Genomic DNA, 115,343 nt, shown 5'->3' on the forward strand with positions numbered 1-115,343 from the left:
TCGGCCATTCGTGGTTTGGTGACCGACGCGCTGTCGGCCTCGCAGCCCCCCAGCGTCGACGTGTATTCACTGATTTTTGCGATTGCTCACGCAGATGTCGACGACTCGCTACGCCGTGCCCGCTGACGCGCCGTCGGCAACGAACGATGATTTCCGGAGTTCCTCAATGAAAGCCCTGCAAAAAGCGAGCGCCGCCTTCGGACTCGAGTGGCGCGATGTTCCCGAACCCGAACAGCCAAGCGCGCAAGAGGTCATTGTCGACGTGACTGCCGCCGGAATCTGCGGCAGCGACGTTCACATCTACGACTGGTCGGGTGGCTACGACTTCCTGCGAGGCGCGTTCCCGGTGACGCTAGGCCACGAATTCGCCGGCCGCATCGCAACGCTCGGAGCCGACGTCCACACGCTGCGCGTCGACGATGCCGTCTTCGTCATCCCCTCTGTCGAATGCGGCGTCTGCGAGCGCTGCGTCGCCGGTCGCCTCGATGATTGCCGCGACCGCCGTGGTATCGGCATGCTGCGCGACGGTGCCTTTGCGCCGCGCGTACGGGTGCCGGCCGCGAATTGCCTGACGTTTCCGGCGGAGATCGATGCGGGTGTCGCATCGCTCGCGGAGCCCCTATCCATTGGGCTGTCGGCGATCAAGACGGCGGAAGTGCGTGCAGGCGACCGCGTGCTGGTGATGGGCCCCGGGACGATCGGTCAGGCGATCGCGGTGCTGGCGAAGGCCCGTGGCGCGCAGGTGGCGATCGTCGGACATAACGACGCCGAACGCCTCGCAACGGCCCGCGCGCTCGGCATCGACGCGACACTGGATCTCGACGGTGCGGAAGAAGGCGCCATGCGCGCGATGTTGGGCGGCAGCGAATACGACGTCGTGATCGAAGCGACGGGCGTTGGCGCAGCGGTGCAGGCGGGTCTCGACGTGCTACGTCCGTCGGGCGTATTTGTGGTGTGCGGGATTCACGGCAAGCCGATCAGCTTCGACGGCGCGAAGCTGGTCCGGATGCGCCATCAGATTCGTGGGACCTACCGTGCGTCACGCGCGACCTGGCAAGAGGTGCGCGACTTCCTTATCGCGAATCATGTCTCGCTGTTGCCGATGGTCACGCACCGGCTACCGCTCGCGCAAGCGATCGAGGGATTCGAGATGGCGCGCCGGAAGATTGGGTCCAAGATCGTACTCGTTCCCTGACGCAGGGTGGCATAGGTGCGCGAAGTCCTCGCGCGTGCGAGCATGACTCGGGCACGCTAGCCATCCCGAGATGGCGGGCACTCCATGCCCCAGCGAAAATGGCCGCTGCGCAACAAGACCGGCGCGCCGAGGCAGAGCCCGAGATAGCGCTCGGTCATCTTCTCGATGGCCGGTCGGTTCGCTCGGAATGCGGCCATCAGATCGTCGACGTTGCACGATTTCGCGCCAAAGTGATCCTCCAGCGCCTCGGCGGAGATGGCACACAGCACACGCTTGTGGTTAAGATCGGCCGCGAACTCGATCGTCAGGTCGTCGCCGTTATAGGCCGGCGCGACGTGCGGAAACTCAATCTTCATGACCCAACTCCTCGGATGCGCGCGGGCGGCGGTGGCGTTCGTCGGACTCGCCGATCGCGGTGGGGGTGTGGCCAGGAATGGCTTCGTCTCCCTCCAGGTAAGCCTGTTCCATCGGTTCCACGACATGGCAAGGCCAGCCAAGGCGCTCCGCAATCCGCCGGCGCAGGCTGTCTGACGCGGCTGGCTCGCCATGATTGAGAAAGATGTGCCGGACCGGTTTGTCGAATTTCGAAAGCCAGGCGAGCGTCTCGTTGAAGTCGGCATGAGCGGACAGCGTGTCGAGCTGCACGACTTCGGCACCCACATGAACGTAATCACCGAAGATCTTGACCTCGCTGCCGCCGCTGACCAGCGTCGCGCCGCGGGTGCCGGGCGCCTGGAAGCCGGTAAAGAGCACGGTGTTGCGCCAGTCGCCTGCCATCGCCTTGAGGTGGTGCAGCACACGCCCGCCAGTGGCCATGCCGCTCCCCGCAATGATGACCAAGGGGACGGCGCGGGTATCGAGCCATTTCGACTGCTCCACACCGGAGACGAACGTCGCCGCGCCACACATCTCCGCGCATTCGACCGGGTTCAGTCGGTGATCGGTCCGGTGCGCCGCGTAAGTGTTCGTGACATTGATCGCCATGGGGCTATCGAGATAGACCGGCACGTCCGGAATGCCACCGGACGCCTTCTGCTTCGCAATCCAGTAAAGCAGGCTCTGCACACGACCGACGGCAAACGCCGGCACGATCACGGTGCCACCCCGGGCGAACGTTCGGTTCAGGATTTCCGCCAGTTGCGCACCGGGATCGGTCCGGTCGTGCAGCCGATCCCCGTACGTCGACTCCAGCACCAGGAAATCCGGTGACTCGGGAACTGCCGGGGGCAGCATGATCGGATCGTCCTGACGTCCCAGATCGCCCGAAAACAGCAGCTTCCGGCCACCGACATTGAACTGCGCCATCGCCGCGCCCAGAATATGGCCGGCATGCCAGAAGTGCAGCGTGATCTCGGGGGACACTTGAAACGGCGTATCGAATGGCAGCGGCTTGAGCAGCGCGATCGCGCGGTGTGCGTCTTCAGCGGTAAACAGCGGGAGGGCAGGCTGATGCTTGGATTTTCCGTGACGGTTCACGAACGCCGCCTGTTCTTCCTCGAGTCGCGCGCTGTCGAGCAGCAGAATCTCGCATAAATCGCGCGTTGCGGATGTGCAGTAGACCGGACCCTTGTAGCCATAACGCGCGAGCACCGGCAGGTAACCGCTATGGTCGATATGGGCGTGCGTGAGCACCACGGCGTCGAGGCGCTGGACGTCGAACGCGGGCGCCGCCCAGTTGCGAGCGCGCAAATTCTTCACACCCTGAAAGGCGCCGCAGTCGATCAGAATTTGCCTGCCGGCGGCCGAAAGCAGGGTCTTGGAACCGGTCACGGTGCCGGCGGCCCCCAGGAAGCGCAACTGCATGAAAACACCTCGCACGATGTCCGGGAAGCCACATGGCGCCCGGTATTGGCAGGATAGTCCGCCGGTGCCGGATCAGCCCGCGACGTGGCCGTGGACGTTGATGTGTATCAAGGACCATGTTCGCGTTCGCCCATCGCTCGCTTAACTGCCGCTACCGTGTAATCGTCACGATGGCAGACGGTTGACTCGGCCCGCGCGCGAACTTCGCTGCTACCGCGTTTTTCGCGCTCGCTGTGCCCCGACCTGTCGTCGAGTTCGCCCATTGACCTTAGTGAGGACGACGCAATGCCTCATCGAATCCTGCTTGCCACGGACGGTAGCGAGACGTCTTGGCGCGCCCTGCATGAAGCCATCCGATTCGCGATGCCCGACGACGTCGTTCGGGCGGTCAGTGTGATCGACGATCCTTTCGCCCACTATCAGGCGGCGTTCGCCTCTCATATCGATCTGGAAGCGGTCCGCGACGCCTTGATTTCAGAGAACCAGCAGACGTTGAGCGATACCTACAAGACACTGCGTGAAGAAGGGATCCAGGCCGACACGCGCTCCATCGATCTGCGCGCCTGGGGCGGCACGGTTGCCGACGCCATCATTCGGGAAGCCGAGCGGTGGCACGCCGATCTCCTGGTGCTCGGCACGCACGGGCGCAAGGGCGTGCGGCGGCTCTTGATGGGCAGCGTTGCCGAGCAAGTGCTTCGCCAAACGCATCGGCCTGTCATGTTGGTGACCGGGCCCGCCCCATCGCCGCAAGGCCCGTCCACGGCGGCAACCGCCACCGATCAGGGGTGAAATCATGTTGAAACGTATCCTGGTCGCCATCGACGGCAGCCCCACGGCCGATAAGGCGTTTGACTATGCGCTGGCGCTCGCCAAGGCGCGTGGCGCGCACCTGCACGTCGTGTTTGTCGTGGACATCCCGGTGGCCTACGTGGCCGATGCCGATCCGTTTCCCTTTATCGAAGCGATGCGGCTACAGGGCAAAGCGATTCGCGATACGGCCACCCAACGGCTCAAGGGGGAGGGCGTTGACGGTGACGTCGAGATACGGGAACTCCTGCCGCTCGGGGGCGATGTCGCGCACCAGATCAACGTGGCGGCCGATGAAGACCAGGCCGATGTGATCGTCATCGGCACGCACGGCCGACGCGGGGTTCAACGGTTGGCGTTGGGGAGTGTGGCGGAGAACTGCGCGAGACAGGCGCAGCGTCCCGTCATCCTCATTCCCCCGGCTGCGGCCGACGCGGGCAGTGCGGCGGCGTGAGTGTTCGTCGGTGGCGGTCGGCGCGGTCGCAGACGCTCGGCATGACGCGAAATGATCGCGAACGGCCCACGCGTGTAGAATTGGTCGGATGGATATGCTATCTCATACACCCGCGCGTATCGCGAAGGCGATACCTCCGAATCCAGTACGCGACACAGGGGACGGGGCATGACTCGCATTATCGTAGCGGACGATCACACGTTGGTCAGGGCCGGGTTGCAGCGCATCCTGGCCGGCAGCGAGAATCTGGAGATTGTGGGTGAGGCCGCGAATGGCGCACAAGCGATGGCGCTCCTCGAGCAGACCCCCTGCGATGTGCTGCTGCTGGATCTCTCGATGCCCGGACGTAGCGGCATCGACTTGATCGTGCAGATCAAGGCTTCGTTTCCTCGGCTGGCGATTCTCGTGCTTACCATGCACGGCGAAGAACAGTACGCCGTACGCGCGCTTAAAGCGGGCGCCGCCGGTTATATGACGAAGGAAAGCGCGCCGTCCGAGCTGGTGCTCGCCGTCAGGAAAGTCGTTGCCGGTGGCGTGTATCTGAGCCTGGCGATGGCCGAGCGGATCGCACAGGATCTGGCAAGCGCCGCTGGCGATACGCCGGGCTATCGGCGCCTGTCCGACCGGGAATTCGATGTGTTCCTGATGCTGGCACGGGGTCTGAGCGTGAGCGATATTGGCGATACCCTGTGCGTGAGCGCCAAGACCGTGAGCACCTACAAGGCTCGCGTGTTGCAGAAGCTCGACCTCAGGAGCCAGACCGATCTGGTCCATTACGCGATCAAGCACAATTTGTTACGGGACAGCCTCTGACCGGGCGGTTTTACAGCGCGGTCTGTCAGCCACGGCCTACAGAGCGCCATCACGGCTGACAGAAGATCGCGTCGCGCGCTTATTTTCTTTCCGGTGTCCGTCTCCGATACTGAAGGCGTCGATTGCACAGGCCAGTCCGCCGGAGTCCGCCATGTATGCTTCCTTCCGCCCGCTCGATCCCGCCCCCGAGGCTTACGCACAGAGCATTCGCGTGCATCGGGCATTCAACGATATCGATGACGGTGTGCCCCGGTGCAGCACCTGCCTCCTGCGTCAGCTCTGCCTGCCGGAAGGCCTTTCCGATGCATCTGCTCGCGGCCTGGACGGCGTGACCCGGGTGCGTCGTACCGTTCGCCGCGGTGAAGTGCTGTTTCGACCGGGTGACCCTCTCGAACATCTGTACGCCGTGCGTGCGGGCTCGTTCAAAACGGTCATCATGCATCCGGACGGCCGGGAACAAGTCACGGGGTACATGATGGGCGGGGAGCTGCTTGGGCTGGGCGCCATCGCCAGTGGCCGGCAGGTGTCGGAAGCGGTAGCGCTGGAGGATAGCCAGGTCTGCGCGATTAAATTCGCGGATCTGGAAGCCGTTGCGGGACAAGTGCCCATGATCATGCGGCAGATGCATCGATTGATCGCGGCAGGCATTGTGCGAGAGCAGAACCAGTTATTGCGCCTGGGCACCGCGCGCGGCGAAGCCAGATTGGCCAGCTTCCTGCTGGACGTCTCGGCGCGGCTCGCTGCTCGTGGGTACTCCCCCAGTTCGTTCCTGCTGCGCATGACGCGCGAGGAGATCGGCAGCTACCTCGGCCTGCAGTTGGAAACGGTCAGCCGAATGCTCTCGCGCATGCAGGCGCAGAATGCGCTGCGCGTCAGGCAACGCGAAATCACGCTGCTCGATACCAAGCGCCTGGGCGAGATGGCGGCCCTGTCGCATTAGCCGCATCTCTTTTCCCCGTTTCCTTGGCACGCACGTATGCGAGCAATGCAGTTGTCGAAGCGGGACGGCACGCTCGCGCTCGTGGATATCCCGATTCCTGTCGCAGGGCCCACGCAGGTCTTGGTGCGCGTGAGCGTGTGCGGCGTGTGTCGCACCGACCTCCACGTCGTGGACGGTGACCTGCCGGACGTGCCCGACGCGATCATCCCTGGGCACGAGATTGTCGGGACGGTGGCGGCGCTGGGAGCAGAGGTTCGCGGACTGGAGATCGGGGATCGGGTCGGCGTGCCTTGGCTAGGCGCGACATGCGGCCAATGCCGGTTTTGCCAGAGTCATCGGGAAAACCTATGCGAGGCCGCACGTTTCACTGGATATACGCTTAACGGCGGTTATGCGGAATACGCGGTGGCCGAAGCCCGCTTCACCTTCAAGCTGCCAGCGCGCTATGACGACGCCACCGCCGCGCCGCTGTTGTGTGCCGGGTTGATCGGCTACCGGTCGCTGAGCATGGCGGGCGATGCACGACGGATCGGCCTGTACGGCTTCGGTGCCGCCGCCCATCTGATTGCCCAGATCGCCCAAGCCCAATCGCGGGAAGTCTATGCCTTCACACGCCCCGGCGACGAAGCGGCGATGGCTTTTGCGTTGGCCAACGGGGCTTGCTGGGCGGGCGCGAGCGACGCGCCGGCACCACGATGTCTGGATGCGGCGATCCTCTTTGCTCCGGTCGGCGATCTTGTCCCGCAAGCCCTTGCGGCTGTGGATCGGGGCGGCACCGTCGTGTGCGCTGGCATCCACATGAGTGATATCCCCGCGTTCCCCTACCGGCTGATCTGGGGGGAGCGGCAGGTCAGATCGGTCGCCAATCTGACGCGAGACGATGGGCTGGCGTTTCTGGCGCTCGCCGAACGAATCCCGTTGCACGTCACGACGAAAATCTACCCACTCGAACAGGCGAACGTCGCCTTGAGCGATCTTCGTAGCGGCGCCTTTTCAGGTGCCGCGGTACTCCAGATTCGCGCGCCATAGCCGGATTCAGGCGTCGCGCGAGTGCGCCGGTGCCGACGTCTCCAGCGGAATCACGGTGGTGACAACCGTTCCGCCCTCGGATGGGCTGCGGACTTCCAGCGTGCCGCCCAGCAAGCGCGCCCGCTCGCGCATGCTGATGAAGCCGAGCGAATCGGATTTCGGGCGCGTTGGCGGCAGACCGCGACCGTTGTCGGAAATTCGAAGCCGGCATTCCCGGTCGCACGACAATTCGATCGTGACCGACGTCGCCCTGGCGTGTTTCGCGACGTTGTTGAGGGACTCCTGAACAATCCGGAACAGCGCCGTCGCGACCGGGGCGGGAATCGGGGGCAGACTGTGGGCCTCCGTAAAATCGACGGCCACGCCATACCGGCGTGCAAAGTCCCGGGTGTACCACTCGATTGCGGGACCGAGCCCCAAATCATCGAGCATCGGGGGGCGCAGGTCGGCGGCCATTTGGCGCACTGCGGCGACCATACCGTCGATGGATTGCTCAATTCTTTTGACATCGCCGCTGACGGGGGCCTGATCGCCCAGGGCGCGCTTGAGCAACGCCGTGTCCATTTTCAAGGCGGTGAGCCGTTGGCCCAGGTCGTCGTGCAACTCCCGGGCGACCCGTAGCTTCTCTTCCTCCCGAACCGCTTCGAGACGGGCATTGAGCTTTTCGAGTTCAGTGCGAGACGTTTGCAGCGCGTTCGCAATTTGCCGTTGTTCGGTCACGTCACGCAACACCACCGTATAGAACTTGCCGGCCGCGTCGGCGCTTTGCGAAATCGACGCTTCCATCGGAAACTCCTCGCCGTCCGAGCGCAATCCCCAGAGCGGCCGGCCTCGCCCCATCAGGCGCTCCGACACGCCGGTCATGCCAAAACGCTCGATATGCTGATAATGCGCCTCCCGAAACCGCGCCGGGATGAACCGCGCGAGCGGCTCGCCGATCGCTTCCATGGCGCTGCATCGGAACACGCTCTCCGCCGTCGGATTGAAGATCTGAATCCGTTGCTGATCGTCGATGGTGATGATGGCCTCGCGCACGGATTGGATCACACTGAAAAGACGGCTTTCCGAGCGTCGCTTGTCCCCCGCGTCGCGTTCGCTGAGCCGTTGCGCGTGACGTCGCGCCAGCAAGGCGAGGGCCCACGCGAACGTCGTCACCGCCGTCATGAACAGCCCCAGACCGAGGGCCCAATTGGCCACGCCGGCCCCGCGCAGCGAGGCAAATTCATTGGACGCGGTGAAGGTGAGAAACAGTGCGGGTTTTTCCCCGTACGGCAGACTCGCTTGCGTTTGGTAGTCAACGGGGGGGCGGGGCTCGCCGGGCGCCCGAGGGTAGAGGCTGTCGAAGATGGGGGTGGGTGGGTTCGTGCCGTCCCGGGTACTGACGGTCAACGCAATGTCATGGAGAAGCGGCCCGATGGCAACGTGTACTAGCGCGTCGATATCCGCCACGGCGTACGCGCATACCGACGGGCGGCTAGTGTCGGACAGGAAAATCCAATACGCGCGTCCCGTCGACGGCGATGTCCGCGTGAAAAGGTTTCCCGTTGTTTTTGTACCACTTGGCAGTGCCATCGAACCGCTCGGGCCGAACACCGTGTCATCGCCGATGGCGTAGGCGACGACGCGCTCGATGGTGTCGCCCGTGCGCTGACATCGGGCGAAGCTCACCAGACCGGGCAATCGCTCTGCCACCCGCATGTTTTGCGCATACGCTCCCCAGGCATTTTCGTCGGGGCGAGGCGCCAACGCCAGCCGGTCGAGCGCGCTATGCAAGGTGTCGCGATAAGCGGAGAGGGCGATCGCGAGCTTGTCCGTCGCGGCTGTTGTGCGCAAGTCGAATCGCGCGTCGACGTTGGCCTGCATCGTGGTGCGTACGGCGACCCAGTTCCATGCCGCAAGCGCGAGGCAGATCGAGCACAGCAGGGCAAGGGTGATGCCATCGGTCTGCTGCGAAAGCGATCGTATTGCCCCACGAAACGTCAACTTGGCCATGTACGTTGCCCCTGTCGGTTCTCATGCCGAGGATTTCGTCTTTGTAGCACTGCTGGCGCAATTTTCCCATCCTAATCAATCCGTAAGGCATCGCGCGTGACAAGCGCAAAACCCCGGATCGCGCACGTAAAAGCGGCGGCGTCGTCAAGTCAGGCCTTGATCCGCGTCAACGGCGGGGGCCCGGCGTGGAACTAGAGTACAAGGTGATCGCCCCCATTGGAGAGTCACCATGACCTACCGGACGCTGCTTGTACACGTCGATAACAGTCAGCAATCCCGCGCACGCGTCGAGCTTGCCGTGGACTTTGCCTGTCGGCTACCGGCCCACCTCACGGGCATCTACCTGCCGTTCCACATGCCACTGTTTTCCGACGTCACCGATATTGGGGGCATGGGGGTACCGCCACCGTCATCGCCGGAGAGCGACGCCAGGCGACTTGAGCAGGCGGAGCAGATGTTCATGGAGATCTGTCGCCGTCAGGCGGTCAGTCCCGAGTGGCTGGCGCCCCGGTTCGACACGATTCGCGAGATGCAAACCCATGCGCGCTATGCGGATCTGGTGATCGTCGGCCAGGAAGACCAAAGCAACCCCGAAACGATACCGGCCATGGGATTCGTCGAGTCGGTCGTGCTCGCCGCTGGCCGGCCTGTCCTGATCCTGCCGTATGCGGGCAAGGTACCGCGTGCGTTCAATAACATTCTGCTCGCCTGGGACGGCGGGCGCGAATCGGCGCGCGCCGCAGCCGACGCCATGCCCTTCTTGCAGGCGGCGAAGACCGTCCATGTGATGCACGTCAGTCGAGGAAGCAAACCGGACGCCCTTGGGCCGATCCCGGGGCTCGATATCGCGATGTTCTTTGCCCGTCATGGCGTCAATGTGCGAGTGACACCCGAGCGCGGCGCCAACGACATCGCTGTGGGCGAGGATTTGCTCTCGCGCGCAGCCGACATGAACATCGACCTGATTGTGATGGGCGGCTACGGCCATTCGCGAATGCAGGAATGGGTGCTCGGGGGGGTGACGCGCACGCTACTCGAAACCATGACGGTGCCGGTGCTGATGTCGCACTGACGCCACGCGAAACGGAGATCGCATATGAAAGCGCTGGTATTTCACGGTCCACGGCAAATCGCGCTGGAGGACAGACCCATACCCGAGTTGATCGCGCCGACCGATGCCATCGTCCGCGTTTCCAAGACGACGATATGCGGTACCGATCTGCATATTCTCAAGGGGGACGTGCCGACGGTGGAGCCCGGGAGAATCCTGGGGCATGAAGGCGTGGGCGAGGTCGTCAAGACAGGCGCAGCGGTGAGCGCGTTCAAGCCGGGCGATCGCGTGCTGATTTCCTGCATCTCTTCATGCGGGAAATGCGAGGCTTGCCGCCGTGGCATGTATTCGCATTGCGCGGCCGGAGGCTGGATTCTCGGTAATCGGATCGATGGCACACAAGCCGAGTATGTCCGCACGCCGCATGCCGACACCAGTCTCTACCATGCGCCGGTGGGCATCGATGACGATGCGCTGGTCATGCTCAGCGATATTCTGCCGACCGGGTTCGAGTGCGGCGTGCTCAACGGCAAAGTCAAACCGGGCGACAGTGTGGCGATTGTCGGCGCAGGTCCGATCGGCCTTGCGGCGCTGTTGACCGCGCAGTTCTTCTCGCCCGCCCAACTGATCGTCGTCGATCCGGATGCCTCGCGGCTGGAAGTGGCAACGCGACTCGGCGCCACGACGGTGCTGTCGCCCGGGCACGCCGCCGAGGAGACCATCCGCAACCTGACCGGCGGGCGCGGGGTCGATACGGCCATCGAAGCCGTCGGCGTGCCGGCGACGTTCGAGCTATGCCAGGCGATCGTCGCCGCCGGGGGCGTCATCGCGAATGTCGGGGTGCACGGCAGCAAGGTCGATTTACACCTCGAATCGCTGTGGGACAGGAACATCAGCATCACGACCCGGTTGGTCGACACGGCGGCGACGCCGATGTTGCTCAAGACCGTGCAATCGGGACGCCTTTCTCCCGGCGTGCTGATCACCCACCACTTCTCGCTTGCCGAAATTCTCGACGCGTACCGGACGTTCGGCGACGCCGCGAAGACGCATGCGCTAAAGGTCATCATCTCGCCGTGAGGTGCGCGGCGCACGGCAGCGCGGATGTCTCGTCCGCCTGCCGCCACCGCCGATCATGGCGCTTTCGGAAGTGTATCGAGCAGGTCGCGCAACGCCTCGGCCAGCGCCGGCGTCACATCGATGGCGTTAGAGGCGTGCGGCACCGTGTTGGCCGTCACGACCCGGCTGGCACCAGCTGCGACGAGATCGTCGACGCTGATGCCGTCGAACAGTCCATGCACGGCAATGCAGACCGGGTTGCCGAAGCCGGCGCGAACCAGCGCCTTGACGGTGGCCACCATCGTTTGCCCGCTCGCCAGAATGTCGTCGACGATCACCGCCGTGCGTTTCGACAACGTCGCTGGCACCTGCAACCGGACAGTGACCTTGGCGTCGGCCTCTCGGGTCTTGTGTGCGACGACGGATGGTGCGCCGATGCGCTCGCCGATCTGTGCCACCCACGCTTCGCTTTCGTCGTCCGGCCCCACGATAAGCGGATTCGTCACGTTCGCCGAGATCCACTCGGCCGTGGCGGCGACGGCATGGGGAGAGCGTAGCGGAACGGCATAGGCCGCCGAGAGCGACGGCAGCCGGTGCAGGTGCGGCTCAATCGTCACCAGGCCATCGATGTGGGCGCTGAGCAGCCGGCCGAAGCTGTAGGCGGACACGGATTCGCCCGGATGGAACCGGGCGTCCTGACGCAGATAGCACAAGTACGGCGCCACGAGGACGACGCTCCGCGCGCCGAGGTCTCGCGCGGTGTCCGCCGCGAAAATCAGCGGCAGTATCTTGGCGTCAGGGCGGTGGAGCGCGCAGACGATGACGACCGCCTTCCCGCTCAGAGGCCCTTCGAGCGCCACCCGTTGTTCGCCATCCGGAAAGCGATGGATATCCAGGCGCTGCACCGGACAAGCAACGGCGTGAGCGAGCGATCGTGCCACGGACTCATCTCCGGGCATGGAATAGACCACGACATCCTTCATGATTCCCCCACAGCGACGATGGCTGGAAAGCGGCACGCGTACTCGTACGCGTAGTCGAGTTCTCCCTCGCTTTCCGCATAGATAGTGAACAAGGGCTGTCTCGAAACCACGCGGGTTCCGATGGGGGCTTCGAAGACCACCCCCGCCCTCGGCGCGGCCGGCGCGCCCGCCAGCTTTGCCACCCGCGCCAGATGGCGATTGTCGATGGCGGTGACCACGCCGCTGTGGCGGGCCGTTACGGGTTTGCTATGCCGCCCGACCAATGGCTCGCGCATGCCGCCCTGGGCCTCGCAGATTCTCTGGAATTGCCGCCACGCGAGCCCACTGGACAGAATGCGGTGTGCACATGCCTGGCCTTCGCCCGGCAGGGCCTTGCCGCCCATTTCCAGGAGTCGGCCGGCGATATCCACGCTCTTGTCCGCGAGATCGGCCGGGGCGTTGCTGCGATTTTGCAGCACGGACAGCACGTCGCGCGCCTCCAGACTGGGGCCGATGCCGCGGCCGACTGGTTGGTCGCCCGCGCACACATAGGTCGAAACATCGAGTCCGAGCGCCCGGCCGATTGTGCGCAGCCGTTCGGAAAACAGGGTGCTGGCGTACTGAGAGCGAATCTTGGCGGTCAGGCCGACCGGCACGTCGATCAGCACGTGCGTGGCGCCGGCGGCCAGCTTCTTCGACAGGATGGACGCCATCATCTGCGCTTCGCTGTCCAGATCGAGCGGGCGCTCCACCTGAATCAGAATGTCGTCGGCCGGGCTGAGGCCTGCCGCGCCGCCAAAGACGATGCACCCTCCGACGGCGTCCACGACCCGGCGCATCTCGTCGGCACGCAGATCGACCGGGGCCAGCGTTTCCATGGTGTCGGCGGTCCCCGCGGGCGACGTGATCGCGCGAGACGACGTCTTCGGCATGATCAGTCCTTGCGATGACACGATTGCGACCACGATCGGTGTGGTGCGATTGCCCGGCAGGCCTCCAATGCTGTGCTTGTCGACGATGCAGTCCGCCTGCCAATGGAGGGTCTCGCCCGTAGCCACCATCGCGCGCGTGAGGGAAATGATCTCGTCGTCCGAGAGCCGATTCCCCGTGCATGCGGTCAGAAATGCCGAGATATGGATGGAGGAATAGCGGCCGGCGGCAATATCGCCGATCACCTCATCGAGTTCTGCGGGCGTAAACGCTTCACCGAACATCCGGCCTCGCACGTGGCGAAAGGACTCGATCGGCGGCATGTGACGCACGCGCACCCATTCGCCCTCGGACACGTCGAGCGCGGCCAGGGCGGCTTCGCTCAAACCGATCTCGTCGAGTTCCACCCAATCGCCCGTCACGGTCTGTAGCGTTGCGACGACGCTTGCCGCCCCGTATTCAAGCTGCAGACGCGTCTGCGCCGCGAAACCTTCCGAGCGGCAGATCAGGCTATCGCGCCGAAGGTAGGCAACGGCCTCGCGCAATGTGTCGATTTGGACGCTGCGGGCGCGCAGCCGGCGTCCGGTGAACGGAAGGTCGGCGTGGGTATCGGCTTCTCCCGGCGACGAGCCTCGCAGGTCGGGACGACCGACGGCCTCTGCTTCCGGTGACTTCTCGATGTCGTCTGACACAGTGCGTATTCCTTGCAGAGCGCTACGGACGAGCGTCCCGTCAGCGCGGATTCAGGGCGGATATCAGCGGTGCCTTAGCTTCCCAGCGTAGTGCCGGCAGGCGCGGTAGGCGGCGGGTGTCCGGTGAGACGTTGACGTGCATCAAACGGTGCCTCTCCCCGTGTTTCTTGTGAACAACGCATCGGCCGACGTTGAGATATGTCAAGGCCTGGGCCGCGGCAACGGACTATCGTGGAGACATCGCCGGTTCCAACACAACCGACGCAAGCGACACCCGATCTTGCCGGTCCTCCGGCACTTGCGTTCGGATACGGCCCCGTTCCGAACGCAGGCAAGTTGGGTTTCTGCCCGCTTCGGCGGGCGATTTTTTTCGCGCGTTGCGGTCACGTCGTGTGACCCGCAATCCATTCGGGAGACGCGACGATGTCCAAGGCCCTGACTCCCCCCTTGAGTCTGTGCAAGGCGCAAGTGTTCGCGGCGCTCGATGCTCACAGGAACTGGGTTGAGAACGTGCAGTGTCTGCGGCAGATGCAGCTAAAGGCCGACGAAGGTCTGATCGAGGCCGACAAGGCGTTCGCCAGTGCACTGGAAAGTGCGTCGGATTTCAGCGCGCTCTTCAATAGCCAGCTTGCCTTCATGAATCAGCAGTTGGCAATGCAGAACCTGATCTGGCAAGGGCTGGTGAAAATGAGTGCCCGCGGGCCCACGGTCTGGGCCGAGCAGTACTCAGCGGCGCAGAAGGCATGGCAACAGGTGTTCTCCGAGACGGCAGGCGAGGCGATGGATACGCAAAGCCCCGCCAATTGGTGGACGGCGTGGGGCGAACTGACCCAAACGGCGATGAGCGCGTTCGGCTCACTCTCGGATCCGGTCGATCAGGGCGCGCCGAGGGCAAGGCCGGCGGCGTCGGCGCAAAACGCCGCGCGCGGCTGATCGGCGGCGGGGCGTCGTCGTTGATCGCGTGAGTCCCCCTCGCGTCCTGACGCTACGCTCGCTCGTCACCGTGGAAGCTCATCCATATGCCCGGCGCACCCGTCACCGAAGCCATCGTCGCCACCGGACTGACCAAAGGGTTCGGGGAAGGGCCGGCCCGCACGACGGCCGTCAATGCCGTCGACTTGGTCGCCCATTTTGGCGAGATGCTCTTCATCGTCGGACCGTCGGGAAGCGGGAAAACCACGCTCCTTAGCCTGCTCTCCGGCATCCTGCGTCCCGACGCCGGCAAGGTGTGGGTGGGCGGCAGCGATATCTGGACGTTGTCGAAAGACGATCTGGCGGATTTTCGGCTGAACACGATCGGATTCGTGTTCCAGGACTATCACCTGTTCCCGAGGCTGACGAGCGCGGAAAATGTGGCGATACCGCTCATTCTCAAGCACAGGAACTGGAACGATGCGCTCGAGGCGGCCCGCCAGAGTCTGGCGATCGTCGGACTGAAGGACCGTACCGAGGTGGTGCCCGTCAAGCTCTCGGGCGGCGAGCAGCAACGCGTGGCGATTGCCAGGGCGATCATCGGCGCCCCTCAGATACTGGTGCTCGACGAGCCGACGGCGTCGCTGGACGGCGATACGGGCCGGATGATCATCGCTTTCGTCAAGCAGAAGATCCTGGACCGGAACCGATGCATCGTCATCGTGACGCACGACGCCCGCATCAACGAATACGCGGACCGGATCATTCATATGGAGGACGGACGCATCGTCTCGGCGACTGGGGGGCTTTCGTGAAAAACCCATGGCTCTTCATTGTCTCCGGCGCGGGCATTCTTGCCGCCGTGCTGGGCGCTTACGTTTTCTCGATCGAGCGTAAGCCGGAAGCGCCCGTCTTCACGCCGGTGAGCAATCCGTATCCGGCCGCGATCTACGCGACCGGTATCGTGGAAAGCGAGCAGGGCGGGGGCGCCAATATCAACCTGTACCCGGAGGTCTCGGGCGTCATCACTCAGGTGCTTGTGCATGAAGGCGACAAGGTGCGCGCTGGCGCGACGTTGCTGCGTATCGACGATGCGGTTCAACGGGCCACGACCGAACAGCTGCACGCCCAGATGCTCGCAGCCGGTGTCGTGCTCGACCAACTGAAGGCTGAGCCAAGGAAGGAAACCCTGGCCGTCGCCAAGGCGCAGGTCGACCAGGCGCGCGCGAATCTGACGGCCGCGCAGGACCAGTACGACAAGCGGCGAGCCTCTTATGAGATGGACAACCGCTCGATCAGCAAAGACGTGCTCGATACGGCCCGCGACGCGGTCGGTCAGGCCAGCGCGGCACTGGAAGTCGCACAAAGCCAATATGCGCTGATTCGCGCAGGCGCGTGGCGCTATGACGTGGACAATCAGGTGCACCAATATGACGCGCTGTCCCAAGCCTATAGCGCGGCCAACGCCCTATTGCAGAAATATGCGATCACGGCCAAATCGGACGGCGTGGTGTTGGCACTGAACGCCACCGTGGGCAGCTATGTCTCCTCGCAGGGTGTCTACGATACGTACACGGCCGGGTTCGATCCCCTGATTGTCATGGGCGGGCCCCAAGACTATCTGGCGGTACGTTGTTACATCGATGAAATCCTGGTGTCGCGGCTCCCGGCGGCCGATCACATCCGCGCGCAGCTCTCCGTGCGAGGCACCGATCTGAAGGTACCGCTGGAGTTCGTTCGCGTACAGCCGCTCGTATCGCCGAAAATCGAGTTGGCCAACCAGCGCCGGGAAAAGGTCGATCTGCGTGTCCTGCCCGTCATTTTCCGGTTCAAGACGGCAGACTTGCCGAGGATTTATCCGGGACTGCTCGTCGACGTCTTCATTGGGCAGCAATGATGGGTGCCTCCGATATCCGGGGAGGGTGAGCATGCAATCCACCGGCATCATGCGTATCGGCTTCCGGTTGCTCGTGAACGACAAGGCCAAGTTCTCGGCCCTGTTGGTGGGCATCGTGTTCGCAGTCTTCCTGATGACGCAGATGACGGCGATGTTCGCGGGCATCCTGAACCGTGCCTACTCGACCGTCACGAATGTCGGCGCCGAGATGTGGGTCATCGATCCCGCGGTCAATACACCGAACTCCGCCTTTCCGCTGCCCAATTTCCTGCTGGACGCGGTACTGAGCATGGACGGTGTCAAATATGCCGCGCCGTTGTACATCGGTGGCGCGCAGGTCAGGCTGGCCAGCGGCGTCTACCAGTCGGTGAGCGTGGTCGGCCTCGACGATGCGAGTCTGTTTGGCCGCCCGCATATGGAAAAGGGGGACATTCTGGACATCTATGCCGACAACGCGTTCGTGGTCGTCGACGATCCGGAAATCGCCAAGCTGGAATATCCGGCGATCGGCACCACGTTCGAAATCAATGACTTTCGCGGCGTAGTCGTGGGCCTGGCGAACGTCTCCGCGAACGGTTTGAACGGCGTGCCAACGCTCTATACGACATACAGCCGGGCCGTCGAATACATCCCGGGTACGCGCTTCACCATCTCCTACATTCTCGTGCAGCCCAAGTCGCCGGCGGCGATCCCGGCCATCAAGCGGCAGGTGGCCAAGCTGGGCTACATCGCGCTCACCAAGGACGAGTTCAATCAGCGCGTTGCGAACTTCTATACGTACCGGACTGGCATCGGTACCAATATTCTGCTCATGACCATCATCAGTTTCATCGTGGGGGTCTCCATTTCGGGCCAGACGTTCTATTCGTTCGTGCTCGAAAACCTGGACAAATTCGGCGCGCTGAAAGCGATCGGCGCAAAAGGCAGCGAACTGGTGAAGATGATTCTGTTCATGGCCGCATTTACCGCATTGACGGGATATGGCATCGGCGTAGGCCTGGTCACGCTGGTGATTGCCCTTGCCAAGCGCACGTTGCCAAACTACGCCGCCATCACCACGTTCTGGAATCTCGCGTTCTCCTTTACGATGGTGCTGCTGATCGCGGCGATTTCCAGCTATATCGGCATTCGCAAAGTGTTGCGGATCGAGCCGTTCGACATTTTCCGCGGATAAGCCCGCGGCGCCTCGCGGGCGGCGCTGTCGCCCATTGACGTTCGTCAATGCGCAGTCGCGCCCGTTGCACCAGACTTCAGGCAATATGATCAATACGCTTGAAACGCTCGACAAGCTCAATAAATTCGCTCACCCAGCGCCCGCCGGGCCGATGTCACGTCGCGTGACCCGTGTCGTCGTGCCCTAGACCAAAGGAGGTTTTCGTGCCCCGATCCAAGGACAACTTACGCCAGGCGTGGACCGTCGACGATCAGGCGTTCGCCAGGACTGCGACGGCCGCCGAGCGGCTGAGATTCTGCCTGCAATACGCCATCCTCGCGCCCTCCACGCATAACACGCAGCCGTGGCGCTTTGTGATCAGCGACGACACGGTCCTGTTGTGTGCCGACCGCACCCGGGCGTTGCCGGTCAGCGACACGTATGACCGCGAGCTGGCGATCAGTTGCGGGGCGGCCTTGTTCAATCTGCGCGTCGCCCTCAGCCACTTCCGTTGCCCGTATGTGATCCGGATCATGCCATCGAGCGCCGAGCCCGACGTGCTCGCGAGTGTGCAAATCTCGGACGAGGGGTTCGTGGACGGACAGATTGCAGCGCTGTTCGCGGCCATCCCCAATCGGGTGACCAATCGTCAGGCCTTCGACCCGGCGCCGCTGCCGCAAGCGACGATCGCGTCGCTACAGGCGGCGGCCGAGGCGGAAGGCGCCCAACTCGCCCCGACAGCGAACGACGCGGAGCGCTTGCGACTGGCCGACCTGATCGATCAGGCGGATCGAATCCAACTGGGAGATCCGCGCTTTCGCCGCGAACTGGCATTGTGGATCAATGCCGCGCGGCGCGATGACGGCATGGCAAGCTACTCGGCAAGCGCGGCAAGCCTGCTCGACTTCGCGTCTCCGATCCTGGCCACCGTCGTGCGTACATTTGACGTCGGCGGCGGACTGGCGGCAAGCCACCGCCGTCTTGTGGAGGGTTCGCCCTTGCTCGTCTGCCTGGCAACGCGCTCGGACGACCCTGAAAACTGGCTGTTGGCCGGGCAGGCCATGCAGCGGGTGTTACTGACGCTCACGTCCCAGGGGTTTGATGCCTCGTTCCTCAACCAGCCGATCGAAGTCGAGACATTGCGCTCGGCCATCGGTGCCATGACAGGCAGCGGGGACTATCCGCAGATCCTGCTGCGCGTGGGCCGAGGCCCCTCGCAGGCCCACGCGCCAAGGCGCGCCCTGGAATCGGTGGTTTCGTAAGTGTGACGTTGCCCGAAATCACGAGTCCGCGCCAAGGGCAGGCGCGCGAGGCGTCTTGAGTCGCGAGGGCGGGAATGGGGCTGGAAACACAGGGTGAGCGGTCGTCGATGTGGCTACAGGGGCTGCGCAAACGGCTGAACGAGCATCCGCTCAGGCGCGTGGGCCCCGGGCTGATCACGGGCGTCGCGGACGACGATCCGAGCGGTGTCGTCACCTACACCCAGGCGGGCGCGCAGTATGGGCTCAACATGCTGTGGACCATGCCGCTCGCATTCCCCTTGATGGCGGCCATGCAGTTGATCTGCGCGCGCATCGGTCGCGTCACGGGCAAAGGGCTTGCCGCCAATATCGAGACGGCATTTCCGCCGATTGTCCTGCGCGGCGTGATCGTCCTGCTCCTCTTTGCCAATACGCTCAATATTGCGGCCGATCTGGCCGCGATGGGCGAGGTGGCGGAACTGACCAGCGGCATTGATCGACATTGGATGACCATCGGCTTCGCGCTCGGCTCGCTGCTCCTGCAGGTCTTCGTGCCTTACCACCGCTACGTTGTCTTCCTGAAATGGCTGACCGTGTCGTTGCTCGCCTACGCCGCCGTCCTGCTGACGGTGCATGTACCGTGGCGACAGGTGGCCATGCGTACGCTGTGGCCCGATCTCACCATCGATTCGGCCAGCGCGGCCGTCATTGTGGGGGTGTTCGGCACGACTATCAGCCCCTATCTCTTCTTCTGGCAGACCTCGGAAGAGGTGGAGGAGATGGAACGGGACCCCACGGCGTTGCCGCTGAAGGACGATAACGTGGCCGCCGTTGCTGCCAGCGGCGAGCTTCGGCGAATCGGATGGGACACCTGGACCGGGATGTTCTACTCGGACATCACCGCCTTTTTCGTGATGCTGGCGACTGCCGTCACGCTCCACGCCAGCGGCATCCGGAGCATCGACACCGCAGCGCAGGCGGCTAGCGCGTTGCGGCCGCTGGCCGGCGACCTGGCGTATGCGCTCTTCAGCGTTGGTATCGTGAGCGTGGGTCTGATCGGGGTGCCGGTGCTGGCGGGGTCCGGCGCCTATGCGATGGCCGAGGCCATGCACTGGAAGGAGGGGCTCGAGCGCAAGCCCAGCGCCGCGCACGGCTTCTACGGCATTATCGCGCTCAGCATGCTCGCTGCCACCGCGATCCAGTATTCGCCGATCAGCCCAATGAAGGCATTGTTCTGGAGTGCCGTCATCAATGGCGTCGTGGCGGTGCCGCTGATGGTTGTCGTACTACTGCTCGCGTCGAGGAAATCGGTGATGGGTCAATTCACGGCGCGTTGGCCCATTCTCGTCTTGGGCTGGATGGCTACCGGAGTGATGGGCGCGGCGGCTGTGGCGATGCTGCTGATGTAGTCGGTGGGAGATCACCGCAGCCGACAGCGCTGGCGCGCCGACGACTGCAGTGCGGGATCACGTCAGTGGGACAGCAGCACCGGCGTGGACATGTGCTTGAGCACCGTGCGTGTTGCGCCACCGAACACGAGTTCACGCGTCGGGCCGTGTCCGTAGGCGCCCATGACCAGCAAGTCCGCTTCGTACTCCTCGGTAACGGCCAACAACTGAACACCATCGCTGGCTTCGGTGTCCTGTCGGATCGACACCGGCTTCGCGCGCAATCCGTGTTTCTCCAGCAGGTGCACGATCTCCGTCAGTGACGGGTCGTCGCCCGCCGGGGAGCGGTTGATGCCGACGACGAAGATGTCCTGTGCGCGCCCGAGCAGTTGCCAGGCGTCGCCGATCGCACGTCTGGCTTCACGCGAGCCGTTCCAGGCAATCACGATGCGCCGGATTTCCTGTGGCAGCGTCACGTTGTGCGGAAGTCCGAGCACCGGTACGCCTGCCGAGACGACGATGTCGCCGATGCCATCGACACCGAGGGCGGCGACCCCACCCGGCGAGTCGGGTTGCCCGACGATGCACAGGTCGGTGCCTTTGGCAAAGTTCGACAGGATGGTCGTCGGCGCGCCGAACGGCGCATGCCAGTCTCCGGCGATATCGTGTTCGGCACAAACTTCCTGGAACAAATGCTCGGCCTCGTGCAACGCCGTCTGAGCGCGCCCCTCCGTCCGGTAGTGGTCTCCGGACGATTCGCGTTGTCCTGAATGCACCGCGCCCGGGCGGTGGGGCACGTAGATTCCCGCGAGACTGGCGTCATGGTGGCGGGCAAGCAGCCCGCTGAAGCGCAGCCGTGCCGCGCTCGTCGCGGTGTCGTCTATGTGGACACAAATTCTCCGTAAGCTCATTTCCTTCCTCCTCGCATGGGTCACCCGCGCATTCGCCTGCGACAAGACGGATTGCCGCGCAGGCATGCTTTGTTATAACGCGGCCAGCCCCCTCGGCGGCGAGATTCCCGCCATCGGGTTGATGCGAATCAAGCTCGCGCGGCTTGCGTGCGGCGCGTGACGTCCTGCATGAAATTGACGTCGGTCAAGCGCTGCCGAGAGAGACCGGCAATGCGCCCACTGAGGCGCTAAGGTGAAAGAACCCGGCGCGATACCCGCAACTGTCAGTAACGTTTGCGATCGCGCCATCCCTATTCTGTGGCACGGAGTACCCCATGAAGACTGATGCTCAACTGCAGCGCGACGTGATGGACGAACTCGCGCGCGACACTAACGTTCATGCCAGCGAGATTGGCGTCGAGGTGCGCGACGGCATTGTCACGCTCTCGGGCGAGGTCGCGAGTTTCTTTGAGAAGTGCGAAGCCGAGCGCGTCGCGGCGCGGGTCGCGGGGGCGCGCGCGATTGTGATCGGACTGGAAGTCGTGCCGATGTCGAAGGATCGTCATACCGATGCCGATATCGCAAGAGCCGCGCTTGCCGTGCTGAAGTGGCACGCCGGCCTGCCGGACGATGGCATGCACGTCAAGGTCGAGAACGGCTGGGTGTCCCTGGCGGGCGACGTCGAGACCTACACGCAGCGCGTGTTGGCCGAGAGTGCCGTTCGTACGTTGCGCGGCGTCAAGGGCGTCATCAACGACATCAAGGTGCTCAGTGGGCCCCATCGCACGGAAATTGTCGGGCATATCGCCGCCGCGCTGGCGCGTCAGGCGCAGCGCGAGGCGCGCCACCTCGACATTTCCATCTTGGGCAATGGCGAGGTGCTGCTGACCGGCACGGTCCATTCGCTGGCGGAAAAGGAAGCCATCCGGGGAGCGGCCATGACCACGCATGGCGTATGCGCCGTCGTGGATCGGCTAACGGTCGAGTAAGCGCGCCGGGTAATGCCCATGGGGCGGCACACGCAACGCGAACACGATAGACGCAGGAGAAGCCTGATGAACGCAGACCTGGAGGCCGTCATTCTGGACGTGCTGGACTCGTGTCGGGAGTTGTCGCTCGCGACGCTCATGGCGGACGGGAACACGCAGTCCGATGTCGTTTGTTTCGTCCATCACGGACTCGACATCTATTTCGCCACCGGGCGCGATAGCCGCAAGATGGCGAATATCGAGCGCGCCGCACAGGTCTCGTTCTGTCTTTACAAGCCCTATGTGGGATGGCCGGACATCAAGGCGCTGTCGGGCCACGCCTTTGCCGAAATTTTGCCGGACGAATCGTCCGAGCGTGTACTGGCGATGCGACTGCTCGATGAGCGTTTTCCAGACGCGTGGACGCGCGTTCCCGAACACGGTTCGAGTCGCTCCACCATCGTGAAGCTCGAATGCTGGGCGCTTCAGGTGCTCGACTACAGCCGCGGGTTTGGTCACGCCGATATCGTTACCGTTCCATCGAAACGTCGCTGCGAATAGCGCGAATAGCCGTGGCGTCGGTGGTTGAAGGAATGCAAAACAAGGGGAAGAAATCATGTACCGCAACATACTGGTGGCTTTCGATGCCAGTCCGCCCTCGGAAACCGCGCTGATCCACGCCGCGAGGCTCGCCAAGGCGCTCGGGGCCAGGCTTCGCGTCGCTTACGTCGAAGTCGACCCGGCACTTTATTTTCCCTTGATGGCGGCAGCACTGCCGTCGGTGGCCGACATGCAGAACGCGCTCAACGCCGAGACGTTGGCCGTTCGGGAAGCGGCATTGGACATTCTGGCGCGCGAGGGTGTTGCGGCCGATTTCGCGACGCTACCGTTGATGGACAGCCATATGCATATTGCCGATCGCTTGCTGACGGAGGTTCGGCGGGTGGGCGCAGATCTCGTGGTCACCGGCTCGCACGGACGCCGCGGCCTCGCGCGCGTCACGCTCGGTAGCGAGGCCAACCGCCTGCTGCAGCGAGCCGACCGGCCGGTGCTCATTATCAAGTCGCCCGCGCCATAGCGCGTGCGTGGTGTGCGGCGGTGCGATCAACCCCGGGACGCGGGGGGCTCGCCCCGACGCGTCAGCCCGCCTGATTGACGACCAGCAGCGGGCGATCGATCGCGCGGGCAACCCGCTCGTTCTCATGACCGTTGAACCATGAGAACAACCCATGACGATCCTGCGCGCCCACGACGACGAGATCCGCCTCCCATTCCTGCGCTTCCCGGAGTAGGGCGGCGGCCACGTCTTCCGCCAGGCGCGTGTGCGACACACGGCGCTCGATGTTCCCCTTGGCGCCCAGTTCGGTCATGATCGCCGAGGCTTGCGCGAGTGCATTTTCAGCCCGGGGGACGGCGGGCGTTGGCGTGAGCAGGGATTCCTCCAATTCGGACACGTCGACCCCGCGGTCCTCGACATAAATAGCCAGCAGGCTCGAATGCGGCGGGGCCACCTGCATCCCCACGCGCACCGCGTGCAGCGATGCCTCGCTACCGTCGACCGCAAACAGGATCCGACGCGCGTGGTGCAGTGACGATTCCGTCGCTTTCTTGGGAATCATGAGGATGGCGCGGTGGGTGTGCTCGGCCAGTGCGGCGGAGACCTTGGTGCCCAACAGGGCGGCGATGCCGGCGGCCGGTTCGGCGCCGACGACCACCAGGTCGGCATTCCATTCGTCGGCCACTCGGGCAATACCCGCCGAGATCTCGCGATTGCCCAGCGCAGGCCCGAGCAGCCGCTTGTGCACCTGTGCGCCAGTACGTTGCAATACCGCCTGCGCGCCCTCCAGCGCCACGAGTTCGTCGCGGCGGAGTTCGTCGAACGCGGCGCTGACATCGGCCGGCGTACGGGAGTGGGGCGTCAGGTAGGCCTCGGGGTCCTCGAAGAATCCCAGGACCAGCACCTGCGTGTCCGGCGAACAGAAATGGCCGGCATACGGAATGGCGTTCAGCGACGCGCCGCTGGGATCGACGGCAACGAGGATCCGCTGGAATGGCTTGGGAAAGCCATGGGGCGACAGCAGTTGGGAGACAGGTTCCATGGTCGAAGTCGCCGGGCACGGCGATCCTTATCGATGAATCGTTAATAGCATAGACGGTACACAGGCAGCGCCATTGCGTTCGATCAACATCGCACGCCACGACGCGGCGCCGACGCTCCCCGTCACTTATGCTATACCGTGCACTGAACGAAATAAACGGGCGCGCGATGACCGAAGCCATGCTCGACATTTTGCCGTATGCGACCGCACTGGCGATCGGCTTGCTCATCGGTGCCGAACGTGAGCGGCGCAAGGGGGCGAGCCGCGAGCGGGCGGCGGCAGGCATCCGGACGTTTGCGCTGACGGCCGTGCTGGGGGCGGTCGCCTTGGCCTTGGGGGGCGTTTGGCTGCTGGCTGCGGTGGTGCTGGCGCTCAGCGCCGTGTTGATCGCCGCCTACCTGCGTCCCCACGACGATCCGGGGATCACGACCGAGATCTCGCTGATCCTGACGCTGCTGCTCGGTGCGATGGCGCAACGCCACCCCGCCTTGACGATCGCCATCGCCGTGGCCGTCGCGAGCGTGATGCAGGTGCGCTTTCACTTGCATCGGCTCGTGACGCGCGTCGTGACGGAAGCCGAGTTGCAGGATGTGCTTCTGCTCGCGGTGGCTGCCCTCGTGATTCTGCCTATCCTGCCGAATCGGCCTATCGATGTCTTCGACTCGGTCAATCCGTCCACGATATGGCGCTTCACCGTTGTCATGCTCTCCATTGCCGTGATCGGTCATTTTGCCCAACGCGCGCTTGGGCCGAACGCGGGATTACCGGTCACGGGGTTCGCTTCCGGGTTCGCGTCCAGTATCGCCACGATCAGCGCGATGGGCCTGCAGGCCAGGCAAAATCCGGCCTTGTTGCTGCCCGCCGTCGCGGGAGCCGCGCTCTCCAGCGTCTCGACCATGGTGCAGTTGGCCATTGTGATTGGCACGGTCTTCCCGACCGTGTTGCTCCATCTTGCGTTTCCGCTCGGCGCTGGCGCCGTTGCCGCGCTGTCGTACGGCCTTTGGGCGCTTTGGCGCGCGAACCGGTGCGCCACGCCGCAAATGGTCCACATTGGAACCGCCATCGATTTGAAGTCCGCGTTGGTGCTGACCCTGAGTGTGTCCGTCGCCATGTTCGCTTCGGGGGCACTCTCGCATTGGTTCGGGAAATCGGGCTTGCTGGCGGTCGCCTTGGTGGGCGGCTTGGCGGACGCGCATTCCATCGCGGCCAGTGCCGCCGCGCTGGCCGAACAGGGCCGGCTCAGCGTCACGGACGTTGGCCTTCCGATACTGGCCGGGGCCTCGACAAACGCCATGGTCAAGGGGATTGCGGCGTTCGTATCCGGGGGGCCACGTTTCGCGAAGCTCGTCGTTCCCGGCATCGTGCTGGTGATCGCCGCGCTCTGGCTCGGGTACGCCTTCGCGCCGTCGATTTCATGATCGACGCCGAGGTTTCTCTTGATGTCAGTCAATTCGTCGGCGCGCTCGCGATCTAGATTAGACAACGTGCGACATGGATCGCAGCCCCCTGGGCGCACTGCGCCCCTTACCCCACGGAGTCAGCTATGGCAAACCTCACCCGATTCGATCCATTGAATTTCGACGAGCCGTTCGAGAACCTCATTCGTAACGCGTTCTGGCGTCCGCTTGCGCTGGAGAGCTCGAAGCGTATGCAAATCAAGCTCGATGTCGAAGAGGACGACAAGCAATTTACCGTACGCGCCGATATACCGGGTGTGAGCAAGGAAAACATCAAGGTCGCGCTCGACGGCAATCAGGTGTCCATCAGCGCGCACCTCAGCAACACCACGGAAAAGAAGGACAACGGCAACTTCGTGCATCGGGAACGGTATGAAGGCGATATGTACCGCAGCTTCTCGTTGTCACAGGCGGTCGACCGAGACAAGGCCGTTGCGAATTATCGCGACGGGGTATTGGAACTGGTGCTGCCAAAGCGGGCCGATGCCGGTCAACGGGAGTTGACCATTCAGTAAGCCGCACAGGCGGTATGGGAGGGTGCCGCTCAGGCACCCTCGCGAGGCGGGCTAGTGCAGCGTTTGCGGAAGCGGGATGAACGCGACGCCGCGCGGCATATCTTCAAATTCGGGCGACCGCAGCCCGTCGATCACCTGACACGCATAATCGATCGCGCATCGGAGCGCGCGATAGGGGTCTGCGTCCAACCGCTCGTTCAATGTGATCTGTATCACAACGCCTTCAGTCGGCGTGCCATCCGACAGAGGGCCGTCGTGCTTTGCGGTTGCGCCGCGCACGATCGCCACAGGCAGATAGCGCCGGTCGTGGCTCGGTACGGCAAATCCACCGCAACCGACAAGTTGCGCGTGAGCTTCGATAACGAATGCCTTGTAATGTTGTCGCAGCGTAGACATGAGAACCTCATAAGCACTTGGGATCGCTGGCACGATCCAGAGGGATTGACGAGCGCGTCTGCATTCAGCATTTGTAATGCCTGTGCGAGGGAGGCGCCATGACACAAGTCAATTCGTCACGATGCAGCGTCTTGGAAACGTTGCGCAGGACCGCATCGACGCCAGCAGCGCCCCAAAAAACGGCATTCGGCTGCGCCAGGCGTGTGTTCGATGGATTGACGACTTTCATTCGCCAATCAGCTCGTCTTGGCGCTCGGATTCGCAGCGATTCTCCCGTGTACCGGGACGAACCGCCCGCTGGGTACACTTACTCGATGCAATAACGCTGGATCGTGCTTCCCATTTGTTGTTTGGAGGGTTTCCTCTCATCTTTTCGGCTGATACGCCTGCCGATCCTGGACGGTAATATCTCTTGAAAGCTGAGAGAAATACGCTTTAGTTAACAAAAGAACGGCTGCGGGTCGGAATAGCATTCGCAGACCGTTGCAAAAGCCAATCCCGAGCGGTGGGTGGTTTGCGCTCGTTGGTTGCCGCCCTATATCAGGGGCATAGGTCACTGAATGGCTCAAAATCGGTCCGATGCGGTTCATCCGCAATGTGCCACCGCCTCGCCGGTGTCGCTGGGTACGCGAATCGAAGGCTCTGCCGGGCAGCCTCTCAGGGAAGCGGTTGCCACCAAATTCGGAGGCAAGGCATGACGCGTATCATGATCGCGGACGATCACGCCGTAGTGCGAGACGGACTCAAACATATCCTGGAGGGGGCGGGCGTGTTTGACGTCGTCGGCGAAGCGGCGGACGGCGCTGCGATCCCGTTGATGGTCAACGATTGCTCTCCCAACGTATTGCTGCTCGATCTGTCGCTGCCAGGAAGAAACGGTCTGGAACTGATCCGGCTGCTGCGCGATTCCCATCCGGCGTTGCGCATACTGGTGCTGACCATGCATTCGGAGGAGCAGTACATCGTACGTGCTTTCCAGGCGGGGGCAGCAGGATACCTGACCAAGGAAAGCGCGGCGGAAGAACTCGTCACGGCCATCAATCATGTGGCCGTGGGCGGCACCTATGTCAGCCAGTCGATCGCGGGCAAGTTGGCATCGAGCTTCCAGGGAAATGGCGACGACGTGCCGCATCGGCGCCTGTCCAATCGCGAACTGGAAGTCTATCGTCGTCTGGTGCGTGGCGAACCGCTCACCACCATCGCCAATGCGCTGTGTGTCAGCCCCAAGACCGTCAGCACGTACAAGATGCGTCTCATGGAGAAAATGCAGCTGCCCAATGAGGTGCAACTGGTGCGCTACGCGCTTCGCCATCATCTCTTCGACGAGGGCGATAACCTCTGACGTCTACGCGACCAGGCTCGCATGGCAAGGCGTCGCACGTTCGACCGCCCTCATGTCGGCACCGTCAGCATGCGCCAAGCGCTTCGCGGTCCAGCAGCGTAATCCGCTTTCCCGCAACCAGAATCAAGCCACCGCGCTGAAACCGCGATAACGACCGGCTGACCGTCTCGAGCTTCATGCCGAGATGGCTTCCGATGTCTTCGCGCGTCATGCGCAATGTGAACTCGCGGGGCGAGTACCCTCGCTGCTCGAAGCGATTCGAAAGATTCAGAAGGAAGGTCGCGACCCGTTGATCGGCACTCATGCTGCCCAATAACACCATCTGCGCCGTCTCTCGGACGATCTCGGCGCTCATGAGCCGGTGAATATGCTGTTGGAGCGGCGACAATTCGCGGCACAGCACCTCCAGGGGCTGGAATGGGATCACACAGACGGCGCTATCTTCCAGGGCGAAGGCATCGCAGGGATGTGACTCGGCGACGATGCCGTCCAGCCCGAGCAGTTCGCCGGGAAGATAAAATCCCGACACGTATTGGCGCCCCAGCGAATGCTGCGCCACGGTCTTGAACGACCCCGAGCGGACCGCGTAGAGACTCTGGAACGAATCGCCGGTCCGGTAAAGCGCATGGCCCTGCCGGACCATCCGCCAGGTACGCACGACAGATTTCAGGCGTGCCGCATCGTGGTCATTCAGCTTCGACGCAACACAGAGGTGTCGCAATACGCACGTACCGCACTGGGCGGGGGGATGCGAGATCAGCCCGCTCGACATGCCGTCATTGACCGTTGAAAACGCCTCGACGGCACCGAAGCGACGTTCGGCGTCTGCCAAATAATGTGATTCGTACATCGCCATCTCCCGGCCAGCCGTTGGCCTGCATGCACCGATTGCGCGCACCCGGGCGCCCAATGTTCCGGTTGTCTTCCTGCATGTGCCTACCCGCACTCGCGCGCTGTCTGGCGCTGCCCTCAAGTGGCATGTTTTGTCGTCGGGGTAGGGGCTTGAAACCAAGTATCGCGACGGCCGCGTCGGGGGGAAAGCAGGCGCGGCTGAGATCTTTGTAGGCAGACGCACGCCCGGTGTCAGGCAATCCTTACGCAGACCGTTTCGTGCGAACGCCTGACGGGAATGCTTGACCTTGGCTAAACCGGCGCCGCCCCCGATGACTAGGATGATCTTATGGGGGCGCTTAGCCGCCGTTCGAGGAGAACGTCAATGCCATTTATCGACCGGGCCGATGCCGCACGCCAGCTAGCCAAGGCACTCAACGCGTACTCGGGCAAGCACCCGTTGATTTTGGCCGTGCCACGCGGTGGGGTTCCGATTGGCGCCATCGTGGCCGATGCCCTCGGCGGCGATCTGGACATTGTGCTGGTTAGGAAGTTGGGCGCCCCTGGCAATCCTGAACTGGCGGTCGGCGCCGTGGACGAGAGCGGCTGGACGTACCTGACGCCATACGCGAAGCTGGCGGGCGGCGAGAGTGCCTATGTCGAACACGAACGAATGGTGCAACTCGACACCCTCCGGCGTCGCCGGGCCCGCTTTACGCCGGGAAGACAGCGGACGAGCGCCGACGGGCGGTTGGCGATTATCGTGGACGACGGCATCGCCACGGGGGCATCGATCATCGCGGCCTTGCACTCGGTGCGACAGCTTGGGCCAGCACGATTGATATGCGCAGTGCCGGTGGCCCCGCCAGATGCCTTGCGCGACATCGCGCCCTATGCCGACGAAGTGATCTGTCTGGAGACACCGGCCGATTTCAGCGCGGTGGGCGCCTTCTACCGAAAATTTCCCCAAGTCAGCGATGACGAGGTCGTCGCTTGCCTGCGCTCGCGCTAATGGCCCACGCCGCGCCTGTGCAATACCCGGTGTCCTGCGTGTCGCGCCGCATGTCTGCTGGAGTCAAGGCGTGAGAGAACCCTCCGAAAAGCCTGAAATCATCGCGAAGGAAATTGCCGCCACCGTGGTACCGCGCGCGGGCGTGACCAACGACCGGATCGTTGCGATCTTCGACGAAATCGCCGACCTCCTCGACGTCGAAAATGCGAATCCGTTCAGGGTTCGGGCCTACCGCAATGCGGCCAGGACGATCGGTGCGCTGACCGAGGACGTGGGCGTCCTGCTGGCGCGCGGCATCGACCTCACGACACTGCCGGGCATCGGCGCCGATCTCGCGGGAAAGATGCGCGAGATCGCTGAAACCGGCGCAAGCGAACTACTGACGCGCCTGCGCCGCGAAACGCCTGGACAGATTCAATCGTTGCTCAGTCTGCCGGGGCTGGGGCCGCGTCGTGTACACAGGCTGGAGCACGACCTGGACGTGCATACGATGGAGGATCTGGCCGCCGCAGCCCGTGAACACCGCATTGGTACGCTGCCCGGATTCGGGCAGCGCACGGAACAGCGCCTGCTTGACGCCGTGCAGGCGCGGCTCGACCGGCACCGCCGCTTCAGCCTCGATATCGCGATGCGCGCCGTCGATCCCCTCATGGCGTATCTGCGCGAGACCGGCACCGCGCAGGCGATGGCGGTCGCGGGCAGCTACCGGCGGGGCAGGGATACGGTGGGGGACCTTGACATCGCTGTGGCGTCTGGCCGGCCTCAAGCCGTGATTCACGCGTTCCTCGCCTACGATCAGACGCGATCGGTGATCTCCGCCGGAAGCACGCGGGCAAGCACGGTGCTGATGAATGACATGCAGGTCGACCTAAGAGTGGTGGCCGCGTCGAGCTATGGCGCGGCGCTCGTTTATCTGACCGGTTCGAAGGCGCACAACGTGGCGCTTCGCAAGATGGCGCAGGCACGCGGGCTGAAACTGAACGAATATGGTGTGTTCCGGCAAGGGCGAAAAATCGCTGGCCGCGACGAGGCGTCGATCTACGAAGCGCTCGATCTGCCATGGATTGCGCCGGAGTTGCGAGAGGACACCGGGGAACTGGAGGCGGCGCGCGATGGCACCTTGCCGCGCCTTGTCGAAGCCCGCGAGATCCGGGGCGATCTTCACGTCCACACGAACGAAAGCGACGGTGTCGACAGACTCGAAGCCATGGCCGTAGCGGCCGGCCGTCAAGGGCTTCAGTACCTGGCCATCACGGATCACTCGCCGCGTCTGGGCATCACGCATGGGTTGAGCGCCAGCCGTCTCGCCGCGCAGGCGGACGCCATCGACGCGCTGAATGCAAAGGGCGGATTGCCGGGGATTCTCAAGGGCGTCGAGGTCGATATCCTGGAAGACGGATCGCTCGATCTTCCCGACGCTGTGCTGGGGCGGCTCGATCTGGTCGTTGGCGCGGTTCACAGCCATTTCGATTTACCCGCCGACAAGCAGACCGCGCGGCTGTTACGGGCGATTGACCACCCGCACTTCAGCATCCTCGCACATCCCTTTGCTCGTTTGATCGGCGAGCGCGACGCTTGCCGGTTCGACGCCGCCCGCGTTTTCCAGGCGCTTGCCGAGCGCGGTGCTTTCGTGGAAGCCAACGCACAGCCGCGCCGGCTGGACCTGTGGGACACCGGCTGCCGGCTGGCGAAGTCGATGGGTGTGCGGGTGAGCATTGCCTCGGACGCGCACCGCACGGCCGACTTCAACCATCTGGCGTTGGGCCTCATGCAGGCCAGACGCGGCTGGCTCGAGGCCGCCGACGTCCTCAACACCCGCCCGCTGTCCCGGCTGCGCGCCATGCTCAAAAAGACGATGTAGCCGTGGCGGCAGGGCGTCTGCCCTGAACCTCATACACGAAGATCACGCCGATTTGCGCCATGTCATGGCACGCCGTGCGCAGATGGCTATAGTGAACCTGGCCCGCGCCGACAACGGCGGCGCATTGTCGAATTCGATGGGAGCGAGAGATGAACGACATTCGGACTGAATTCATGAATCACCGTCAGACCTTGGTCAACGACGCTGAGGCCCTCCTTGCCGATATCAAGGCGTTGCTGCGTGATATTGCCGACGAAGCCAATCCGGCGTCCGATGAAGCGCGTCCCGCACTCACTGCCAGGCTTCAGCAACTGACCGCACAGCTCGATACGCTGCGCACAACGAGCCGGCAGCGCGTGTCGGGATGGGCGCGAACCACTGACCATTACGTGCACGACCATCCCTGGCAGAGTGTAGCGGCCGCGGCATCCATCGCCGCGTTGGCGGCCGTCGCGGGCGCGGTGGTGGCCCCCATGATCGCTCGAGGCTGGCGTACGCCGTCGGATGCCGACCTGCGCCTTTGATGGGAGACCAACGATGGAAAGCCGCAAAAGCCCGGGACTTGGCGCGTTGGAGACGCTGATGGATACGGAGGAAAAACGCATTCAAAGCGTGATGGCCACCACCGAATCGCCGCTCGGCGAACGCTCGGCATCGGAGCCCCACGACGACGCCGACCTCGCGAACGAGGAAACCGCCGAACGCGTGCAAGATGCCATGCTCGATCGCTTTCGCCAACAGCTCTCGGATATTGAAGCGGCACGGGATCGCATACGCCGTGGCGAATATGGCATCTGCATCGATTGCCGCCAGAGTATTCCGTATGCCCGGCTGAAGGCGTATCCGACGGCGAAGCGATGTGCCGCATGTCAGCATCGCCACGAGCGACTTTTCGCGATCGATCACGCGAGGTGACCGGCGTGCGCAGGGGCGCTCGCCGCCGCGCGCTTGCCCTCCTGGCCGGCGGGCTGATGGGCTTGACGTGTGCTGGCATCACGAATGCCGCCCCCGCGCAACATGACGTCCTGATTCTCGTCTATCACCGCTTCGCGGAGCGCGTCACCGATTCGACCACGGTGCGCACGGAGACCTTCGCGTCGCAACTGCGCTTTTTCGAGGAGAACGGCTATCGGGTGGTACCGCTGGCCGACGTCATCGCCTGGCATGCCGGCGGGCAGGACAACCTGCCGCCGCGCGCACTCGTCCTGAGCGTGGACGATGGCCACCGGTCCGTCTACGAGGTGCTGTGGCCGATGTTGAAGGGGCGCTCGGTACCCGTCACACTCTTCGTCTACCCGTCGGCCATCTCCAATGCGTCCTATGCCATGACGTGGGATCAGTTGCGCGCGCTTGCGCAATCGGAGACTTTCGACATCGAGTCTCACACCGAATGGCATCCCAATTTCAAGACGGAGCGCGCGCGGCTGGCGCCTGCGGCTTACCGGCGCTTCGTGCACGATCAGCTTCGCCGTTCCCGCGATCGGATCGAGGCCGAACTGCATCGGTCCGTTCGTCTACTGGCGTGGCCGTTTGGCATTTACGATACTGAATTGGAGGCCATGGCGCGCGACGAGGGCTACACGAATGGGTTCTCTCTCGATGCGAAACCCGTCACGCCGCAGTCGAATGCCATGGCGTTGCCGCGATACCTCATGACGCAGCACTGCGGCATGACGTGCCTGCGCGGCATGTTGCGCAATGCACAAACGCATCATGATTAGCCGATGGATCGTCTGGAGCCTTTCGCTCCTGTGCCTGCGACCCGTGCCGCCGGCCACGGCAGACACCGTCGCAGCGACGGTCGTCGATGTGGCGACCCGCGAGCCGATTGCGGGCGCGACGCTCGTGAGCGGGGACCGCGCCTGGATAAGCGACCGCAAAGGCGAGATCGTGCTCCCCGATATGGCGCCGGGGGCGCCGATGGCCGTCTCGGTGCGCGCGCCGGGGTATGCGAGAGTGCAAGCCTCGCTGCGCGGGGGAGGTCGCGCGAGCGTTGCCATGACGCGCATCCACCCCAAAGCCGTCTATCTCTCCGTGTACGGCATCGCGAGCCGTGCATTGCTCGATGCCGTGCTGGCGTTGCCCGAACGTAGCACCATTAACGCGCTTGTCATCGATGTCAAAGGCGATCGCGGCATGACGCCGTATCGCAGTCCTGCGCGGGAAGGCATCGGTGCGCAGGCGCATGTGCCCGCGAATACGCCACGGGTCAAGGATCTGCCGGCACTGGTGAAATCGCTGCACGATCGCGGCCTGTACCTCATTGCCCGCATCGTGGTCTTCAAGGACGATCCTTTGGCGCGAGCCCATCCGGAGTGGGCGGTGCGCGATGCCGAGGGCAACGTGTGGCGTGACCGCGAACAGCTCCGATGGATCGATCCGACGATTTCCGCCGCATGGACGCACAATCTTGACGTCGCCGAGGAGGCGGCGCGCATGGGGTTCGACGAGATCCAATTCGACTACCTGCGATTCCCGGACGCACCCGGGTTGCAATTTCATGAGACCAACACCGCCGAACATCGGGTCGGCGCCATCACCGGCTTCCTGAGCGCTGCGCGCGAGCGTTTGCTGCGCTATAACGTCTACCTGTCGGTCGATATCTTCGGCTACGTCTGCTGGAACCTCAACGACACGGCGATTGGGCAGCAGCTCGAAACCCTCGCCGAGCAGGTCGATTACGTGTCCCCCATGCTCTACCCGTCAGGATTCACCCGGGGACTTCCGGGATCCGACCCGCCGACCGACCATCCGGGTGAGATCGTGTCGCGCTCTCTCGCGCAGGCGATGCGCCGCACCGGATTGCCCGGCGTGCGTTTCCGCCCCTGGCTGCAAGCGTTTCGGGACTATGCTTTCGATCGTCGTAATTTCGGCGCGGCCGAGATTCGTGCCCAAATCGATGCGGCCGAGGCGGCGGGGACCGACGGGTGGATGTTGTGGAATCCACGCAATCGATACGACCCGATGACCTTGCCGCGCTGAAGGCGCCGCGTGTGCCGATGGTCCATGCGAGAGGGACCTAGGCGCTCGCATGACGAGGCGTCGCGAGAGATGTCGCGCCATTTGATCCAGGCCAAGTTCTCGCGCGCGCAACCGCTTACTGTATCTATATCTGGCGGGCACTCATGGCGAGTCGCGTTGATGTCGACCGCCTGGCATGTCCCGGTGGCGTCTGCGGCGGACGCACATTCGACACGAGCCTGCGCCAGCGTTTCAAGGAGTCACAACATGAAAGTCAGAGCTAGGTCTGCCATGGTCCGGCCCACAAGGTGGGATCGTTTTCCGGACGAGCACGTCCCCGACAGTTACAAGCAACCCTCAGCGTCCCCCGCACTCGCGGCTTGCCCGGTGTGTCACGCCGTCTACCTGCGCGGGCATTGGCAATGGCGCGCCGTGCCGCCCGATGCGGCCACCGTCACTTGCTCGGCCTGTCATCGAAGCGCCGACGGCGTGCCCGCGGCCCGTCTGGTACTGGATGGCACCTTCGAGGCCGCGCATCGACAGGAAATTCTCGGTCTGGTGAATCACCGCGCGCAGCGGCTGCACCGGGAGCATCCGATGGAGCGCGTGATGGCGATCACGTCGGGCGAGGACGGTACGGCGATCACGACCACCGGAATGCACATTGCGCGCGATATCGGCAATGCCATTCACCATGCCTATGGCGGGAAGCTCGATCTCGACTACGGGCACGCGGAATCGGAACTTCACGTGCGCTGGCATCGATCCTGACGCAGGAGCCATCCCCATGCCGGTCATTCACGATTCGGCGTCGACGGTCAGCGATGCGGTGCTGGCGGATCGCTATCTTGCGCCGGGGGAGGCGGCGCGCGACGATGTCTTCCGACGGGTAGCGCGCGCGCTGGCCGAGGCCGAGCCACCGGATCGACGTGGCGATGCGGCACGGCACTTCTACGGCAACATGCTGCGGGGCGCGATCGGCGCGGGCCGGATCATGGCCAATGCGGGCACCGGCAAAAACGCCACGATGGTGAACTGCTTCGTGCACCCGATCGTCGGTCCGGACGTGCCCGTGGCGCGTCAGACCGACATCGCGCGCGCGCTCGCGCAGGCCACGACGACCCTGCGCATGGGCGGTGGTGTCGGGTACGACTTCTCGTCAGTGGCGCCCGCCGACGCACTGGTGTGTGCGTCGGATCATGGCACGGGCGATGTTTGCGACGTTATCGATCGGTTCGATCTGGCCTGCCAATCGTTGGCCTTGACCGATACGCGCGGCGGCGCGCAGATGGCGGTGTTGCGCTGCGATCACCCCGATCTGGACGAATTCATCAATGCCAAGCGCGGACGCCGGCGCTGGGCGACATTGAATGTGTCGGTGGCGGCGACCGCCGAGTTCATGCACGCCGTTGCCCGCGATACCGAGTGGCGGCTTCAGCATCGTGCGGCCCCCAATCGGCAACGACTGGCGGCGGGCGCGCATTTGCTCGATAACGGCAACTGGTGCTACGCCAGGGTCCCCGCACGGCAATTGTGGGCGCGGATCGTCGACGCGGCCCACGGAAGCGCCGAGCCGGGCTTGCTGTTCATCGACACGATCCGTGAATCCAATGACCTTGCCGACATCGAATCGATTGCCGCGACGAATCCATGCGGTGAACAACCGCTCCCGGCGTGGGGGAGTTGCGTGCTCGGTCCGATCGATCTGTCGCGGCGAGTCAGGCATCCGTTCGGCGTGGGGGGAATGCCGACGTTCGACTTTGCGGGTCTGGCACGGCTCGTCCATGTCCAGGTCAGAATGCTCGATAACGCAATCGACGTCACGCGATGGCCGTTACCGGAGCATGGACACGAAGCCCGAAGCAAGCGAAGGATCGGTGTGGGCGTCACAGGGCTGGCCGATGCGCTGACGATGATGCGTGTGCGTTACGACGCGCCGCAGGGCAGGGACCTCGCCAGCGCCATCGGGCGATGCCTGCGCGACAACGCTTATGCGGCGTCGGCGGCATTGGCGCGCGAGCGCGGGGCGTATCCGCTGTTCAGCGGCGAGCGCAGCCTGTCGACGGGAAGCTTTGCGTCGGCGTTGCCGGATGCCGTGCGCGCCGAGATTGCGCGTTATGGGCTGCGCAATAGCCATCTGCTGTCGATAGCCCCCACAGGCAGCGTCAGTCTGGCGTTCGGCGGCAACTGCTCAAGCGGTATCGAGCCGGCCTTCGCCTTGGCGTACCAGCGTCAGTTGCGCTTGCGGCATCAGGCACCGCGCGCATACCGTATCGAGAATCACGCCTACCGACGCTTCCGTGCCTTGTGTGGCGAGTCGGCGGCTTTGCCGGACTACTTCGTCACGGCCAGTCAGGTGAGCGGCGACGATCACCTGCGCATGGTGGCGGCAATACAACCGTTCATCGATGCCGGCATCTCGAAGACGGTGCTGGTCGCCAGCGGGGTGTCACGCGAGCGCGTCGGAGATCTGCTCTATCGTGCGTGGCAATTCGGACTCAAAGGCGTGACGATTTTCCGGCCTGAGCCTGGTGCGGACGAGGTGCTTTCGGTGTTGCCGGCGTCGGCAGGGCGCCCGACATGCTTTTGCTGAGCGACACTGAATGAACCGAATGCGCTAACGGTGCAATCCGCGGCCCGGAGCCCGCTGCGGCTTCGCCGCTCGTTGACCCGTATCAAGGCCGACCGAGATCGACTGCCTATGCTCGAAGCAGCCGGGCATGACCGCCCGCCATCGGTCTTTCGAGGGTTCCCACGATGAATGAGGCCAAGCTTCCTGCGTACGCCGTCGTGCGCAATGCATCTCCTGTTCCGCTCGCCAGTGAGTCACTGCCGCTCATAACGCTGCCGCCGCCGAGTCTCGAAGGCGGCGCCAGCTTGATGATGTCACTGGCACGTCGCAAGAGCGTGCGAGACTTTGCGCCGACCGCGCTTTCCCGCCAGCAACTCGGCGATCTGCTGTGGGCGGCGGACGGCGTCAATCGCGCTGATACCGGCGGGCGCACTGCGCCGTCGGCGCGCGGCGTGAACGAGATCGACGTGTACGTCGCCCTGCCCGAGGGCGTGTATCGCTATGACCCGGCGTCGCACCAACTGCACCTCAAGCATGCCGTCGATGCGCGCAATCTCACCGGCTACCAGGACTTTGTCGGTCAGGCGCCGCTCGATCTGGTGTACGTAGTCAATCACGCCCGCGCCGACGCGTTTCCTCAGTCACAACGGGATTCGTTCGCCGGCATCGCCGTGGGCGCGATTGCGCAGAACGTGTCGCTGTACTGTGCGTCAGCCGGACTGGCGTGCGTCGTGCGCGGTTGGTTGAATCATCGAATGCTGGCCAACGCCATGTCGCTCAACGAAGACGAGATACCGGTGCTGGCCCAGACGGTGGGCCATCCGAGGGTGACGGGATAACGCAATCCGTGTCGCTGGCGTTGCTGGGCGGGGAAGCGGCGAGCGGATGCGTTTGACATCGGTCAACACGGCGCATGCGCCAGCGACCATGCTTGGCTCATGGCAGTCGCACACCTTGGCCGGGAGACATCCCACGAGCTGCCATGCACCTTTGCGAGAGCCGTCATGTCAAAAAACATCGTCAAAGTTATCGAAGTGCTCGCCGAATCCCCCAAGAGTTGGGAGGATGCGGCGACGAAAGCCGTCGCCGCGGCCCAAAAGTCCCTTCGCGATGTCAAATCCATCTACATCGAGGACTTTTCGGCCGAGGTGGCCGACGGCAAGATCGTCAACTATCGAATCACCGCAAAGCTGAGTTTCAAACTCGAGTAGTGGCAGGGCGAGCTTGCCTGGACGACCTCCGGCCTCACGCTGCCAGCCTTTTATCCCCAACCAGATAGGGGCGCTCGGTGATTCGCTGCGCTGCGGAGGCGGGCGCGGGCGCGATCTGGAACTCGGTTACGGCCTCTTGCAGGCGCGTTGCCTGCTCCTCCATGGACGAGGCGGCGGCGGCAGCCTCTTCGACCAGGGCGGCATTCTGTTGCGTCACCTCATCCATCTGCGTAACGGCACGGTTGACCTGTTCGATGCCCCGGCTTTGCTCGCTGGAGGCGGCGGAGATCTCGCCCATGATGTCGGTGACTCGCTTCACTGCCTGGACGATGTCCGTCATGGTCTGGCCCGCTTGCCCGACCAGCACCGAGCCTTCGCGGACTTGCTGAGCGGAACTCTCGATCAACGCCTTGATTTCCTTGGCGGCGGCAGCGCTGCGCTGGGCGAGGGTTCGGACTTCGCCGGCCACCACGGCGAAGCCGCGGCCTTGCTCGCCGGCGCGCGCCGCTTCCACGGCGGCATTCAGGGCAAGAATGTTCGTCTGGAACGCGATGCCGTCGATCACGCTGATGATGTCGACGACCTTGCCCGAACTGTCCGAGATGCCGTGCATCGTGCCGACGACCTGTCCGACGACATTTCCGCCGCGCTCTGCGATTTCCGAGGCATTCACCGCCAGCGCGCTGGCCTGCCGCGCATTGTCGGCATTCTGTTTGACCGTGGCGGTGAGTTGCTCCATGGACGATGCCGTTTCCTCCAACGACGCCGCCTGTTCTTCGGTACGCGCCGACAGATCGGTGTTGCCGGCGGCGATCTGGCGTGCGGCCGACGTGATCGATTCGGTACCGCCGCGAATACGGTCGACCGTGGACGAGAGGCTTTCCTGCATGGCGCGCATGGCGGCAAGCAGGCTGGTGGTATCGCCGGGCTGCGTTTCGATCGTCATGGCAAGATCGCCCTGGGCAATGCGCCCGGCAATCTCAACGGCGTAGTGCGGCTCTCCGCCCAGGCTCTTCTTGATGTTGCGAATGATCAACAACATCGCCGCCGAGACAATGGCGCCGAGCACGACCAGCAGTCCGGCCCATTCGGCGAGAGAGCGGTAAAAGGCGTCGTTGATGTCGTCGGTGTAGACCCCGCCTGTAATGCACCAGTCCCACGGCGCGAAGTATCCGACACGGCTGATCTTGCCAACCGGCTTATCGTGACCAGGCTTGGGCCATTGGTAAGTAAAGTACCCCCCTCCGGCCCGGCCGACGTTGGAGATCTCCCGGAACACGTATTGGCCCGACGAATCTTTGAAGTCGGAGAGGTTCTTGCCATCCAATTCCGGCTTGATGGGATGCATCACCACGTTGGCGTGGGTGTCGGAAATGGAGAGGTAGCCACTGTCGCCAAAGCGCATGGCGCGCACTTCGGCGATCGCATCGCGCTGCGCTTCGGCTTTGGTGAGCGTGCCTTTGTCGGCAGCATCTGCATATCTTTTGATCACGCTGGTCGCGGAATCCACGACGTTCTTGAGGCCGAGTTCGCGCTCCGCGAACATGGTCTGACGCGTGTTGATCGAGCCCCAGGCGCAAATGACCAGGAGGCTGATCCACATCAGGCCCAAGGCCAACAACAGTTTGGTGTTCAGGGTAAAACGGTGCACGACTACCTCCAGGACTGGCAGTGGGGGACAAGAGGTTGACTTTGGGAGCGCGGCATCGCGATGGCGCGCCACGAATGGCGGACGCTTTGCAAGTCAGTTGGCCGACACTCTATCGACAGGTGACGCAAACGTCTGCGGGTGTTTTCGCTCATAGACTGAATTGCCGGGGGCGCGGACATCGCCTAAACGCGTGGCGATGTCCGTTCACGAACACGCCAGATTGGCAAGACGACGCATGGACTGGATAGGTCAGTCAACCGTCTGCGGACTTTTGGGGGGATAGGCTGACGTCGGCGCGCTATCGCTGCTTTCTACACTCAGGTCGATCTTCATCGCCGTTAGGCGTAGGAGAAGAGCAAACGCGTTCGGCGCCTGCGTTCGTCGGCGATCTTGGTTCGGCGTCACGCCTGCGTTGCCTGGTTCCGCAACCATTCGAGAAATGCAGCAACCGCCGGTCGCTTCGCATGGCGCACAGGATAGACGGCAAAATGCGCGTGGACGCTGATGCACATGTCGATACCGAAAACGGGTTTGAGCTTTCGTTCCTTGATATGCCGCCCCGCGATAGTCGTGCTCTCCAACGCGACACCGAGACCCTGGGTCGCCGCGTCCAACGACATTTGAGCTCTGTCAAAACGCACGGGAAATTGATCCGGTGCTCGCGCGGACGAGAACGCCCCGAACCAGTCCGACCATTGAACAATGCTTACATTGCTTCGAATGAGTCTGGTGCCCAACAGATCCTCCGGCTTTCGAAGTCGGTATTCCCGAATGAATTGCGGACTGGCGAGCGGAACGACTCGCTCGGTAAACAGCGGTTCGACCTGTAACCCAGGCCAATTCGGCACGCCATATCGTATGTCGATGTCGACTTCGCCGAGTTCAAAGTTGCTTGGCGTATGCGCCGCGGACAGATTGAAGGAAATCTCGGGGTAGGCCTTTGCAAATCCATTCAGCCTCGACATCAGCCATAGGCTGGCGATGCTCGGTGCCGAGTGAATATAGAGACTGTTGCTCACACCCTGCCTTACATCCATCGACGCTGCGGTGATGGCCGATAGCGCCCCTTGAATCCGCGCCAGATAGCTTTCGCCTGCCGTGCTGATATGAACGCCGTGCGCGCTCCTTTCAAACAACCGAACGCCCAAATACGCTTCCAGCCGCGCCACCTGGTGGCTCACGGCAGACGCCGTGAGGTGTAGTTCCGCTGCCGCCAGGGCAAAGCTCTTGCGTCGGGCGACAGCCTCGAATGCCTGAAGGTTGGTGACCGGGGGAAGGGCGGTCATGTCGAAGGTCACCTCTAAGATGATGAAACATCACTTTAGCATGATGATACTTCGCTTGTCGTCAGCTCACGATGGAACGAATATTCCAGCACAAATCAAGAAAAAGAGTTGGAGACATGCGGCAGGGCAGTCATGGCCCGTGCAGCAAGCGCAGCATGTTCGCATTGTCTCCAGCGCGCTTTTTCAGGCACGAACTTTACTGGAGACGTGTTTTATGCTGCTGAAAGACAAAGTCGCCGTCATCACCGGCGCAGCGGGCATCAATGGCCTGGGGTTTGCCACGGCACGCTTGATGGCGTCCCACGGCGCAAAAGTGGTTTTACTCGATCTGGCGCAGGCCGAGCCTGAAGCCGCCGCATCCCGCCTTGGCGACGAGCATCTCGGAATGGCGGTGGATGTGACCGACAAAGCCTCGTGCGACGCCGCCATCTTGGCCGCCCGTGAACGATTTGGCCGCATTGACATTCTGGTGAACAACGCGGGTATCACCCAGCCGGCGCGAACCGTCGATATCACCGGAAGCGACTACGACCGCATTCTCGACGTCAGCCTTCGGGGCACGCTGTATATGTCCCAAGCCGTCATCCCCACAATGAAAGCGCAGAAAAGCGGCTCCATCATTTGCATCTCGTCCGTGTCAGCGCAGCGCGGCGGCGGGATCCTGGGGGGCCTCACTATTCCGCGGCCAAGGCGGGAGTTCTCGGCTTGGCACGCGCAATGGCGCGCGAGCTGGGTCCCGACGGTATTCGCGTCAACAGTGTTACGCCCGGTCTGATCGGGACCGACATCATCAAAGGCAAGTTGACCGAGGAGAAGAAGTCGGAAATCGCGGAGACGATTCCGCTGGCTCGCCTCGGGCGCGCGGAGGATATCGGCGGCGCGTGCATCTTCCTCGCGAGCGACCTCTCGTTGTACTGCACCGGCATCACGCTCGACGTGAACGGAGGCATGTTGATTCACTAAACCGGGACGATCCGGCGCTGACTATATCTATCAAGGAGACTGCCATGAACAAACCGGAGAACACCAAGAAGGGCTATTCGCGACGTCAAGTCCTGGCGATGGGAGCGGCGCTCCCCCTGTTTTCCATTGCCACGCGGCCGGCCAATGCCGCCGAATTTACGTACAAGTTTGCGACTGGCCAAGATCCGACGCACCCCGTCAATAAGCGGGCCCAGGAAGCGATCGACCGAATTCGGAACGCGACGGACGGGCGCCTGGAAATCAAGCTGTTTCCCTCCAACCAATTGGGATCCGATACCGATCTGATGTCACAGATTCGCAATGGCGGCGTCGAATTCTTTAATCAAGCCAGTGTGGTTCTGTCGACTCTGGTACCGGCGGCGGGCATTGTGAACGCAGGCTTCGCCTTCCATGACTATAACGAGGTCTGGAAGGCGATGGACGGCCCGCTCGGTGCCTATGTTCGTGCGCAAATCGAAAAGGTCGGCTTGGTCGCGGTGTCAAAACCGTGGGACAACGGATTCCGTCAAATCACGACCTCCACCCGAGCCGTCAAGACCCCCGTGGACCTGAAGGGCCTGAAGCTTCGCGTGCCGGCCGCGCCCATGCTGACATCGCTCTTCTCCGCATTGGGCGCAAGCCCTACCCCGATCAACTTCAACGAAGTGTATTCGGCGCTGCAAACGAAACTCGTTGAAGGCCAGGAGAACCCACTGGCCATTATCACGACGGCGCGACTCTACGAAGTTCAGAAGTACTGCACCATGTCGAACCACGTGTGGGATGCCTATTGGATCTTGGGGAATCGTCGCGCGTTCGAACGGCTACCGAAGAATATTCAGGAGATCGTGCGGCGCGAACTTGACAAAGCCGCGACCGACGAGCGGGCGGATATCGCTTCACTCAGTGTGTCTGCACGCACCGACCTTTCGTCGAAAGGGATTCAAATCATCGAGCCGGACAAGCAGGCGTTCAAAGAGGCCTTGATAAAAGCGAACTTCTACAAGGATCTGCGCGCCAAGTTCGGTGATGACGCATGGAAGTTGCTGCAGAACAGCGTTGGGGGTTTGGGATGAGCACGATCTCCATGGGGCCGCCTATCGCCGGGAGACAATCTCTCTCGCTGAGGCTAGAGAAGTGGCTAGGGTATGCCGTCGAGATTCCCGCTGCGGCACTGGTCGTGGGTGAAGTGGTGGTGCTTTTTGTCGGCGTCATTTCACGCTTCGTCTTCGACAACCCGATCCCGTGGACCGACGAGTTCGCATCGATCCTCTTTCTTTGGCTGGCCAATCTGGGGGCCGCCGTGGCATTGCGCCGAGGCACGCACATGCGCACGACGGTGATCGTGGGTCGGCTGGGCGGCCGGGCAAGGGCATGGGCGGAGGCATTGGCCATCGCGGCGCCCTGCGTCATGTTGCTTCTGCTGATCGGACCGATGATCGAGTACGCGCAAGGCGAATGGTTCGTGCAGACGCCTGCACTGGGATGGCCCAACACGATACGTGCGGCGGCCGTGCCGGCGGGTGCGGTGCTCATGATCGGCATCTGCCTGCTTCGTCTCGCGCGCCAGCGATTGATCGACTTCGTTGGGGTCACGCTGTGTATCGCTGCATTTTCGGCCGCGCTTTACTTCAGTTCGGACTGGCTGATGAGCATCGGGAACTGGAATCTTCTTATCTTCTTCGGTCTAGTGCTCGCGGTGTCGGTGCTGCTTGGGGTACCGATCGCTTTCTGCTTCGGACTGGCGACGGTCGCATTCCTGCTCACTGTGACTGACAGCCCGCTGGCTGTGGTGGCCGGGCGAGTGGACGAAGGCATGAGTTCGTTGATTCTTCTCGCCGTGCCGCTATTCATCTTGCTCGGCCATCTGGTGGAAATGACGGGGATGGCCAAAGCGATGGTCGATTTCCTCGCCTCTTTGCTCGGGCACGTGCGCGGTGGTTTGAACTATGTGCTTCTTGGCGCGATGCTGCTCGTCTCGGGAATTTCCGGGGCGAAGACCGCGGACATGGCCGCAGTCGCTCCCGTGCTTCTCCCTGAAATGAAGCGCCGAGGGAATGACGAAGGTGAGCTCATCTCGCTGCTGGCCGCTTCGGGCGCGATGGCCGAGACGATTCCGCCTTCACTGGTCCTCATCACGATTGGCTCGGTTGCCGGCGTCTCGATTTCTGCGCTATTCACCGGTGGCATCCTGCCGGGTGTCGTGCTCGCTCTCTTGCTGGCACTGATCACACGTTATCGGAGCGCAGAGGTCACGGAGGGATTCAAACGAGCGCCGGCGAAAGTGGTCCTTCGCTCGTTGGTCGTTGCGCTTCCAGCGCTTGTTCTACCGATACTTATCCGTACCGCGGTTGTCGAGGGCGTCGCTACCGCCACCGAAGTTTCAACGATCGGCATCGCTTACGCGGTTGTCGCGGGATTGCTCGTCTATCGCAAGTTCGATTGGCGACGCCTGTATCCGATGTTGGTCGACACTGCGGCGTTGGCGGGCGCCATTCTGTTCATCATTGGCACCGCGACGGGGATGTCCTGGGCATTGACGCAGTCAGGGTTCTCGCACAGCTTGGCCGAAGCCATGACGAGCGTGCCCGGCGGGAAATACGGTTTCCTCCTCGTTTCTATTGCTGCGTTCGTGGTTTTGGGAAGTGTGTTGGAGGGCATTCCCGCGATGGTGCTCTTTGCGCCGCTCCTCTTCCCGGTCGCCAGAGCCGTCGGCGTCCACGAGGTCCACTACGCGATGGTCGTGATCCTATCCATGGGCATTGGCTTGTTTGCTCCGCCGTTCGGCCTCGGCTACTACGCCGCATGCACGATCGGGCGCGTTCATCCGGATGTTGCCGTCAAACGGATCTGGCCGTATTTGGGCGCGCTATTACTCGGACTACTTGTCGTGGCGTTTGTGCCTTGGTTCTCCACGGGCTTCCTGTAATCGACGACCGAAACTGCAATCTCAGTACTCAAGGAATACGTATGTCTGAAACTTTGGCGAACCTGCGCGAGAGCGCATATCGAATCCGTCGCTTCGCGTTACGCATGGGCGAAGTGCAGGGGCAAGGCTATATCGGTCAGGCTCTGGGCTGGGCAGACGTATTGGCAGTCGCCTACCGACATGCCATGAACCTGCGCCCGGCTGAGCCGGAGTGGGAGGGCCGAGACCGCTTTCTGTTATCCCACGGGCATTACGCGATTGCACAATACGCTGCCCTGATCGAGGCCGGCATCCTGCCCGAAAGTGAGCTCGAAACTTACGGGAGCGATGACAGCCGTCTGCCGATGTCGGGCATGGCGACCTATACGCCCGGCATGGAAATCTCTGGCGGGTCCTTGGGCCAAGGGCTGGCGATCGCCGTCGGCATGGCGTTGGCACTGCGGCACAAAGGCAACTCGGCGTTTGTATACAACTCGATGTCGGATGGCGAACTGGACGAGGGTGCAACGTGGGAAGCCGCGATGGGTGCGGCCCATCAGCATCTCGCCAATCTGATTTGCCTCGTAGACATCAACAATCAGCAAGCCGACGGCCCCTCGGGCAAGGTGATGGGGTTTGAGCCGTTGGCGGACAAATGGGCCTCGTTCGGATGGCATGTGCAACGCGTCGACGGCAACGACCTGGCCGCCGTGACACGCGCATTCGATGCCGCGCGTCAGGTCACGGAGCCGAAGCCTCGCGTGATCCTATTCGACACGCTGATGGGGCGAGGGGTACCGTTTCTGGAGCAGCGCGAGAAGAACCACTTCATTCGTGTGGACGCACCGGAATGGCAACAAGCCCTGAACGTTCTGGACCAGTCATTCAGTCAAGGAAACCAAGCATGAATACCGTCGCCGAGAAGAAGCCGCGTCTGACGACGTCGGCGATGATCGCGTCGATTGCAGCAGAAGGCCAGCGCGTGAAGGCTGCGCCGTTTGGTAAGGCGTTGGTGGAATACGCCGCCGATCGCCCCAACATCGTAGGCCTGACGGCCGATCTGGGGAAATACACGGACCTGCACTTATTTCAAGCTGCCTATCCCGAGCGATTCTTTCAAATGGGCATGGCGGAGCAACTGCTCATGGCCGCCGCAGGGGGCATGGCCAAGGAAGGGTTGATCCCGTTCGCCACCACATATGCGGTATTTGCGACGCGACGCGCATACGACTTCATCCATCAAGTGATTGCCGAGGAAAATCTCAACGTAAAAATCTGCTGTGCGCTTCCCGGCTTGACGACCGGCTACGGGCCAAGCCACCAGGCCACGGACGATATTGCCATGATGCGCGCAGTCCCCGGGCTGACCATCGTCGACCCGTGCGATGCCTTGGATCTCGAGCAGGCTGTTCCACAAATTGCAGAACATCCGGGGCCAGTCTACATGCGATTGTCGCGCGGCAACGTGCCGCTCGTCCTCGATGAATACGACTACATATTCGAGTTGGGCAAGGCAAAGCGGCTTCGTGACGGTAACGACGTTCTTGTCATTTCGAGCGGGTTCATGACCATGAGAGCGCTCGAAGTCGCGAAGGCGTTGGAAGCCGACAATATCGGCGTTGCGGTCTTGCACTGCCCGACCATCAAGCCACTTGACGAAGCCAGCATTGTCGCAGAGGTCACGAGGAAGAATCGCTTGGTCGTCGTAGCGGAAAATCACTCCGTGGTAGGTGGGTTGGGTGAAGCGGTGGCCGGGACGCTTTTACGCAAGGGGGCGCACCCGCCCGGATTCCAGTTGGCCGGTCTTCCCGACGCATTTCTGGACGCCGGAGCGCTACCGACCTTGCACGACCGTTACGGCATCAGTGTGGAGACATTGAGCGCTCGAATCAAAGGCTGGTTGAAATAGCGAATAGTCTGGGGGCGAGTGCTTCGACGCTCCCCCTGATTGTGCCGCACGAGGCGTTGGCGTCGAATGCGTTCAACACGAGGTTCCCGAAGGCGTCACGAATTACGCCGACGGGCATTCCGCCGTGGGCAGGCTGAGTCGGCGAGGGCTACCGCATTACTTCGCGATCGCGCCGCTCAGCAGATGCGCCTGGGCATAAGGAAACACGATGTCCGGATTCGGACGAATCAGCTTCGTGTCCTTGCCGGCGTAGTGCAGGCGCGTGAGCAGGTCCTTGATGACATTGAGGCGCGCGACCCGCTTGTCGTCGGCGCTGACCACATTCCACGGCACGCTGTCGTTCGTACGGGAGAACATCTCGTTTCTCGCCTTGCTGTATTTCTTCCACAGCGCTACCGCTTGTTCATCGATGGGGCTGACCTTCCACTGCTTGAGGGGGTCCCGACGCCGCGACGCAATGCGCCGCTGCTGCTCGTCCTTGGTGATGTCGAGGTAATACTTGATAAGGCGTATTCCCGAGCGCACCAGCATGCCTTCAAATGCCCCGACGCTCGACATGAATTCTTCATGCTCCGTCTTGGTGCAAAACCCCATGACGTGCTCGACGCCTGCGCGGTTGTACCAACTGCGATTGAACAGCGTGAATTCGCCGGGGGCGGGGAGTTCGGCAACGTACCGCTGGAAGTACCACGAGCCACGTTCGCGGTCGGAGGGCTTTCCAAGCGCGACCACGCGTGTCTCCCGCGGGCTCAGATGTTCGACGATCCGTTTGATGGTGCCGTCCTTCCCGGAGGCGTCGCGCCCCTCAAAGATCACCAGAATTCTTTCGTTCACATGACTGAGGAAGTGCCGCTGCAGCTTGACCAGTTCAATTTGCAGCAAACGCAGCTCCCGCTCGTAGTCGTCCGCCGTGACGGAACTGACCTCCGCCTCGTCAGGATGATCGCGTGTCTTCGTCTTCATGCGGGTGCCCCGATTCGCGCTGCACGGACACCACGGGCCCCGACGGCCTCGTGGGCGATAACTGAGTCACCTTTTCGGACAGCAGGAGCTCAAGCTCGCTGCGGCCTACGACTTCCTGGACAAGGAGGCGTTTAGCCAACGCGTCGAGCTTGGGGCGACAGGCCTGAAGCGTTTGTCGCACCCGGGCGCTGGCCTGCGCCAGAATCGTCCGAACCTCCGCGTCGATCAGTCGCGCGGTTTCCTCGCTGCACGCCCTGCGCTCGTGCGGCATCATGCCGATGCCGTTGAAGAGCGGATTCGGCATATCCTCGTAAGTGGCCAGCCCAAGCGGCTCGCTCATGCCGAACTGGGTAATCATCTGGCGCGCAATATCCGTCGCGCGCTGTAGATCGTTCTGGGCCCCGGTGGACACGTCGCCGAAAACAATCTGCTCAGCCATGCGCCCGCCGAGCAGCACGTCGAGCCGGTCGAGCAGCTCACTTTGCTTGAGCAGATAGCGATCCTCGGTAGGTGTCTGCTGGGTATAGCCGAGCGCCGACACGCCACGTGGAATGATGGACACCTTCGACACGCGGTCGGCATGGGGGCGCATTTCCGCCACAATGGCGTGACCGGCTTCGTGGTAAGCGATGGTCTCCTTCTCCTGGGCGTTCATCACGCGATTTTTCTTTTCCAGGCCACCGACGATGCGGTCCAGCGCCTCGTCGAAGTCGACCATTTCTACGGCATCCTTGCCCTTGCGCGCGGCCAGCAGCGCGGCCTCGTTGACAAGGTTGGCGAGTTCGGCGCCAGCGAAGCCGGGGGTGCGCGCCGCGAGCACGGACAACTCGACGGTGGGCGCCAGGACGACGTGCCTGACGTGAACCTTGAGAATTTCCTCGCGACCCTTGAGGTCGGGGCGGTCCAGCGCAACATGGCGGTCAAAGCGCCCGGGGCGCAACAGCGCCGGGTCCAGAATCTCGGGCCGGTTGGTTGCCGCCATGATGATGACGCCCTTGTTGGTATCGAAGCCATCCATCTCGACCAACAACTGGTTCAGCGTCTGTTCGCGTTCGTCGTTGCCCGTAAAAGTGCCAAGGGCACGGGTCTTGCCGAGCGCGTCGAGTTCATCGATGAAGATGATGCAGGGGGCCTTGGTTTCGGCCTGGTTGAAGAGGTCACGAACTCGCGCCGCCCCGACGCCGACAAACATCTCCACGAACTCCGAGCCACTGATGCTGAAGAACGGGACCGCCGCCTCGCCCGCGACCGCCTTGGCCAGAAGTGTCTTGCCGGTGCCGGGGGCGCCAAGCAGCAACACCCCCTTGGGAATCTTGCCTCCGAGGCGCCGGTAGCGGTCGGGATCTTTCAGGAAGTTGACGATTTCGGCGAGTTCGTCCTTCGCTTCGTCGATGCCGGCGACATCGGCGAAAGTCACGCCAGTCTCTTGCTGCATGTAGACCTTGGCCTTGCTCTTTCCGATCTCCATCATGCCCCCCGCGGCGCCGCCGACGCGCTTGATGAGGAAGCTCCAGAAGGCAAAGAACAGCGCAGCGGGGACAATCCAGGACAGCACTGCGCCGATCCACTTGTTGTCGGCCTGGCCGACGAAGCGCACCTTTGCGGCTTCGAGTTCCTGGACCAAGGCGGGGTCATTGACGCGGATCGTCGAAAAGGCATGCTCGCCCTTTCCCTGATGCTGCATCGCGTCAGCCTGGGGTTTGGGGAGCAAATTCTCGATGCCGTCGGTATTGAGCGTCCCCGTGATGGCGCCTTCGCCGAGCGTAATGTTCTTGAGCTTACCCGCTTTCAAAAGCACCTTGAAATCGCTGTACGGCAGCGTCTCGACGTCCGAAGGGGAAATGAAACTCTGAAGGATCAGCATCGCCGTGACGGCCGCGAGCAGGTACCAAAGGGAAAACTGTTGGCGTGTTTCCATGGAATCCTTCCATCTTGCGGTCAGATTCATCATAGTCAGCGCGCCAAGCGCACCGCTTGACGGAGGTCAAGCCCCGATCTCGCCTGTCGCGGCGCATGTCGCCTGGCGTGGCTCACCTGGGGCACTCGCCGTCTCCGTCATGGAGATGCCGACGTTTGACACGCGTCAATGTGAGCGGGTGGGAAGCGGCGATAGTGAATAGGTTCGCCCCGGGAGGTCAACGTGAAATGGCATCTGGCCGTCAAAGGCTTGTTTCCGGCGCTGCTGCTTTGCCTGTGCCTTGGGGCAAGCGCCGAGGTGGCCATTCCCCCATTGACCGCCCGAGTCACCGACCTGACCGGTACATTGACCCGCGAACAGACGGCCGCCCTGGAGCAAAAGCTGCAAGCCTTCGAGGCCGCAAAGGGCAGTCAGATCGGGGTGTTGATGGTACCGACCACGCAATCCGAAGACATTGCGCAGTACTCCATCCGCGTCGTCGAACAATGGAAGCTCGGGCGCAAGGGCACGGATGACGGTGTGCTGCTGATTGTCGCCAAGGATGACCGGCGAGTGCGCATCGAGGTCGGCTACGGTCTCGAGGGCGTGCTCACCGACGCCATCAGCAACCGGATCATCAACGAGGACATCGTTCCACGCTTCCAGCAAGCCGACTTCTATGGCGGCGTGACCGCTGGCGTCGAACGCATCATGAGTGTTGTCAACGGCGAGCCTCTACCGCCGCCGAAGCGCGCCAGCGATGAGGGAAGCGGCTCGGTGCGCGCCTTCCTGCCCGTCCTTCTGGTGCTCACGCTCGTCCTCGGCGGCGTGCTTCGATCGATCCTCGGTCGTGGCCCCGGCGCCGTCGCCACGGGCGGTGTTGTCGGCGTCATCGGCTGGATTCTGTCGGGCACCATCGTCCTGGGTGTGCTCGCCGGCGCGATCGCACTTTTCTTTACGATGTTTGGCGGCTCCCATCTCGGTTTCAGGGGGATCGGCGGCATGGGCGGCTTCGGCGGGGCAGGGCGAGGTGGATTCGGTGGCGGCGGCGGTGGATTCGGCGGCGGCGGCGCCTCGGGGAAATGGTGATGCCAAACTTCCGGCGCATGGGGCGACACCTGCTGATGACGCATTGGAAAGTCGGGCAGGCCTTCCCGCGCAAGGCGCTGCAGGCGATCGAGCGGGCCATCTCGGCGAGCGAAGCCAGCCATATCGGTCAACTCTGCTTCGTCGTGGAGGGCGCGCTGAGCTGGGCCGGATTGCTCAAGGGGCTCACCGCCCGCGAACGTGCCATCGAAGTCTTCTCGCAACAACGCCTATGGGATACCGAACACAACAATGGCGTTCTGATTTACCTGCTACTGGCAGACCGCAGCGTCGAGATCGTGGCAGATCGCGGCATCCATCAAAAAGTCGGGGCGAGAGAGTGGAACGCCGTGTGCCGGCAGATGGAAGCCGCTTTTCGGAAAGGCGAATACGAAGCCGGGGTCATCGCCGGCGTCGAGTCCATTGGTCAGCATCTGCGGCAGCACTTCCCGACACGGGACGTCGGCACGAACGAGCTGAGCGACAAGCCGGTGGTGTTGTAACGGGGCGAGGGAGCGGCGTTATGCGCTCGGTTGACGCGGAAATAGCAAGCTGAAGGTGGTTTTGCCCTCCGCGCTCACGACCTCGACCTTGCCGCGGTGAAGTTCCACGATGGATTTGACGATCGCCAGGCCGAGCCCCGTGTTTTTCGCGGATCCGTGGCGAGACGGATCGACGCGATAGAAGCGCTCGAAGATTTTCTCGATATGCTCGGGGGCAATACACTCCCCGTGGTTCGTCACGCTGACGACGGTCTGGCGCGTGGATTCACGTGCACAAAGCGTAATCGCAGTGCCGGCAGCGGCATGCGTCAGTGCGTTTGACACAAGGTTGCTCACGGCACGGCGAAACATGCCCGCGTCCGCCCAGATGCGGGCGTCTGCCTCGACTGCGATGTCCACGCCAGCCTCCTCCGCCAACCCCTGAAAGTAAGACGCGAGCCTGCGCAGTTCGCTTTGCGCATCGAGCATGCCGAGCGCCAAGTGCTGTGTGGCATTGTCGGTGCGAGCGAGGAACAGCATATTCTCGGTCATGCGTTGGAGCCGCTCGCATTCTTCGATGTTGGAGTCGATCAGCGCCTCGTATTCTTCGATCGTGCGCGTGCGCGATAGCGTGATTTGCGACGAGCTGATGACATTGGCAAGTGGCGTGCGCATGTCGTGCGCGAGATCGGACGAGAATTGCGAAAGTCTCACAAACGCGCGCTCCAGCCGGTCCAGCATCCGATTGACAGAAAGTGCGATGTCCTGAAGTTCCAGCGGTGCGCCCCGAATGTCGAGTCGCTCGCCGAGGTTATGCGCTTCGATGCGAGAGGTCTGGCGACCGATGCTCCTGATCGGCCGGAACCCGCGTCGGGTAACGGCATACCCCAGTATGCCGACCAGCACCGCCCCGGCGGCCATCGCGAGAAGTACGTCAATGCGGTATCTGTCGAGGAGCGATCGGCGATCGGACGCGGCGCGCACGAGCGAGACACGAACCGTGTCGCCCCCCGGCAACACCTCCTGCCCGGTGATACATCGCGACAGGCCGATCCCCGCGGGCTCGCACGTATAGGCCACGCCAAACGCGCGGTGCGACGTCGCAACCGGCAACAGGTCCACCGCGTCCGCGTCTGAGTGTTCCACCAGCGGCGTGTTCTTCTCGTCAAAGATGCCGAGATAAACCCCGGGGTGAGACAGCAGCACCTCGTGGAAGAGCGTGGGATTGGACCGTATCGCAGCCATCGACCCCTGATCGCGAATGAGCTGGAGGAACTGGTTCAGCTTGCCGGTAATTTCGATGTCGTCGCGCCGCTGCAGCTCCGTTGCCAACGAATCATAGAGGAACGTGCCCACCAGGGCGAATACGGTAATGGCGACCGTCGAAAACGCCACCGTGAGACGCAGCAGCAGGGAGTAGGGTCTGCCGGCCACGCTCACGAACGATCCTCGAGTACGTAGCCCATACCACGAACCGTGTGCAGCAGCTTGTTCTCGAATGTGCTGTCGATCTTGGCTCGCAGCCGCTTGACGGCGACATCAACGACGTTCGTGTCGCTGTCGAAGTTCATGTCCCATATCTGCGAGGTAATGAACGTTCGCGTCAGCACCTCGCCCTGGCGCTCAGCGAGCAACTGGAGCAGAGAGAATTCCTGCGCCGTGAGCTCGACCCGGAACTGCCCCCTGCGGACCCGGCGCTTGATAAGGTCGATCTCCAGATCTGCAATGAGCAGTGTGTCTCGCACGCTACGCGGCGCACGTCTCAGGAGCGATCGGATCCGCGCCAGGAATTCGGCATAGGCGAACGGTTTTGACAGGTAGTCGTCGGCGCCCAGCTCCAGACCGGTCACCTTGTCATCCACGGTGTCTCGCGCGGTCAGCAGAAGCACCGGCGTGGGCTTTTGCATCCGCAGGCGCTTGAGAACTTCGAAGCCATCCAGTTCGGGGAGCATGACGTCAAGGACGATCAGGTCGAAATCTTCGTGCAGCGCGAGGAACAGGGCGTCTTTGCCGTTGTTCGCTGTGTCGACCGTATAGCTTGCCTCCGTCAGGCCCTTCCTGAGGTAGGCGGCCATTTTGGGCTCGTCTTCGACTATAAGTATGCGCATATCAGAAATGGGCGGACACGCGGGCGATCCCGCACAGGCAGTGGGTGAGCGTCAGCCGCAAGCGAGGCATTATCCCATGCCGGACTTGGGCATCCGGCGCTCATGCCTGACCTTCGTCCCGTTCATTCGGGGCTCAACGTGCCGAGCGCCGCGACCACAGCGAGAATCGCCGTGGCCGCGTTGGCTTCGATAAAGAGGCTCCTGCGCAGCGCGGATATCGCCCCCTGGTAATCCCCGCTTTTCACCCGGATCTCGAGCAAAGGCGCCAGATGGTAGCGATTCGCTGCCGCGAGGCCAAGCATCAGGCCAAAGAGCGCCAACTTCACGACGAGCAACTGCCCATAGGCGGTGGTGAACAGACCGCTCAACGTGGGACCGACGATCATGCCGTAGTTGATCAGGCCGGTGGCGACGAGCGTCACGACGATCATGGCGCCGACGACCGCAAAACTGTTCAGCGTTCGGCTCAACAGCGCGATGCGCGCTTTCGGTGTGGAATGACTGACGCGCAGTAGCAGCCCAAAGGCCGTCAATGCGCCGACCCATCCGGCGGCGGCAATGAGGTGGAAAACGTCGGACGTGAGGTGGAGGATGCCTTTATCTCCCTCGTCCATCACCCCGTGGCCGCCCCAGGCAAGCGTAATCAGCGCAATCCCACCCGAGACGGTTGCCACAGCAAGCGCGGTCGTAGGGCGGCGTGCGAGGGCGAGCAAGGCAGCAAGACATGCCCCCAGGGCAGCGATGCGAACCAGCCACGCCGCCCCGAAGGCTGTACCGGAAATCAGCATCGAAATCGCGTGCGCCCCGATCGAAGCGTAATCGGACGCCCCGGTCATGGCTTTGCCCATCACGATCATGCTGCCGACAGACAACGCCATGCCGATGGCAACCAGCATCGCGAGCAGCGCGCGCAGCGGCCTCACGAAATACGTGGAATGTCGTTCATGGCGCCGCAATGCGTAAAGACCGAAGAGCGGCAATCCAAAAAGCAGCATGAGATCCAGGTAGAGCGCGAACCGGACGGCGATGTTGATCCAACCATCCATGCCGATCACTTCACCGTGAACATGAGCTTGCCGGTCACCGGATGCGTGTCGGAAGAAATGGCGCGCCAATCGACGCGATAGGTGCCGGCCGGCAGGGGTTGCGACGGCGCGATGACCATGACCTTGGGATCGTCGCTGCCCGACACTTTCGCGGCAACGCGCATCGGCGCATGGCTGGACATGCCCGGCATGCCCGTCATGACGAGCGCCGCGCCGGAAAATTGCGTCATCAGGTTCTCGGAAAAATGCAGCTCGATCTTTTCGGGGGAAGCGCCTTCGGCGTTGTCCTGCGGCGTCGAGGACAACAGCTTGGGATGCGCATAGGCGACGGAGGCAAGGGCCGCCGTGGTGGCGATCACCGCGAGACGAGAGGCAACGTGTCGAAGATTCATCGGTAACTCCGTGGGTAATTTGGGGGTGAGAATTAGGGGGGCGAACGTCGTGCGTCGGACGCACGAACGTCGACATCAGAACCAGGCGCGAACGCCTGCGACAAAGGACACTTCGCTGCGTCGCTGGCCCGCTTGTTCTGCGAAACGCGCCGTATTTCCGTAGCTTCGGTCCCAGTTGACGCCGATATAAGGGGCGAACTGGCGATCGAGTTCATATCGCAGACGCAAGCCGAGCGAGGTGGACGACAGGCCCGCACCGATACCCCGGCTCGCATCGTTCTTGCCGTAGATATTGATTTCCGCAGTCGGCTGAAGCACCAGGCGATTGGTAATGAGCAACTCGTACTTGCCCTCCAGCCTGGCGGCGGTCTGCCCGGCCTGCCCGACATAGGCGGTTGCCTCCACATCGAAGTTGTACAGCGCGAGTCCCTGCAGGCCTAACGCGGCCCACGTCTGGGAACGTCCCGGCTTGAAATCGTGGCGAACGCCACCGACCACATCCCACCACGGACTGATCGCATGGCCCCAAAGTGCCTGGATCTCCGCGTCCTCCAATCCATGCTCCGTCCGCTTGCCTTCCGAACGGATCCATAAGCGGTCGATATCGCCGCCCACCCAGGCGGTCCCTTCCCAATTCAGCGCGTTGCCACCGCCGGCGTGTTGCCACTCCAGTTTGTCGAACAGCACCAGGTAGTTGATCTCCGTGTCGCCCATGTCGTGCATGTGTCCGCCATGGAATACGGCGTTGCGATCCGCGTCCGTGAGCGGCGGCACCGGAGATGCGGTCGGGGTCGATGCTGTGGGTTGCATGGGTTGAATCTCCACGTCTCCCGAGGCGGCCTTATCGTGCGTGTGCGCCGGCGAGGCCACCGACTGCGCAAGGGCAGGAACGGCATGTCCGAAGGCGGCCGCCAGGCCGAAGACCACGGCGGTTCGCTTGAGGGTCCGCGGGATCGTCGATGACATCGGCTTATCCATTCGCATCATTCTTCCACGCGCACTTCGCGAAACATTCCCGTCTCCATATGGAAAAGCAGGTGGCAGTGGTAGGCCCATCGTCCAAGGGCGTCGGCCGTGACGCGATAGCTTCGCTTCGATCCGGGGGCGATGTCGATCGTGTGCTTGCGCACCATGAACTTTCCGTCCTCGTCCTCCAGATCGCTCCACATGCCATGGAGATGAATCGGGTGCGACATCATGGTGTCGTTGACCAGCACCAACCTGACCCGCTCGCCGTACTTGAGGTGAATCGGCTTCGCGTCCGCGAACTTCACGCCATCGAACGACCAGGCAAACTTCTCCATGTGGCCGGTCAGGTGCAGTTCGATCGTGCGCGTCGGTTCGCGTCCGTCGGGATCGGGAAATGCGCTCTTGAGGTCCGCATAGGTCAGCACGCGTCGTCCGTTGTTGCGCAGTCCGATCCCTGGATCCGAGAGTCGTGGCGTGGGGCTCATGGCTTGCGCATCGACCAGTGGATTTCCGTTCTCCGTTGCGGGATGCGATTGCATCGCCCCCATCGCGCCCATTCCGGACATGGCGCCGTGATCCATGCCGGACATGCTCGCCGCTGCGCTGGTGGTCGATCCCGACATGCTGTCCATGCCCGGCATTGCCGCTGGATCCGTGGCAGGCGTACCGTCCATGGTCTGCAGGGTTTCACCGCTCATGCTCGACATATCCATGCCCGGCATGGCGTTGTGATCCGTGGCAGGCGTGCCGTCCATGGTCTGTATCGCCCCGTCGCCCGTGCTCGACATGTCCATGCCGGGCATTGCGCCGTGATCCATGCCACCCATGCCCATGTCGTCCATCGTGAGCAGCGGGCGTGGGTCAGGGGAGGGCACCTCGGCCGCCATGCCCTCGCGTACGGCCAACGTGCCACGGGCATAGCCGGTGCGATCCATCGACTGTGCAAAGATTGTATAAGCCGAGGCTTTGGCGGGCTCGACGATCACGTCGTAGGTTTCCGCGACCGCGATGCGGAACTCGTCGACGCTGACCGGATTGACGTATTGACCATCGGCAGCCACGACGGTCATCTTCAGGCCGGGAATTCGCACGTCGAAATAGGTCATGGCCGACCCATTGATAAAGCGCAGGCGAATGCGCTCGCCCGGGCGAAAGATGCCCGTCCAGTTCCCGTTGGGCGCCTGGCCGTTCATCAAATACGTGTACGTGTAGGCGCTGACGTCTGCCAGATCGGTCGGGCTCATGCGCATCTCGGCCCACATCTTTCTGTCGGCGATCGTCGCGCTCCAGCCTTTGGATTTGACGTCGTGAAAGAAGTCCACGATCGTGCGCTGGTGAAAGTTGTAGTAGTTGGACTGCTTCTTGAGCTTTGCCTTGACTCGCCGCGGGTCCTCATCCGTCCAGTCGGAGAGCATGACCACGTAATCCCGCTCGTACTTGAACGGCTCGGGGTCCTTCGCGTCGATGACCAAAGGGCCATACACGCCCGTCTGCTCCTGCATGGCCGAATGACTGTGGTACCAATAGGTGCCGTGTTGCTTCACCTTGAAGCGATAGGTGAACGTTTCGCCTGCGTCGATACCGTTGAAGCTCAGCCCCGGCACCCCATCCATGTTGCTCGGCAGCAGGATGCCATGCCAGTGAATGGACGTCTGCGCCTGAAGCTTGTTCGTGACGCGCAGGGTGACGTCATCGCCTTCGCGCCAGCGCAGAATCGGGCCGGGCAGGGTGCCGTTGATCAGCGTGGCGGTTCGTGCCTGGCCGGTAATGTTGATGGGGGCCTGACCAATATCGAGATCGAACTGGGTGCCCGCGAGCACATTGGGCTGGCCCGGGCTCGAAATCGCCCAGACGGGGGGACGCCACAGTCCAAGCCCGCCAGCAAGACCGGCGGCCCCCAATCCCTTTACGAAGGTTCGTCTGCCGAAATGGGTTTGCATGTATCCGTATCCGAATGTCTCGACAACGCCATACGGCGCAATGTCCCTCAGTCGGTACCGCGGTCTTCGCCCGGTCGGTACCTTGTGGTATGGGGCAAGATTATCCGGACGTCGCCATCGATCCCATGACGGCAAAATGACGAATTTGTCATGATGGACGGCTCCGCGCGGAGGGGATGCGCGAATTCCACCGTCCGCACGGGGAAGCCTGAGCCCCGCGCGGCCAATGTCAGAGCGCCCGCCGGATCAACCTTGCCGGGCCACCCAGATCTTTTTGCGGTTCAGCAGCAGCGGAACGATACCGATGACAATGCCCCCCATGCCGACGACATTGGTGGCCCAATCGAAGGTCGGGATGCTGTAGACCGCGATGAAGAATAGGAAAAGCCCGCTTGCCACCGGCCAGATGACATGCGTCACGGCGGCCCACGGGCCCTGCGTCAACACCTTGCGGTAGTACCAGCCGCAGGCGAGTCCGGTCAGCCCAAGGTAGAAGCAGATCTGGAAGCCGATCGCGGTAATAGAATCCTGCAGAATGACGTTGATCGTCGGCAGATAAGACGACATGAACAGCAGCGCCAGCCCGATGATCCAGATAAAGAAGATCGCAACGTGGGGCGTTTGCCAACGCGGATGCAGCCGCGCATAGCGATGGTGGAGGGCGCCGTCGCGGCTCTTGGCGAAGAGCGTGCGGGTGAACTGCAGCATCTGCGTCTCGACCGTTCCCACCGTGCTCAGCAAGACCGCGATGATCGCGACGTAGCCCCAGGTCGGTCCAAACAGCTTCTCGGCAATGGCGAAGATGATATTGGTGTTGAAGTGCTGGATCTCGGCGTCCGACAGCCCCAGCAGGGCGATGACGATGAAGACAAGGAAGAACACCATCAGGAACACCATCGACCAGAACGCCGCCCGGCCGGGAATGCGGTTCGAGTCGCGCGTCTCCTCGCTGAGGTTCATGGTCACGTCCCAGCCGTAGAAGAAGAAGATCGCCACCAGGGCACCGCTGGCGAACTGCGCGGGCGTGAACGCGAGGGGCGAAAACCAATGCCACGAGAACGCGTGCTGCTGCGCGTGAGGGAACACGAAGAAGCTCGCGACGATGATCACCAGCAGGATGATGCCCTCGATGATGGTCATCACCACCTGCACGTAGCTGGTCAGCTTGACGCCCTTGACGACGATTGCACTGACGACCGTGAGCCACGCGGCTGCGATCAGCGTCACGTAGTGCACGTTGTTCATCATGGGTCGATCGAAGATGAGCAGCGTGGCATTGGCCGCTGGAATCATGGCCGACACCATGAACACGCAGCACAGCACCAGCAGCGCCCAGCCGGCAAAAAAGCCCAGCGTGCGCCCGAAGACCATGCTCACCCATGAATAGGAGGTCCCGGCACTGGCCAGCGCACGATTCATGTTGATGAACGCGTATGCGATGCCAAACATGATCAGCCCGCACACCAGGATGCTCGCCGGGGAGAGCGTGCCGGCCGTCCCGATGATGGTCGACGTCGTGATCTCGACGCTGTAGGCCGGTGCAGTGCCGGCGATGCCCATAATCACCGATTCGACGATGCCCAGCGAATCGGCGTTGAGCTTGGCGGGTTGGTCCATAAGCGTGGGGTTCTAGGCTAGGTTGACATGGATGGATCGACGTTTTACTCCATGCCGGATGTCCAAGCAAGAGGGGGATGTCATTCTTGCGTTCGCCGTTGATTTTCCAGTCCCGGCGGGTCGCAATTCGCTGTCCTGCCGGACTTGCCTGGCCTTCCTGGGGCACCCGCGGTCCACTTTGGTGCAAGGTGCGCTGAACCACGGGATGTAGGGTCGCTGTCAGAGCGTCACCGACGCCACGGCGGTGGGTCGAAGGCACGCTTTGCCGTTTCGAGAAACACCCGCTGACGGCTCGAAAGTCCGTGACGCGTTGGCACCAGCGCCATGATGGGGGCGGGCGCCAAGCGCCATTCCGGCAGTAGGCGAACCAGTTTTCCAGCGGCAATCAGTCGTGCGGCATCCCACTCGGACCGCTCCATCATGCCAAGTCCGGCGACCGCCCAATCGCTGATGACCGTGCCGTCGTTTGACGACAATGCGCCGGTCATTCGAATGGTGGCGGCCTTGCTTGCCCCCGTTCCGCGATCGTTGTTACGCATGAATCGCAAATGCGTGGCGTCTTCGTCGTTCTCGCGCAAGCATAGACATTCATACCGATCGAGCTCGGACGGATGCACGACGGCCGGCAGGCGGCGCGCAAACGCGGGAGACGCGCAGAGATATCGTTCATTGGGCGCCAGGTAATGCCCCACCCAGGAAGACGCTTTGACGTTGCCAATTGAAATGACGACATCCGCGCCTGACGCTGCGGTGAGCGGACTGTCGGCGAGCACCAGTGAAATCGAAAGGCCTTGGTGAGCCCGATGAAGCTCGCGAACCAAGGGCGCAATGTGCGCGCGACCAAAGCCAAGCGGCGCAACGATGCGCAGATTGCCGGTGAGGCTGCCGGGTTCGCCCGAAACTCGGGACGGAATTGCATCTATCCGTTCAAGGAGTTCAGACGCCTCATGCAAAAAACGCTGGCCTTCATCGGTCAGCGAGATACCTTTCGCGCCACGTACCGCAAGGCGAACGCCCAGCCGCTCCTCCACGCGCTGTAGGCGGACTGTGACCGCGGGGGGCGTCAGGTTCAGCAACCGCGCGGCGGCGGCGAGCGATCGCGACGCGCCCAAGGCACGGAACAGACGCAGATCGTCCAGATCGATCATTAAGTCACCATTAATGTCATGTTCCCTCGATATTACACAGGACAAAATCCTGGCGGCGCTCGCGATGCGAATCGGCGGCGGCCGACGGCGCGAGGTCCTGGCTGGATGGTGCGTCCATTAATATAGATTTAATGTCGAATTTACCGCGTGTTACACACCGCACCCGTTTGCTTCTTTATCTTGAGCCCATCTGAATCACTTTCCGCTTTTGAGAGGTCGGAATCATGACTCGCACCGCTACGACGATGGACAACGTTGCAATGGACAACACGCGCACGCTGTACATCAATGGCGAGTGGTTGGCGCCGGCGAATCCCCGCACGGTGCCCGTCGTCAACCCGGCGACTGGCAACGCGATTCGCCAGCTGGCGGTCGGGTCGCGCGAAGATGTCGAAAAGGCAGTTGCTGCGGCCCGAAGGGCGTTCGTCCCGTGGTCAGATACGCCGGTGGCGAAGCGCGTCGAGATCCTGGACAGAATGTATCGCCTCATTCTGGATCGTAAGGAACTGCTCGCACAGACGATCATGTCGGAAATGGGCGCAGCAATATCGTTCGCCCGTGCCTCGCACGTTCCATTTGCCGCGGAGCACATTCGTGTGGCAAGCGAAATCGCGGCTGGCTATGCTTTTCTCAAGGTTGACGGTCACACCGCCATTGCACGTGAACCCATCGGGGTATGTGCGCTGATCACCCCCTGGAACTGGCCGCTGTATCAAATTACGGCAAAGGTGGGCCCCGCGCTTGCCGCAGGATGCACGGTGATTCTCAAGCCCAGCGAGTTATCACCCCTGAACGCCGAGATATTCGCGCAGATCGCTCACGATGCCGGGGTGCCGGCGGGGGTATTCAACCTTGTGCAAGGCAGTGGCCCGGAAGTGGGCGAAGCCCTTGCGGCGCATGAGCAGGTCGACATGATCTCGATCACCGCCTCCAACCGGGCCGGCGCGCTCGTGGCGAGGGCGGCGGCAGACTCGGTCAAGCGGGTCACACTGGAGCTGGGAGGGAAGTCACCGAACGTTCTGCTACCGGATGCCGATTTTGGGCGGGTAGTGGCCTTGGGCGTCATGGCCGCGTTTCGCAACGTAGGGCAGTCGTGCAGTGCGCCCACGCGAATGATTGTCCCTCGCGATCGTCTCGCCGAAGTCGAACGCATGGCCTGCGCCACCGTTGAGTCGATGGTCGTGGGGGATCCTGGTTCGGCGCAGACAACGCTCGGGCCGATTGCAAACGAAGCACAATTTCACCGCGTACGGGCCATGATCGATGTGGGTATCGCGCAGGGTGCTAGGCTCGTCTGCGGTGGTCCCGGATTCCCGCCAGGTTTGAGCCACGGTTACTTTGTTCGGCCGACGATTTTCTCCGACGTGACGGCCGACATGCGCATCGCGCAGGAGGAGATTTTCGGGCCGGTCCTGAGCCTCATGGCGTACGACACCGTCGATGAGGCGGTTGCGATCGCGAACGATACGAAGTACGGCCTGGGTGCGCACGTCCAGAGCGAGGACCTGATGCAGGCGCGCGCGGTTGCCTCGCGTATCCGGTCGGGGCAAGTGCATATCAACCATCCGGCGTGGGACGCCCATGCCCCGTTTGGCGGCTACAAGCGCTCGGGGAACGGTCGCGAATACGGCATCCATGGGTTCGAGGAGTACCTCGAGACGAAAGCGATCCTGGGTTACGCCTGATGGCGATCGCCGAGCGCGTCGCATGCCATTCCGAATCGCGCAACGTAGGGAAGGGAATGCGGCACACGGGTCGCCCTGAGGCAAAGAGCGGCGGACAACGGAACTTCAAACAAGATATCCATGTTGCAAATCGACAGAGTCAGCGATAGTCCCGTCATGCCCACCGATGTGGACGTCGTCATCGTCGGCGGCGGCATCATTGGAACCACTGCCGCGTACGAGTTGGCGCGTCAGGGGGTGTCGGTCGCCCTGGTGGAAAAGGGCTTCATCGGCGCCGAGCAGTCTGGGCGCAACTGGGGATGGGTGCGTCAGCAAAATCGCAGGCATGACGAATTGGTCATGGCAATGCGCAGCTTGACGCGGTGGTCGGAGATCGGAAACGAGATCGGTCGCGACCTCGGTTTCCGCCGTCAGGGCAGTCTGTATGGGACGACGGCGGAGGCAGACATTGCGAAATGGGAAAAGTGGGCGGTTGGCGCAAAGGCGATGGGCTATTCGTTCGATCTTCTCTCGGCAGCGGAGCTTAAATCCCGCATTCCGACGGGGACGGCGCGGTGGGTGGGCGGCCTCTGGTCGCCGACGGACGGGTTGGCCGAACCGAGCAAGGCCGCGCCAGCCATCGCCGAGGGGGCAAAAGGACTGGGCGCCTATGTGTTGCAGACATGTGCCGCGCGAGGATTCGACATCAGCGCTGGCCGTATCGCCGGCGTGTGGACGGAGCGCGGTCTCATTCGCGCGACGACGGTCGTGTGTGCCGGAGGCGCGTGGAGTTCGCGCTTGTTGAAACGCCATGGCGTTGAGTTGCCGGTCGCCAATGTGGTGGGCACCGCGATGCGCACGTCGCAAGTCCCGGCGTTGCCCGGCGGCACATTCAACGGTCCCGGGTTTGCGTTGCGTCGTCGTCTCGATGGGGGCTACACGCTTGCCGTACCCGGCTATGGTCGTGTCGAGCTGGCCCCGCAAGGGATTCGGTACGCCTTGAAGTTCTATCAGACGTATCGCTCCGAGCTGACGAAGAAGTTGAAGATCCGCATAGGGAAGAGTTTCTTTAATGGACCCGAGGCGTCGGCAAGCTGGGCGCTTGACGACATCTCGCCGTTCGAGCGTATTCGGGTGCTGGAGCCGGCCATTGACGAAGAATGGTTGGCGCAGGCGGTCAGCAACCTGACGACCTGCTTTCCTGAAATGAAAGGGGTGCGGATATTGCAGGCGTGGGCGGGCCTCATCGATACCACGCCGGATCTCGTGCCGGTGATTTCGACCGTCGATGAAATCCCGGGCCTGATCGTCGCGTCAGGGTTCAGCGGACACGGGTTTGGCCTAGGCCCGGGGGCCGGGTTGCTCGTGTCTGAAATGGCGCAGAATAAAACGCCTTACGCCGATATCACCCCCTTCAGTCTGAATCGATTCAAGAAAGGAGGGCAGTTGCTTCGTCCGGAGATGATGTAGGGCAGCTCAGGACATCCTTCAAGCCATTCTGCGGAACCGAGTTCCATGAGGCCGAGGTTGTGCCGTCAATTCGCCAACCGGCGGGCGAGGATTGTCACTGCCAACGGCGGCGTTGGGACTTGCCAATACCGTCGCCTTCGACGCATGCTAGCCAAAACTTCTCGGTCGATCGCGAAATGGAATTGAGACAACTCCGGTATTTTGTCAGTGTGGTGGAACACGGAAGCATGGGGCGGGCCGCCTTGGACCTCGGTGTGGTCACCTCCGCATTGAGCCAGCAGATCAGCCGTCTCGAAGGGGAACTCTCGACCCGCCTGTTGCAGCGCACGTCCGCCGGCGTGGTGCCGACTGACGCCGGCATCGCCTTTTGGCGTCAGGCACAACTCGCGCTGCGCCATATCGACGACGCCGCGGTTGCCGCGCGCTCCGCCCGTCTGTCTGGACACGTGAGCGTTGGGATGGCGCCAAGCACGGCGAGCGTGCTCGGCGTCGCATTCGCGCAAGCCATGCGTGCACGATACCCCGATGTTCGGCTGCGCATCGTCGAAAGCCTCTCCGGCTATCTCGCCCCCATGCTTAGCGCGCGTCAGATCGATCTCGCGGTGCTCTTTCGCGAGGAACCCGCGCAGCGGTGGAGCGTGATGCCACTGCTCGACGAGCAGCTGTTCCTGATCGGCGCCGAGGGTCTCGATGGTATGCCGACAGGCACATCCGTGCGGCTCAAGCACCTCGGCAGGCTTGCGCTCATTCTTCCCAGCGGCACGCATGGGCTGCGCTCGCTGCTGTCGTCGGCGTTTCGACGCGCGGCTTACGAACCTAACGTGGTCGCCGAAGTGGACGGTCTCGCGCTGCTCATGGACCTGGTACAAACGGGGATGGGCGCGACGATACAGCCCGGCGCCGCGCTCGCCAGATCCGCGAACGGAATGCTGGTGAGCGTGCCCGTCGCAGAGCGCTACGCCACGCGGCCCAACATGATCGCCAGTGTCTCCGACGACGAACTGTCGCCCGCGGGTCTCGCCGCGCGCGTCGTCCTCGCCGATGTCGCGCGGCAACTCGTGCACGAAAGCCGCTGGCCCGGCGCACGTCTGCGCGCGCCGCAGTCTTCACAAACAGTGAAGACCCCTTGAGGGGACGCGACTGGCAGAACCGACTTGGCATCCCTATGATGCGTCCGAAAGGAGCCAAGTCAAATGGTCGATGTATTGGTAATTGGAGGAGGCAATGCGGCGCTATGCGCTGCGTTGATGGCGCGTGAAGCCGGCGCGTCGGTCCTGCTTCTCGAATCGGCACCGCGCGAATGGCGCGGCGGCAACTCGCAACACACGCGAAATCTGCGGTGTATGCACGACGCGCCGCAAGACGTGCTCGTGGATGCCTATACGGAAGAAGAGTTCTGGCAGGACCTGCTCAAGGTCACGGGCGGCATCACCAACGAGGCGCTTGCACGTCTGACGATCCGTGCATCGTCGTCGTGCCGGCCGTGGATGCAGCGACACGGCGTGCGTTTCCAGCCACCACTCTCCGGCGCGCTACACGTGGCACGCACGAACGCGTTCTTCATGGGGGGCGGCAAAGCGCTTGTCAACGCGTATTACCGAAGCGCGGAAGCGCTCGGCGTGGACATCCGCTACAACACCCCCGTCGAATCACTTGAACTCGATGGCGCTCGCTTCGTCGCGGCACACAGCGGTGCCGAGCGGTTCGAGGCGCGCGCTTGCGTGCTCGCCGCGGGGGGCTTCGAATCGAATCGCGCCTGGCTGCGCGACGCTTGGGGGCAGAACGAACGCGGCGAATGGCCTGCCGACAACTTCCTGATTCGTGGTACGCGCTTTAACACGGGCGTGCTGATCAAACATATGACGCAAGCCGGCGCCGATTTGATCGGCGATCCGTCGCAATCGCATTGCGTTGCCATCGATGCGCGTGCGCCGCTCTACGACGGCGGCATCTGCACACGTATTGACTGTGTGTCGCTGGGTGTCGTGGTGAATCGCGATGGCAAGCGATTTTACGACGAGGGCGAGGATTTCTGGCCCAAGCGCTATGCGATCTGGGGACGGCTCGTCGCCCATCAGCCGGGACAGATCGGCTATTCGATCATCGACTCGAAGGCGATCGGCCGATTCATGCCGCCGGTGTTTCCGGGCGTGAAGGCCGACACGCTGCCAGAACTTGCGCGTCAGTTGGGGCTGCCGGAGACGCCGTTCATGAAAACGATCACCCGCTACAACGACGCCTGTCGGATCGGCACCTTCGACCACACCGCGCTCGACGACTGCCACACCGAGGGCCTCACGCCAGCCAAGACGCACTGGGCACGCCGGATCGACACGCCGCCGTTCTACGGCTATGCGTTGCGCCCAGGCATCACGTTCACCTACCTCGGTCTGAAAACCAACGACCGGGCGCAGGTTCACTTCGGCGGCGAGGCGAGCGAGAACCTGTTCGTCGCGGGGGAAATGATGGCCGGCAACGTGCTTGGTCAGGGCTATACGGCCGGCGTTGGCATGTCGATCGGCACAGCGTTCGGACGCATTGCCGGCACGCAGGCCGCGCGCGCCGCACACAAGACAACGGAGGCTCACAGTGCAGCAGTCTGACGTGCTCACGCCCGAACGCACGCGGACCGCGTCGCCGTTCGATACCAAGGCAACCCAACACGGCGCATCGGGCAGCGCGGCGCGCGTGATTCCCATTGTGCCGTTGAGCAACAGCGAAGCCGAAGTGGCGAGGCAGATGCAGATTTGCAACGCGTGCCGCTATTGCGAGGGATTTTGCGCCGTATTTCCGGCCATGACGCGCCGTCTCGACTTCGGCAAGGCGGACGTCAACTATCTGGCGAACCTTTGCCACAACTGTGGCGCGTGCTATCACGCTTGCCAGTACGCGCCGCCGCATGAATTCGCGGTTAACGTGCCCAAATCGATGGCGCAGGTCCGCCTCGAAACGTATACCGAATATGCGTTTCCCAGGGCGTTCGGCGCGCTGTACAAGCGTAACGGCGTGACCTTGTCGGTCGCGCTGGCGGCAGGTCTCGCGCTCTTTCTGATGCTCGGGACGGCATTGCGCGGTGGTCTTTCCGCAGACGCCACGCCGGCAAACTTCTACGCGATCTTTCCGCACAACCTGCTCGCGGCAATGTTCGGCACGGTCTTTCTGTTCGCGATGCTGGCGTTGAGCGTGGGCGTTACGCGCTTCTGGCGCGACGTCTCGGCGGGAACCGCGAGCGCAAGCATGCCTGCCGCCGTCGAAGCCGCAAAGCACGCGCTGACGCTCAAGTATCTCGATGGTGGACACGGCGACGGCTGCAACGAATCGGACGATGCATTCACGCTTGCGCGACGCCGCTTCCATCACCTCACGTTCTACGGGTTCATGTTGTGTTTCGCGGCAACCGCGGTTGCAACGTTGTATCACTATGCGTTCAGTCTGGAGGCGCCATATCCCTACCTGAGTATCCCGGTGTTGCTGGGCACGGTGGGCGGCATTGGACTGTTCGTCGGGCCGGCGGGGTTGTGGTGGCTGAACCTCAGGCGCAATCCCGAACGCACTGATGCCCGTCAACGTCCGATGGACCGCGGCTTCATCGCGCTTCTGATGTTGACGAGCGTATCCGGACTCGCGTTGCTCGGGTTCCGTGCAACGCTCGCGATGCCGCCGCTGCTCGCCATCCATCTGGGCATTGTCATGGCGCTGTTCGCAACGCTGCCTTACGGAAAGTTCGCGCACGGCATTTTTCGCTCGGCGGCGTTACTTAAATCATCGATCGAGAAGCGCCAAGGCAAGACGTTAAGTCTGGGCGCGGATTAGGTCCCGCAGGGTCCCGTCGCTACCCACTAAGTACACATACCCATAATCAGGAGACACCATGACCCCCACAGAACCCATCTCCGTCAGTGGCGGCAGCTCGCGCGCGAACCGGGCCGCTGCCGTGCTACGGGTCACAAGCGGCAACTTTATCGAACAGTTCGATTTTTTTCTGTTCGGCTTCTACGCGACATCGATCTCGAAGATTTTCTTCCCGTCGACCAGCGACTTCGCGTCGTTGATGCTCACCTTCGCGGTATTTGGCGCGGGCTTTCTGATGCGTCCGCTGGGCGCAATTTTTCTCGGCGCATACATCGACAGGGTGGGGCGGCGCACCGGACTGATCGTCACGCTGTCGATCATGGCGAGCGGCACCATCCTGATCGCGTGCGTGCCAGGGTATGCGACGATCGGGCTGCTCGCGCCCGCACTTGTGCTGCTGGGACGCCTGTTACAGGGTTTTTCGGCGGGAGCGGAACTGGGGGGCGTATCCGTCTATCTGGCCGAAATGGCAACGCCCGGCAACAAGGGCTTCTACACGAGTTGGCAGTCGGCCAGTCAGCAAGTCGCGATCGTGATGGCGGCGGCGATCGGCTACGGCCTGAATCATTGGCTTTCCGAGCATCAGATTGTCGCGTGGGGTTGGCGCGTGCCGTTTTTCATCGGCTGCGCAATCGTGCCGTTCCTCTTCGTGCTGCGCCGTTCGCTGCAGGAAACCGCGGCATTCGAAGCGCGGCGGCATCGTCCGCAGGTGCGTGAAATCTTTGCGATGCTGTGTGTCAACTGGCGTATCGTCATTGGCGGCATGCTGCTCACGGCGATGACGACCACCACGTTCTATCTCATCACGGTCTATACGCCCACGTTTGGCAAGTCTGTGCTCAAACTCTCGACGTCAGACAGTCTGATGGTGACATTGCTCGCGGCCACGTCGAATTTCATCTGGCTGCCGATCGGCGGCGCGATCTCTGACCGTGTGGGGCGCAAGCCGGTTTTGCTCGCCATCTCCGTGTTGGCGATCTTCACGGCCTATCCTGCGCTTTCGTGGCTCGCCGGCGCGCCGAGCTTTGCACGCATGCTGACCGTGCTGCTGTGGTTCTCGTTCTTCTTCGGGATGTACAACGGCGCGATGGTCGCTGCGCTGACGGAAGTGATGCCCGTGGAAGTGCGGGTGGCGGGCTTCTCGCTGGCGTTCAGTCTCGCGACCGCGGTGTTCGGTGGCTTTACTCCCGCCATCTCGACGTACCTGATCCAGGTCACGCACGACAAGGCTTCACCCGGGTACTGGTTGAGTTTCGCCGCGTTCTGCGGGCTGGTTGCCACGCTCGGGCTGTACCGGCGCGGGCGAGGGCACACGGCGGCGGCCGCCACGTCAGCCTGACCCAGCGCAATGATGTCGGCGGCCGGTGCAAGACGACTGGTCGCCGTTTTGTTTGGGGCGGTCGTCATCCGAAATATGCTGCCGGAATCCGTCTGTTGTTTCTGGGGCGCTGGACGCAGTGGGGTAGGGCGCCTGCCCGTCGGAAGCAGCCGGAAGCAGCCGTTACGCGATCGGTCGGCGCGTGCGCGGTGCATGCCTTGACTTGCATCAAGGCATGTACCGCGCCGTTCGCACGGGTCACAGCATCTGCATTAACGTGTAGACGGCGGCGAACCTCAGGCTCACCCCCATCTCTTGAATATCACCAAGTTGCGCCGGGTAACGCGTCGATTGGCGCCCCCGCGTAGTACGAGCGCGCGATACGACTTGCGTGCCACCTCTGTCAGGAGCAAGTCAATGAAAAACATCGAGGTCGTCATGGGCAACGTAGTTCCGGTCGGCGTAAAAACGAATCGGCTGTGACCTTCGCGCGAAGCGAAAACGCGTTGCGGTTTCGACGTATGCCTGCGCACATGGATTCCGTCGCTATCGGGCACCAGCGCCTTACGCACGAGCGATTGCCGACACGGGGACGCTTGCAATGAGCGCACGGCACCGGCGTCTCCGGGCGCGTGACCTGGGCGCGCCGATCTTCCTCGTCACGCTAAGCCTCGCCGGCATAGGGTGGGCCTTCCGGGAAAATTTGTCGCTCTGGCGTTCCATCTCGATCATCGCGGCCTGGGCCGGAACCGGTCTGTTGGTGGGTAGCCTCGCCCTGATGGTGCGCGAGCCCCGCTGGTCTGGCATGCTGGGCGGCCTGGACACCATGTACCTCTGGCATCACCGCGCCGGCGTCATCGGCTACGTGCTGCTGCTGTGCCATCCGTTGGCGTTGGGAATGTCTGGGCTAGGGGAGTCGGCTCGTGCCGCATGGCTGGCCATTGCGCCTTGGTATCTGAGTTGGCCTGAGTGGCTCGGATGGTTCGGGCTGCTGTTTCTCATGGGGGGCCTTGCAACGACGTTCAGTCGACGCATGGGCTACCGGCGCTGGCGCGCGTTGCATTACCTCGCTGCGCTGGGTGCGATCAGCGGACTGGCGCACGTCGTTGTGATCGTTGGCGACGCTGGAGCCTTTCTCGCATTCATTGGACTGGCGACGGTAGCGCTCGCTTGGCGACTGTTGGCAACGGATCGCGGCTTGAGTGCACATCCCTATCGGGTCACACACGTTACGTCGAAGGCATTGGATACGATCGAGGCGTCGCTCGCTCCGTGCGGCGGTGCGTTACCGGTCAAGCCTGGACAATTTGTGCTTGCGGCCTTTGGCGATGGCCCCGTCTACCGCGGCTGTGGGGAATTCCATCCCTTCTCAGTCAGTGGGATCGGTCGAGGTGGCGTGCTCACTGTCGGCGTCAAAGCCCTCGGGCCGTGCACCCGACGCATCCAGTCTCTGGAGCCAGGCACGCTGGTGCGGCTGCAAGGCCCCTTCGGGCGTTTTTTGGCGGACAACGCCGAAAAGCCTCAGCTCTGGATTGCTGGCGGCATTGGCATCACGCCCTTCATGGCGGCAATCCGGAGCGGGAAGCTTGCCCGAACAACGACATTGATCTACCTGTACCGTGAAGCGCGCGATGCGGCCTTCCTCGACGAGTTGAAGTCCCGCGCCGACGTCGACCCGGATTTCGAGCTGATCGCCGAAGCCAGCGGCGAGTCGTTTCCTGATGTGTCAGCCATGTTGTCCCGGGTAAGCTGCATCGGGCAACGACAAGTGGAGATCTGTGGCCCGAAAGGGTTGGTAACGGCAGTTACGGCGAGGCTGCGCGAACTCGGTCAGCCTGCACAATCCATCCAGTTTGAGAGCTTCGACTTCCGATGATGCGCCGACTTTTCATTGTCTCCACGATGCTTTTCTTCCTCGCTCTGGGAGGATTCTGGGCGGCCAGCGTTTGGCTGCCCGACGCGCCTGCGGCGTCCCCTGCACCGGATACCCCGGCAACGACCGCGCGCGAGACAAATTACACATTATCGGAAGTCGCGCGGCATGCCACCCGCAACGACTGCTGGATGGCGATTCGTGGGCAGGTGTATGACTTTACCCGCTACGTGCCCCAGCATCCTTCGGATCCTTCTGTCTTCTTGCCATGGTGTGGCAAGGAGGCCTCACTGGCCTATCAGACGAAGACCAAGGGACGCTCGCACTCGTCCTACGCCGATCAGTTGATGATCCCATACCGAGTGGGCGCGTTGCAGCAGGCGAAGTAGGGGGGGTCTTCGGGTTGTACGTTGCCGCTTCCAGGCGTGGACATGGGCCTCGTTCGGGAACACGAACGCTTGCGAGCGGGTAAATTTGCCAGGGATATCGCCGGAGTGGCTATATTGATAGCGTTTGCGTCGCTGAAGGTTTCGGCCACCGCCTTGCACAGGTGGTACCTGGATCAGAAGGTCTTTCCCATGAAAATCGTTCGCTCTCGCCGCGTGGCGCCCGCGCTTGCCGTTTGCCTTTTGATGGCACTCAGTGCCCATGCGGTTTCGGGCAACCGGGAAAATCGCTGTGGTTGGTTGCAGAACCCGACGCCTGGCAACTGGTGGCTCGACGACAAGGACGGCAGTTGGACGCTTTCCGTGATGGGCGAGCCGCCGGTTCCGGGGTTCGACGAGATTCCCGACATGTCGACAAAGGGCTGGGTTGTCACTAACGCGGGAAGTCACGGATACGGCTGCGCGTGCGTGGATATGGAAGTCGAAAGAGGAACCGGCAAGGTCGTGCGGATCTTTGCAGCCAAGCCGCTTTCGCTGAAACGCTGCAAGGCCGATCGCGCGCTGCCAGCAGTTGGCGGACACAAAGCAGGGCACTCGAAGCTGCACAACATAACTAACAAAATCAATTACTTACCTATTTAAGGGCGGCATCAATACCCTAATTTTTGTCCAGCAATGTGAACACAATTTAAGTGCGTTTCTGTCGCGCGACAGAAAATAGGTGCAAACCGGTTGTGGACTCTGCCGTGGACAGAATATGGGTTCAATTCTGCGAACCGAGTTAGGCAATTATGCGTGGTGTGCATCGATGCTAATCCGGTCTCCTTGACTCAAAGCCTTCGTGATTAACTCGGCGCAGATTTTCCGAGGACGGCAGGAACCACGGGCGTTTATCATGAAAAGGAGCGCCCGGCGTTTCTCTCTCGTAACAGGCTCAATTTCGAGCGTATTACGAGGACCGAGAAACCATGGACATCAAACGCGCCAAGACACTCAAATCCGCCCAAATCCGACACCTGCTCCGTGTGACCGAGGCCACAAGTCGGCACCCGGAGCGTGACGCTCTCGTTCTGCTGCTCGGCTTCACCTGCGGGATGCGGATCTCCGAGATTGCCCGCATCGAAGTGGCCGACGTGCTCCAGTCCTCCGGACCGATTCGAGAAGAAGTGAGCCTGCGGGCAGCAATCACGAAAGGCTGCCGCCAGCGCTGCGTGTACCTGAGCCATCCGAAGGCGCTTGCCGCGCTCGATCGCTACATCGAATGGCGATGGGAGCGGGGCAAGGGCACAGCAATGGATCGCCAGAAGTGGCGGGGCTTAATGCCCCAGACGTCGTTGATTCTTACTCATAAGGGGAGCCGTTACGAGCTGAGCGTCAAGCGCCGGACGAACGACAGAGGAGAGCAGGTCGAATACCTGGCTGCGGACAGCTGCAGAGCTATGTCACCGGCCTGTACCGCGCGGCAGGGCTTGGGAAGGGGTACAGCAGCCACTCCGGTCGACGCACCTTTGCCAGTCGCCTTCTGGCGCAAGGGCACTCAATCGAAACCGTACAAATATTGCTCGGCCATGCTCACCTCGATCACGTTTCTCCGTACCTTGAAGTAACGGAGCGTGAATTTCTCGAAGCGATTGAGGGGCTAGAAGAAATGTTCGCCACTGATTGACGACGCCAGAGGTTTATACGTGTTGAAACGCAGGAAGATTGTGTCTATACTTGTCGATACGTAATGGAGGTAAATCATCATGGCAAAGACGGCAACACTGACTATTCAGCAATGGGGAAACAGCTTGGCTGTACGGATTCCAGCCGCAGTCGCGCGCTCTGCGCACTTTGAAGTGGGTCTTGAGGTGGAGGTGACAACCGATGAGGTTGGCGTCACCGTAAAGCCTGTCGGCCCTCGTAAGCTCACCCTTGCTGAAAAGCTCGCCAAGTTCGACCTGTCGAAGCATGGCGGAGAAGCCATGGCTGCATCCCCTGTTGGTGTGGAGGCTTTCTGATGTCGAAGGTCGCTTGGGCACCGGATCGCGGCGACATCATCTGGATCGACTGCAATCCACAAGTCGGTCGAGAAATGAAGAATATGCATCCGATGCTTGTTCTGTCGCCTAGAGCGTTTAACGAGACAACCAGCATCGTCATTGGCCTGCCTATGACGACGGCGGAGTACAACGACACCAATCCGTTCGCTATCAAGTTCAAGGGGCCGAAACACGTCACCAGTTACGTCTTGGGGCATCAGCCGAAGTCCTTCGACTGGCGGGCGCGCGGCGCCAAGCCGCATCCTTGGAAGCAAGCGCCGCAGGAGGTTTTCCTGGCCGCGTGTGAGCAATTGAACCAGATCATTTCGATCTGCGAGTGAGGAATTCCCTGGCGTGAAACGCCCCGAACCGGCCGGAAGCCGGCAATGAAATCGTAGAGGAACTACATGCGTCTGCTGCTTGCGTTGATTTTGCCTTGGATTCAATTTTTCACGATCGGGCGTCCCTTCGCGGGGATCATCTGCTTGCTTCTCCAGCTCACGATCATCGGTTGGATTCCGGCTGCGATCTGGTCTGTGTATGCGCTGAGCCAGTACAAGACCGACAAGAAAATCGAGCGCGCCTTGGCCAATCGCGGATAACGAGGAAGACTTACGATGACCAATCTCGCAGTTCTGCTGCCGCAGGTAGTGCCTGCGGCGATAAATTGGGCAGAGGAACAAGAGCGGCAGGCACTTTTAACAGGGGCGATGCTTACGCCGCAAGGTATCGCGGACGCACGCGCCGTCGGTGTTCTGGCACCCGAAAGGATTCGAGTGGTTATCGCACCAACACTGCCGTTGCCGGAGGACCCATGGTTACGGAACGTCGCGTTGAGTGCCAGTCTGCTCGGACCAGGCTTTACGGGCCTCACGTTGGGCTATGCGATTTTTATCGTTCAGGGTCATTTGGTGCGCAGGCTGCTGACGCACGAATGCCGACACGTCCACCAGTACGAAGTCGCTGGCTCGATTGCCGCGTTCCTGCCCGCATATCTCCAGCAGATCGCCACAGTTGGATATAACGCTGCGCCCTTTGAAGTCGACGCCCGAGAGCACGAGATTCATTAACCAACGGAAAAAACTCGCTTGTATCTTGAGACCGGGTCGTCATGAGGGAGGGGGTATGGCAGACTGGACTGGTTACGTGGGTGTGGTGACGGGCGTTGCAGGCATGGCGATGGGCTTCCGCGGCTACCGGCGCAGCAACCAGATCAAGGCGCTGGACCTGCGGCTGGAGCTGCGCAAGGGGCTTGCCTCTGGCGGCACTGGCTGGCGCGTCGGAGACGGTCACGCTTGACGTGCAGAACATGACGTGCGATCTGTGTCCGATAACGGTCACGAAGTCATCAAAGCGGGTGACCGGTGTCCGCACCGTCAAGGTCGATTTCGACAAGAAGACCGCCACCGTCACCTACGATCCCGACGAGGCCCAGCCGCAGGCGTTGACGCAAGCGACGGGGAACGCGGGCTATCCGTCCGCCGTTCGCAAGTGAGGCCGCGATGAACGCCGTCATCCTCGAATCCGTGTTGACCTGCCCGCATTGCGGTTTTGCCCAGCACGAAACCATGCCCACCAACGCCTGCCAGTTTTACTACGAGTGCAGTCACTGCATGATGCTGTTGCGCCCCAACTCCGGTGACTGTTGCGTCTTCTGCTCGTTCGGCTCGGTCAAATGTCCACCCATCCAGCAACAACGCGGATGCTGCGGGTACCCGCAAAAAAGCATCTCCGTTGGTTAGAGTTCGCGCATGCGCTGTACCGCAGGGATGCGCGTTTCCCGCAGAGCTCCGGCCACCGCGACAACGACCGAACCGAACGCCACACCGACCAAGGCGGTCAAATAAAGCCACGGCACAGTGAGTCGCTCGGGCGGTGGGTCGAAAACCCCGGTCAGGAGCTTGACCAGCATCCAGGCGAGCGCAAAACCCGTCAGTATGCCGGTGCTGGTGCCGGCGAGAAAGAGCAATGAGGCTTCGCTCCAGAGAAAAGCGCCGAGTTGACGGGGTTTCGCTCCGAGGGCGGAAAGGATGGCGAAGGTGCGCCTCCGGTCGGCAAGTCCGAGGGCGAGAATAAGTCCCGTCGCCGCAACCGCCAGAAGCACGGCGAAGCCAAGCTCCAGTCGCGTCAGTCCACCAAGATCGACAGCGGTCAGGCTGGATCCGATCAGGTGCTGGGCCTGCCCTAGGTCGGTGACCTTGACCCCCGGGAGTGCTGCGACAACCGCCCGCGCAGCCGGCGCCACTTGCGCGGGCCCCATGGAGGTCTTGAGCAGAACGACCTCGGCCGCGTCGGTGTGGGTCTGCTGCGCAACGTAGCGCGCATTGGCCACCAGGAAAGAGTCTCTCGGCGCGGTCGGAAATTCACGCACTACGCCGACGAAGTGGAATTTGACGACGTGATATTGATGATCCACCGCATTTTGCAGCCGCAGATTGAGTTCGTCGCCCACATGGAGCTGGAAATCCTTCACGGTTTCTTCCGAAACGAGAATGCCGTCAGGCGTTCGCGCGAGCAGATCGAGCGTCTTTTTTGCGTTTCCTCCCGCAAAATACGCATTCGACATCCTCGTTGCATCGCCGATGTGCGTGGCGTCTATACCGTACAGGTCTTGCAGGTCAGTACCGACGTAGGCCAGCCGGTGCTGCATCGGTTGCACGGCGCGCACGCCGGGCAAAGCTGCAAGTTCCCTAAGCTTCGTTGAAGCGGGGGCCCGGGACGTGCCTGTGACCGTCACGTCCGCACCGTTCGTGAGCTCCGCGTCGACGCGCGTCTGCGCGTTGTAGGTGGTGTTGAAGACGGCGGTCGAGGTCGCGAAAGCGAAGGCCAGCGCAACCAGGACGACACCCTGCGTCATGCGTTTGCGCTGCCGGCTGATGGCGGCGGCCACGACGCCCGCCAGGGCCCCCGCGATAGGGTTCAGCCACGTGGCCAGGTGTTCGCGGCCGCGATTGAGCCCCACCAGACACAGTCTGACCGTCAGCAGCCCGAGGCCCAGCCATAGCAAGACCGGTGCGAGAAAGGCTGGGTAATCCACCGATGACGCTGGCGTCCCCTCGGGGGCCAGCACGACCTGATAGCCCGTGCTCCACGTTCTCCAGAAGACGAGGGCCGACAGGGCTATGAGTATGAAATCAAGGCCGATGCGTTGCCAGGGCCGGGCGCGATCGGGGCCAATTGTCATCCGGGCCGTCGCGACTGTCGTCTGTCTCGCATCAATCCATGCCGTGGCGAGAATGGCGGCGGGGGTAAGCACAACGCCAGCCAGGACAGCGGCTGTGATCCAGCCGATGGCGGAAACGGCGAAAGTACCGCCGCCAAGAAGCATCCGGGACAAGAGTGTGGCGAGAAACAGTCCGGCGATCGTGCCACCCATGCCAATGCACATTGCTTCGACCGTCGCCAGTTTCATGATTTGCGCGCGCGAGGCCCCGCGAATTCGCAGCAATGCTTGGTCGCGCCGGCGCCGGCCGGCGCCGGATGCCACCACCGCTATCGTCAGAAAGGCGGCCAGCAGTGCCCCCGGCGCGCCGAGAAACAGGAACAGCACTTTGGCATACAACGCGTCACCGCGCACGGCGTTGAGCCTCGCCGCCAGATTGTCCGCCACGATGCCGTTGCCCGCGATGCGCACCTCAAGATTTTTCGCCGCACCCTGCACCACTGCAAAAGCCGCCTGCGGATCGCCCGGAAGTGTGGCAGGCGCGATTCGCGCATGCAGTTGAATGCGAACCGAATCCGGCCGGATTGCCGCCTGCGGGTCAAAGAGGCGGTGCCACTCGTCGATGGGCATCAGCAGGACATTATCCGGTGGTGCCTGCGGCGCCGCCCCGGGCGTGACGCCGACGGCCTGAAACATTGAATCGGCATGCGGCAAATCGACAATACCGGCCACCTTGACGTCGACCGGTGCAAGGCCGGTACGATGAATCGTGACAACGTCACCGAGCGTGGCATGCAGGTTAGCCGCCGTCTGCTGCGCAAGCAGAACCCCATCCAGGCTGCCGAGCAGCGTCCGGAACTGCGCCGGATAATCGCGGATATAGGCGGCATCGAAGCCGAGCACCTTGCCTTTGCCGGTGGTCTGTACGGTGGCGCCGGTATGGGCTTCGAAACCGTTCACATCGGCATAACCAACCGTTTGCACCGTGGACACCGCAGTGGCTTTGCCAATGGCTGTGGCAACCGACTGCACGGTTGTCCCGGGGACCAATTGCACCTGCCAGTCAACCGGCACACCGGCGAGCGCGCGGCGCGTCATGGACGCGGTGCTCTGGGCCAGAAAAGCGCCGAGCGAGGCCAGCAACGCCACGGTGATCGCGATGCCGGCCGCGGTGCCCGCGAGGCGAGCCTTGCGCTCCTTGATGAGGCCGAAAAACCACAACCAGGTCATACGCCCTCCATGGCTGTCATGGTTTTATTGAGGGTGCCGTGCTCCATTTGCCAAACCCTTTCCATGCGCTCAGCCACTGCGGGATCATGTGTGGCGATGACAAGCGCCGTGCAAGTGCCAGCGAGATGCGCGAGAAGCGCATCGAGCAAGGCGCGACCGGTTGGCTGATCGAGTTGACCGGTCGGTTCATCAGCCAGGATCACGCGAGGATTTCCGGCAATTGCACGGGCCATGGCGACACGTTGCATCTGCCCACCGGATAGATCTTCGGGCAGTTTGCGCGCCAGGCTCTCAAGGCCGAAGATGGCAAGCGCATTTGCGACCGCGTTGTCAATATCGGGTGTCGCATTTGCCATGAGCAGCGGCAGTGCCACATTCTCGCTCACCGTCAATGGCTCTAGCAGGCTCGGCGCCTGAAACACCAGCGCGATCTTCTCAGGCAGCAGCGTTTCGGCGGCGCCTAGCGCAGGCCACGTAAGCTCGCCGCTGGTCGGCACGTCGAGTCCTGCCATAAGGTGCAGCAAGGTCGACTTGCCGCTCCCGGATCGGCCGACCAGCGCCACGCGATCTCCCGCGCGCAATCGAAATGTCGCGCTGGCGACCGCGGCAATGGATACTCCGCCTTGCGGGTAGCGCCGGCCAACGGCTTGGGCCTCGATCAGGGTGTCAGACATGAGTGATGCGTCCATCTCGAATGCCGAGGACACGGTCGGCCTGCGCCGCAAGCGCCTTGCTGTGCGTCGCGATCAGAACCGCCGCCCCTTCGCGGCACCGTGTCATCAAATGGTTCAGAATGTTGGTTTCCGTGGCCGCATCCACTTCCGCCGTGGGTTCGTCTGCCAGCAGCACATGAGGATTTGACGACAAGGCCACTGCGAGGCCCGCGCGCGCGGCCTCGCCGCCCGACAGTTGCGAGGGATGTGCACGGCGCTGCCCGGTCAGGCCCATCACCTCCAGCAGGTGGTCGAGTGTGTTCCGGCCGGATTGTTTAGACAGCGCCATCTGCAATTCCATATTGGCCTCCACCGTGAGGTGCTCGAACAGGTTGCCCGCTTGCATGAGGATGCCGATGTGCCGGGCTCGCAAGGCGGCACGCGTGGCTTCGAGCCGCCGCGACATGCGCAGCCCCATCACCTCGACATGCCCGCCATCGGGCTCATCCAGTCCGGCCAGGCATGCCAGCAGCGTAGACTTGCCGCTCCCGGACGGCCCCATCAGAGCGACAAATTCCCCCGCCCCAAGCCGCAGCGACACGCCACGTAGCGCAACTGTCTCGTCCTCGCCGCTGTGGTAGAAGCGGTAGAGTTCAAACGCTTCCAATGGCCAAGGTTTAGCGCCATTGGAATGAATTTGACATGAGTTCCCATTGGTCGACATTGTCGGCTCCGAGCGGCGCTGATAGCTCGAGGGTGGCAAGCTTGTCGCCGCGGTAAATCAGATAACGATGGCTCTCCAGGCGCAATGGCTTGTTTGTGACTGGATTTGGTTCGGAATTCGATGTGTACACAATCAGGAGCGCAGGGCCTGATCGCAGCATGGCCTGCTTGATCGCCTCGATCTTGACCGCACGCCCTGCCTTGACCAGATCGGCGGCCTCGTGATCGGCGGCAGATGTGGCCGTGGGAGCGCTGGCAGCGGACGCGACAGTGACGTTGACCGCGTTGTACTTGTCGGAAAAATTTGCTCCGTCACGACGATCCGTTCGCGCCCAACCCTCCGGCACCTTCAGCGAGAAACCCAAGGGCGACGTATAGGTAATAAAGACTTGGGTATCCGGGATGTCACCCGGTGGATTCTTCTCCGGTGCGACCGGGCGTTCCGTTGCCACAGCTGGCGTGCTCACGGTCAGTGAGCCACTGAGCAGCGCTGCGACAGCCGCCACGGTCAGTGCAGTCGATCGCGCGTGTTTCCTGATGCAGCTCAGCATAATGGCTCCTTTCTTGAAAAATATCGTCCAATAGCTACGCTCTGCGGCTGCCCGGATGTCTCCGATGCACGTATAGCCACCCCAGCGCGCCGCAGAGCAGGATCGCCGCCAGCACCAGGGTCTCGTAATAACCGGCATTTGCGAGCAGATCCGTCAACGCCTGCCCGAAGACAAAGCCCGCACCAGCGATGACGCTGGCCCAGGCCGCGGCTCCCATCAAATTGAGGACAAAGAACCGCAGCCATGGCACCTCGCTCATGCCAATCGCCATAGGTCCGGCGATGCGCAGGCCATACAGAAACCGGATGGACAGGATCAAGGGCAGGTGATGCCGCCACAGCAGCGCCTGGGCGCGTGCCGCGCGTGGTCGCACCGACGGAAATCGTGCCAGCAGCGCTGGCCCGTATCTTCGCCCCATCTGAAAATACAACTGATCTCCAATGAAGCTCGCCAGCGTGCCGATCAATATCACGGTTGGCAACGCGAGATGACCCCGATAGGCGGCAAAGCCGGCCATGACCAGAATGGTTTCCCCTTCCAGGAACGTTCCCGTAGCGACGGCGAGGTAACCGTAGCTCTGGACTAGATTTGCAATATCCATGGCAAGCATGTCTGGTCTGGACGACGTTGGGAGGAGGATGCGCGCGATAGTCGCGCTCGGCACGAGATGCAGGTCCGGATCACCTGGGGCAAGGCACCGCTCGGCGGCATGGATCGCGCTCACACCTGTTGCTACTTCTGCCACACAAAAATCAGCCGCGCATGCTGGTGCGCCCGGATCTGCACGACGCGTTGCTGCATGTCGCCGTGCCGCTCAGCACTGACGGTATATTTGCCTTCGGGCAATTTCGCGAGGAAGTACGGGCCGTCCGAAGTGGCTTTGAGCATGGACTTACCCGCCTGGTTTTTGATGACAACGCCGACATCCGATACGTATTCATTCTGCGGCGTTGCCTTGCGGGCAAATTCCAATTCGAGCGGATACCGCGCGGCGGCTAGCTTGAGGGCGTTTGCTTCGTCCAGTCCAATGCCACCACTCACATATGCGATGGCGCCTTGCATTTTTTCGGGAGGGAAAGCGGTCTGTGCACCGGCCACGAAGACCGTTCCTCCCAGGCTCGTCATAACCATGGCCGCCGCCCAGATGCGCGTGATGGATTTCATCGTGAATCTCCTGACAATCGGATGGAATAATGCCGTGCCCGGGCGCTCGTCAATGTCATCAGGACATGCGCGGCATGGCCGCCATCGCGGCTACTGGCAGTGGCCAGCGCTCATTTCTCCTTTCTTTCCTGCGCTTTGGTTTCTTTCATTTCATGCATTTTGTTTTCGTGCTTCTCTTCCTTCATTTCACTCTTCCCGCTCTCTTGGTACTTCTTGGCATACGTCTTGGCAGGGGCGGCGACTTGCGGCTGGGACGCCGCAGCACCGACGCCTGAAGCCGTCGCGTCAGCAGCAACCACAGAGAATGAGAGCGCGGAAAATACCGCCGTAATGAGGATTGATAGCAGCTTGTTCATTTCAACTCCTTGCATCGTGCCAAGCCATTTGACGTTTTCGTAACCGCCTTCAAATCGCGGCTTGGCGGTCGGGTGCCGATCGCTCGGCGGCAGTGGAAAATGGATCTAGCCCTGGACGGCTATTCCTCTGTGTCCTCCTGGTCGCCGGCGATATCCACATGCACGACGGCTCCGTTGCCCGGATCGACCTTGACGTCCTTGATTTCATTGCCGGCAGTCTTGATCTCCACGCTATACACTAGGTTGCCGTTCTCGTTGTCGAGGGCGACCTTCAGCACGGTCCCGGGGACTTGGGCCAGCGCGGCTGCGGTCGCCCTCGTCGCATCGATCTTGGCCAGTGCGGCGAGTCTGGCCGCTTCACCACGTTCCCCGATTTGCTGGTTCGGCACCTTGATGCTGGATTGATAGGCCGGAGACTGGGTCGTCCCGTCACCGGCCGCATGGGCGCTGCCAAGCAGCCCGACGCCCGGCGTGAGTGCGCCCAACACCGCGCATATCGCCCGCTTCCTTTGCTTGCCGTTCATGGCCGATACTCCCTGAGTGAATCATTTGCGTTGCAAGGTCGAGGCCGTGTCGAGGTTCAGTCGCAGTGTCGCTTGCGGGGGAGGGGCGGCATGCCAGCCTTACAGGAGCTATAGTGGCCGCTGAATCTTGCCGGAAGCTTGCCCGAACATTACAGCTTGGCAAGGATTGACGGGTCGTCCGGGGGAAGGCGGATCTCGCCGGCCAAGGCGGGAAGCGTGATGGTGAAGACCGAGCCGGCGCCGGCCATGCTCGACGCTTCGATGTGGCCCTGGTGTGCTTCGACGACGGCCTTCACCAGGCTCAGGCCCAGTCCCAGGCCACGCTGTGAGCGGCTGCGGTCGCCACGGTACAGGCGGTCCCAGATTTTCGATAGCTCGTCGGGTGTCATGCCGATGCCGGTGTCCGCCACGCGAATCTCGACCGCGATTGGCCGCAGCCGGGCCTGTACGTCGATGCGCCCGCCCACAGGGCTATACTTGATGGCATTGTCCAGCAGATTTGCCATCACTTGGCGCAGGCGATTGCGGTCCACCGTGACCCAGATCGGCTGGGGTGCGGCAAGCGAGACGGTGATGGATTTTTCCTCGGCCACCTGCTGGTAGAGATCGATGGCATCGGCCAAGAGCTCAGAAAGGTTAACGGATTCCAGTTGCAATTTGAGCGTACCGGTTTCAGCCTCGGAAATGTCCATCAAGGTACTCAACATCCGGATCAGTTGATCCGACTCCTCCACGCAGTCCGCCAGCGCTTCCCGGCAAGCCTCTGGCCCCGCCTCCGAGCGCAGGGCGATTTCCGCGATGCCTCGGAGGCGCGCCATCGGCGTGCGCAGGTCGTGAGCGACGTTGTCGAGCGCGCCGCGCATACCCTGGATCAGGGTTGCAATCCGGTCCAGCATGCCGTTGAACAACGCCCCCAGCTCGTCGAGTTCGTCGCCGGTCTCGCGGATCGGCACCCGGGCCGCCATGGCACCGGATTCGATCGTGCGGACGGTCTGGATCAGTTGGCGAATCGGCCGCAGGGAGCGTCGGGCGAGGTACGCCCCGCCGAGCAGGGCGACCACGATCGTCGGGCCCATGACGCCGGCCACGATCCAGCCAAAGCGTTCCAGGACGCTGTCGCGCTCCTCAGTACTCTTGCCGACTTGCAGCAGGCCACCGTCTGGCAGGCGCGTGCCGGCGATCTCCAGGACAGCTTCGTCGTCTTTGGCGGGCAGCCGGATCAAGGCGCTCGAATCCGCCGGCGGCATATGCTCGAGGCCGCTCAGGTCGAACTTTGCCCATTGATCGGGAATCTCGACAAAGACCGTGGTATCGCGTGGCCCGGCAATGCGGATGAAAAACGGCTTGGCTCGCCCCAGCCGTGCCTCAAGGGCCAGTTCCTTTTTCAGCCCCGTGAGATCGGCGGCCTGATACTGGGCCGCCAACTGATGAAGCTTTTGCTCGACGCTGTTGCGATCATGCTGACGCAGCGAGGCGGCCAGCAGAAAATACGCGAACGAGAAAAGCACCAGGGCGCCGAGGATGAAGAACGCCGAGTACCAGAGCGCGAGCCGGAAGCTGATCGTTTTTCGCTGGGCATCAAGGGGCTTTAAGGACATAGCCGACCCCGCGGATCGTATGGATCAGTTTCACGGGAAAGTCCCGGTCGATCTTGTTGCGCAAGCGGCAGACCAGCACGTCGACCACGTTGGTCTGGGGATCGAAGGTGTAGTCCCAGACGTGCTCCAGGATCATGCTCTTGGAAACCGGGCGGCCCACATTGCGCATCAGGTATTCGAGCAGAGAAAGCTCGCGCGGTTGCAGATCGAGCCTCTGCCCGCACCGCTTCGCTTCGCGGGTCAGCAGGTCAAGGACCAACTCACCCACGACCAGCCGGGCTGGCTCAGTGGTCCCCGTGGCACGGCGGATTAGCGCTTGAAGGCGCGCAAGCAGCTCAGCCAGCGCGAACGGTTTGGTCAGATAGTCATCGCCTCCCATCTGAAGACCCTTGACGCGGTCATCCACGGTCCGCTTGGCGCTCAGGATAATGACCGGCGTAGCGACCCCCTGGCGGCGCAGCGCCTCAATGATCGACAATCCATCTAAGCGGGGCAACATGATGTCGATGACCGCTGCGTCATACGAGGCAGAGAGCGCCAGATCGAGTCCATTCACGCCGTCTTCCGCATGGTCAACAGCGAACCCAGATTGTTCCAGCGCAGTGATGACAAACGCGCCGATCTTTCTGTCATCTTCAACAACTAGAATTCGCATGGCATTGCCCTCTAGAGTCGTATCCGGGACTTTTCTTCGTCGATGAGACGCGTCGTTCCGACGGCCGATCCATGCTCCCCCACCGTTGGCTCTTGGGTGGTTTTGGTCAATGCCGCGGCACTCAGCCCCACGGAAGATCAATTTGGGTGTTCGTGAGCGTTGGCTGCTTGGCGCCGTAGCCGCGGCGGTTCCATATCGCGTCATTATGGCATGCGGTGCAGTGCGCGCAGAGAGTATGAGAGCCTGCGCGCTCACGTCGGCGCCACAATTCTCCATAGCTTTCTCACCCAAAAGGGAGGGCCGCAGCCCTTTCAGTGCGCGTCTGTGTGAGGCGCCGAATATCGGCAGACTCGCGACGTGCCTAGCCGAGAGCTAGAGGAAAATGCAGTAAGCCGCAACGATCGTTCTGTCGATGAGCGTGATCTTTCCTGGGTTCCCGCCTTCCAGTGGTTCAAAATTATGGCGATGGCCCTCGCATAGTCCTGACTTCCCCACCAATCAGACTTGCAAACATACCTTTAATGGTGTCGGCTTGCGCTGCCTTCCCGGCAATTTTTTATTAAATACATGCATTACGAAATATATTATCGCAGCGCTTTCCCGTCTGAAACCGCTAATGCACTGCTAAGTGTTTGGACATACGCTTGTCATTGCGCGAATTCCCGCGTGTTTTTGGGGAAATTATATGTACCGATACACCAAGCTTTCTCTTGCTGCCGTCACACTGGCTACACTCGGCACCCTCGCATATGCAGGACAGCATAGGGAAAACGATGCAATGGCTGCCACTAACGCCAATATCTCGCTGACGCAAGCCGTGGCCATTGCAGAGAAGCACGTCAGCGGCAAAGCCTCACAAGCCGAATTCGACAGCGAAAAGCAGGGTAACCTTTATAAGGTAGAAGTCGTGGCCGACACCAAAGTGTTCGACGTCAAAGTCAACGCCGAGACGGGGGCGGTCATCTCACTGACGCACGACACGGAGGATTGATGCTTCCGTGAAGTGGAAAAGCGAGTCAAGATTTCGGATGAGCGACACGGAACCGATAAGCGGCATGCGTTTCCTCACGCTTAACGCTCGTGATTGGCCCTGCCGGTGGTGCTTGCCGGACGTGTGGCTCGGCATTTGCCACTGCACGTCCCGGTTGCAGTGGCGACTGCGTGGCAGCGAGCCGCCGAACCGCAGCGGCGCGGCAATCCGGCGAAGCCATCTGGCTGGCGATCATCTAGGCCATAGGTTGGGTGTGAGAACATGTCGCCCATTTTTTCATGGGAATCCGCAAAACTTATCTGCGCTACACCGCCGACAGTCTGTTTCCCGAGACCACATCGCGCGGGACTAGTCTGTTGCTTTCGCGCCGCAATTGACTGCCACACAAGATTGGTTGGCGTTGTGACAACGCTTCTCGGCGCTCACATTCCGCTGGATATGCCAGTGCAGCGGTTGTTCCAGGCATTGCCACCTAGCGGGTCACACCGCAAATATCTGGGGTGTTTATTCTGGCATACCGTCAGGCCATCGCCAGACACCACAGTGAGCCTCGCTGAAGAGATTTCTCGAGGAAATCAAAGGAACGATAATTCCATGAAAGTACTGATTGTCGAAGACGATCCGGCGATCGCCGCGAACCTGTATGACTATCTGGAGGGAACCGGCTACGAGGTCGATGTTGCGTCCAATGGCAACATGGGCCTACGGATGGCGCTCGCCGGCTCGTGGGATGCGATCCTCCTCGATCTATCGTTGCCCGGCATGGACGGTCTGTCGCTCTGCCGCAATCTGCGCAGAGAAGCTTGTCGAGACACGCCGGTGCTGATGCTGACCGCTCGAGATGCGCTCGACGACAAACTGCTCGGTTTCGAGCATGGGGCCGATGACTATCTAATCAAGCCGTTCTCACTCAAGGAAGTTGGCGCGCGGCTGAGCGCCATGATCAAGCGCTATCGTGGTCAGGTCGCAGCCGTGGATCTCCGGTTCGCTGATGTGCACCTGGACGTATCGAAGATGACGGTCGATCGTGCCGGCCGCCCAGTCAAGCTCTCGCCAAAATGTCTGCAGTTGCTGCGCATTCTGCTGCAGTCGCCAAACCGCATGTTCACTCGTGCCGAGCTCGAAACCGAAGTCTGGGGCGAACAGCTTCCCGACAGTGACACACTGCGCACTCACGTCTACATCTTACGTCGGGCGCTCTCCAAGTCAGGGGAGGCGGACCTTATCGAAACGGTCCACGGCGTTGGCTACCGGCTTCTGGAGTGCGATCGAGATGCGAAATAGCCTGCGCTTCAAGGTGGCACTTTTCTTTTCGGCGCTGACTATCGCATTGTTGCTTGCTCAGGCACTAGGTGTGAGAGTGCTGGCCGAAGCGCAGGAGGAGAAACTGATTGTGGCGTTGATCCACGACGACATGACGAATGTCCTCAAGAACTATCGAGTCGATCCCACGCTCCTGCCTCCATTCGACCAACAGTTGAATGGGTACGTGTCAACATCGGACCATCCGTCGATCGTTCTACCGGCATCCGTCAGAAACCTTCCTGACGGGACGCATCAAATCATCATCGACGGCCGTGAGATTCACGTCGCGATCACCCCGTTCGGTACCACACGTCTATATCGAATTTACAATTTCAACGCCTACGAACACCATTTCAAGGAAGTCATCAATGCGGTGATGGCCGGGACGGGTGTTTTCGCGCTGCTCACGATTTGGCTATCCTTCGGTCTGTCGGGCCTGCTGGTGCGGCAGGTGGCCAGTCTCGCCAGTCAGGTGAAGACACTTCGGTTCGGAGAAACGCCGTCGATCCAGCCCGGCAAGTACGATGAAACGGAACTCGCCGGACTGGTCGACGCCTTCAACGATTACCATCGGCGCATGGCCGAGATGATCGAGCGCGAAAAGGAGTTCACCGGCAACGTGAGCCACGAACTGCGCACGCCCCTCACTACGATCACGACGAGTTGCGAACTACTCACGCAGGACTCCGCAATCAGTGGAAAATCGCGCAAGCGGCTCCAGCAGATCGAGCACGCCGCCGACAATATGCGCGAACTCACTAACGCATTGCTGATGCTCGCCAGAGAAGAGTCGGCACACGACATCGAACCGGTGGCTATGGCAAACCTGGTCGAATCCGCTCTGATGCCCTTTGCCAATCGCCTTGCGGAAAAGAAGCTCGAGACCGTCGTTGACCTGGATCACGCTCATCACGTAATGGCGAACCGCTCGGCGCTCGCGATCGTGCTGTCCAACCTCATCGAGAACGCGGTGCGGCACACCGACCGAGGGCGGGTGCGTATTTCCTATTTGGGCGGGTGGTTGCACATTGAGGACACCGGGCCGGGTATTCCAACGGGCGCGTTGCCCTATGTCTTTGATCGGTATTACCAAGCGGAAGACCAGCAGTCAGGAAAGCGGGGCTTTGGGATCGGCCTATCGATTGTCCGCAAGATATGCGACCGATATGGTTGGTCGATCGAACTGGCCAGCGAGCCCGGCAGCGGCACCCGTGTCTCGCTGCGCCTGCCGTCCGCCAGCTTGGAGCATCTTGGGACCAGCGACGGCCGAACATTTTCTTGACGAAAACTTCACAAGCGGTGGCGTAGCATCCGTGTCGGACGCTGCCCCTGGTGGGCAGCAGAACGACCGATGGATTTCAGAATGCGCCGAGCGATATTGATTGCTTTCGTCGGGCTGGCCGGCTGTACGACCTATCATGCCCAGCCGATCGCCCCAGCTCAGCTTGCCCGACATTTCGAGCAGCGCTCGCTTGCGAGCGAGGCGTTACACTCCTTCGTCGTGCGCGAGGCCGGGCACAATGTCGCACCGTGGCCGCCCGCGCGCTGGAATCGCGAAATGCTCACGCTGGCGGCCTTCTACTACAGCCCCGCCCTCGACGTTGCGCGCGCCCGATGGGGCACTGCCAAGGCCGGCATCGACGTCGCCGACACGACTCCCAACCCGGTCTTGCAGTTACCGTTTCAGTATTCGACACCCAACCCGGGGCCGGGATCCCCGATCACCTTCGGCCCGGCACTCGACATCCCGATCGAGACGGCGCACAAGCGCGGCTATCGCGTCGATCAGGCGACTCACCTGTCGGAAGCCGCGCGGCTGAGCCTCGTCAATGAGGCGTGGAAGGTCCGCAGGCAAGTCCGAGTTGCGATGCTCGCCCTCTATGCTGCCCGCAAGCGCATTGCGTTTCAGTCCACCAGGGCCGAATCCGAGCGGCAGATTGCCGAGATGAGCCGCAAGCGTCTAGCCGCAGGGCAGTTCTCGCGGCCAGACGTCGACTCTGCCATTTTTGCCGACACGCAGGCGCAAAGCGATCTGGCTGCGGCGCGCAGCGCCGATCAGGATGCGCGAGCCCAGCTCGCTGCCGCTATCGGTATACCCGTCGCTGCGCTCGACGGCATCGAAATTGACCTCTCCGCCTTCGGCGCAGTTCCGCCCGCACCGCCGACCGCGGATGCACAGCGCGCGGCGATCTTCCATCGCCCAGATCTGCGCGCCTCGCTTGCCGATTACGCTGCGGCCGAATCGGCTCTTCAGCTCGAAGTCGCGAAGCAGTATCCGAACCTCCACCTCGGACCGGGCTATACATACGACACGGGCACGCACAAGATCGCATTTGGGCTCGCAGGCATCACGTTGCCGATCTTCAACCAGAATCAAGGCGGCATCCATGAAGCCGAAGCAAGACGCCAGGAAGCTGCGGCCCGTGCCGGCGCGCTGCAGGACAAGATTCTCGCCGATCTTGCGCATGCGCTCACGCGCTACCGGTCAAGCGTCGAAGCATTGCGCTTGTCCGACGCCCATCTCGCGAGTGCCCGCAGACAGCTCAACGGCCAGGCCGCCGCTTTTGCCAACGGGAACGCGGACCGACTGACCTACACGCAGGCGAAAGCGGGCTATCAGACCAGTGAAACCGTCCATCTCGATGCCGTGATCGCGGTCCAGCAAGGCGCCGGCGCACTCGAAGATGCGATGCAGCAACCCCTCGGTCACGAGGCGGTGAGCGATACCCTCAGTGAAGAGACACCACGATGAAACTCCGACTGATCCCTCTCTCCGTCGTATCGCTCGCTCTGGCTGGCGGTGCAGGCTGGTACATCTATCAGACGTTCCTGGACACCAGCACGTCGACGACCGTGGCAACGCAATCCGCCCCGCCCCGCGCCGTACAGACGGTAAACGGCGAAACGGTGGTCGTCGTCGGTCCCGAGGAACAGCGGGCCAGCCACATCGAGGTCGCGCCGCTCACAGCCGTCACGCGCCAGGCCAATATCAGCGCCTACGCCACCGTCATCGATCTGCAGCCGCTCTTCGATCTGCGCAACCGCTTGGCGGGCGCCCGCGCGGACGTCGGAACGTTCACTGCGCAGGTCGCAAGCTCGCGCGCCCAGTACCAGCGCAGCCGCACGCTGTTCGCGGACGATCGCAACATTTCGCAGAAGAGCTTCCAAGATGCGCAGTCGGCGATGCAAGCCGACGAAGCGAGGCTCCAATCGGCCCATGCCACGCTGAACGGGCTGAATGCTACGATGCGGCAGCAGTTTGGCGACGCGCTTGCGAATGCCGCGACGGCATCGACCTCGAAACTGTTTCAGCGTCTCCAGTCTGGGCAAGCCGTGGTGCTGCGCGTCACGTTGCCGGCCAGCTTCGGCATGGCACCGCCCGCGCGTATCACGATCGATACGCCCGACGGCCGCTCGGTGCCCGCTCAAAAGCTTTCCGCCTCACCGCTCGCCGATCCGGCCGTGCAGGGCAGCCCTTGGCTTTACGTCGCCGACGATGCGCTGCCGGCAAATTTGCGCACGAGCGCGAGCGTGCCGACGTCAAGCCAGACTGCATCCGAGCTGCGGATCCCAGAACGGGCGGTGATATGGTACGGCGGGCAAACATGGACCTACGTGCGGACGGCTCCCGATCGCTTTACGCGGCGCTTCGTGCCCGCTGGCGACGAGGGCGACCACGGTTTCATGGTGACGTCAGGGTTCCAAGCCGGCGACCAGGTCGTGACGCAGGGTGCCCAACTGCTGCTCTCCGAAGAGCTCAAGCCACAAGGTATCGCCACGGCCTGCAAGGATCCACCCGAGTGTGACGACTGACCCACGCATCACCCGCCCTGATCAACGCGACCTCACGCTCCATGCTCAACGCGATCATCCGCTTTTCGCTGCGCTTTCGCGGCGTCATCTATGCGCTGGCCGTCGTCGCGGCCGGCTACGGGCTCTTTACGCTCACGCGCGCCAAGCTCGACGTCTTTCCCGAATTCGCTCCGCCGATGAGCATCGTGCAGACGGCCGCGCCAGGCATGACGAGCGAGCAGGTGGAAACGCTCGTCACGCAACCGCTCGAGAATGCCCTCGGCGGCATGGTTGGGCTGCAGTCGATGCGTTCGAGATCGATGCAGGGTCTCTCCGCGATCACGCTCGTCTTCGATGACAGTGCAAATGTGATGCAGGTCCGGCAACTCGTCACCGAGCGCATCAACGGGCTCGCGGCCACGCTGCCTGCAGGCGTCAAGCCGCCCAGGCTTTTGCCGCTTACCACGACGACGAGCGTCGTGCGCATCATCGGTCTCACGTCGAAGACACGCTCGCTCGCGGATCTCTATGGCATCGCACAGTGGACCATCAAGCCACAACTGCTGAGCGTCCCCGGCGTGGCCGATGCAATCGTGTTCGGCGGCGAGACGCGCCAGATGCAGATCCAGGTCGATCCCGCGAAGCTGATGCACTACGGATTGTCCATCCAGGACGTGATCGCCGCGGCCCGCCAAGCCACCGGGGTACGGGGCGCCGGGTTCATCGAGAACAATAACCAGCGCATCGCCATCAATGCCGATGGCCAGATCGCCACGCCGGAGAAACTGGCCGGCGTCGTGCTGCGTTCGAGCAACGGTGCGTCGGTTCGGCTTGGCGACGTCGCGAATGTGGCCTGGGGCAGTGCGCCGCCTGTCGGCGCGGCTTCGATCATGGGCAAGCCCGGCGTGATGGTCGTGATGGAAAGCCAGTACGGCACCAACACACTGGCCGTGACGCACGACATCGAAAATGCGCTCGCCGGACTCAAGCCGGCGCTTGTCAAGCAAGGCATCAACGTGAACGCGGACGTTTTCCGGCCCGCCAATTTCATCGATGCCGCGGTGGGTCACTTGAGGACGGCACTCATCGTCGGCGCCGTGCTCGTGATCGCCATTCTGTTCCTGTTTCTGCTCAACGTGCGCACCGCCGTGATTTCGGCCGTCGCGATTCCGCTGTCGCTGCTGGTTGCGATCATCGTGCTGACCAAGTTCGGCGTGAGCCTGAACACGATGACCTTGGGTGGCCTCGCAATCGCGCTCGGTGAAGTGGTGGACGATGCGATCATTGACGTCGAGAACATTTATCGGCGCCTACGCGAGAATCGCAAGCGACCTCAGCCACTCCCCGCGTTTCGCGTCGTGCTGCGTGCTTCGCTCGAAGTCCGTAGCGCCGTCGTGTTTGCGACCTTCATCGTGATGCTGATCTTCCTGCCGGTACTCACGCTCTCGGGTGTCGGCGGACGGCTCTTCGCGCCACTCGGCATTGCCTACATACTGGCCGTTCTCGCGTCGCTCGGCGTCGCGTTGACGCTCACGCCGGCCATGGCACTCGCCCTGCTGGCGAAGAGGCCTTTGCCCGAGCATGAACCCCGTCTCGTCGCCCGCCTGAAGGCGCGTTACATCGCGCTGCTGACAAAGGTCGAGCAGCACGTGAAAGCGGTTATGGTAACAGTGGCGCTGATGTGTGTCGCTGCGCTCGCGTCGCTGCCGTTCATGAGCGGGAGCTTCATTCCGCAACTGCGCGAAGGCCATTACATCGTCCATATGGGACTGGAGCCGGGCACGTCGCTCGCGGAATCGATACGCATCGGCACGCAGGTATCGAAGGCGTTGATGCAGGTGCCCGGCGTGCGTCTCGTGGCACAGCGCGCAGGCCGCGCGAACGGGGTGGTCGACCCGACCGGCGTGCAGCTCTCCGAGTTCGAGGTCGATCTAAAGCCGATGGGCGCATCGGGCCAAAACTGGGCGCTCTATCGGATTCGCCAGGCGCTGGCGCGCTTTCCGGGCCTGAGCACCTCGGTCAATACATTTCTCGAGGAGCGTATCGACGAGACCATTTCGGGGACGACCGCCCCGGTGGTCGTGAAAGTATTCGGCCACAATCTCGATGTCATCGATCGCACGGCGCAACAAATCGCTCAGCTGATCGGCACGATCCATGGCGTCGCCGGCGTGCGGGTGGATTCGCCTCCCGGCATACCCGAGCTCGACGTGAAGCTCAAGCCAGACGCGCTGAGCCGCTCGGGCTTCAGGCCCGTCGAAGTGCTCGATACGATCCAGGCCGCCTATGCCGGCACAACGGTCACGCAGATCTACAAGGGCAGCCGCACCTATGACGTCGCGGTCGTGCTCGATCCGACGCAGCGCACGACCGTCGGTGACATCGGCAAGCTCATGGTGCGCAATGCCGAAGGCTTTGCCGCGCCGCTGGGCTCGCTCGCGACGATCCGTCAGGTCGCCGGCCGCTATCAGATCACGCACGACGGCGGACAGCGCGTCCAGACGGTGTCGGTCAATCTCGGCAGCCGGCCGGCCAGCGATTTCGTGAAGGAAGCCCAAGCGCGCGTGTATCGTGAAATCAAAATGCCGACGGGCACCTACGCCGTTTTCAGTGGGGAGAGCGAAGCGCGCTCGCAATCGCAGCGCGACTTGCTGGCGTACGGGGGGATGTCGCTCGTCGGCATCGCATTGCTCTTGTTTCTCGCGATGAAGAGCCGCCGCGGCGTGCTGCTCGTCATGGTCAACCTGCCCTTCGCGCTCGTCGGCGGGGTACTGAGCGTGGTGCTGACGGGGGCGAATCTGTCCATTGGTGGTATGGTGGGTTTCGTCACATTGCTTGGCATCTCATTACGAAACTCGATCATGCTGATCAGCCACTATGAGCAGTTGATACACGTCGATCGATTGACGTGGAACATGGATACGGCGGTGCGCGGGGCATCGGAACGGCTGGTGCCTATCCTGATGACCGCACTCGTCACCGCGCTCGCGCTGGCGCCGCTCGCGCTGACAAGCGGCGCGCCAGGTAACGAAATCGAAGGACCAATGGCGATCGTCATTCTCGGCGGCCTGATCACGTCGACCGCCCTCAACCTGATCGTGCTGCCGACGCTGGCGCTACGCTACGGACGCTTCGAGCGCGATGAACTGGCCGAGCCCGACACTGCGGGCGTATAGGCAGGAACGGGGAACGGCCAGTGACTGGGCAGCCAGCGATACCGGAATCTCCCCACCGGGGCACAGGTTCGGTAACCTCAATACTGCAAGACGGCGGGGCAAACCGGGGCCGGGCGCAGACAATCCGCGACCCGCTTGGCACGCGCCGGTAAGGCGGCGTTTCGTGCAAACCATGGCTCATGGCGATCGATCACCTGCAATATGCCGTACTCGCGGTGTTGATTGCTGTCGCGTGCGGCATGAGGGCGTCACAATCACTAACGTGCTCATCGGCGTCGCACAATGGGGTCTGCACATGGGTTTCACGCAAGGCATTCTCGCCGGCGTGGTCGCCGAAACCGCACCAAAGACGCTACGCGGCAGCGCATTTTGCGTTATTCAATCTCGCGAGCGCATCTGCATGCTGCTCGCCAGCGTCATCGCCGGCTGGCTGTGGGATCACCATGGCGCGTCGGAGACGTTCTTCGCAGGAGCAGCGCTGGCTGTCATTCCGCTGGTGATGTGCCTCCTCGCGCCACGCCTCGCGAAACGCAACCACTGAAATCGCCTTAACTTCACTAGCAAATCCCCTGATGAAAGCACTGGAAGCATTCAATGAAGCCATTTTTTTCTCGCACTCAACGCGACGCCAGCGACGCCGCACTGGCTCGTCGTTGCTGCCGTAGTTATTGCAAACGAAGCGACCTGGCTGGTTCCCGTCATGCTTGCCGGCCTGTGGCTGGCAAACGAAGGGAGCTCGCCGCGCGCGTGTCTTGTTGAATTCCTAGCGCTCGGCATTAGCCAGTCAATCAGCATGGCGTGGCACCTCTCCCAACCATTCGCAATCGGACTCGGCCGCTCATTCCTTGCGCATGCACCTGATTCATCTTTTCCGAGCGATTACGCCACACTGATGTCTGCGCTCTCGCTCACGCTGTTCTACGGAGGCATGCGACGGCTGGGATTACTTGCACTGATCGTCGATATCGCCGTGATTCTCTAGACACCCGTGGTACGAAAATATCCGTCAGGTCACAACCGGCTTCCTTGAAAGCTGGGGCGATTCAGGGACACGTCAACTTCTTCGTGAGACCCCTTGAAGTTTGTCCAATTTCTGGGGGGCAGTTCCATTACCGGTGCGGTTCACTACAGATTCCGCGCCATCGGCCACAAGCAGGTGCACCGCTTTGCCGTGACGCACGTTCTCAAGTAGACGCTGGATGTACTGCGTGGCGACGTGCCCGACGCCACGACGAAGTCACGCAGCTGTTGGATTATTTGGCGGCCAGAAGATCGTCTGGTGGTTTGACCTGCTGCACCGATTTGAGCTGGCGATGCATTATCTCGATTGCATGGTCGGATCGCATCGGGGCGTGATGGCATTCGGTTGCCCCGCAAATGGCTGGCCGCAGGTCGCTGGAAGCCAAGGATCGAACCTACCATCCATCAACTTAATGACGGGAACTTATATGGCCCACGCTTTCGAGGTCTGTCGAAGTCGCCTCCCCAGAACGTTTGACGGGGCGCAGATACGCCACGCGCGCAATCAAGCCAGCCTGGCCGAGACGGTTTCCCAGCGCCAGCCGTGCGTGGTGACGTTCGGCCACACGACTGACGATAGAAAGTCCCAAGCCGCTGCCTTGCCCCACGGCGTCGGCGCCCCGATAGAAGCGTGTGGTGACCTTTTCGAGTTCTTCCGAGGGAATGCCATGGCCGGTGTCGATCACTTCAATCGCCACACCGCTTGGATCGTTTGATAAGCGGACATCGACCGAACCGCCATCCGGGGTGTGACGAAGCGCATTGTCCACGAGGTTCGCCATCAGCATCGTGAGGCCGGTGTTATCGCCATGCACAAACAGGGCGTGGTCCGGCCCGACCAGTCCCAGATCGATATCCCGGCTTTCGGCGGTGAAGGAGTAGTCCCCCACGACGTGTTCGGCCAGTAACCGAATATCGATGACGTTCGTAATATCGACCTGATCGGTGTCTGCGCGCGCAAGGTCGAGCAATTGCTGCACGAGATGGATCAGGCGATTGAGCCGGCCCTCAAGCTTTGCGGCTATGGTCGAGTCGCTTCCTAACGCCCCTTGCTGATGCGCGTGTTGCAACTGGAGCTTCAGCGCGGCCAACGGCGAGCGGAGCTCGTGGGCGGCATTGGCCACGAAAACCCGTTGCGCCGAGGCTGCGTGATCCAGCCGTTTGAGCAAATCGTTCAGCGAATTGACGAGTGACGAAATTTCGCCGGGAATCGGCTGATCGAAGCTCAGCGGCGTCAGCGACTCGTAGGAGCGCTGCGCGACCGAGCGCGAGATGGCGGAAATCGGCCGAAGTCCTTTGGAAACCACCCACAGCACGAACAGAACGATGGCCGGCACAAGCACCCATAGGGGAGCGATGATTCTGAGCGCCATGCCGACCGCCAACGAATCTCGCACGGCGATCGGCTGCGCCACCTGCACGTACCGCCCTGGCAGTTGCATACCGTAGACCCGCCAATGCGTCTCGTCCCACTCCTTGTCTTGGAACCCCGGCGTCAGGCGAGGCATCGAAAGTGCCGCTTTGTTGTGATACTGGGGAATGTTGTTTCCCGCCCACCGTTGTATGACCAGACGATCCTCGGCAAGGCCACCCCAATCGGCCTTGCCCGGTGGTTCCGCCTGGGCCCCCTCCTCGGACGTAGCAGGTAGCGACAGGGCGACGGTTCGCAATTCGTAGTCGAACAACTCTGCGGCTTCGTTGCGCGCGGTGCGATAAAGGGAATATCCCGCGACCAGCGCGAGGAGGATGAGGCCGGCAAGCAGCCAGACGATGAGACGCCAACGTATTGATTTCATTCGACGCGTGCCATGCGATATCCCACGCCGCGAACGGTCACGATGAGCTGCGCGCCGATCTTTCTGCGCAGACCATGGACGTGCACCTCGATCGTATTGCTTCCCACCTCGTCCCCCCAGCCGTACAGCTTCTCTTCCAGCTCCCGTCGAGTGAAGACATGCGTCGGCGTTTCCATCAAGGCAGCCAGTAGCGCGAACTCGCGGGGCAACAGGTCCATTACCTTCCCATCCAGCAGCACCGTATGCGCAGAAGGGTCAAGCGTCAAAGCGCCGTGCACATAGAGTGGGACTGCCTGACCGACCCGGCGGCGCCCCAGCGCACGCACGCGGGCGGCCAATTCGTCCAGCTCGAACGGTTTTACCAGATAATCGTCGGCCCCCGCGTCCAGACCTTGTACCCGATCAGCCAGGGCATCGCGTGCCGTCAGAATCAGGACCGGGGAGGTGCCACCGGACTTGCGATAGCGCATCAGCACTTCGGTACCGTCCTGCTTAGGCAGACCGAGGTCAAGGAGTACCAGTTCGTACACGGCGTTGCCGAGAGACAGCTCCGCCGCGCGGCCGTCTGCCGCCCAGTCGACCGCGTGGCCGGCGCTTCGCATGGCGTCGAGCACCGTCTCGGCGATCATCGGGTCATCTTCGACCAGCAAAAGTCTCATCCGTGCGCTCTCCCACATGCTTCTCGCGCGATTTGACAGCGCGGGTAAAGGGCTATTCTGCCATCTCTTTTCTTAAGGGGTGCTTAGCCGGTACATCTCGCCACGAATAAGGCGCGACAGCCGATTCCCCGCAGATCCGATCGCTTTGGCTTAAGCAGTTCTTAAGGCTGCACTTTCTAGAATCGCCTCAACGTCATCACCCTTCGCCGTTGGAGGCTCGGATTGCACCCCATATCATCCCGTTTCGCTGCGGGACTTACCGCAGTCGGCGTTGCGCTGCTCAATGGCTGCACGATGTATCACGAGGCGCCCCTGCCGACACAGCCCGATGCACCAACTAACGTCAGTCGTATCAGTGTCGACGCCGCTGCGATGCGCTTTCCAGCATTGGCGGCGCATCACTTCGATCCATCGGATGGACTGGACAGCATCGAAATCGCCATGCTGGCCGTGTCGAACAACCCCGATCTGAAGCTCGCCCGCGACGATCTGGGCATTGCCCACGCGCAGTCGTTTGCGGCTGGACTGCTTCCCGATCCACAAGTCGGCATTTCGAGCGACTACGTCAGTCCGGGGCCGGGCGATGCGACACGCGCTTTCAATTACGGCATCAGCATGGATTTGATGGCCATCGCCGCGATCCCCGGAGCGAAGGCGACCGCGGAGCACAACGTCCAGAAGCTGGATCTCGGACTGCTTTGGCAAGAACAGCAAACGATCGCTCAGGCACGCCGACTGTTCGCCAAGGTTCGCACGCAGGACGTCTTGCTGCCGCTGGCGCGCGAAGCGAACGACCTGGCGCAGACCCGTTACGAGACTTACCAGAAGGCGGTTGACGCAGGGAATCTGACGTCGGACAGCGTGAGCGCCGCACTGACCGCGGCACAAGACGCGCACAAGCAATACACCGACCTGCAGCACGCGGACCTTCAGGCACACGCGGACCTGAACGCGTTGCTAGGACTGTCTCCGCAAACCGAACTGACGCTGATCGGCGACGAGCGCTCCAACGCGCCGTCGGACTCGCTGCTAGACGACGCCGTGACACACCTCGCCCAGCGACGCGCCGACCTGAACGCGCTGGCAGCGGGCTACGCCGCACAGGACGGTCAGTATCGACAGGCCATTCTCAAGCAATTCCCGAGCCTGTCTGTGGGTTTCGTCAGACAGCGCGACACCTCGAACGTCTACACGTCAGGCTTTCAGATCAACCTGAGTCTGCCGATTTTCAATCGCAATCAGGGCAACGTGGCCATTGAGTCGGCAACACGCAAGCGCTTGCGCGACGAGTATCAAATTCGGTTGGACCAAGCCTACGCCGACATCTCACGACTACGCGCCGACCGCGCCATCTCGCAGGCGCAGTTGCTCGGAGTCGAGACGGGGCTGCCCATGCTCTCGCAAGCGAGCGATGCGGCGACGCGCCAATACAGCAGCCGCAATCTGACTCTGGGTGCCTATACCGACTGCCGCATGGCATGGCTGGCGAAATCCGTTGAGGCCTTGTCGCTGCACGAGGCGATCGAAGAACAGGATATCACCATCGAAACGCTGGCCGGGCTAGCCATGTTGCCTACGAATGCCATGCCTAAGGAATCGAATCATGACCGAAAGTAAACCTTCCACGACGAACCGCTGGGCAAACGCCATGCCCAACGCGTTTTCCCTCGGCCAGGCGCTCGTGTTGGGATTGAGCTGCTTGCTCACGGGCTTCAGCAGCAATGCGTCGGCACAGACCTCGACGGTTTCTGTAACCACGCTACCGGTGCGACAGGCGGTCATCGCGCAACCGGTAAGCGCCTACGGTGCCGTCTCGGCGTCCGGGGCGGCGGTTCAGTCCATCACGTTGCCCTACACGGTACGCGTTGCGACCTTGCGGATTGCCCCCGGTCAACGCGTGGCCAAGGGAACCCCGATAATGGATGTGGTCGCCGACGCGACGGCGACGCTGGCGCACGATCAAGCGATCACGGCGCTGTCGGCGGCGCGCCGCGACCTCACGCACACGAAAGCGCTTTACGACTCGCATCTCGCCACCCAATTTCAGCTAGATGCCGCACAAAAAGCGCTGGACGATGCAATGCAGGCCGAAGCGGTCCAGCAACGCGTGGGGGCAACGAACGGCACGCAGACCCTGCGCGCACCATTCGACGGTGTCGTCGTGCAACTGAATGCGGGGCAGGGCGATCAGGTGTCGGCCGGCACTGCCCTCGGGCTGCTGGCGCGCGACGGGCAGCGTGCGCAGGTGCCTAACGTCGTGCTCAGTGTCGAGCCGTCGATGGCCGGCAGCATCCGCCCGGGCGACGTCGTTGAAGTGCGCGCTGTTGCGGCGAATCTGTCGGGACAGGCGGTGTCGGGCACAGTCGCCACGATTGGTGCCGCGATCGATCCGGTCACGCAGGCCGTGGTCGTGACTGCCATTGTTCCGGACAGCCCGTCGCTGATCCCCGGCACCCGTGTCTCTGCCTCGATTCAGACGCATCCGGCACAGCACTGGGTCGTGCCCAGAAGCGCGGTTCTCCGCGACAAGGATGGCGCCTACCTGTATCAGGTCGACGGCTTGCACCGCGCCCACCGCATCGCCGTTCGACCCCAGGTCGACGCGGGCGACAAGTACGGTGTCGACGGCGAACTGCTCAAAGGCGCGCCTGTGGTCGTCGCCGGGAACTACGAGTTGACTGAAGGCATGACGGTGACCATCGCGGGGGGCAACTGATGAGTTTCGTCCAGTGGATGCAGGCGCACCGGCGCTCGTTGCTGTTCGTCATCTCGATGATTGCGATCGCCGGTGCATTGATGTCGACGCAGCTTCCGATTTCATTGTTTCCGAATGTCGCTTTTCCTCGCGTCGTCGTATCGCTCGATGCGGGCGATCGTCCCGCCGAGCAGATGGCTGCGTTGGTGACGATGCCGGTCGAAGAGGCGCTGCATCGCGCACCCAATGTGCGTGGCGTGGAGTCACGAACCAGCCGAGGGAGTGCTGAAATCGCCGTGAATTTCGACTGGGGCACCGACATGGCGCTGGCAACGCTGCAAATCCAGTCGGCCATCGCCGAAACGCTGCCGTCGTTGCCCGCAGGAACGACGACCCAGGTTCGCCGGATGGATCCTACGGTGTTCCCGATCATCGCGTACAGCTTGACGAGCACGAAGCGGTCCCCATCCGCACTCTATAACCTCGCCCAGTACCAACTGCGGCCGTTGCTGTCTGCCGTAGGCGGTGTCGCCCGCGTGGACACGGTCGGTGGTGCACACGACGAACTCGAAGTCACCATCGATCCGCTTCGACTGACGCAATACAAGTTGGCGATCGGTGATGTGGTCAAAGCCGTCGCAGCTAGCAACGTGTTGTTGGCGAGCGGCCGGCTCGAAGATCACGACAAACTGTACCTCGCCATTGCACGCGCTTCGGTGACCTCGACCCAGACGCTCGCCAATGTTGTCGTCGCGAGTACGCCGGCAGGTCCGGTGCATCTGTCCGATGTCGCACAAATCTCACAGGGCACCGTTCCCCAATGGTTGCGTGTGACGGCGAACGGCCGCGACGCAGTACTGCTCAACATCTATCAGCAGCCCGGCGCGAACAGCGTCGCCATCGCCCGAGATGTCCGTGCGAAGCTCGCCGCGTTTCAGGCGCAGTTGCCGGCCGACGTGAAGCTCTCGAACTGGTACGACCAGAGCGAACTGGTCATTGCCTCGGCGGCGAGCGTTCGCGATGCCATGCTCATCGGTGTAGTGCTGGCAGCGTTCACGTTGCTGCTTTTCCTTCGCAACTGGAAGATCACGGCAATCGCCGTGGCGCAAGTGCCCGTTGTCATGGCCGCCACGTTGCTCGTGCTGCACGTGTTCGGCATGGGACTGAACATCATGACCCTGGGCGGCATGGCGGCAGCCGTCGGCCTGATCATCGACGACGCCATCGTGATGATCGAGCACATCGTGCGTCGCATGCACGAACACGGAGCGGAGAAATTCCATGGGCGGATCATGTCCGCCGCTCTGGAATTCACGCGCCCGCTCGCCGGGTCTTCGGCGGCAACGCTCATCATTTTCGTGCCGCTCGCATTTCTCACCGGTGTGACGGGAGCGTTCTTCAAGGCGCTGTCGATCACCATGGCCAGCGCGCTCTTCGTTTCGTTCTGCGTCACGTGGCTCGCCATTCCGCTGCTCTGCGACCGCTGGCTGACAGCCAAAGATGCCCATGCGGAAGAGGGTGGGAAGGTGGCGAAGTGGGTGGATAGGCGATATACGCGCGTGGTCAAGGCGCTGACCGCTCGCCCTTCGCGATTGCTGCTCGGGATCGTGCCGTTGCTGATCGTTGCGGCCTTTGCGTTCACTCGTGTCGGCAGTGGGTTCATGCCGAGCATGGACGAGGGCGGTTTTGTATTGGATTACCACACCGCAGCCGGTACTTCGGTCACGGAAAGCGATCGTCTCGTGCGTCAGATCGAGCAAATCGTGCAGGCCAATCCGAACGTGCAGACCTATTCGCGCCGCACCGGCACCGGCCTCGGTGGCGGACTGGGCGAACCCAACCGGGGCGACTTCTTCGTGCGGTTAAAGTCCGGCGACCGCCAACCCATCGATGCCGTGATGAACGATATACGCGCACAGGTGGAAGCCAAGGTGCCTGGCGTAAACGTCGAATTCGCGCAACTCATGGAGGATCTGATCGGGGATCTGACGGCCGTGCCTCAGCCTGTGCAAATCAAGATCTACGGCGACGATCAGAGTGTGCTGGGAGCCACGGCGCGCAGTGTCGCAGGCGCGCTTGCTCATGTCTCCGGTGTCGTGGACGTCAACGACGGTATCAATCCGGCGGGTGACGCCCTCGACATCCAGATTCAGCCGGATGCTGCGGCGGCGCAGGGGGTCGACCCGCAGTCCGTCGCGCAGCAGGTGGCCAATTTGCTCTCCGGAAACGTAGCGTCGAGCTATCAGGTAGGCGTGAAGAATGTCGGTATTCGCGTGCAATTGGAGGGGGCGCAGTCGCTGACCGACACGGGGCTCGCGCATCTGCTTTTGCGCGCATCGGACGCTCACCTTTTTCCGCTCGACCGGGTGGCAAAGATCGTTCCCGTCACGGGGCAGCCGGAAATCAGCCGCGACAATCTGAAGCCGATGGTCGCAGTCACCGCGCGTATTAGCGGGCGCGATCTGGGGTCAGTCATTGGCGATGTGAGGCAGATGCTAGACACGCGTCATCTGCTGCCCAAAGGAACATACTACGCGCTCGGGGGACTCTATGAGCAGCAACAGATCGCATTTCACGGTCTGATGGTGGTTTTTGCGGCGGCCGTGGCCCTCGTCTTTGCGCTGCTGCTGTTCCTGTACGAGCGCTTCCGCGTAGCGGCGGCGGTGTTGGCTATGCCGATGCTTGCCGCCGGTGCCGTATTCATCGGGCTGTGGGTAACCGGCATCGAGTTGAACATCACCGCCATGATGGGCATGACGATGATCATCGGGATCGTGACCGAGGTGGCGATCTTCTATGTATCGGAGCTTCAGAGCCTGATTCGCGAGGAGATGCCACTTGAAGATGCGTTAGTCGTTGCTGGGCAAAACCGCCTGCGTCCCATCGCCATGACAACGTTAGCGGCCATTCTCGCACTGCTGCCGTTGGCGTTTGCCATCGGGCAAGGCTCCGCCATGCAACAACCGCTGGCGATCGCCATTATTGCGGGACTGATCGTGCAGATGCCACTTGTGCTGCTGGCATTGCCTGCCGTGCTCAAGGCAGTGCTCAAGCCTAAATAGATTATGCGATCTGAGTCTGACACGAGGCCAGCTTGCTGAGTTTGCCTGTGGAAAGCGCCGTGCTGGCGTCCGCCAATGTTCAAGTGGCCGGCTGGTGAGACAAAAGCCGACACCACGATCTCAATGGGCACCCCTTTACCGCGTGGTCGTGCCCGTGAACCCTGCGAGGATATTTCGCAGCATTTCTTAGGAACTTCCGGCGTTGCTGGACCAAACCAATGACGCTGCCCCACCTAAGTGTGCCCTAAGCATACTGTTGGAAAATTCACGCGTCATTGCGTGAACTCGGAGGCAATCATGAATGGTGTCAATGCAGAAGGTCCGGCGTGGTTGAACAAGGTGCCAGAAGTCACATTGACGTTTTGGCTCATCAAGATGATGTCAACGACCGTCGGCGAGACTGCAGCGGACTTCCTTAACGTCAACCTGGGGTTCGGATTGACCGGAACGTCTGCCGTGATGGGCTTGCTTCTGGCCGTATTCTTGGGCTTACAGGTGTCGGCGCGGCGGTACATCCCGTGGCGCTACTGGAGTACCGTCGTCTTCGTGAGTGTTTTCGGGACATTGGTCACTGATAACCTGAGCGACAACCTGGGCGTACCCCTGGCGGCATCTACGCTCGCCTTCTCGGTTGCATTGCTCCTCACGTTCGGCATCTGGTACGCCAAGGAGCGTACCCTGTCGATTCATTCGATTGACACGGTCAAGCGAGAACTCTTCTACTGGACGGCTATTCTGCTGACTTTCGCCTTAGGCACGGCAGCCGGCGATTGGGTCGCCGAGGGCCTGAATCTGGGGTACGCGAACTCCGCCTTGGTGTTCGGTGCGCTGATTGGTCTTGCGGCGATTGCACGATTTGTTTTCCATCGCAGTGCAGTCACGACTTTTTGGGTCGCCTACGTGCTGACTCGACCGTTCGGCGCATCGTGCGGCGATCTCCTCTCGCAACCCTCATCCAATGGGGGCCTTGGGCTTGGGGTTGTCGGCACAAGCGCCGGGTTCGTGGCGGCCATCGTAGTTATGGTGCTCTACCTCTCGATTTCTGAGCGAGCACTCGCACGTCAGCAAACTTAATTTCTCGATCGATGCATCTGACGATGAACGATACCGTACGGAAATCGCTAAGCAAGGTGCCCGAGGTCACACTGCTGTTTTGGGTGATCAAGATCGCTGCGACCACACTGGGTGAGACCGGGGGCGACGCGGTCTCCATGTCGATGAACCTCGGCTACCTTGTTGGCACTGCAATATTCGCGGTGATCTTCGCCATCGCGGTTACGGCACAAATTCGTGCCAAACGGTTCTCGTCAATGCTGTACTGGGCAACCATTATCGCGACGACAACGGTGGGCACCACGCTCGCAGACTTTGCCGACCGATCGCTGGGTATAGGTTATACCGGAGGCTCTTCAATCCTGCTCGCCTTGCTGCTCGGCTCGCTCTGGATCTGGTACCGGACGATGGGCTCGGTCTCCGTCCACACGGTCAACTCGCCCAAAGCGGAAGTATTCTATTGGGTTACGATCATGTTTTCCCAAACGCTTGGCACAGCCCTAGGCGACTGGACCGCAGATACGGCAGGACTCGGCTATACGGGGGCGGCTGTGGTGTTCGGCGCGCTCCTGCTGATTCTGGCCGGGGCGTATATGTGGACCCGCACATCGCGCACATTCCTTTTTTGGGCGGCATTTATTTTGACCCGCCCGTTGGGTGCCGTGGTGGGGGACTTCCTAGACAAACCCGTTGGTGGTGGCGGTCTTGCGCTGAGTCGATACTCGGCATCGTTTGCGTTGCTGACATTTATTCTGACCAGCCTGCTGCTCTTTAGGCAGCGCGCCGCGGCGAAAGCGCACTGAAACGTCCCATCAGAGGGCATGACATGCGAATACTGCTCGTAGAAGACGATCCGATGGTGGGCAGCGTCGTGCGCGACTCACTCAGGGATGCGACATTCGCAGTAGATTGGGTCACCGACGGACAAGCTGCCTTAGCGGCCTCGGATTGCCAGCATTACGATCTGGTGCTGCTAGATCTGGGGCTGCCTCGCAAAGACGGTCACAGCGTCTTGCAGATCTTGAGAGCAAAAGGGCAACGTGTTCCAATCATCATTGTCACCGCCCGCGACGCGCTGCCGGAACGACTGAAGGGCTTGGACTCCGGTGCGGACGACTACATTCTCAAGCCCTTCGAGATGGCCGAACTGCTGGCGCGCATAAGGGCCGTCATGCGGCGCCAGTCTGGACGGGCTGCACCGGTCATGACGAACGGCATCGTCACGCTCGACCCCGGCACACGCGAAGCCCGGGCCTCGGACGAGGTTTCGGTCCAGCTATCTAACCGAGAGTTTGCGTTGCTACAAGTGTTACTGACCCGGCCCGGAGCGATCCTATCGCGAGGTGACCTGGAGGACCGCATTTACGGTTGGGGTGAGGAGGTCGAGAGTAATGCGATCGAGTTTCTCATTCACTCGCTTCGCAAAAAGCTTGGGGCGAGCACGATCAAGAATGTCAGGGGGCCGGATGGATGGTCTTAAAAGGCGATTGAGCGACTCCATTCGCCTGCGCTTGAGCCTGTGGCTATCGGCTGCAATCCTCTTTTTTGCAGAGATCGCCGGTGTGATTTCGTTTGGGGCTGCATTCGACGAGGCGCATGAGCTCCAGGACGACATTTTGCGACAAGTTGCAGCGCTCGTCGACAACAACAATCTTCCGACAAGCGAGTTTCACAACCTTAGAGCCCCTCAAGCGAGTGGCGAGGAAGCTCGTGTAATTGTTCAGCGGATTGGGGCCTCAATACCGCCAAGCGCTGAAGATGGTGATGACAAGCTGCCACTTCCGCTGCCCGTTACGGTGCGTGATGGCCTGACGATGCTAACCTCGGGCGGCGAGCCCTATCGGGTATTGGTCAAAACATTGCGCTCCGGTACACGTATCGCGGTAGCGCAGGAGACGGATGTCAGAGACGAAGTTGCCCGTACCAGCGCAATTCGAACGGTGATGCCACTAGTGGCATTTGTGCCGGTCCTGCTCATTGTGGTCGGGTGGCTCGTGCGAAGGATCTTCCGGCCAGTCGCCAGCCTTTCGAAGGAGATTGATCAGCGACAATACACCGAGCTGCATGCCGTACCAGCCGACCACCTGCCCAGTGAGATCCGCCCGTTTATCCGCGCCATTAACAATCTGCTTTCGCGCGTTGCCACGTCCGTTGACGCGCAGCGTCGCTTTGTCGCCGATGCCGCACACGAGCGGCGCCCCCCCCCTCACGGCACTGTCGTTGCAGGCGGAGCGACTGTCCGAGGCGCAAATGTCGGTCACTGCGAAAGAGCGACTCATCGAATTGCGTCACGGCATCGAGCGCGGGCGACACATGCTGGAACATCTGCTCACGTTATCCAGCGTGCAGGCGATGCCGCGCGACGGTAACGCCAGAACCGAGTCTGTTCTCCAAGTGTATCGTCACATTCTCGAAACGCTGTTTCCACTGGCAGAAGCCAAACAAATCGATATTGGCATCGAGGCAAAGGGGGACGTGTCGCTGTGCGTCAGCCCGGCCGATTTGAGTGTTTTGATGAACAATCTCGTGGACAACGCGATTCGCTATACCCCCGTCGGCGGCCGCGTAGACCTGATGCTTGAGGCCTCGGAGTGTCATGCAAAACTGCACGTCCAGGACACGGGGCCGGGAATACCTCCGGGGGAGCGTGCCCGCGTGTTCGACCCGTTTTACCGAGTGCTGGGAACGACACAATCGGGCTCTGGCCTCGGGCTGTCAATTGTGAAGGCGATTGCTGACAAAATGGGAGCCAGCCTATCTCTCGCCTACTCGGATGAAAATACCTGCCGTGGCTTGAGCGTCTGCCTGGTCGTTCCGCTCGCATTGCCACTGCCACCTAAGGATGGAAAAGCGTGACAGGTCTATCAGGCGCTACGGAAAAGCGGCTTCACTGGGTATTCGAGACAAGCTTGTGGATCAAGGCGTTATTTGCGCTTTCCGAGATCCTCGCTGGCGTTGTGGCGTACTTTGTCCCAACGCAGGTATTCCTCTCAATCGTGCTCCGATTCTCCGGCAATGAACTGACTGAAGACCCCCATGATGTCGTGGCGAGTTTCCTGATGCAGGCCGTACAGCATCTCTCGGTTGGTTCGCAGAAATTTGCGGCGATTTACTTGCTGGCTCACGGTGTTGTCAAGTTGTGGCTCATCATTGGTCTGCTGCGCGAGCGACTCTGGTATTTCCCTGTGTCGATGGTCGCATTCGGACTGTTCATTGCTTATCAGTTGTATCGCTACACATACACGCATTCGATCTGGTTACTGCTTCTGTCAGTGCTTGATCTCGGCGTCATTGCACTGACATGGCATGAGTATCGCTATATCAAGCAACGCGTGTCGGCGAGGTTGACGTTGCCGCCGGATGGTACGGCAGCAATAGCGCACGAGGATCGATTCAAATAGCGCATGAGGCATGGCGACCGCTCACTGTCCATACCTCCATCTGAAGATTGTTTCCGGCGCGCCAAAGCACAAATATGCGATGACCACTGAGTTCCAAATTTCCCCGAAGGCATCGATACCCCGCACGGTCTGGGTGCTGGGTCTTGTGAGTCTCTTTATGGATTTCTCTTCGGAGCTTATCCACGCGCTGCTGCCAATCTATCTTGTCACCACGATGGGCATGAGCGTCGCGGCATTTGGCATGCTTGAAGGAGTCGCGGAAGCAACGGCGATGATTGTGAAAGTGTTCTCGGGAGCAATCAGCGATTGGCTCGGTCAGCGAAAAGGCCTACTGCTCTTAGGATATGGGCTCGCCGCGCTCACGAAACCACTGTTTCCGCTGGCCACATCACCCGCGATCGTTGTGAGTGCACGGCTTCTTGATCGCGCAGGCAAGGGAATACGCGGCGCTCCACGTGATGCACTGATCGCAGACGTGGCCCCGGCAGAGATACGAGGTGCGTGCTTTGGGCTGCGACAGTCGATGGACACGGTCGGCGCCTTCCTTGGTCCACTGCTCGCCATTTTGCTGATGTTCTGGTTTTCGGATCAGATTCGGGTGGTTTTGTGGTTTGCGGTGGCGCCCGCGTTCGTCGCAATTGCTTTAATCGTATTCTGCGTTCGCGAGTCGCCCGCAGTAGTGAGGGCGCAAGGGTTCCGCGCGCCACTGCACTGGCGGTCACTGACCGAGTTTTCAAGCCGCTACTGGATGGTCGTGGCCGTTGGTGCCGCATTCGCGCTAGCCCGCTTTAGCGAAGCGTTTCTCGTGTTGCGAGCGCAGCAAAGCGGCCTGAGTATCGCCTGGATACCTGGCGTGATGGTGGTTATGAGCCTCACGTACACCGTGTCAGCATGGCCGGTCGGTGCGCTCTCAGACCGAATGGATCGACGCACGCTGCTCGCGATCGGCATGCTACTGCTGATCTCAGCGGATCTGATACTCGGAGCAAATCGCACGATTTCGTCAACATTCGTCGGGGTCGCCTTATGGGGCTTGCACATGGGCTTTACGCAGGGCATTCTCGCAACAATGGTCTCGGAATCGTCGCCCGCAGCGTTGCGCGGCACCGCGTTTGGCGTGTTCAACCTAATTGGTGGGCTTTCCATGCTGCTGGCCAGCGCAATTGCAGGTGCGACGTGGGAATACTTTGGCGCGTCGACCACGTTCTTTACCGGCGCAGCACTGGTGTTGGTGCCATTAGGCCTGTGCGGGTGTTTGCGGCGCCCCACATCGCTCGCTTGAGTTTGATTTTCTAATGATTAGAAGCGACGAGAAGTATCAAGCAACGCCGTGCTGCGCGGCTCGTAGCACCGTGTAGGTATCGACTTTGTTGACAAAAGAAATCTTATCATCGGGAAGCTTTGAATGCCCCAAGGTGTCCTTCTACGCAGAGGTCCCCGGAGTCCTTGGAGGACTCGATACTTTATCGACACGGAATTCACTGATTTCAAGGCCGACGCCTGTCAGCTCATTAGCATCGCGATCGTGAGCGAGAACGGAGACGAATTCTATGCAGAGTGCACAGATTTTGAGCTGTCGCTCTGCAATAGTTTCGTCCGCGAAACGGTGTTGCCACAACTCGGAAAGATTTCGGGACGCTCCATGCCAACCGGCAACGTGAGGGAAGCGTTGATGGCCTGGCTTTGTGCTGTCCCGCTCAAGCCACGACCAGTACTCAGCTACGATTCTGACTGCGATTATCAGCTTGTCACTCGTCTCTTGCGAGGATCTCTGCCTCAGGGATGGAGGCACGAGAACGTGTATCTGAAAATCAATCCCGAGCGATTCATGCAGTACGTGACAGAGCATGGCGGTGAGCATCATGCGCTGTTTGATGCCCGCGCCAACGCATACGCATTCATATAAATTCAGCCTGAAGATACGAATCTCGTGCGCGTGACGACGGCATTCGATGGCTATTAGGATAAGTCTTCTTATCACGATAGGCGCAAATCTGTCCTAAACTGGTCCTCATGAAAATGCATGAGGTCATGTGCGATGCCGCCGCCAGCCATCGATGTATCCAAATTCCCGGATAACGCCTCGCTCGCCGCGCTGCGCGCGTGGTACGCCGGCCTGAGCGCGCGAGCCGCAGTCGAGCGCTACCTGGATGACAGAATAGCCGGTGGCGACTCCTCGCGGAGTGCTCGGGCGGATTCGACGCCAGCTGAGCAGCATCGCGCGCCATCGCCAACGCGAGGACCTCGCCACCGTGTTCGAGCACAGCGCTGGCGAGCGGATCCGGCGTGAGCAGGCGGCCAGTCAGGCGATTGAGCTGCTGCGGTCGTTGCCCATGCCAGTACCGCTGATCAGTGACGACATCGGCATGTGGCTGCCCTCGCGCGCCGTGCGGGCACTTCGTGCCTACGGCATCGAGACCTTGGCTGATCTGACCGTACGGATTCCGCGCCGACGTCGCTGGTGGGCCGTCGTATCCGGCCTGGGCCCGGCGAGTGCACGACTGATCGAAACCTTCTTCGCGCAGCACCCGGAACTCACGGAGCGCGCCCGCGCCTTGATCGCCGCCACGGCCCCCAACACGGTCGTGCCGTGGGAGCGATTGCTGCTGCCCCATGAGGTTGACGGCTCGCACGGCACCTTTCGCGCCCCACGCAAGACCTGCACCCTCAGTGCGGCAAACGACCACGAGGCTGTGCAAGCCTGGCTGGCACTTCACGAGTCGGCGGCCACCCAGCGCGCCTATCGCAAAGAGGCTGAGCGGTTGATTCTGTGGGCGATTGTCGAGCGCGAACGCCCGCTGTCGTCGCTCACCACCGAGGATGCGATCGCCTATCGCAGCTTCGTGCGGCGACCCACGCCGCGCGAACGCTGGGTCGGGCCGCCGCGGCCGCGCACGTCGTTTGAATGGCGGCCTTTCGCGCGTGGCCTGTCGGCCCGGTCGAGCGCCTATGCCTTGTCGGTGCTCGGGGCGATGTTCCGGTGGTTGATCCAGCAACGATACGTGCTGGCCAATCCGTTTGCCGGGATCAAGGTACGCGGAAGTTCGCGCACCGCGTCGCTCGATGCGTCGCACGCATTTACCGAGGGCGAATGGCAGCTCGTGCGCACGATCGCTGACGGGTTGGAATGGTCATACGGTTGGGAGCCGCCTGCAGCCTAACGCCTGCGATTCGTCCTGGATTTTGCCTACGCGACGGGCTTGCGAGCGAGCGAGTTGGTCACTGCAACACTGGGCGGCATCGAGGTCGATGTGCAAGGCGATCAGTGGCTCGGGTTGGTCGGCAAAGGCGCTCGCGCCGGAAAAGTCGCGCTGCCGCCGTTGGCGCGCACGGCACTGGAACGCTATCTGTTGGAGCGTGGCTTGCCGACGTCGGGGACACGCTGGGCACCCAAGACGCCATTGATCGGCGACCTCGGTGGAGATCCTGCCGCCGGCATCACTTCGACACGCCTGTGGAGTGTGATGCGTCGGTTCTTTACCCGAGCTGCGGACATTCTCCAGGCTGACAGCCCGGCCGTAGCGGACAAATTGCGGCGCGCCAGTCCACATTGGATGCGGCATACGCACGCGACGCATGCACTGATGCGTGGAGCGGAATTGACCACGGTCAGAGACAACCTTCGGCATGCGTCCATTTCGACGACATCCATTTACTTGCACGGCGATGACGTGAAACGGGCCCGACAGATCAATTCGGCATTTGGTGCCCGATAGGTTGACCCCATGGCCATCGCTCTATATGCAGAATTGATTGGGAAGATAGAAAGACATATAACCCCAACGCTTATGATAGGAATTTTCCCTTATCGTGGCATGCCCCCCAATAAGGAGAAGGTGACAAGTGCCCCGGCGAGAGTCGGGGCACTCGACCTCGCAGATGCGCACGAGGGCAGCAGGCCGCAAATCACACGCCCATTCCAATATATCGTGACCAGCTCCCGCCTGAAAGCCGGCTGATGATTAGTGCCATAAGCATCAGTGCGGATTTTGTCGAATAAATCTGACACCGGCGCAAGGTCCGAGCGCTATCCTCTTGCGAATCAACGCCCTAGCGGCGTTCTGCGCGGCACCCCCTGGTTAGCCGGGTAGGGCGTCGTCGTGCGATGGCCCCGTGAGTCACGCACGAGTTGGGGGAGCGCCCCCGCAACACAGCTAATCCGCGCAAGACCATGCACCATGCCAAATCCCACACATCCGACGTGGCGGACGTCGCCTTCATCAGCACCGAGGGACGCGCCGTCCCGTTTCCGGCCACCCGCGAGCACCTCGGCCTCGAACACTTCGCGTTCTTCCGGGGTTATCTGGAAGGCTTGCCGCTCGAGCGTTTGGCCGACCAGTACCTGGAGACCGGCCTCGATCTGCGCCGGGCTCGAACGACGCTGCGCTGGATACGTGAGCAATTGGTCACCGCCGCACGCCGCGAGCGGGACTACACCGGTGCACGAGTCCTCGGCATCGCACCACAAGTGCTCATCGGCGCATCATTGGTGTCCGGTGATGCGGCATCCGCGAGCTGCGTGCCCACGTTGGAAGCCTTTGCCGAAGCCTACGATCCCTACGAGTGCTTTAGTCAAAAGGAGCTGCTGGCGCTCTTTCAAGAAGCGCACCCGGAGGTGCGCACCGACCGGCGTCAAGCGCGCAACGACCGCTTGCGGGCGAGCCAATTGCGAGCGCTGGCCCGCCTGCAGCAGTTATTGGCCGTCAAGCCACAAGTGCATCACCACGTGCGCGGCTGGTTCCATAGAGCGATTGCCGGGCGACTGGAGGCCGCCGGCATCCTCTCGCTGCTGGATCTGATTGCTTTTATTCGTACGCATGGACCGAGCTGGCACGCCCGCGTACACCGCTTGGGGCCGGTCGCAGCCAGTCGCCTGCAGCGATGGTTAGACGCCCACGAGGGCTCGCTAGGACAGAGCGTACCTGCCTACGCCTTGGTGCCGCGCCGCGCTGCGGGGCTTGACGTGCAGCGTTTGTTACGACCGCAACTGGGCGGTGTAGCGCCCCTTGAGTTCCTGAGCGTCCCGACGGGATTGGACGGACAGGATGGTCACAATCGCTTGATGGGGAGCACTTGTCGGCTCATGGTCGCACACGATCTCGGCGCCGTGCAGGCCTGGCTCGCCACGCTGCACCCGATCGGTGGCAATACGTGGCGCTCGTATCGCAGTCACGCCGAGCGCTTTTTGAACTGGGCTTGGTTCGAGCAGGGTAAGGCGCTGTCCGATGTTGACGTGCAGGATTGCGCGGCCTACCGAGAGTTTCTCGCCGCGCCCCCGCCACACTGGATTGCATCACGACACCTGCCTCGCTACAGCGCCACGTGGCGCCCCTTCGCAAGCGCACTCGCGCCGGCGAGCGTTCGCCTGTCGATGACGGTGCTGCAGCGCATGACCAACTGGCTTATGGCGGTGCAGTACCTGCGTTACAACCCGTGGCTGCTCATCGCCAAACCGAAACCGGGGCACCTGCATCGTGGCGCTAACCGCGATCGTAGCCTCTCCCAGGGCCACTGGGGATTGCTCAAGGACTACCTAGACCGGCTCGACCCCGCCGATCCGGTAGCCCAACGCCGTCAGTTCGTGCTGCGCTTTGCCTATGCCACTGGCCTGCGGTTATCTGAGCTTGCCAGTGCACGCGTGCGGGACTTGTCATGCGAGAACCTCGACGGGCTCGGTATGCGCTGGCGTCTGGTCGTCACGGGCAAAGGTGAAAATACGCGGGTGGTCGAGTTGGCTACGACCTTGGTGCAAATGCTGCAACGCTATCTTGCGCAGCGTGGTATGGGGGACGTGGCAGACCACATCGATCCAGATGTCCCGCTCATCGGCCGCCTGGGCAAGGACGCGCAGCGCCATCCACGTCAGCCCCTGTCACCCAATGGACTCGCCCATATGCTTCGCCAAACGCTTGCTGAGGCGGCAAGCGTTTATGAAACGGTCAATCCAGGGGCAGCCCATCAGATCCGCCAAGCTACCCCCCATTGGTTGCGGCACACCTTTGGCACACACGCCGTGGCGCGGGGTGCTGCGCTCGACGTGGTGAAAGACCAGATGGGGCATGCAAGCCTGGCCACCACCTCACAATACTTGCACCCCGAGAGACGCAAGCGGGCTGAGGACATGGACAAGGCGTTTGGCGAACACCTGTAGCCCGCGTTCGCGGCTTGTTGGATGGCACAATCGAGTCGCACAACCGAGCGCCGGACTTGACCTTGCGCGAGTTACGACCTATCGATATAGGAAGCGGATCACAACGATCCGAAAGGAGACGCATACGAGCGCCAACATGAAAATACAAACGGGCTCTGCCGTTGGCGCGACAGAACCCGTTGATTACCGCTAGCACACCCCCTTGACCGGTGGGGCACTCGCTTTGAACATAGGTCGCATAGGCGGCCATGTCAAGGCTGGATTGGTGCATCCTGCTTTCGTCACCTGGGGCGCGCTGTGGTACGACCTTCATGAGACGTGCGTCTCGCCACTGAGCGTGGGAGACCCGCCATGTCCAGCACTACCTCAAAGCCCACGGCCAACGCACGCCCAGGGACTCGCATGCGCGCGGCACTGGCCGACGCGTACGACAAGCGCGGGCATCGCAAAGCCAACCTCTGCTACGTCTACAGTCCAAAATCGGATCGCGACTGGGCGCTGAGTGGAAAGCTGGAATTGGCCCACTTTGTACTGGCTGAGTCGACGCCGGACATCGTTTCCGTGAACTACGCGCCGGCGCCGCGTCAGTTATCGACTGACCCACGCAGCTCATTGATCGCCTGGTGTGCGGAAGTACGCCGACACGACGGGACGTGGGAGTGGCGTTGCCTGGGGGAAGCAACTGACCCGGCAAAAGAGCAAGCCCGCGCGCGACTTGCCCAAGCATATGAGGCCCAGCACTGTCGCCTGCGTGAGCACGACCTACATGCCGATAGCGCGCATCTTCACAACTGGTTGCGCATTATTCACTGGCTTGCACTGTATCGCGGCATACCATTGACGCATGAATCCATGGCCGTCGGGGCACTGCTCGACACGGGGCATGCCATCTCGCTAAAGGATGTCGCACGGTTGGACGAAGTTGGCCGGGGTGACACTTACATCGCTGCGGCGTTTCGACTCGTTCAAAGCGGATGCCTCGCGCTCGCATTGGGCAACGAGCCGCTTTCGCTGCGCACCGAACTTGTGCGCGCGGGAGTGCCGTCGTGAGCAGGCCACTGACCGCCCGGACCCTCCCATGGGAGTGGCGCAACACCGAAGACTGGCGACGCGTGGACTCCAGTCAGCTCACTGATGCTGTGCGAGATCGCTTCGAACGCTTGTCTGCCGGCATCGCGTTCTATCTGGAAACCGGCCACCTCACTCGCGCCGCACAGATCGCGCAGGTGTCTCGCAGTGTGTTGATACGGCAACTCAATCGGTGCGTGACACTCGCCGACGATGGGCGTCTGTACGGCTGGGCAGGGCTGCTTTGCGGGGCGCGCACATGCAGCTATCACCGAAACAAATCACTCCCGGGCCCCGCCGACAGGAGCGGACACGCGGGCGCATTCACGCAATTTCTGACTGAGCACCCTGAGATTCGAGACAAACTCGACGCGCTCATTCTCGGCCGACGCATTACTGGGGAGGTCGCCGAAGCTAGGGTATCGGCAAAAACAGCGTGGACGCGGCTCTGCGGCTGGTGTTTCGACGCTGGCATCTCCCAGCGGAGTTACCCCCTGAACACGAAAAGCCAAGGCCGCAGATCCGTGGCACGCTACGTCACTCAGCTTGTCCAGTGCTCGCCGCACAGCGCCGTCGACGCCCGATTTGGCGACAATGCCGCTTACAAACTGCGCTTTGGTACCGCCCGTCGCTCACCGATTTGTGCGATGGCACCCTTTGACATTGCACAGTGTGATGCGCACAAAATTGATTGCATCGGCACGCTGGAGATTACCGGCCCGGTAGGCCCCCAGTTCGTGCCCATCGAGCGCCTATGGCTTATTGCCTATCTGGACAGTTACTCGAGGTGCGTCTTGGGCTACGCTGTCGGCATTGCCACGCAGCCGTCCGCCCAAACGATAGAAGCGGCCTTCGTTGCTGCAAACGTCCCGTGGCAGCCGATGGAAGCGTCTATATTGGGCGTCAAATATGCCCAAGACGCAGGATTTCCGTCCGGCCTCATTCCCGAATTGGCCCAGTGCAGCCCTTGTGTGCTGAACCTGGACAATGCGGTGCAGCACTACAGCCACGTTATCGCGGAGCATCTGCGTCGTCGGCTCGGCTGCATCATCGCGTATGGGGGACTGGCCGATTGGGGACACAACGCGCTGCTTGAGCGCTGGTTCAAAACGTTGGAAACACGAGGCTTCCATCGCCTGCCGTCAACAACCGGGTCACATCCGGGCGACACGCGT

108 protein-coding genes and 5 pseudogenes (2 of these 113 cut by a window edge) are annotated in these 115,343 nt (G+C 62.0%); 78 read left to right on the top strand and 35 right to left on the bottom strand.

The genetic code is table 11. The features are described from left to right. Both PanNE5_RS18425 and PanNE5_RS18430 read left to right on the top strand, forming a co-directional pair. Positions 1-126, top strand: the final stretch of a protein-coding gene (locus PanNE5_RS18425; RefSeq protein WP_261938564.1) for a DUF4286 family protein. The gene continues 555 nt to the left of window position 1, outside the view; 126 of the gene's 681 nt are visible here — the last part of the coding sequence; its start codon lies beyond the left edge, outside the window; its stop codon occupies positions 124-126. 40 nt (positions 127-166) lie between these two features. Beyond that, on the top strand, positions 167-1,195 hold the full coding sequence (locus tag PanNE5_RS18430) for a zinc-dependent alcohol dehydrogenase (protein ID WP_261938565.1): 1,029 nt from the start codon (positions 167-169) through the stop codon (positions 1,193-1,195). 56 nt (positions 1,196-1,251) lie between these two features. Here PanNE5_RS18430 and PanNE5_RS18435 read toward each other — a convergent pair whose 3' ends face one another. Continuing rightward, the gene (locus PanNE5_RS18435; protein ID WP_017234428.1) at positions 1,252-1,551 is read right to left on the bottom strand and encodes a DUF1488 domain-containing protein; all 300 of its coding nucleotides are present in this window, start codon (positions 1,549-1,551) and stop codon (positions 1,252-1,254) included. After that, positions 1,541-2,998 carry an MBL fold metallo-hydrolase RNA specificity domain-containing protein gene (locus tag PanNE5_RS18440; RefSeq protein WP_261938566.1) on the bottom strand — a complete coding sequence of 486 codons (1,458 nt, stop codon included), beginning with the start codon at positions 2,996-2,998 and terminating at the stop codon, positions 1,541-1,543. Before PanNE5_RS18440 ends, PanNE5_RS18435 begins: the two co-directional genes overlap by 11 nt. A gap of 285 nt (positions 2,999-3,283) precedes the next feature. Between PanNE5_RS18440 and PanNE5_RS18445 the strand changes: the two genes are divergently transcribed. The 6 genes and pseudogenes from PanNE5_RS18445 (at position 3,284) to PanNE5_RS18465 (ending at position 7,041) form a co-directional block, all read left to right on the top strand. Continuing rightward, the gene (locus tag PanNE5_RS18445; RefSeq protein ID WP_017234430.1) at positions 3,284-3,787 is read left to right on the top strand and encodes a universal stress protein; all 504 of its coding nucleotides are present in this window, start codon (positions 3,284-3,286) and stop codon (positions 3,785-3,787) included. A 4-nt stretch (positions 3,788-3,791) separates the two neighbouring features. Continuing rightward, a complete protein-coding gene (locus tag PanNE5_RS18450) occupies positions 3,792-4,259 on the top strand; it encodes a universal stress protein (protein WP_261938567.1) in 468 nt (155 codons plus the stop codon). A gap of 168 nt (positions 4,260-4,427) precedes the next feature. Next, positions 4,428-5,072 (top strand): response regulator transcription factor, encoded by a 645-nt coding sequence (locus PanNE5_RS18455; protein WP_261938568.1) that lies wholly within the window; start codon positions 4,428-4,430, stop codon positions 5,070-5,072. A gap of 151 nt (positions 5,073-5,223) precedes the next feature. Beyond that, a pseudogene (locus PanNE5_RS23090) lies at positions 5,224-5,604 on the top strand (cyclic nucleotide-binding domain-containing protein); the annotation flags it as partial. Positions 5,605-5,694: 90 nt separating this feature from the next. Continuing rightward, positions 5,695-6,012: a helix-turn-helix domain-containing protein gene (locus PanNE5_RS23095; RefSeq protein WP_410007596.1), complete on the top strand. Its 318-nt coding sequence runs from the start codon at positions 5,695-5,697 to the stop codon at positions 6,010-6,012. A 36-nt stretch (positions 6,013-6,048) separates the two neighbouring features. Next, positions 6,049-7,041 carry a zinc-dependent alcohol dehydrogenase family protein gene (locus PanNE5_RS18465; protein ID WP_039830436.1) on the top strand — a complete coding sequence of 331 codons (993 nt, stop codon included), beginning with the start codon at positions 6,049-6,051 and terminating at the stop codon, positions 7,039-7,041. Between the two features lie 6 nt (positions 7,042-7,047). Here PanNE5_RS18465 and PanNE5_RS18470 read toward each other — a convergent pair whose 3' ends face one another. After that, positions 7,048-9,033 carry a PAS domain-containing sensor histidine kinase gene (locus tag PanNE5_RS18470; RefSeq protein WP_261938570.1) on the bottom strand — a complete coding sequence of 662 codons (1,986 nt, stop codon included), beginning with the start codon at positions 9,031-9,033 and terminating at the stop codon, positions 7,048-7,050. Positions 9,034-9,262: 229 nt separating this feature from the next. On the opposite strand from PanNE5_RS18470, the gene PanNE5_RS18475 reads away from it, so the two are divergent. Both PanNE5_RS18475 and PanNE5_RS18480 read left to right on the top strand, forming a co-directional pair. Beyond that, the gene (locus PanNE5_RS18475; protein WP_017234436.1) at positions 9,263-10,105 is read left to right on the top strand and encodes a universal stress protein; all 843 of its coding nucleotides are present in this window, start codon (positions 9,263-9,265) and stop codon (positions 10,103-10,105) included. A 24-nt stretch (positions 10,106-10,129) separates the two neighbouring features. Next, entirely contained in the window at positions 10,130-11,164 is a 1,035-nt protein-coding gene (locus PanNE5_RS18480) for a zinc-dependent alcohol dehydrogenase family protein (protein ID WP_261938571.1), read from the top strand. A gap of 53 nt (positions 11,165-11,217) precedes the next feature. Here the strand turns inward: PanNE5_RS18480 and PanNE5_RS18485 are convergent, their stop codons facing one another. Both PanNE5_RS18485 and PanNE5_RS18490 read right to left on the bottom strand, forming a co-directional pair. After that, positions 11,218-12,084, bottom strand: a complete 867-nt coding sequence (locus PanNE5_RS18485; RefSeq protein ID WP_261938572.1) for a ribose-phosphate diphosphokinase — start codon at positions 12,082-12,084, stop codon at positions 11,218-11,220. Between the two features lie 38 nt (positions 12,085-12,122). Further along, positions 12,123-13,727, bottom strand: a complete 1,605-nt coding sequence (locus PanNE5_RS18490) for a thymidine phosphorylase family protein (RefSeq protein ID WP_261938573.1) — start codon at positions 13,725-13,727, stop codon at positions 12,123-12,125. Positions 13,728-14,150: 423 nt separating this feature from the next. On the opposite strand from PanNE5_RS18490, the gene PanNE5_RS18495 reads away from it, so the two are divergent. From PanNE5_RS18495 to PanNE5_RS18520, 6 genes are all read left to right on the top strand, one after another. Continuing rightward, a complete protein-coding gene (locus tag PanNE5_RS18495) occupies positions 14,151-14,660 on the top strand; it encodes a hypothetical protein (RefSeq protein ID WP_157211493.1) in 510 nt (169 codons plus the stop codon). Between the two features lie 86 nt (positions 14,661-14,746). Then, the gene (locus PanNE5_RS18500; protein ID WP_261938574.1) at positions 14,747-15,454 is read left to right on the top strand and encodes an ABC transporter ATP-binding protein; all 708 of its coding nucleotides are present in this window, start codon (positions 14,747-14,749) and stop codon (positions 15,452-15,454) included. Beyond that, positions 15,451-16,536, top strand: coding sequence for an HlyD family secretion protein (locus PanNE5_RS18505; RefSeq protein ID WP_261938575.1), 1,086 nt, complete (start codon positions 15,451-15,453; stop codon positions 16,534-16,536). The genes PanNE5_RS18500 and PanNE5_RS18505 overlap by 4 nt, the downstream gene beginning before the upstream one ends. A 31-nt stretch (positions 16,537-16,567) precedes the next feature. Then, positions 16,568-17,710, top strand: a complete 1,143-nt coding sequence (locus tag PanNE5_RS18510; protein ID WP_261938576.1) for an ABC transporter permease — start codon at positions 16,568-16,570, stop codon at positions 17,708-17,710. A 203-nt stretch (positions 17,711-17,913) separates the two neighbouring features. Next, positions 17,914-18,951 (top strand): Acg family FMN-binding oxidoreductase, encoded by a 1,038-nt coding sequence (locus PanNE5_RS18515; RefSeq protein ID WP_261938577.1) that lies wholly within the window; start codon positions 17,914-17,916, stop codon positions 18,949-18,951. 74 nt (positions 18,952-19,025) lie between these two features. Continuing rightward, the gene (locus tag PanNE5_RS18520; protein ID WP_410007541.1) at positions 19,026-20,339 is read left to right on the top strand and encodes an NRAMP family divalent metal transporter; all 1,314 of its coding nucleotides are present in this window, start codon (positions 19,026-19,028) and stop codon (positions 20,337-20,339) included. A gap of 62 nt (positions 20,340-20,401) precedes the next feature. On the opposite strand, the gene PanNE5_RS18525 is transcribed toward PanNE5_RS18520, so the two are convergent. Continuing rightward, positions 20,402-21,229, bottom strand: coding sequence for a universal stress protein (locus PanNE5_RS18525; RefSeq protein ID WP_261938578.1), 828 nt, complete (start codon positions 21,227-21,229; stop codon positions 20,402-20,404). Positions 21,230-21,543: 314 nt separating this feature from the next. Between PanNE5_RS18525 and PanNE5_RS18530 the strand changes: the two genes are divergently transcribed. The 3 genes from PanNE5_RS18530 (at position 21,544) to PanNE5_RS18540 (ending at position 23,254) form a co-directional block, all read left to right on the top strand. After that, complete coding sequence (locus tag PanNE5_RS18530) at positions 21,544-22,197, top strand: BON domain-containing protein (protein WP_017234448.1); 654 nt, start codon at positions 21,544-21,546, stop codon at positions 22,195-22,197. 66 nt (positions 22,198-22,263) lie between these two features. Further along, complete coding sequence (locus PanNE5_RS18535; RefSeq protein ID WP_017234449.1) at positions 22,264-22,737, top strand: pyridoxamine 5'-phosphate oxidase family protein; 474 nt, start codon at positions 22,264-22,266, stop codon at positions 22,735-22,737. Positions 22,738-22,792: 55 nt separating this feature from the next. Continuing rightward, a complete protein-coding gene (locus PanNE5_RS18540; RefSeq protein WP_017234450.1) occupies positions 22,793-23,254 on the top strand; it encodes a universal stress protein in 462 nt (153 codons plus the stop codon). 61 nt (positions 23,255-23,315) lie between these two features. On the opposite strand, the gene PanNE5_RS18545 is transcribed toward PanNE5_RS18540, so the two are convergent. After that, positions 23,316-24,275: a universal stress protein gene (locus PanNE5_RS18545; RefSeq protein WP_017234451.1), complete on the bottom strand. Its 960-nt coding sequence runs from the start codon at positions 24,273-24,275 to the stop codon at positions 23,316-23,318. 167 nt (positions 24,276-24,442) lie between these two features. Between PanNE5_RS18545 and PanNE5_RS18550 the strand changes: the two genes are divergently transcribed. Together PanNE5_RS18550 and PanNE5_RS18555 are read left to right on the top strand one after the other, a co-directional pair. Further along, a complete protein-coding gene (locus tag PanNE5_RS18550) occupies positions 24,443-25,693 on the top strand; it encodes an MgtC/SapB family protein (RefSeq protein WP_261938579.1) in 1,251 nt (416 codons plus the stop codon). A gap of 125 nt (positions 25,694-25,818) precedes the next feature. Next, positions 25,819-26,247, top strand: a complete 429-nt coding sequence (locus tag PanNE5_RS18555) for an Hsp20/alpha crystallin family protein (protein ID WP_017234453.1) — start codon at positions 25,819-25,821, stop codon at positions 26,245-26,247. Positions 26,248-26,298: 51 nt separating this feature from the next. On the opposite strand, the gene PanNE5_RS18560 is transcribed toward PanNE5_RS18555, so the two are convergent. Next, a complete protein-coding gene (locus PanNE5_RS18560; protein ID WP_261938580.1) occupies positions 26,299-26,676 on the bottom strand; it encodes a hypothetical protein in 378 nt (125 codons plus the stop codon). Between the two features lie 31 nt (positions 26,677-26,707). Beyond that, on the bottom strand, positions 26,708-26,872 hold the full coding sequence (locus PanNE5_RS18565) for a hypothetical protein (protein ID WP_017234455.1): 165 nt from the start codon (positions 26,870-26,872) through the stop codon (positions 26,708-26,710). A gap of 465 nt (positions 26,873-27,337) precedes the next feature. On the opposite strand from PanNE5_RS18565, the gene PanNE5_RS18570 reads away from it, so the two are divergent. Beyond that, entirely contained in the window at positions 27,338-27,985 is a 648-nt protein-coding gene (locus tag PanNE5_RS18570) for a response regulator transcription factor (RefSeq protein ID WP_017234456.1), read from the top strand. Positions 27,986-28,049: 64 nt separating this feature from the next. Here the strand turns inward: PanNE5_RS18570 and PanNE5_RS18575 are convergent, their stop codons facing one another. Then, positions 28,050-28,835, bottom strand: a complete 786-nt coding sequence (locus PanNE5_RS18575; RefSeq protein ID WP_017234457.1) for a helix-turn-helix domain-containing protein — start codon at positions 28,833-28,835, stop codon at positions 28,050-28,052. A gap of 366 nt (positions 28,836-29,201) precedes the next feature. On the opposite strand from PanNE5_RS18575, the gene PanNE5_RS18580 reads away from it, so the two are divergent. The 10 genes from PanNE5_RS18580 (at position 29,202) to PanNE5_RS18625 (ending at position 38,433) form a co-directional block, all read left to right on the top strand. Continuing rightward, complete coding sequence (locus PanNE5_RS18580) at positions 29,202-29,828, top strand: phosphoribosyltransferase (RefSeq protein WP_017234458.1); 627 nt, start codon at positions 29,202-29,204, stop codon at positions 29,826-29,828. A gap of 70 nt (positions 29,829-29,898) precedes the next feature. Then, positions 29,899-31,689 carry a DNA polymerase/3'-5' exonuclease PolX gene (gene polX, locus PanNE5_RS18585; RefSeq protein ID WP_261938581.1) on the top strand — a complete coding sequence of 597 codons (1,791 nt, stop codon included), beginning with the start codon at positions 29,899-29,901 and terminating at the stop codon, positions 31,687-31,689. 149 nt (positions 31,690-31,838) lie between these two features. Further along, positions 31,839-32,213, top strand: a complete 375-nt coding sequence (locus tag PanNE5_RS18590) for a YqjD family protein (RefSeq protein WP_261938582.1) — start codon at positions 31,839-31,841, stop codon at positions 32,211-32,213. 13 nt (positions 32,214-32,226) lie between these two features. Then, a complete protein-coding gene (locus PanNE5_RS18595) occupies positions 32,227-32,604 on the top strand; it encodes a TraR/DksA family transcriptional regulator (protein ID WP_261938583.1) in 378 nt (125 codons plus the stop codon). After that, on the top strand, positions 32,601-33,410 hold the full coding sequence (locus tag PanNE5_RS18600; protein WP_261938584.1) for a polysaccharide deacetylase family protein: 810 nt from the start codon (positions 32,601-32,603) through the stop codon (positions 33,408-33,410). Before PanNE5_RS18595 ends, PanNE5_RS18600 begins: the two co-directional genes overlap by 4 nt. Continuing rightward, the gene (locus PanNE5_RS18605) at positions 33,403-34,671 is read left to right on the top strand and encodes a putative glycoside hydrolase (protein WP_261938585.1); all 1,269 of its coding nucleotides are present in this window, start codon (positions 33,403-33,405) and stop codon (positions 34,669-34,671) included. The genes PanNE5_RS18600 and PanNE5_RS18605 overlap by 8 nt, the downstream gene beginning before the upstream one ends. 246 nt (positions 34,672-34,917) lie before the next feature. Further along, positions 34,918-35,421, top strand: coding sequence for a BCAM0308 family protein (locus tag PanNE5_RS18610; protein ID WP_026132038.1), 504 nt, complete (start codon positions 34,918-34,920; stop codon positions 35,419-35,421). A gap of 16 nt (positions 35,422-35,437) precedes the next feature. Next, positions 35,438-37,243 carry an adenosylcobalamin-dependent ribonucleoside-diphosphate reductase gene (locus PanNE5_RS18615; protein ID WP_261938586.1) on the top strand — a complete coding sequence of 602 codons (1,806 nt, stop codon included), beginning with the start codon at positions 35,438-35,440 and terminating at the stop codon, positions 37,241-37,243. A gap of 164 nt (positions 37,244-37,407) precedes the next feature. Continuing rightward, the gene (locus PanNE5_RS18620; protein ID WP_261938587.1) at positions 37,408-38,061 is read left to right on the top strand and encodes a nitroreductase family protein; all 654 of its coding nucleotides are present in this window, start codon (positions 37,408-37,410) and stop codon (positions 38,059-38,061) included. 165 nt (positions 38,062-38,226) lie between these two features. After that, entirely contained in the window at positions 38,227-38,433 is a 207-nt protein-coding gene (locus PanNE5_RS18625; protein ID WP_017234467.1) for a dodecin family protein, read from the top strand. Between the two features lie 34 nt (positions 38,434-38,467). Here PanNE5_RS18625 and PanNE5_RS18630 read toward each other — a convergent pair whose 3' ends face one another. After that, positions 38,468-40,084, bottom strand: coding sequence for a methyl-accepting chemotaxis protein (locus tag PanNE5_RS18630; protein WP_017234468.1), 1,617 nt, complete (start codon positions 40,082-40,084; stop codon positions 38,468-38,470). A 401-nt stretch (positions 40,085-40,485) separates the two neighbouring features. After that, positions 40,486-41,370: a LysR substrate-binding domain-containing protein gene (locus PanNE5_RS18635; protein WP_261938588.1), complete on the bottom strand. Its 885-nt coding sequence runs from the start codon at positions 41,368-41,370 to the stop codon at positions 40,486-40,488. 214 nt (positions 41,371-41,584) lie between these two features. Between PanNE5_RS18635 and PanNE5_RS18640 the strand changes: the two are divergent. The 5 genes and pseudogenes from PanNE5_RS18640 (at position 41,585) to PanNE5_RS18660 (ending at position 47,150) form a co-directional block, all read left to right on the top strand. Further along, positions 41,585-42,333 (top strand): annotated as a pseudogene (locus PanNE5_RS18640) (SDR family NAD(P)-dependent oxidoreductase). A 44-nt stretch (positions 42,334-42,377) separates the two neighbouring features. Further along, complete coding sequence (locus PanNE5_RS18645) at positions 42,378-43,409, top strand: TRAP transporter substrate-binding protein (protein ID WP_261938589.1); 1,032 nt, start codon at positions 42,378-42,380, stop codon at positions 43,407-43,409. Further along, entirely contained in the window at positions 43,406-45,262 is a 1,857-nt protein-coding gene (locus PanNE5_RS18650; RefSeq protein WP_261939869.1) for a TRAP transporter large permease subunit, read from the top strand. The genes PanNE5_RS18645 and PanNE5_RS18650 overlap by 4 nt, the downstream gene beginning before the upstream one ends. A 41-nt stretch (positions 45,263-45,303) precedes the next feature. Next, positions 45,304-46,149: a transketolase gene (locus PanNE5_RS18655; RefSeq protein WP_261938590.1), complete on the top strand. Its 846-nt coding sequence runs from the start codon at positions 45,304-45,306 to the stop codon at positions 46,147-46,149. Next, complete coding sequence (locus PanNE5_RS18660) at positions 46,146-47,150, top strand: transketolase family protein (protein WP_261938591.1); 1,005 nt, start codon at positions 46,146-46,148, stop codon at positions 47,148-47,150. Before PanNE5_RS18655 ends, PanNE5_RS18660 begins: the two co-directional genes overlap by 4 nt. Before the next feature lie 156 nt (positions 47,151-47,306). Here the strand turns inward: PanNE5_RS18660 and ppk2 are convergent, their stop codons facing one another. Together ppk2 and ftsH are read right to left on the bottom strand one after the other, a co-directional pair. Continuing rightward, entirely contained in the window at positions 47,307-48,113 is an 807-nt protein-coding gene (ppk2, locus tag PanNE5_RS18665) for a polyphosphate kinase 2 (RefSeq protein ID WP_261938592.1), read from the bottom strand. Then, positions 48,085-50,031 carry an ATP-dependent zinc metalloprotease FtsH gene (ftsH, locus tag PanNE5_RS18670; protein ID WP_017234470.1) on the bottom strand — a complete coding sequence of 649 codons (1,947 nt, stop codon included), beginning with the start codon at positions 50,029-50,031 and terminating at the stop codon, positions 48,085-48,087. The genes ppk2 and ftsH overlap by 29 nt, the downstream gene beginning before the upstream one ends. A 222-nt stretch (positions 50,032-50,253) precedes the next feature. Between ftsH and PanNE5_RS18675 the strand changes: the two genes are divergently transcribed. Together PanNE5_RS18675 and PanNE5_RS18680 are read left to right on the top strand one after the other, a co-directional pair. Further along, positions 50,254-51,099 carry a TPM domain-containing protein gene (locus PanNE5_RS18675; protein ID WP_261938593.1) on the top strand — a complete coding sequence of 282 codons (846 nt, stop codon included), beginning with the start codon at positions 50,254-50,256 and terminating at the stop codon, positions 51,097-51,099. After that, positions 51,093-51,599 (top strand): TPM domain-containing protein, encoded by a 507-nt coding sequence (locus PanNE5_RS18680; RefSeq protein ID WP_261938594.1) that lies wholly within the window; start codon positions 51,093-51,095, stop codon positions 51,597-51,599. Before PanNE5_RS18675 ends, PanNE5_RS18680 begins: the two co-directional genes overlap by 7 nt. An 18-nt stretch (positions 51,600-51,617) precedes the next feature. Here the strand turns inward: PanNE5_RS18680 and PanNE5_RS18685 are convergent, their stop codons facing one another. The 8 genes from PanNE5_RS18685 to PanNE5_RS18720 form a co-directional block, all read right to left on the bottom strand. After that, the gene (locus PanNE5_RS18685; RefSeq protein ID WP_261938595.1) at positions 51,618-53,012 is read right to left on the bottom strand and encodes a heavy metal sensor histidine kinase; all 1,395 of its coding nucleotides are present in this window, start codon (positions 53,010-53,012) and stop codon (positions 51,618-51,620) included. A gap of 2 nt (positions 53,013-53,014) precedes the next feature. After that, positions 53,015-53,686, bottom strand: a complete 672-nt coding sequence (locus tag PanNE5_RS18690) for a heavy metal response regulator transcription factor (protein WP_026132039.1) — start codon at positions 53,684-53,686, stop codon at positions 53,015-53,017. A gap of 122 nt (positions 53,687-53,808) precedes the next feature. After that, complete coding sequence (gene copD, locus PanNE5_RS18695) at positions 53,809-54,732, bottom strand: copper homeostasis membrane protein CopD (protein WP_261938596.1); 924 nt, start codon at positions 54,730-54,732, stop codon at positions 53,809-53,811. A 5-nt stretch (positions 54,733-54,737) separates the two neighbouring features. Then, positions 54,738-55,124: a copper homeostasis periplasmic binding protein CopC gene (copC, locus tag PanNE5_RS18700; protein ID WP_150549852.1), complete on the bottom strand. Its 387-nt coding sequence runs from the start codon at positions 55,122-55,124 to the stop codon at positions 54,738-54,740. A gap of 75 nt (positions 55,125-55,199) precedes the next feature. Then, positions 55,200-56,090 (bottom strand): copper resistance protein B, encoded by an 891-nt coding sequence (locus PanNE5_RS18705; protein ID WP_261938597.1) that lies wholly within the window; start codon positions 56,088-56,090, stop codon positions 55,200-55,202. Between the two features lie 17 nt (positions 56,091-56,107). Continuing rightward, a complete protein-coding gene (locus tag PanNE5_RS18710) occupies positions 56,108-58,033 on the bottom strand; it encodes a copper resistance system multicopper oxidase (protein ID WP_261938598.1) in 1,926 nt (641 codons plus the stop codon). Positions 58,034-58,279: 246 nt separating this feature from the next. Then, positions 58,280-59,650 (bottom strand): APC family permease, encoded by a 1,371-nt coding sequence (locus tag PanNE5_RS18715; RefSeq protein ID WP_261938599.1) that lies wholly within the window; start codon positions 59,648-59,650, stop codon positions 58,280-58,282. Between the two features lie 227 nt (positions 59,651-59,877). Continuing rightward, on the bottom strand, positions 59,878-60,798 hold the full coding sequence (locus PanNE5_RS18720) for a LysR family transcriptional regulator (RefSeq protein ID WP_150608255.1): 921 nt from the start codon (positions 60,796-60,798) through the stop codon (positions 59,878-59,880). Positions 60,799-61,022: 224 nt separating this feature from the next. On the opposite strand from PanNE5_RS18720, the gene PanNE5_RS18725 reads away from it, so the two are divergent. From PanNE5_RS18725 to PanNE5_RS18810, 18 genes and pseudogenes are all read left to right on the top strand, one after another. Further along, entirely contained in the window at positions 61,023-62,483 is a 1,461-nt protein-coding gene (locus PanNE5_RS18725; RefSeq protein ID WP_261938600.1) for an aldehyde dehydrogenase family protein, read from the top strand. 120 nt (positions 62,484-62,603) lie between these two features. Beyond that, on the top strand, positions 62,604-63,932 hold the full coding sequence (locus PanNE5_RS18730) for an NAD(P)/FAD-dependent oxidoreductase (RefSeq protein ID WP_017234482.1): 1,329 nt from the start codon (positions 62,604-62,606) through the stop codon (positions 63,930-63,932). Positions 63,933-64,108: 176 nt separating this feature from the next. Next, positions 64,109-65,062, top strand: coding sequence for a LysR family transcriptional regulator (locus PanNE5_RS18735; RefSeq protein ID WP_026132041.1), 954 nt, complete (start codon positions 64,109-64,111; stop codon positions 65,060-65,062). 63 nt (positions 65,063-65,125) lie between these two features. Then, a complete protein-coding gene (gene tcuA / locus PanNE5_RS18740) occupies positions 65,126-66,535 on the top strand; it encodes an FAD-dependent tricarballylate dehydrogenase TcuA (protein ID WP_261938601.1) in 1,410 nt (469 codons plus the stop codon). After that, positions 66,522-67,745 carry a tricarballylate utilization 4Fe-4S protein TcuB gene (gene tcuB, locus PanNE5_RS18745; protein WP_017234485.1) on the top strand — a complete coding sequence of 408 codons (1,224 nt, stop codon included), beginning with the start codon at positions 66,522-66,524 and terminating at the stop codon, positions 67,743-67,745. Before tcuA ends, tcuB begins: the two co-directional genes overlap by 14 nt. Positions 67,746-67,803: 58 nt before the next feature. Further along, positions 67,804-69,123: an MFS transporter gene (locus PanNE5_RS18750; RefSeq protein WP_017234486.1), complete on the top strand. Its 1,320-nt coding sequence runs from the start codon at positions 67,804-67,806 to the stop codon at positions 69,121-69,123. Positions 69,124-69,703: 580 nt separating this feature from the next. Next, entirely contained in the window at positions 69,704-70,978 is a 1,275-nt protein-coding gene (locus tag PanNE5_RS18755) for a ferric reductase-like transmembrane domain-containing protein (protein WP_261938602.1), read from the top strand. Then, complete coding sequence (locus tag PanNE5_RS18760) at positions 70,975-71,364, top strand: cytochrome b5 domain-containing protein (protein ID WP_017234488.1); 390 nt, start codon at positions 70,975-70,977, stop codon at positions 71,362-71,364. The genes PanNE5_RS18755 and PanNE5_RS18760 overlap by 4 nt, the downstream gene beginning before the upstream one ends. A 42-nt stretch (positions 71,365-71,406) precedes the next feature. Beyond that, positions 71,407-72,003 (top strand): DUF4087 domain-containing protein, encoded by a 597-nt coding sequence (locus tag PanNE5_RS18765; protein ID WP_261938603.1) that lies wholly within the window; start codon positions 71,407-71,409, stop codon positions 72,001-72,003. Between the two features lie 326 nt (positions 72,004-72,329). Continuing rightward, positions 72,330-72,578: pseudogene (locus PanNE5_RS18770) on the top strand (tyrosine-type recombinase/integrase); the annotation flags it as partial. Between the two features lie 233 nt (positions 72,579-72,811). Next, positions 72,812-73,027: a tyrosine-type recombinase/integrase gene (locus PanNE5_RS18775; protein WP_261939870.1), complete on the top strand. Its 216-nt coding sequence runs from the start codon at positions 72,812-72,814 to the stop codon at positions 73,025-73,027. A 79-nt stretch (positions 73,028-73,106) separates the two neighbouring features. Next, the gene (locus PanNE5_RS18780) at positions 73,107-73,361 is read left to right on the top strand and encodes an AbrB/MazE/SpoVT family DNA-binding domain-containing protein (protein WP_052654700.1); all 255 of its coding nucleotides are present in this window, start codon (positions 73,107-73,109) and stop codon (positions 73,359-73,361) included. Next, entirely contained in the window at positions 73,361-73,723 is a 363-nt protein-coding gene (locus PanNE5_RS18785; protein ID WP_130025955.1) for a type II toxin-antitoxin system PemK/MazF family toxin, read from the top strand. Before PanNE5_RS18780 ends, PanNE5_RS18785 begins: the two co-directional genes overlap by 1 nt. Positions 73,724-73,789: 66 nt before the next feature. Continuing rightward, entirely contained in the window at positions 73,790-73,984 is a 195-nt protein-coding gene (locus tag PanNE5_RS18790) for a YqaE/Pmp3 family membrane protein (protein WP_130025954.1), read from the top strand. Between the two features lie 15 nt (positions 73,985-73,999). Continuing rightward, positions 74,000-74,452, top strand: coding sequence for a hypothetical protein (locus tag PanNE5_RS18795; RefSeq protein ID WP_130025953.1), 453 nt, complete (start codon positions 74,000-74,002; stop codon positions 74,450-74,452). Positions 74,453-74,507: 55 nt separating this feature from the next. Continuing rightward, on the top strand, positions 74,508-74,681 hold the full coding sequence (locus PanNE5_RS18800) for a hypothetical protein (RefSeq protein ID WP_165385283.1): 174 nt from the start codon (positions 74,508-74,510) through the stop codon (positions 74,679-74,681). After that, positions 74,635-74,877: a heavy-metal-associated domain-containing protein gene (locus tag PanNE5_RS18805; RefSeq protein ID WP_130025952.1), complete on the top strand. Its 243-nt coding sequence runs from the start codon at positions 74,635-74,637 to the stop codon at positions 74,875-74,877. Before PanNE5_RS18800 ends, PanNE5_RS18805 begins: the two co-directional genes overlap by 47 nt. 7 nt (positions 74,878-74,884) lie before the next feature. Continuing rightward, entirely contained in the window at positions 74,885-75,124 is a 240-nt protein-coding gene (locus tag PanNE5_RS18810; RefSeq protein ID WP_130025951.1) for a GDCCVxC domain-containing (seleno)protein, read from the top strand. Here the strand turns inward: PanNE5_RS18810 and PanNE5_RS18815 are convergent. The 10 genes from PanNE5_RS18815 to PanNE5_RS18860 all read right to left on the bottom strand — a co-directional run bounded on the left by PanNE5_RS18815 (position 75,121) and on the right by PanNE5_RS18860 (position 83,999). Beyond that, positions 75,121-77,775 (bottom strand): ABC transporter permease, encoded by a 2,655-nt coding sequence (locus tag PanNE5_RS18815; protein WP_261938604.1) that lies wholly within the window; start codon positions 77,773-77,775, stop codon positions 75,121-75,123. The genes PanNE5_RS18810 and PanNE5_RS18815 overlap by 4 nt on opposite strands. Then, entirely contained in the window at positions 77,772-78,449 is a 678-nt protein-coding gene (locus tag PanNE5_RS18820) for an ABC transporter ATP-binding protein (protein ID WP_261938605.1), read from the bottom strand. The genes PanNE5_RS18815 and PanNE5_RS18820 overlap by 4 nt, the downstream gene beginning before the upstream one ends. Then, positions 78,442-79,152, bottom strand: coding sequence for an ABC transporter ATP-binding protein (locus PanNE5_RS18825; protein ID WP_261938606.1), 711 nt, complete (start codon positions 79,150-79,152; stop codon positions 78,442-78,444). Before PanNE5_RS18825 ends, PanNE5_RS18820 begins: the two co-directional genes overlap by 8 nt. Further along, entirely contained in the window at positions 79,106-79,702 is a 597-nt protein-coding gene (locus tag PanNE5_RS18830; RefSeq protein ID WP_130025946.1) for a hypothetical protein, read from the bottom strand. Before PanNE5_RS18830 ends, PanNE5_RS18825 begins: the two co-directional genes overlap by 47 nt. 34 nt (positions 79,703-79,736) lie before the next feature. Continuing rightward, positions 79,737-80,426 (bottom strand): DedA family protein, encoded by a 690-nt coding sequence (locus PanNE5_RS18835; protein WP_261938607.1) that lies wholly within the window; start codon positions 80,424-80,426, stop codon positions 79,737-79,739. Between the two features lie 8 nt (positions 80,427-80,434). Then, on the bottom strand, positions 80,435-80,866 hold the full coding sequence (locus tag PanNE5_RS18840) for a carboxypeptidase-like regulatory domain-containing protein (protein ID WP_261938608.1): 432 nt from the start codon (positions 80,864-80,866) through the stop codon (positions 80,435-80,437). Positions 80,867-80,976: 110 nt separating this feature from the next. Beyond that, a complete protein-coding gene (locus PanNE5_RS18845; protein WP_130025945.1) occupies positions 80,977-81,222 on the bottom strand; it encodes a hypothetical protein in 246 nt (81 codons plus the stop codon). A 119-nt stretch (positions 81,223-81,341) separates the two neighbouring features. After that, positions 81,342-81,746, bottom strand: coding sequence for a PepSY domain-containing protein (locus PanNE5_RS18850; protein WP_130025944.1), 405 nt, complete (start codon positions 81,744-81,746; stop codon positions 81,342-81,344). A gap of 149 nt (positions 81,747-81,895) precedes the next feature. Beyond that, complete coding sequence (locus tag PanNE5_RS18855; RefSeq protein ID WP_261938609.1) at positions 81,896-83,344, bottom strand: sensor histidine kinase; 1,449 nt, start codon at positions 83,342-83,344, stop codon at positions 81,896-81,898. After that, positions 83,325-83,999, bottom strand: coding sequence for a response regulator transcription factor (locus PanNE5_RS18860; RefSeq protein WP_130025942.1), 675 nt, complete (start codon positions 83,997-83,999; stop codon positions 83,325-83,327). The genes PanNE5_RS18855 and PanNE5_RS18860 overlap by 20 nt, the downstream gene beginning before the upstream one ends. Positions 84,000-84,684: 685 nt before the next feature. Between PanNE5_RS18860 and PanNE5_RS18865 the strand changes: the two genes are divergently transcribed. The 7 genes from PanNE5_RS18865 (at position 84,685) to PanNE5_RS18895 (ending at position 93,804) form a co-directional block, all read left to right on the top strand. After that, complete coding sequence (locus PanNE5_RS18865) at positions 84,685-84,990, top strand: PepSY domain-containing protein (RefSeq protein ID WP_130025941.1); 306 nt, start codon at positions 84,685-84,687, stop codon at positions 84,988-84,990. 594 nt (positions 84,991-85,584) lie between these two features. Next, entirely contained in the window at positions 85,585-86,274 is a 690-nt protein-coding gene (locus PanNE5_RS18870; RefSeq protein WP_130025940.1) for a response regulator transcription factor, read from the top strand. Beyond that, complete coding sequence (locus PanNE5_RS18875) at positions 86,264-87,577, top strand: sensor histidine kinase (protein WP_261938610.1); 1,314 nt, start codon at positions 86,264-86,266, stop codon at positions 87,575-87,577. The genes PanNE5_RS18870 and PanNE5_RS18875 overlap by 11 nt, the downstream gene beginning before the upstream one ends. An 81-nt stretch (positions 87,578-87,658) precedes the next feature. Then, the gene (locus PanNE5_RS18880) at positions 87,659-89,047 is read left to right on the top strand and encodes a TolC family protein (protein ID WP_130027828.1); all 1,389 of its coding nucleotides are present in this window, start codon (positions 87,659-87,661) and stop codon (positions 89,045-89,047) included. Then, entirely contained in the window at positions 89,044-90,108 is a 1,065-nt protein-coding gene (locus tag PanNE5_RS18885) for an efflux RND transporter periplasmic adaptor subunit (RefSeq protein WP_261938611.1), read from the top strand. Before PanNE5_RS18880 ends, PanNE5_RS18885 begins: the two co-directional genes overlap by 4 nt. Before the next feature lie 41 nt (positions 90,109-90,149). Continuing rightward, positions 90,150-93,263, top strand: a complete 3,114-nt coding sequence (locus PanNE5_RS18890) for an efflux RND transporter permease subunit (protein ID WP_261938612.1) — start codon at positions 90,150-90,152, stop codon at positions 93,261-93,263. A 262-nt stretch (positions 93,264-93,525) separates the two neighbouring features. Next, positions 93,526-93,804 carry a hypothetical protein gene (locus PanNE5_RS18895; RefSeq protein ID WP_410007542.1) on the top strand — a complete coding sequence of 93 codons (279 nt, stop codon included), beginning with the start codon at positions 93,526-93,528 and terminating at the stop codon, positions 93,802-93,804. A gap of 889 nt (positions 93,805-94,693) precedes the next feature. On the opposite strand, the gene PanNE5_RS18900 is transcribed toward PanNE5_RS18895, so the two are convergent. Both PanNE5_RS18900 and PanNE5_RS18905 read right to left on the bottom strand, forming a co-directional pair. Next, positions 94,694-95,968, bottom strand: coding sequence for an ATP-binding protein (locus PanNE5_RS18900; protein WP_410007543.1), 1,275 nt, complete (start codon positions 95,966-95,968; stop codon positions 94,694-94,696). Positions 95,969-96,075: 107 nt separating this feature from the next. Then, positions 96,076-96,738 (bottom strand): response regulator, encoded by a 663-nt coding sequence (locus PanNE5_RS18905; RefSeq protein WP_261938614.1) that lies wholly within the window; start codon positions 96,736-96,738, stop codon positions 96,076-96,078. Positions 96,739-97,110: 372 nt separating this feature from the next. On the opposite strand from PanNE5_RS18905, the gene PanNE5_RS18910 reads away from it, so the two are divergent. From PanNE5_RS18910 to PanNE5_RS18935, 6 genes and pseudogenes are all read left to right on the top strand, one after another. Further along, entirely contained in the window at positions 97,111-98,355 is a 1,245-nt protein-coding gene (locus tag PanNE5_RS18910; protein ID WP_261938615.1) for a TolC family protein, read from the top strand. Continuing rightward, on the top strand, positions 98,342-99,454 hold the full coding sequence (locus PanNE5_RS18915) for an efflux RND transporter periplasmic adaptor subunit (RefSeq protein ID WP_261938616.1): 1,113 nt from the start codon (positions 98,342-98,344) through the stop codon (positions 99,452-99,454). Before PanNE5_RS18910 ends, PanNE5_RS18915 begins: the two co-directional genes overlap by 14 nt. Next, on the top strand, positions 99,454-102,495 hold the full coding sequence (locus PanNE5_RS18920; RefSeq protein ID WP_261938617.1) for an efflux RND transporter permease subunit: 3,042 nt from the start codon (positions 99,454-99,456) through the stop codon (positions 102,493-102,495). The genes PanNE5_RS18915 and PanNE5_RS18920 overlap by 1 nt, the downstream gene beginning before the upstream one ends. A 297-nt stretch (positions 102,496-102,792) precedes the next feature. Continuing rightward, entirely contained in the window at positions 102,793-103,569 is a 777-nt protein-coding gene (locus PanNE5_RS18925) for a hypothetical protein (RefSeq protein WP_261938618.1), read from the top strand. A gap of 23 nt (positions 103,570-103,592) precedes the next feature. Continuing rightward, positions 103,593-104,351, top strand: coding sequence for a hypothetical protein (locus tag PanNE5_RS18930; RefSeq protein WP_261938619.1), 759 nt, complete (start codon positions 103,593-103,595; stop codon positions 104,349-104,351). A 23-nt stretch (positions 104,352-104,374) separates the two neighbouring features. Continuing rightward, a pseudogene (locus PanNE5_RS18935) lies at positions 104,375-105,039 on the top strand (response regulator transcription factor). A gap of 458 nt (positions 105,040-105,497) precedes the next feature. On the opposite strand, the gene PanNE5_RS22985 reads toward PanNE5_RS18935, so the two are convergent. Next, the gene (locus tag PanNE5_RS22985) at positions 105,498-105,737 is read right to left on the bottom strand and encodes a hypothetical protein (protein ID WP_315973441.1); all 240 of its coding nucleotides are present in this window, start codon (positions 105,735-105,737) and stop codon (positions 105,498-105,500) included. Positions 105,738-105,798: 61 nt separating this feature from the next. Here PanNE5_RS22985 and PanNE5_RS22990 point away from each other — a divergent pair, with 61 nt between their 5' ends. From PanNE5_RS22990 to PanNE5_RS18975, 8 genes and pseudogenes are all read left to right on the top strand, one after another. Then, a complete protein-coding gene (locus tag PanNE5_RS22990; protein WP_315973442.1) occupies positions 105,799-106,404 on the top strand; it encodes a HAMP domain-containing sensor histidine kinase in 606 nt (201 codons plus the stop codon). 53 nt (positions 106,405-106,457) lie between these two features. Continuing rightward, complete coding sequence (locus PanNE5_RS18945; protein WP_261938621.1) at positions 106,458-106,949, top strand: DUF2127 domain-containing protein; 492 nt, start codon at positions 106,458-106,460, stop codon at positions 106,947-106,949. A gap of 79 nt (positions 106,950-107,028) precedes the next feature. Further along, positions 107,029-108,231, top strand: coding sequence for an MFS transporter (locus PanNE5_RS18950; protein WP_261939871.1), 1,203 nt, complete (start codon positions 107,029-107,031; stop codon positions 108,229-108,231). A gap of 243 nt (positions 108,232-108,474) precedes the next feature. Further along, positions 108,475-108,855, top strand: a complete 381-nt coding sequence (locus tag PanNE5_RS18955; protein WP_410007544.1) for a hypothetical protein — start codon at positions 108,475-108,477, stop codon at positions 108,853-108,855. A gap of 117 nt (positions 108,856-108,972) precedes the next feature. After that, a pseudogene (locus tag PanNE5_RS18960) lies at positions 108,973-110,665 on the top strand (phage integrase family protein). Positions 110,666-111,120: 455 nt separating this feature from the next. Beyond that, positions 111,121-113,100 (top strand): site-specific integrase, encoded by a 1,980-nt coding sequence (locus PanNE5_RS18965; protein ID WP_261938623.1) that lies wholly within the window; start codon positions 111,121-111,123, stop codon positions 113,098-113,100. Between the two features lie 402 nt (positions 113,101-113,502). After that, entirely contained in the window at positions 113,503-114,150 is a 648-nt protein-coding gene (locus PanNE5_RS18970; RefSeq protein WP_130025921.1) for a hypothetical protein, read from the top strand. After that, positions 114,147-115,343: the 5' portion of a hypothetical protein gene (locus PanNE5_RS18975; RefSeq protein ID WP_261938624.1), read on the top strand. The gene runs 735 nt beyond the window's last position; the window shows 1,197 of its 1,932 coding nt (coding positions 1-1,197); it begins with the start codon at positions 114,147-114,149; the stop codon falls past the right edge of the window. The genes PanNE5_RS18970 and PanNE5_RS18975 overlap by 4 nt, the downstream gene beginning before the upstream one ends.

Source organism: Pandoraea sp. NE5, assembly GCF_024363545.1.
GTDB lineage: Bacteria > Pseudomonadota > Gammaproteobacteria > Burkholderiales > Burkholderiaceae > Pandoraea > Pandoraea cepalis.

Coding starts and splice junctions, on each gene's coding strand:
- PanNE5_RS18430 (WP_261938565.1), top strand. CDS start 167: ATGAAAGCCCTGCAAAAAGCGAGCGCCGCCTTCGGACTCGAGTGGCGC.
- PanNE5_RS18435 (WP_017234428.1), bottom strand. CDS start 1,551: ATGAAGATTGAGTTTCCGCACGTCGCGCCGGCCTATAACGGCGACGAC.
- PanNE5_RS18440 (WP_261938566.1), bottom strand. CDS start 2,998: ATGCAGTTGCGCTTCCTGGGGGCCGCCGGCACCGTGACCGGTTCCAAG.
- PanNE5_RS18445 (WP_017234430.1), top strand. CDS start 3,284: ATGCCTCATCGAATCCTGCTTGCCACGGACGGTAGCGAGACGTCTTGG.
- PanNE5_RS18450 (WP_261938567.1), top strand. CDS start 3,792: ATGTTGAAACGTATCCTGGTCGCCATCGACGGCAGCCCCACGGCCGAT.
- PanNE5_RS18455 (WP_261938568.1), top strand. CDS start 4,428: ATGACTCGCATTATCGTAGCGGACGATCACACGTTGGTCAGGGCCGGG.
- PanNE5_RS23095 (WP_410007596.1), top strand. CDS start 5,695: ATGCATCGATTGATCGCGGCAGGCATTGTGCGAGAGCAGAACCAGTTA.
- PanNE5_RS18465 (WP_039830436.1), top strand. CDS start 6,049: ATGCGAGCAATGCAGTTGTCGAAGCGGGACGGCACGCTCGCGCTCGTG.
- PanNE5_RS18470 (WP_261938570.1), bottom strand. CDS start 9,033: ATGGCCAAGTTGACGTTTCGTGGGGCAATACGATCGCTTTCGCAGCAG.
- PanNE5_RS18475 (WP_017234436.1), top strand. CDS start 9,263: ATGACCTACCGGACGCTGCTTGTACACGTCGATAACAGTCAGCAATCC.
- PanNE5_RS18480 (WP_261938571.1), top strand. CDS start 10,130: ATGAAAGCGCTGGTATTTCACGGTCCACGGCAAATCGCGCTGGAGGAC.
- PanNE5_RS18495 (WP_157211493.1), top strand. CDS start 14,151: ATGTCCAAGGCCCTGACTCCCCCCTTGAGTCTGTGCAAGGCGCAAGTG.
- PanNE5_RS18500 (WP_261938574.1), top strand. CDS start 14,747: ATGCCCGGCGCACCCGTCACCGAAGCCATCGTCGCCACCGGACTGACC.
- PanNE5_RS18510 (WP_261938576.1), top strand. CDS start 16,568: ATGCAATCCACCGGCATCATGCGTATCGGCTTCCGGTTGCTCGTGAAC.
- PanNE5_RS18520 (WP_410007541.1), top strand. CDS start 19,026: ATGGGGCTGGAAACACAGGGTGAGCGGTCGTCGATGTGGCTACAGGGG.
- PanNE5_RS18525 (WP_261938578.1), bottom strand. CDS start 21,229: ATGAGCTTACGGAGAATTTGTGTCCACATAGACGACACCGCGACGAGC.
- PanNE5_RS18530 (WP_017234448.1), top strand. CDS start 21,544: ATGAAGACTGATGCTCAACTGCAGCGCGACGTGATGGACGAACTCGCG.
- PanNE5_RS18535 (WP_017234449.1), top strand. CDS start 22,264: ATGAACGCAGACCTGGAGGCCGTCATTCTGGACGTGCTGGACTCGTGT.
- PanNE5_RS18540 (WP_017234450.1), top strand. CDS start 22,793: ATGTACCGCAACATACTGGTGGCTTTCGATGCCAGTCCGCCCTCGGAA.
- PanNE5_RS18545 (WP_017234451.1), bottom strand. CDS start 24,275: ATGGAACCTGTCTCCCAACTGCTGTCGCCCCATGGCTTTCCCAAGCCA.
- PanNE5_RS18550 (WP_261938579.1), top strand. CDS start 24,443: ATGACCGAAGCCATGCTCGACATTTTGCCGTATGCGACCGCACTGGCG.
- PanNE5_RS18555 (WP_017234453.1), top strand. CDS start 25,819: ATGGCAAACCTCACCCGATTCGATCCATTGAATTTCGACGAGCCGTTC.
- PanNE5_RS18565 (WP_017234455.1), bottom strand. CDS start 26,872: ATGAAAGTCGTCAATCCATCGAACACACGCCTGGCGCAGCCGAATGCC.
- PanNE5_RS18570 (WP_017234456.1), top strand. CDS start 27,338: ATGACGCGTATCATGATCGCGGACGATCACGCCGTAGTGCGAGACGGA.
- PanNE5_RS18575 (WP_017234457.1), bottom strand. CDS start 28,835: ATGTACGAATCACATTATTTGGCAGACGCCGAACGTCGCTTCGGTGCC.
- PanNE5_RS18580 (WP_017234458.1), top strand. CDS start 29,202: ATGCCATTTATCGACCGGGCCGATGCCGCACGCCAGCTAGCCAAGGCA.
- PanNE5_RS18590 (WP_261938582.1), top strand. CDS start 31,839: ATGAACGACATTCGGACTGAATTCATGAATCACCGTCAGACCTTGGTC.
- PanNE5_RS18595 (WP_261938583.1), top strand. CDS start 32,227: ATGGAAAGCCGCAAAAGCCCGGGACTTGGCGCGTTGGAGACGCTGATG.
- PanNE5_RS18605 (WP_261938585.1), top strand. CDS start 33,403: ATGATTAGCCGATGGATCGTCTGGAGCCTTTCGCTCCTGTGCCTGCGA.
- PanNE5_RS18610 (WP_026132038.1), top strand. CDS start 34,918: ATGAAAGTCAGAGCTAGGTCTGCCATGGTCCGGCCCACAAGGTGGGAT.
- PanNE5_RS18615 (WP_261938586.1), top strand. CDS start 35,438: ATGCCGGTCATTCACGATTCGGCGTCGACGGTCAGCGATGCGGTGCTG.
- PanNE5_RS18620 (WP_261938587.1), top strand. CDS start 37,408: ATGAATGAGGCCAAGCTTCCTGCGTACGCCGTCGTGCGCAATGCATCT.
- PanNE5_RS18625 (WP_017234467.1), top strand. CDS start 38,227: ATGTCAAAAAACATCGTCAAAGTTATCGAAGTGCTCGCCGAATCCCCC.
- PanNE5_RS18635 (WP_261938588.1), bottom strand. CDS start 41,370: ATGACCGCCCTTCCCCCGGTCACCAACCTTCAGGCATTCGAGGCTGTC.
- PanNE5_RS18645 (WP_261938589.1), top strand. CDS start 42,378: ATGAACAAACCGGAGAACACCAAGAAGGGCTATTCGCGACGTCAAGTC.
- PanNE5_RS18650 (WP_261939869.1), top strand. CDS start 43,406: ATGAGCACGATCTCCATGGGGCCGCCTATCGCCGGGAGACAATCTCTC.
- PanNE5_RS18655 (WP_261938590.1), top strand. CDS start 45,304: ATGTCTGAAACTTTGGCGAACCTGCGCGAGAGCGCATATCGAATCCGT.
- PanNE5_RS18660 (WP_261938591.1), top strand. CDS start 46,146: ATGAATACCGTCGCCGAGAAGAAGCCGCGTCTGACGACGTCGGCGATG.
- ppk2 (WP_261938592.1), bottom strand. CDS start 48,113: ATGAAGACGAAGACACGCGATCATCCTGACGAGGCGGAGGTCAGTTCC.
- ftsH (WP_017234470.1), bottom strand. CDS start 50,031: ATGGAAACACGCCAACAGTTTTCCCTTTGGTACCTGCTCGCGGCCGTC.
- PanNE5_RS18680 (WP_261938594.1), top strand. CDS start 51,093: ATGGTGATGCCAAACTTCCGGCGCATGGGGCGACACCTGCTGATGACG.
- PanNE5_RS18690 (WP_026132039.1), bottom strand. CDS start 53,686: ATGCGCATACTTATAGTCGAAGACGAGCCCAAAATGGCCGCCTACCTC.
- copD (WP_261938596.1), bottom strand. CDS start 54,732: ATGGATGGTTGGATCAACATCGCCGTCCGGTTCGCGCTCTACCTGGAT.
- copC (WP_150549852.1), bottom strand. CDS start 55,124: ATGAATCTTCGACACGTTGCCTCTCGTCTCGCGGTGATCGCCACCACG.
- PanNE5_RS18705 (WP_261938597.1), bottom strand. CDS start 56,090: ATGTCATCGACGATCCCGCGGACCCTCAAGCGAACCGCCGTGGTCTTC.
- PanNE5_RS18710 (WP_261938598.1), bottom strand. CDS start 58,033: ATGCAAACCCATTTCGGCAGACGAACCTTCGTAAAGGGATTGGGGGCC.
- PanNE5_RS18715 (WP_261938599.1), bottom strand. CDS start 59,650: ATGGACCAACCCGCCAAGCTCAACGCCGATTCGCTGGGCATCGTCGAA.
- PanNE5_RS18720 (WP_150608255.1), bottom strand. CDS start 60,798: ATGATCGATCTGGACGATCTGCGTCTGTTCCGTGCCTTGGGCGCGTCG.
- PanNE5_RS18725 (WP_261938600.1), top strand. CDS start 61,023: ATGACTCGCACCGCTACGACGATGGACAACGTTGCAATGGACAACACG.
- PanNE5_RS18730 (WP_017234482.1), top strand. CDS start 62,604: ATGTTGCAAATCGACAGAGTCAGCGATAGTCCCGTCATGCCCACCGAT.
- PanNE5_RS18735 (WP_026132041.1), top strand. CDS start 64,109: ATGGAATTGAGACAACTCCGGTATTTTGTCAGTGTGGTGGAACACGGA.
- tcuA (WP_261938601.1), top strand. CDS start 65,126: ATGGTCGATGTATTGGTAATTGGAGGAGGCAATGCGGCGCTATGCGCT.
- PanNE5_RS18750 (WP_017234486.1), top strand. CDS start 67,804: ATGACCCCCACAGAACCCATCTCCGTCAGTGGCGGCAGCTCGCGCGCG.
- PanNE5_RS18755 (WP_261938602.1), top strand. CDS start 69,704: ATGAGCGCACGGCACCGGCGTCTCCGGGCGCGTGACCTGGGCGCGCCG.
- PanNE5_RS18760 (WP_017234488.1), top strand. CDS start 70,975: ATGATGCGCCGACTTTTCATTGTCTCCACGATGCTTTTCTTCCTCGCT.
- PanNE5_RS18765 (WP_261938603.1), top strand. CDS start 71,407: ATGGGCCTCGTTCGGGAACACGAACGCTTGCGAGCGGGTAAATTTGCC.
- PanNE5_RS18780 (WP_052654700.1), top strand. CDS start 73,107: ATGGCAAAGACGGCAACACTGACTATTCAGCAATGGGGAAACAGCTTG.
- PanNE5_RS18785 (WP_130025955.1), top strand. CDS start 73,361: ATGTCGAAGGTCGCTTGGGCACCGGATCGCGGCGACATCATCTGGATC.
- PanNE5_RS18790 (WP_130025954.1), top strand. CDS start 73,790: ATGCGTCTGCTGCTTGCGTTGATTTTGCCTTGGATTCAATTTTTCACG.
- PanNE5_RS18795 (WP_130025953.1), top strand. CDS start 74,000: ATGACCAATCTCGCAGTTCTGCTGCCGCAGGTAGTGCCTGCGGCGATA.
- PanNE5_RS18800 (WP_165385283.1), top strand. CDS start 74,508: ATGGCAGACTGGACTGGTTACGTGGGTGTGGTGACGGGCGTTGCAGGC.
- PanNE5_RS18810 (WP_130025951.1), top strand. CDS start 74,885: ATGAACGCCGTCATCCTCGAATCCGTGTTGACCTGCCCGCATTGCGGT.
- PanNE5_RS18815 (WP_261938604.1), bottom strand. CDS start 77,775: ATGACCTGGTTGTGGTTTTTCGGCCTCATCAAGGAGCGCAAGGCTCGC.
- PanNE5_RS18820 (WP_261938605.1), bottom strand. CDS start 78,449: ATGTCTGACACCCTGATCGAGGCCCAAGCCGTTGGCCGGCGCTACCCG.
- PanNE5_RS18825 (WP_261938606.1), bottom strand. CDS start 79,152: ATGTCGACCAATGGGAACTCATGTCAAATTCATTCCAATGGCGCTAAA.
- PanNE5_RS18830 (WP_130025946.1), bottom strand. CDS start 79,702: ATGCTGAGCTGCATCAGGAAACACGCGCGATCGACTGCACTGACCGTG.
- PanNE5_RS18840 (WP_261938608.1), bottom strand. CDS start 80,866: ATGAAATCCATCACGCGCATCTGGGCGGCGGCCATGGTTATGACGAGC.
- PanNE5_RS18845 (WP_130025945.1), bottom strand. CDS start 81,222: ATGAACAAGCTGCTATCAATCCTCATTACGGCGGTATTTTCCGCGCTC.
- PanNE5_RS18850 (WP_130025944.1), bottom strand. CDS start 81,746: ATGAACGGCAAGCAAAGGAAGCGGGCGATATGCGCGGTGTTGGGCGCA.
- PanNE5_RS18855 (WP_261938609.1), bottom strand. CDS start 83,344: ATGTCCTTAAAGCCCCTTGATGCCCAGCGAAAAACGATCAGCTTCCGG.
- PanNE5_RS18860 (WP_130025942.1), bottom strand. CDS start 83,999: ATGCGAATTCTAGTTGTTGAAGATGACAGAAAGATCGGCGCGTTTGTC.
- PanNE5_RS18865 (WP_130025941.1), top strand. CDS start 84,685: ATGTACCGATACACCAAGCTTTCTCTTGCTGCCGTCACACTGGCTACA.
- PanNE5_RS18870 (WP_130025940.1), top strand. CDS start 85,585: ATGAAAGTACTGATTGTCGAAGACGATCCGGCGATCGCCGCGAACCTG.
- PanNE5_RS18875 (WP_261938610.1), top strand. CDS start 86,264: ATGCGAAATAGCCTGCGCTTCAAGGTGGCACTTTTCTTTTCGGCGCTG.
- PanNE5_RS18880 (WP_130027828.1), top strand. CDS start 87,659: ATGCGCCGAGCGATATTGATTGCTTTCGTCGGGCTGGCCGGCTGTACG.
- PanNE5_RS18885 (WP_261938611.1), top strand. CDS start 89,044: ATGAAACTCCGACTGATCCCTCTCTCCGTCGTATCGCTCGCTCTGGCT.
- PanNE5_RS18890 (WP_261938612.1), top strand. CDS start 90,150: ATGCTCAACGCGATCATCCGCTTTTCGCTGCGCTTTCGCGGCGTCATC.
- PanNE5_RS18905 (WP_261938614.1), bottom strand. CDS start 96,738: ATGAGACTTTTGCTGGTCGAAGATGACCCGATGATCGCCGAGACGGTG.
- PanNE5_RS18910 (WP_261938615.1), top strand. CDS start 97,111: ATGCGCTTTCCAGCATTGGCGGCGCATCACTTCGATCCATCGGATGGA.
- PanNE5_RS18915 (WP_261938616.1), top strand. CDS start 98,342: ATGACCGAAAGTAAACCTTCCACGACGAACCGCTGGGCAAACGCCATG.
- PanNE5_RS18920 (WP_261938617.1), top strand. CDS start 99,454: ATGAGTTTCGTCCAGTGGATGCAGGCGCACCGGCGCTCGTTGCTGTTC.
- PanNE5_RS18925 (WP_261938618.1), top strand. CDS start 102,793: ATGAATGGTGTCAATGCAGAAGGTCCGGCGTGGTTGAACAAGGTGCCA.
- PanNE5_RS18930 (WP_261938619.1), top strand. CDS start 103,593: ATGAACGATACCGTACGGAAATCGCTAAGCAAGGTGCCCGAGGTCACA.
- PanNE5_RS22990 (WP_315973442.1), top strand. CDS start 105,799: ATGTCGGTCACTGCGAAAGAGCGACTCATCGAATTGCGTCACGGCATC.
- PanNE5_RS18950 (WP_261939871.1), top strand. CDS start 107,029: ATGACCACTGAGTTCCAAATTTCCCCGAAGGCATCGATACCCCGCACG.
- PanNE5_RS18965 (WP_261938623.1), top strand. CDS start 111,121: ATGCACCATGCCAAATCCCACACATCCGACGTGGCGGACGTCGCCTTC.
- PanNE5_RS18970 (WP_130025921.1), top strand. CDS start 113,503: ATGCGCGCGGCACTGGCCGACGCGTACGACAAGCGCGGGCATCGCAAA.